This window comes from Streptomyces sp. NPDC006384, from assembly GCF_042870695.1.
GTDB lineage: Bacteria > Actinomycetota > Actinomycetes > Streptomycetales > Streptomycetaceae > Streptomyces.
On record NZ_JBIAHR010000012.1, the window covers coordinates 1 to 113,001 of the forward strand.

Annotated in this window: 98 protein-coding genes, 1 tRNA gene and 2 pseudogenes (1 of these 101 only partly in view); 48 read left to right on the forward strand and 53 right to left on the reverse strand. The window is 71.7% G+C overall.

Annotation, left to right across the window (positions count from 1 at the left end; translation table 11 throughout):
* The first annotated feature begins 364 nt into the window (after positions 1–364).
* Positions 365–673: a transposase gene (locus tag ACFYOJ_RS17965; RefSeq protein ID WP_356557277.1), complete on the forward strand. Its 309-nt coding sequence runs from the start codon at positions 365–367 to the stop codon at positions 671–673.
* Entirely contained in the window at positions 655–1,167 is a 513-nt protein-coding gene (locus tag ACFYOJ_RS17970; RefSeq protein ID WP_356557278.1) for an IS5 family transposase, read from the forward strand. The genes ACFYOJ_RS17965 and ACFYOJ_RS17970 overlap by 19 nt, the downstream gene beginning before the upstream one ends.
* Here the strand turns inward: ACFYOJ_RS17970 and ACFYOJ_RS17975 are convergent.
* The 5 genes from ACFYOJ_RS17975 to ACFYOJ_RS17995 all read right to left on the reverse strand — a co-directional run bounded on the left by ACFYOJ_RS17975 (position 1,106) and on the right by ACFYOJ_RS17995 (position 14,276).
* Positions 1,106–1,624: a hypothetical protein gene (locus tag ACFYOJ_RS17975; protein ID WP_388597251.1), complete on the reverse strand. Its 519-nt coding sequence runs from the start codon at positions 1,622–1,624 to the stop codon at positions 1,106–1,108. The two genes, ACFYOJ_RS17970 and ACFYOJ_RS17975, sit on opposite strands and share 62 nt — an antisense overlap.
* Positions 1,625–1,830: 206 nt before the next feature.
* Positions 1,831–2,196, reverse strand: a complete 366-nt coding sequence (locus ACFYOJ_RS17980) for a hypothetical protein (RefSeq protein ID WP_356557279.1) — start codon at positions 2,194–2,196, stop codon at positions 1,831–1,833.
* Positions 2,186–9,160: a polymorphic toxin-type HINT domain-containing protein gene (locus ACFYOJ_RS17985; protein ID WP_356557280.1), complete on the reverse strand. Its 6,975-nt coding sequence runs from the start codon at positions 9,158–9,160 to the stop codon at positions 2,186–2,188. Before ACFYOJ_RS17985 ends, ACFYOJ_RS17980 begins: the two co-directional genes overlap by 11 nt.
* Positions 9,161–9,287: 127 nt before the next feature.
* On the reverse strand, positions 9,288–12,944 hold the full coding sequence (locus tag ACFYOJ_RS17990) for a LamG domain-containing protein (RefSeq protein WP_388597254.1): 3,657 nt from the start codon (positions 12,942–12,944) through the stop codon (positions 9,288–9,290).
* A 330-nt stretch (positions 12,945–13,274) separates the two neighbouring features.
* A complete protein-coding gene (locus ACFYOJ_RS17995) occupies positions 13,275–14,276 on the reverse strand; it encodes a DJ-1/PfpI family protein (RefSeq protein WP_356557346.1) in 1,002 nt (333 codons plus the stop codon).
* A gap of 145 nt (positions 14,277–14,421) precedes the next feature.
* Here ACFYOJ_RS17995 and ACFYOJ_RS18000 point away from each other — a divergent pair, with 145 nt between their 5' ends.
* From ACFYOJ_RS18000 to ACFYOJ_RS18010, 3 genes are all read left to right on the forward strand, one after another.
* Positions 14,422–15,012, forward strand: a complete 591-nt coding sequence (locus tag ACFYOJ_RS18000; RefSeq protein WP_356557281.1) for an isochorismatase family protein — start codon at positions 14,422–14,424, stop codon at positions 15,010–15,012.
* 96 nt (positions 15,013–15,108) lie between these two features.
* Positions 15,109–15,495: a type II toxin-antitoxin system RelE/ParE family toxin gene (locus tag ACFYOJ_RS18005; protein ID WP_356557282.1), complete on the forward strand. Its 387-nt coding sequence runs from the start codon at positions 15,109–15,111 to the stop codon at positions 15,493–15,495.
* Positions 15,492–15,806 (forward strand): helix-turn-helix transcriptional regulator, encoded by a 315-nt coding sequence (locus ACFYOJ_RS18010; protein ID WP_356557283.1) that lies wholly within the window; start codon positions 15,492–15,494, stop codon positions 15,804–15,806. Before ACFYOJ_RS18005 ends, ACFYOJ_RS18010 begins: the two co-directional genes overlap by 4 nt.
* Before the next feature lie 110 nt (positions 15,807–15,916).
* On the opposite strand, the gene ACFYOJ_RS18015 is transcribed toward ACFYOJ_RS18010, so the two are convergent.
* Positions 15,917–16,135, reverse strand: a complete 219-nt coding sequence (locus ACFYOJ_RS18015) for a type II toxin-antitoxin system HicB family antitoxin (RefSeq protein ID WP_356557284.1) — start codon at positions 16,133–16,135, stop codon at positions 15,917–15,919.
* A 159-nt stretch (positions 16,136–16,294) separates the two neighbouring features.
* Between ACFYOJ_RS18015 and ACFYOJ_RS18020 the strand changes: the two genes are divergently transcribed.
* The gene (locus tag ACFYOJ_RS18020; protein WP_356557285.1) at positions 16,295–17,932 is read left to right on the forward strand and encodes a hypothetical protein; all 1,638 of its coding nucleotides are present in this window, start codon (positions 16,295–16,297) and stop codon (positions 17,930–17,932) included.
* Here ACFYOJ_RS18020 and ACFYOJ_RS18025 read toward each other — a convergent pair.
* Positions 17,886–20,126 carry a bifunctional glycosyltransferase 87/phosphatase PAP2 family protein gene (locus ACFYOJ_RS18025; protein WP_356557286.1) on the reverse strand — a complete coding sequence of 747 codons (2,241 nt, stop codon included), beginning with the start codon at positions 20,124–20,126 and terminating at the stop codon, positions 17,886–17,888. The genes ACFYOJ_RS18020 and ACFYOJ_RS18025 overlap by 47 nt on opposite strands.
* Positions 20,127–20,621: 495 nt before the next feature.
* Between ACFYOJ_RS18025 and proP the strand changes: the two genes are divergently transcribed.
* Both proP and ACFYOJ_RS18035 read left to right on the forward strand, forming a co-directional pair.
* A complete protein-coding gene (gene proP / locus ACFYOJ_RS18030) occupies positions 20,622–22,019 on the forward strand; it encodes a glycine betaine/L-proline transporter ProP (RefSeq protein ID WP_356557287.1) in 1,398 nt (465 codons plus the stop codon).
* A gap of 195 nt (positions 22,020–22,214) precedes the next feature.
* A complete protein-coding gene (locus ACFYOJ_RS18035) occupies positions 22,215–22,886 on the forward strand; it encodes an O-methyltransferase (RefSeq protein WP_356557288.1) in 672 nt (223 codons plus the stop codon).
* Between the two features lie 56 nt (positions 22,887–22,942).
* Here the strand turns inward: ACFYOJ_RS18035 and ACFYOJ_RS18040 are convergent, their stop codons facing one another.
* Positions 22,943–23,335, reverse strand: a complete 393-nt coding sequence (locus ACFYOJ_RS18040; RefSeq protein WP_356557289.1) for a hypothetical protein — start codon at positions 23,333–23,335, stop codon at positions 22,943–22,945.
* A 91-nt stretch (positions 23,336–23,426) separates the two neighbouring features.
* Between ACFYOJ_RS18040 and ACFYOJ_RS18045 the strand changes: the two are divergent.
* Positions 23,427–23,870: pseudogene (locus ACFYOJ_RS18045) on the forward strand (DUF1992 domain-containing protein).
* A 34-nt stretch (positions 23,871–23,904) separates the two neighbouring features.
* Here ACFYOJ_RS18045 and ACFYOJ_RS18050 read toward each other — a convergent pair.
* The gene (locus tag ACFYOJ_RS18050) at positions 23,905–24,471 is read right to left on the reverse strand and encodes a hypothetical protein (protein WP_356557290.1); all 567 of its coding nucleotides are present in this window, start codon (positions 24,469–24,471) and stop codon (positions 23,905–23,907) included.
* A gap of 5 nt (positions 24,472–24,476) precedes the next feature.
* Entirely contained in the window at positions 24,477–25,133 is a 657-nt protein-coding gene (locus ACFYOJ_RS18055; RefSeq protein WP_356557291.1) for a hypothetical protein, read from the reverse strand.
* Positions 25,134–25,296: 163 nt separating this feature from the next.
* Between ACFYOJ_RS18055 and ACFYOJ_RS18060 the strand changes: the two genes are divergently transcribed.
* Positions 25,297–25,800 (forward strand): GNAT family N-acetyltransferase, encoded by a 504-nt coding sequence (locus ACFYOJ_RS18060; protein WP_356557292.1) that lies wholly within the window; start codon positions 25,297–25,299, stop codon positions 25,798–25,800.
* A gap of 6 nt (positions 25,801–25,806) precedes the next feature.
* Here ACFYOJ_RS18060 and ACFYOJ_RS18065 read toward each other — a convergent pair whose 3' ends face one another.
* Positions 25,807–27,855: an MDR family MFS transporter gene (locus ACFYOJ_RS18065; RefSeq protein ID WP_356557293.1), complete on the reverse strand. Its 2,049-nt coding sequence runs from the start codon at positions 27,853–27,855 to the stop codon at positions 25,807–25,809.
* A 196-nt stretch (positions 27,856–28,051) separates the two neighbouring features.
* On the opposite strand from ACFYOJ_RS18065, the gene ACFYOJ_RS18070 reads away from it, so the two are divergent.
* Positions 28,052–29,212 (forward strand): peptidoglycan-binding protein, encoded by a 1,161-nt coding sequence (locus tag ACFYOJ_RS18070; protein ID WP_356557294.1) that lies wholly within the window; start codon positions 28,052–28,054, stop codon positions 29,210–29,212.
* Positions 29,213–29,424: 212 nt separating this feature from the next.
* On the opposite strand, the gene ACFYOJ_RS18075 is transcribed toward ACFYOJ_RS18070, so the two are convergent.
* Together ACFYOJ_RS18075 and ACFYOJ_RS18080 are read right to left on the reverse strand one after the other, a co-directional pair.
* Entirely contained in the window at positions 29,425–30,087 is a 663-nt protein-coding gene (locus tag ACFYOJ_RS18075; RefSeq protein ID WP_356557295.1) for an HAD-IA family hydrolase, read from the reverse strand.
* Positions 30,088–30,235: 148 nt separating this feature from the next.
* Positions 30,236–30,817, reverse strand: coding sequence for a TMEM165/GDT1 family protein (locus ACFYOJ_RS18080; RefSeq protein WP_356557296.1), 582 nt, complete (start codon positions 30,815–30,817; stop codon positions 30,236–30,238).
* A gap of 381 nt (positions 30,818–31,198) precedes the next feature.
* On the opposite strand from ACFYOJ_RS18080, the gene ACFYOJ_RS18085 reads away from it, so the two are divergent.
* The 3 genes from ACFYOJ_RS18085 (at position 31,199) to ACFYOJ_RS18095 (ending at position 34,466) form a co-directional block, all read left to right on the forward strand.
* Positions 31,199–32,845: an alkaline phosphatase D family protein gene (locus tag ACFYOJ_RS18085; RefSeq protein WP_356557297.1), complete on the forward strand. Its 1,647-nt coding sequence runs from the start codon at positions 31,199–31,201 to the stop codon at positions 32,843–32,845.
* Between the two features lie 282 nt (positions 32,846–33,127).
* Positions 33,128–33,565 (forward strand): DoxX family protein, encoded by a 438-nt coding sequence (locus ACFYOJ_RS18090; protein ID WP_356557298.1) that lies wholly within the window; start codon positions 33,128–33,130, stop codon positions 33,563–33,565.
* 253 nt (positions 33,566–33,818) lie between these two features.
* Positions 33,819–34,466, forward strand: a complete 648-nt coding sequence (locus ACFYOJ_RS18095) for a VTT domain-containing protein (protein WP_356557299.1) — start codon at positions 33,819–33,821, stop codon at positions 34,464–34,466.
* A 33-nt stretch (positions 34,467–34,499) separates the two neighbouring features.
* Here the strand turns inward: ACFYOJ_RS18095 and ACFYOJ_RS18100 are convergent, their stop codons facing one another.
* On the reverse strand, positions 34,500–34,733 hold the full coding sequence (locus ACFYOJ_RS18100) for a DUF2277 family protein (protein WP_356557300.1): 234 nt from the start codon (positions 34,731–34,733) through the stop codon (positions 34,500–34,502).
* 164 nt (positions 34,734–34,897) lie between these two features.
* Here ACFYOJ_RS18100 and ACFYOJ_RS18105 point away from each other — a divergent pair, with 164 nt between their 5' ends.
* A complete protein-coding gene (locus ACFYOJ_RS18105) occupies positions 34,898–35,266 on the forward strand; it encodes a hypothetical protein (protein WP_356557301.1) in 369 nt (122 codons plus the stop codon).
* Positions 35,267–35,388: 122 nt separating this feature from the next.
* On the opposite strand, the gene ACFYOJ_RS18110 is transcribed toward ACFYOJ_RS18105, so the two are convergent.
* Positions 35,389–35,460 (reverse strand) — tRNA-Val (locus tag ACFYOJ_RS18110).
* Between the two features lie 217 nt (positions 35,461–35,677).
* Between ACFYOJ_RS18110 and ACFYOJ_RS18115 the strand changes: the two genes are divergently transcribed.
* The 4 genes from ACFYOJ_RS18115 (at position 35,678) to ACFYOJ_RS18130 (ending at position 38,979) form a co-directional block, all read left to right on the forward strand.
* Entirely contained in the window at positions 35,678–36,448 is a 771-nt protein-coding gene (locus tag ACFYOJ_RS18115; RefSeq protein ID WP_356557302.1) for a DUF4097 family beta strand repeat-containing protein, read from the forward strand.
* A 71-nt stretch (positions 36,449–36,519) separates the two neighbouring features.
* On the forward strand, positions 36,520–37,926 hold the full coding sequence (locus ACFYOJ_RS18120; protein WP_388597265.1) for a hypothetical protein: 1,407 nt from the start codon (positions 36,520–36,522) through the stop codon (positions 37,924–37,926).
* Between the two features lie 54 nt (positions 37,927–37,980).
* The gene (locus ACFYOJ_RS18125; RefSeq protein ID WP_356557303.1) at positions 37,981–38,208 is read left to right on the forward strand and encodes a zinc ribbon domain-containing protein; all 228 of its coding nucleotides are present in this window, start codon (positions 37,981–37,983) and stop codon (positions 38,206–38,208) included.
* A 99-nt stretch (positions 38,209–38,307) separates the two neighbouring features.
* Positions 38,308–38,979 carry a DedA family protein gene (locus ACFYOJ_RS18130; RefSeq protein WP_356557304.1) on the forward strand — a complete coding sequence of 224 codons (672 nt, stop codon included), beginning with the start codon at positions 38,308–38,310 and terminating at the stop codon, positions 38,977–38,979.
* Between the two features lie 24 nt (positions 38,980–39,003).
* Here ACFYOJ_RS18130 and ACFYOJ_RS18135 read toward each other — a convergent pair whose 3' ends face one another.
* The 3 genes from ACFYOJ_RS18135 to ACFYOJ_RS18145 form a co-directional block, all read right to left on the reverse strand.
* Positions 39,004–39,816, reverse strand: coding sequence for an HAD family hydrolase (locus ACFYOJ_RS18135; RefSeq protein ID WP_356557305.1), 813 nt, complete (start codon positions 39,814–39,816; stop codon positions 39,004–39,006).
* Positions 39,816–42,308, reverse strand: coding sequence for a phosphoribosyltransferase (locus tag ACFYOJ_RS18140; RefSeq protein WP_356557349.1), 2,493 nt, complete (start codon positions 42,306–42,308; stop codon positions 39,816–39,818). Before ACFYOJ_RS18140 ends, ACFYOJ_RS18135 begins: the two co-directional genes overlap by 1 nt.
* A gap of 148 nt (positions 42,309–42,456) precedes the next feature.
* On the reverse strand, positions 42,457–43,662 hold the full coding sequence (locus ACFYOJ_RS18145; protein ID WP_356557306.1) for an HpcH/HpaI aldolase/citrate lyase family protein: 1,206 nt from the start codon (positions 43,660–43,662) through the stop codon (positions 42,457–42,459).
* A 210-nt stretch (positions 43,663–43,872) separates the two neighbouring features.
* On the opposite strand from ACFYOJ_RS18145, the gene ACFYOJ_RS18150 reads away from it, so the two are divergent.
* A complete protein-coding gene (locus ACFYOJ_RS18150) occupies positions 43,873–44,850 on the forward strand; it encodes a TerD family protein (protein WP_356557307.1) in 978 nt (325 codons plus the stop codon).
* Positions 44,851–44,901: 51 nt separating this feature from the next.
* Here the strand turns inward: ACFYOJ_RS18150 and ACFYOJ_RS18155 are convergent, their stop codons facing one another.
* From ACFYOJ_RS18155 to ACFYOJ_RS18180, 6 genes are all read right to left on the reverse strand, one after another.
* Positions 44,902–45,639: a Tellurium resistance gene (locus tag ACFYOJ_RS18155; protein ID WP_356557308.1), complete on the reverse strand. Its 738-nt coding sequence runs from the start codon at positions 45,637–45,639 to the stop codon at positions 44,902–44,904.
* Between the two features lie 152 nt (positions 45,640–45,791).
* Positions 45,792–46,934 (reverse strand): DUF475 domain-containing protein, encoded by a 1,143-nt coding sequence (locus ACFYOJ_RS18160; RefSeq protein WP_356557309.1) that lies wholly within the window; start codon positions 46,932–46,934, stop codon positions 45,792–45,794.
* A gap of 49 nt (positions 46,935–46,983) precedes the next feature.
* On the reverse strand, positions 46,984–47,559 hold the full coding sequence (locus ACFYOJ_RS18165) for a TerD family protein (RefSeq protein WP_356557310.1): 576 nt from the start codon (positions 47,557–47,559) through the stop codon (positions 46,984–46,986).
* A gap of 119 nt (positions 47,560–47,678) precedes the next feature.
* Positions 47,679–48,254 carry a calcium homeostasis/redox stress adaptation protein gene (locus tag ACFYOJ_RS18170; RefSeq protein WP_356557311.1) on the reverse strand — a complete coding sequence of 192 codons (576 nt, stop codon included), beginning with the start codon at positions 48,252–48,254 and terminating at the stop codon, positions 47,679–47,681.
* A gap of 140 nt (positions 48,255–48,394) precedes the next feature.
* Positions 48,395–48,853 carry a peroxiredoxin gene (locus tag ACFYOJ_RS18175; RefSeq protein ID WP_356557312.1) on the reverse strand — a complete coding sequence of 153 codons (459 nt, stop codon included), beginning with the start codon at positions 48,851–48,853 and terminating at the stop codon, positions 48,395–48,397.
* A gap of 145 nt (positions 48,854–48,998) precedes the next feature.
* A complete protein-coding gene (locus ACFYOJ_RS18180) occupies positions 48,999–49,436 on the reverse strand; it encodes a DUF3052 domain-containing protein (protein WP_356557313.1) in 438 nt (145 codons plus the stop codon).
* A 376-nt stretch (positions 49,437–49,812) separates the two neighbouring features.
* Between ACFYOJ_RS18180 and aceE the strand changes: the two genes are divergently transcribed.
* Positions 49,813–52,560, forward strand: coding sequence for a pyruvate dehydrogenase (acetyl-transferring), homodimeric type (gene aceE, locus ACFYOJ_RS18185; RefSeq protein WP_356557314.1), 2,748 nt, complete (start codon positions 49,813–49,815; stop codon positions 52,558–52,560).
* A gap of 90 nt (positions 52,561–52,650) precedes the next feature.
* Here the strand turns inward: aceE and ACFYOJ_RS18190 are convergent, their stop codons facing one another.
* Both ACFYOJ_RS18190 and ACFYOJ_RS18195 read right to left on the reverse strand, forming a co-directional pair.
* Entirely contained in the window at positions 52,651–52,959 is a 309-nt protein-coding gene (locus ACFYOJ_RS18190) for a small hydrophobic protein (protein ID WP_356557315.1), read from the reverse strand.
* 249 nt (positions 52,960–53,208) lie between these two features.
* Positions 53,209–54,825, reverse strand: coding sequence for an MFS transporter (locus tag ACFYOJ_RS18195; RefSeq protein ID WP_356557316.1), 1,617 nt, complete (start codon positions 54,823–54,825; stop codon positions 53,209–53,211).
* A gap of 126 nt (positions 54,826–54,951) precedes the next feature.
* On the opposite strand from ACFYOJ_RS18195, the gene ACFYOJ_RS18200 reads away from it, so the two are divergent.
* From ACFYOJ_RS18200 to ACFYOJ_RS18210, 3 genes are all read left to right on the forward strand, one after another.
* Complete coding sequence (locus ACFYOJ_RS18200; RefSeq protein ID WP_356557317.1) at positions 54,952–55,632, forward strand: TetR family transcriptional regulator; 681 nt, start codon at positions 54,952–54,954, stop codon at positions 55,630–55,632.
* Between the two features lie 72 nt (positions 55,633–55,704).
* Positions 55,705–56,922, forward strand: coding sequence for an alpha/beta hydrolase (locus ACFYOJ_RS18205; protein WP_356557318.1), 1,218 nt, complete (start codon positions 55,705–55,707; stop codon positions 56,920–56,922).
* Between the two features lie 66 nt (positions 56,923–56,988).
* Positions 56,989–57,837 carry a DUF4429 domain-containing protein gene (locus ACFYOJ_RS18210; protein ID WP_356557319.1) on the forward strand — a complete coding sequence of 283 codons (849 nt, stop codon included), beginning with the start codon at positions 56,989–56,991 and terminating at the stop codon, positions 57,835–57,837.
* Positions 57,838–57,867: 30 nt separating this feature from the next.
* Here ACFYOJ_RS18210 and ACFYOJ_RS18215 read toward each other — a convergent pair whose 3' ends face one another.
* Together ACFYOJ_RS18215 and ACFYOJ_RS18220 are read right to left on the reverse strand one after the other, a co-directional pair.
* Complete coding sequence (locus tag ACFYOJ_RS18215; protein ID WP_356557320.1) at positions 57,868–58,884, reverse strand: aldo/keto reductase; 1,017 nt, start codon at positions 58,882–58,884, stop codon at positions 57,868–57,870.
* Positions 58,881–59,366, reverse strand: coding sequence for a MerR family transcriptional regulator (locus ACFYOJ_RS18220; RefSeq protein ID WP_356557321.1), 486 nt, complete (start codon positions 59,364–59,366; stop codon positions 58,881–58,883). The genes ACFYOJ_RS18215 and ACFYOJ_RS18220 overlap by 4 nt, the downstream gene beginning before the upstream one ends.
* Positions 59,367–59,462: 96 nt before the next feature.
* Between ACFYOJ_RS18220 and ACFYOJ_RS18225 the strand changes: the two genes are divergently transcribed.
* Both ACFYOJ_RS18225 and ACFYOJ_RS18230 read left to right on the forward strand, forming a co-directional pair.
* Positions 59,463–59,933: a GNAT family N-acetyltransferase gene (locus ACFYOJ_RS18225; protein ID WP_356557322.1), complete on the forward strand. Its 471-nt coding sequence runs from the start codon at positions 59,463–59,465 to the stop codon at positions 59,931–59,933.
* Positions 59,934–59,951: 18 nt separating this feature from the next.
* The gene (locus ACFYOJ_RS18230; RefSeq protein WP_356557323.1) at positions 59,952–60,767 is read left to right on the forward strand and encodes a serine hydrolase domain-containing protein; all 816 of its coding nucleotides are present in this window, start codon (positions 59,952–59,954) and stop codon (positions 60,765–60,767) included.
* Here ACFYOJ_RS18230 and ACFYOJ_RS18235 read toward each other — a convergent pair.
* A complete protein-coding gene (locus ACFYOJ_RS18235) occupies positions 60,764–61,414 on the reverse strand; it encodes a pirin family protein (RefSeq protein ID WP_356557350.1) in 651 nt (216 codons plus the stop codon). The genes ACFYOJ_RS18230 and ACFYOJ_RS18235 overlap by 4 nt on opposite strands.
* Before the next feature lie 109 nt (positions 61,415–61,523).
* Between ACFYOJ_RS18235 and fasR the strand changes: the two genes are divergently transcribed.
* From fasR to ACFYOJ_RS18260, 5 genes are all read left to right on the forward strand, one after another.
* Positions 61,524–62,729, forward strand: a complete 1,206-nt coding sequence (fasR, locus tag ACFYOJ_RS18240; protein WP_356557324.1) for a fatty acid biosynthesis transcriptional regulator FasR — start codon at positions 61,524–61,526, stop codon at positions 62,727–62,729.
* Between the two features lie 89 nt (positions 62,730–62,818).
* Complete coding sequence (locus tag ACFYOJ_RS18245; protein WP_356557325.1) at positions 62,819–63,730, forward strand: ACP S-malonyltransferase; 912 nt, start codon at positions 62,819–62,821, stop codon at positions 63,728–63,730.
* Between the two features lie 16 nt (positions 63,731–63,746).
* Positions 63,747–64,778, forward strand: coding sequence for a ketoacyl-ACP synthase III (locus ACFYOJ_RS18250; protein ID WP_356557326.1), 1,032 nt, complete (start codon positions 63,747–63,749; stop codon positions 64,776–64,778).
* A 79-nt stretch (positions 64,779–64,857) separates the two neighbouring features.
* On the forward strand, positions 64,858–65,106 hold the full coding sequence (locus tag ACFYOJ_RS18255) for an acyl carrier protein (protein WP_356557327.1): 249 nt from the start codon (positions 64,858–64,860) through the stop codon (positions 65,104–65,106).
* A gap of 87 nt (positions 65,107–65,193) precedes the next feature.
* On the forward strand, positions 65,194–66,465 hold the full coding sequence (locus ACFYOJ_RS18260; RefSeq protein ID WP_356557328.1) for a beta-ketoacyl-[acyl-carrier-protein] synthase family protein: 1,272 nt from the start codon (positions 65,194–65,196) through the stop codon (positions 66,463–66,465).
* Positions 66,466–66,543: 78 nt separating this feature from the next.
* Here the strand turns inward: ACFYOJ_RS18260 and ACFYOJ_RS18265 are convergent, their stop codons facing one another.
* Entirely contained in the window at positions 66,544–67,038 is a 495-nt protein-coding gene (locus tag ACFYOJ_RS18265; RefSeq protein ID WP_356557329.1) for a DUF3145 domain-containing protein, read from the reverse strand.
* 255 nt (positions 67,039–67,293) lie between these two features.
* On the opposite strand from ACFYOJ_RS18265, the gene ACFYOJ_RS18270 reads away from it, so the two are divergent.
* Entirely contained in the window at positions 67,294–68,211 is a 918-nt protein-coding gene (locus ACFYOJ_RS18270; RefSeq protein ID WP_356557330.1) for an SGNH/GDSL hydrolase family protein, read from the forward strand.
* 50 nt (positions 68,212–68,261) lie between these two features.
* Positions 68,262–69,233, forward strand: coding sequence for an aldose epimerase family protein (locus ACFYOJ_RS18275; RefSeq protein ID WP_356557331.1), 972 nt, complete (start codon positions 68,262–68,264; stop codon positions 69,231–69,233).
* Between the two features lie 57 nt (positions 69,234–69,290).
* Here the strand turns inward: ACFYOJ_RS18275 and ACFYOJ_RS18280 are convergent, their stop codons facing one another.
* From ACFYOJ_RS18280 to ACFYOJ_RS18290, 3 genes are all read right to left on the reverse strand, one after another.
* Complete coding sequence (locus ACFYOJ_RS18280) at positions 69,291–70,145, reverse strand: EI24 domain-containing protein (protein ID WP_356557332.1); 855 nt, start codon at positions 70,143–70,145, stop codon at positions 69,291–69,293.
* A 77-nt stretch (positions 70,146–70,222) separates the two neighbouring features.
* The gene (locus ACFYOJ_RS18285; protein WP_356557333.1) at positions 70,223–70,642 is read right to left on the reverse strand and encodes an organic hydroperoxide resistance protein; all 420 of its coding nucleotides are present in this window, start codon (positions 70,640–70,642) and stop codon (positions 70,223–70,225) included.
* A 143-nt stretch (positions 70,643–70,785) separates the two neighbouring features.
* The gene (locus ACFYOJ_RS18290; protein ID WP_356557334.1) at positions 70,786–71,808 is read right to left on the reverse strand and encodes an NADP-dependent oxidoreductase; all 1,023 of its coding nucleotides are present in this window, start codon (positions 71,806–71,808) and stop codon (positions 70,786–70,788) included.
* Between the two features lie 104 nt (positions 71,809–71,912).
* Here ACFYOJ_RS18290 and ACFYOJ_RS18295 point away from each other — a divergent pair, with 104 nt between their 5' ends.
* From ACFYOJ_RS18295 to ACFYOJ_RS18330, 8 genes are all read left to right on the forward strand, one after another.
* The gene (locus ACFYOJ_RS18295) at positions 71,913–72,353 is read left to right on the forward strand and encodes a MarR family transcriptional regulator (RefSeq protein WP_356557335.1); all 441 of its coding nucleotides are present in this window, start codon (positions 71,913–71,915) and stop codon (positions 72,351–72,353) included.
* Positions 72,354–72,821: 468 nt separating this feature from the next.
* On the forward strand, positions 72,822–73,988 hold the full coding sequence (locus tag ACFYOJ_RS18300) for a mandelate racemase/muconate lactonizing enzyme family protein (RefSeq protein WP_356557336.1): 1,167 nt from the start codon (positions 72,822–72,824) through the stop codon (positions 73,986–73,988).
* Positions 73,985–74,989, forward strand: a complete 1,005-nt coding sequence (locus ACFYOJ_RS18305; RefSeq protein WP_356557337.1) for an alcohol dehydrogenase catalytic domain-containing protein — start codon at positions 73,985–73,987, stop codon at positions 74,987–74,989. The genes ACFYOJ_RS18300 and ACFYOJ_RS18305 overlap by 4 nt, the downstream gene beginning before the upstream one ends.
* A gap of 147 nt (positions 74,990–75,136) precedes the next feature.
* Complete coding sequence (locus tag ACFYOJ_RS18310; protein WP_356557338.1) at positions 75,137–76,108, forward strand: hypothetical protein; 972 nt, start codon at positions 75,137–75,139, stop codon at positions 76,106–76,108.
* A 142-nt stretch (positions 76,109–76,250) separates the two neighbouring features.
* Complete coding sequence (gene chvE, locus ACFYOJ_RS18315) at positions 76,251–77,360, forward strand: multiple monosaccharide ABC transporter substrate-binding protein (RefSeq protein ID WP_356557339.1); 1,110 nt, start codon at positions 76,251–76,253, stop codon at positions 77,358–77,360.
* A gap of 32 nt (positions 77,361–77,392) precedes the next feature.
* Complete coding sequence (mmsA, locus tag ACFYOJ_RS18320; RefSeq protein ID WP_356557340.1) at positions 77,393–78,943, forward strand: multiple monosaccharide ABC transporter ATP-binding protein; 1,551 nt, start codon at positions 77,393–77,395, stop codon at positions 78,941–78,943.
* Positions 78,940–80,181 (forward strand): multiple monosaccharide ABC transporter permease, encoded by a 1,242-nt coding sequence (gene mmsB / locus ACFYOJ_RS18325; RefSeq protein ID WP_356557341.1) that lies wholly within the window; start codon positions 78,940–78,942, stop codon positions 80,179–80,181. Before mmsA ends, mmsB begins: the two co-directional genes overlap by 4 nt.
* A 59-nt stretch (positions 80,182–80,240) precedes the next feature.
* Positions 80,241–81,392 carry an aldose epimerase family protein gene (locus ACFYOJ_RS18330; RefSeq protein ID WP_356557342.1) on the forward strand — a complete coding sequence of 384 codons (1,152 nt, stop codon included), beginning with the start codon at positions 80,241–80,243 and terminating at the stop codon, positions 81,390–81,392.
* Positions 81,393–81,504: 112 nt separating this feature from the next.
* Here ACFYOJ_RS18330 and ACFYOJ_RS18335 read toward each other — a convergent pair whose 3' ends face one another.
* Positions 81,505–82,473, reverse strand: a complete 969-nt coding sequence (locus ACFYOJ_RS18335; RefSeq protein ID WP_388597280.1) for an arabinan endo-1,5-alpha-L-arabinosidase — start codon at positions 82,471–82,473, stop codon at positions 81,505–81,507.
* A gap of 269 nt (positions 82,474–82,742) precedes the next feature.
* Here ACFYOJ_RS18335 and ACFYOJ_RS18340 point away from each other — a divergent pair, with 269 nt between their 5' ends.
* Positions 82,743–84,302, forward strand: a complete 1,560-nt coding sequence (locus ACFYOJ_RS18340; protein ID WP_356558215.1) for a substrate-binding domain-containing protein — start codon at positions 82,743–82,745, stop codon at positions 84,300–84,302.
* A gap of 132 nt (positions 84,303–84,434) precedes the next feature.
* Positions 84,435–87,227, forward strand: a complete 2,793-nt coding sequence (locus tag ACFYOJ_RS18345; protein ID WP_356558214.1) for a beta-galactosidase — start codon at positions 84,435–84,437, stop codon at positions 87,225–87,227.
* Between the two features lie 6 nt (positions 87,228–87,233).
* Here the strand turns inward: ACFYOJ_RS18345 and ACFYOJ_RS18350 are convergent, their stop codons facing one another.
* The 7 genes from ACFYOJ_RS18350 to ACFYOJ_RS18380 form a co-directional block, all read right to left on the reverse strand.
* Positions 87,234–88,739 carry an alpha-N-arabinofuranosidase gene (locus ACFYOJ_RS18350; protein ID WP_356558213.1) on the reverse strand — a complete coding sequence of 502 codons (1,506 nt, stop codon included), beginning with the start codon at positions 88,737–88,739 and terminating at the stop codon, positions 87,234–87,236.
* A gap of 55 nt (positions 88,740–88,794) precedes the next feature.
* Positions 88,795–89,766, reverse strand: a complete 972-nt coding sequence (locus tag ACFYOJ_RS18355) for an arabinan endo-1,5-alpha-L-arabinosidase (RefSeq protein ID WP_356558212.1) — start codon at positions 89,764–89,766, stop codon at positions 88,795–88,797.
* A gap of 22 nt (positions 89,767–89,788) precedes the next feature.
* Positions 89,789–90,655, reverse strand: coding sequence for a carbohydrate ABC transporter permease (locus ACFYOJ_RS18360; protein ID WP_356558211.1), 867 nt, complete (start codon positions 90,653–90,655; stop codon positions 89,789–89,791).
* Positions 90,652–91,590 (reverse strand): sugar ABC transporter permease, encoded by a 939-nt coding sequence (locus ACFYOJ_RS18365; protein WP_356558210.1) that lies wholly within the window; start codon positions 91,588–91,590, stop codon positions 90,652–90,654. Before ACFYOJ_RS18365 ends, ACFYOJ_RS18360 begins: the two co-directional genes overlap by 4 nt.
* Entirely contained in the window at positions 91,587–92,936 is a 1,350-nt protein-coding gene (locus tag ACFYOJ_RS18370; protein ID WP_356558209.1) for an extracellular solute-binding protein, read from the reverse strand. Before ACFYOJ_RS18370 ends, ACFYOJ_RS18365 begins: the two co-directional genes overlap by 4 nt.
* Positions 92,937–93,468: 532 nt before the next feature.
* Positions 93,469–94,317, reverse strand: a complete 849-nt coding sequence (locus ACFYOJ_RS18375) for an SMP-30/gluconolactonase/LRE family protein (protein ID WP_356558208.1) — start codon at positions 94,315–94,317, stop codon at positions 93,469–93,471.
* A complete protein-coding gene (locus ACFYOJ_RS18380; RefSeq protein ID WP_356558207.1) occupies positions 94,314–95,087 on the reverse strand; it encodes an IclR family transcriptional regulator in 774 nt (257 codons plus the stop codon). Before ACFYOJ_RS18380 ends, ACFYOJ_RS18375 begins: the two co-directional genes overlap by 4 nt.
* A 626-nt stretch (positions 95,088–95,713) precedes the next feature.
* Between ACFYOJ_RS18380 and ACFYOJ_RS18385 the strand changes: the two genes are divergently transcribed.
* The 5 genes and pseudogenes from ACFYOJ_RS18385 to ACFYOJ_RS18405 all read left to right on the forward strand — a co-directional run.
* Positions 95,714–96,751, forward strand: coding sequence for a rod shape-determining protein (locus tag ACFYOJ_RS18385; protein ID WP_356558206.1), 1,038 nt, complete (start codon positions 95,714–95,716; stop codon positions 96,749–96,751).
* Between the two features lie 26 nt (positions 96,752–96,777).
* Positions 96,778–98,274, forward strand: a complete 1,497-nt coding sequence (locus ACFYOJ_RS18390) for a GAF domain-containing protein (protein ID WP_356558205.1) — start codon at positions 96,778–96,780, stop codon at positions 98,272–98,274.
* 221 nt (positions 98,275–98,495) lie between these two features.
* Positions 98,496–99,185, forward strand: a complete 690-nt coding sequence (locus ACFYOJ_RS18395) for an ANTAR domain-containing protein (RefSeq protein WP_356558204.1) — start codon at positions 98,496–98,498, stop codon at positions 99,183–99,185.
* Between the two features lie 76 nt (positions 99,186–99,261).
* On the forward strand, positions 99,262–99,405 hold the full coding sequence (locus ACFYOJ_RS18400; RefSeq protein WP_356558203.1) for a hypothetical protein: 144 nt from the start codon (positions 99,262–99,264) through the stop codon (positions 99,403–99,405).
* Positions 99,404–99,718, forward strand: a pseudogene (locus ACFYOJ_RS18405) (CorA family divalent cation transporter); the annotation flags it as partial. The gene ACFYOJ_RS18400 and the pseudogene ACFYOJ_RS18405, both read left to right, overlap by 2 nt.
* 15 nt (positions 99,719–99,733) lie before the next feature.
* Here ACFYOJ_RS18405 and ACFYOJ_RS18410 read toward each other — a convergent pair.
* The 12 genes from ACFYOJ_RS18410 to ACFYOJ_RS18465 all read right to left on the reverse strand — a co-directional run.
* Positions 99,734–100,606: an FAH family protein gene (locus tag ACFYOJ_RS18410; RefSeq protein ID WP_356558202.1), complete on the reverse strand. Its 873-nt coding sequence runs from the start codon at positions 100,604–100,606 to the stop codon at positions 99,734–99,736.
* The gene (locus ACFYOJ_RS18415) at positions 100,603–101,586 is read right to left on the reverse strand and encodes an NAD(P)-dependent oxidoreductase (protein ID WP_356558201.1); all 984 of its coding nucleotides are present in this window, start codon (positions 101,584–101,586) and stop codon (positions 100,603–100,605) included. The genes ACFYOJ_RS18410 and ACFYOJ_RS18415 overlap by 4 nt, the downstream gene beginning before the upstream one ends.
* Before the next feature lie 53 nt (positions 101,587–101,639).
* Positions 101,640–102,263 (reverse strand): 3-isopropylmalate dehydratase small subunit, encoded by a 624-nt coding sequence (locus ACFYOJ_RS18420; protein ID WP_356558200.1) that lies wholly within the window; start codon positions 102,261–102,263, stop codon positions 101,640–101,642.
* A gap of 25 nt (positions 102,264–102,288) precedes the next feature.
* Positions 102,289–103,731, reverse strand: coding sequence for a 3-isopropylmalate dehydratase large subunit (gene leuC / locus ACFYOJ_RS18425; protein ID WP_356558199.1), 1,443 nt, complete (start codon positions 103,729–103,731; stop codon positions 102,289–102,291).
* A gap of 55 nt (positions 103,732–103,786) precedes the next feature.
* On the reverse strand, positions 103,787–104,599 hold the full coding sequence (locus ACFYOJ_RS18430) for a glucose 1-dehydrogenase (protein ID WP_356558198.1): 813 nt from the start codon (positions 104,597–104,599) through the stop codon (positions 103,787–103,789).
* An 80-nt stretch (positions 104,600–104,679) separates the two neighbouring features.
* Positions 104,680–105,420: an SDR family oxidoreductase gene (locus ACFYOJ_RS18435; protein WP_356558197.1), complete on the reverse strand. Its 741-nt coding sequence runs from the start codon at positions 105,418–105,420 to the stop codon at positions 104,680–104,682.
* Positions 105,417–106,643, reverse strand: coding sequence for an enolase C-terminal domain-like protein (locus tag ACFYOJ_RS18440; RefSeq protein ID WP_356558196.1), 1,227 nt, complete (start codon positions 106,641–106,643; stop codon positions 105,417–105,419). The genes ACFYOJ_RS18435 and ACFYOJ_RS18440 overlap by 4 nt, the downstream gene beginning before the upstream one ends.
* Positions 106,630–107,484, reverse strand: coding sequence for an alpha/beta hydrolase (locus ACFYOJ_RS18445; protein WP_356558195.1), 855 nt, complete (start codon positions 107,482–107,484; stop codon positions 106,630–106,632). Before ACFYOJ_RS18445 ends, ACFYOJ_RS18440 begins: the two co-directional genes overlap by 14 nt.
* Complete coding sequence (locus tag ACFYOJ_RS18450) at positions 107,477–108,535, reverse strand: phytanoyl-CoA dioxygenase family protein (protein WP_356558194.1); 1,059 nt, start codon at positions 108,533–108,535, stop codon at positions 107,477–107,479. The genes ACFYOJ_RS18445 and ACFYOJ_RS18450 overlap by 8 nt, the downstream gene beginning before the upstream one ends.
* A gap of 77 nt (positions 108,536–108,612) precedes the next feature.
* On the reverse strand, positions 108,613–110,265 hold the full coding sequence (locus ACFYOJ_RS18455) for a GH3 auxin-responsive promoter family protein (protein ID WP_356558193.1): 1,653 nt from the start codon (positions 110,263–110,265) through the stop codon (positions 108,613–108,615).
* Positions 110,265–112,571: a condensation domain-containing protein gene (locus ACFYOJ_RS18460; RefSeq protein WP_356558192.1), complete on the reverse strand. Its 2,307-nt coding sequence runs from the start codon at positions 112,569–112,571 to the stop codon at positions 110,265–110,267. Before ACFYOJ_RS18460 ends, ACFYOJ_RS18455 begins: the two co-directional genes overlap by 1 nt.
* Positions 112,568–113,001, reverse strand: partial view of an AMP-binding protein gene (locus tag ACFYOJ_RS18465; RefSeq protein WP_356558191.1) — the 3' end only. Its footprint extends 1,054 nt past the window's final position; the window shows 434 of its 1,488 coding nt (coding positions 1,055–1,488); the start codon falls outside the window, past its right edge; the stop codon is at positions 112,568–112,570. Before ACFYOJ_RS18465 ends, ACFYOJ_RS18460 begins: the two co-directional genes overlap by 4 nt.

The following is a 113,001-nucleotide window of genomic DNA, read 5'->3' on the forward strand; positions in this document are numbered from 1 at the left end:
CCGTCACTCTCCGCTCCATCATCGCCGTAGCGGCCGCCAGCACAGTGAGCGGGCTGTGACTTCTCATGCCTCAACCTCAGCGGCATGGTCGTTAACTGGCCGTTCTCTATCCGTTCGTGTGCTCGGTCTGGTTCGAACGGGATGCTGGATCGGGTGAGTCGGCTGGTGTCAGGGCATGAAGAGAAGGGCCTCTTGGTAGCTCGCGGTTGTCGAGTCCAGCGAGGAGCAAGAGGCCCTGTTGTCGAAGTGTTGCGTGGTCACGGTTGCCGGGTCCAGTCCGTCCACTCCTGGGTGTGACTGTCTCGCCCACAGGTTCGGGAACGCGGCCGACCGGCCGGAGCGCCGGCCCCGGTATGGCTCGGACATGAGCGATGCCGAGTGGGCGTCGGTGCGGGATCTGCTGCCGGTGCCGGGATGGCTGGCGGGCCGGGGCGGCCGTCCGGAGGGCTACTGCCACCGGCAGATGATCGACGCGGTGCGCTACCTCGTCGACAACGGCATCAAGTGGCGGGCGATGCCGTCCGACTTCCCGCCCTGGTCACGGGTGTATGCCTTCTTCGCCCGCTGGCGGAATGCGGGGCTGGTGGCCGAGCTGCATGACCGGCTGCGCGAGGCCGTCCGCCGGGCCGAGGGCCGGAGCCGAGCGCAGCCGTCGTGGACTCGCAGTCGGTGAAGGCGGACGCCACGGTCACTCTCACTTCACGGGGATACGACGCGGGGAAAAAGATCAACGGGCGCAAGCGCCACCTGCTCACCGACACCCTCGGGCTCCTGCTGGCCGTGGCTGTCACGCCGGCCTCCACGACCGACCGGGACGCCGCCCGCGTCCTGCTGCCAGCAGCGAAGAATCATTTCCGGCGGCTGGCGCGGGTCTGGGCCGACGGCGGTTACACCGGCCACCTCACCGACTGGACCACTCAGCACCTCGGAATTGACCTGGACATCGTCCACCGCAGCGACGGCGTCCAGGGTTTCCAGGTGCTGCCTCGCCGCTGGGTCGTCGAGAGATCCTTCGCCTGGCTCCTGCGCAGCCGGCGCCTGGTCCGGGACTACGAGCGGCGCACCGACACCAGCGAGGCCGTCGTCCTGTGGTCGATGACCATGCTCATGAGCCGCCGTCTGGCCGCCCAGCGCCGGCAGTGTCCTGCTCCGGGGCGGGCAGCGTGAACCTGCCCGGTTTCTCCTCGACCAGCCAGCCGCGTTCCACCAGCCGTTTCAGCCGGGCTCTTGCTCCCTCGACGCGGGAAGCGGACGCGCTGTCCCAGCCCAGCACCACCGCTGCCCGCCTGGCACCCAGTCCGTCGGCTCCCGCCTCCAGGGCGGCGGCCATCAACGCCTGGTAGTCCACCGGCAACACCTCGTCTCCGGCCGCGTCCTGGCGGTGAGGCACCGCCCGGCGCGGACCCACCGGCTTTCTCTGCGACATCCCCTCGGCAACCACGGCGGGTGCATCCTCCTCGGCCAGCGCCTCCAGATACTGCTCCAGGCCGATCACCCGATGCCGGAGCACCTCTTCTGCCTCCGCCAGAGCCGACCGCACCCGCTCCAGCTCGGCTTCGAGTTCCTCCACCCGCACCGCCGCGGCCTTCCGCCGCGACTCCAGAACCGCCCGCATCGACGGCATCCGCCACACCCCCACGGCATCTCGGTCAACGGACCGAGACTCCCGCGGCAACCGCCACCTCATGCCTGACCAGCAGAAACCACACATGAGGTTCGGAAAGAGAACGACCTCTAATGAGGCGACCAACTCGACAACCCTGCCGTCAAAAATGACAGGCCCAGAGTCGAGAAATCCTCATTCTAACGAATGTGCGTCATGCGCACCCGTCAACGCCCCAGGTACAACATGGGGTCCACTAGGCGGAATCTGGGAGACACAACGACCCTGAGCTCACACTTGAATCCAGGAACGTTCACTTCCACAACGATCCCGCGCTCCCCCTCACGCGAGTACAGGAGAATTCGATCCACCTGTTCGCGGTAGATTTCGATATCGCACTTGCCCATCGACTCTCTGGTCAAGCGTACAGACCTTGCTCCGATGTCGAAGCTCAGTGCCACAAGCTCGCCAGCATCGCCCACCGGAGCCTCGACCCGCCACACATCAGGGTCATATTCCGTAGGCTCGGGGGCCGAGCCAAGAACTTCGATGAAATCCAAATCCTCTGGAATCTCCATGATGTCACTTGCCATAGCCCCTCCCTCCAATGGGGATCATTGTAGTGAGTCGCACTCCATTGTCGGTCACTTCGAAGTTGGCGCGAATCAGGAGAGCGCCACGCGGCCCATACAAGAGTGACTCCGTTCGCATGTTCGTGAGTCCAGACTTCGGATTCACGTAAGTCTCCACGACCCCACTCCTCATCGCCTCATTGAAGTGCCCGGTCAGAACTTCGCGCCCCGCAGCGTTGTCGCGGATTCCGATCGATTCCAGCTGATAGGCGTTCTGAGCTGACCTTTCCGCGTTGTGCGGATTGGAGTTAACGCGCCCGAAGAAGTAATCCCACTTGCCGTCATCGATGGTTACGCCGCAGTTGCTGTTGTGAACGAGGACTGGCGTCTGCCCCGCCAGCACATAGTACGTGTGAAGGTCATCGACCGTGAGATTGTAGGTGCGAGCATGTTGGGTGTAGGGCCGGTTTGCGGTGACGATAACTGTGTCGCCGGCATCAGTCAGCAGCATCATCCCCGGCATGAGGAATGAAGCTTCTACCCAATCTCCCTCGGAAGGAGACCAGAATGGGTGCTCATAAGTGGCCGTGAGCTTCTCGACGCCGTCATCGGTCGCGATAGCCAGTTCGTTGAAGTGTTTATCATCCTCAGTGATGATCAGTTTGGTCACTTCACGGGGGCCGATTTCTCCGGTGCGAGGGTCCGCGGCATGGACCGTATCGCCGACCTTGATGTCCTCGATGTCTTTGGTGGTGCCGTCCGCCATGAGGACGTCGGTTCCGGCCAAGAAGCACTTTGTGCAATCGGCGGCCGCATCTATGGCATCATCGGTCTTCTTCAGTTTCGCGAGCTTCAGAAGCTTGAGAGCCTTAGCTACGGGGAGGTCGGTTGCAGCCCAGCCACAGTGGGAATTGAAACCCGGGTCATCCGCACATGCCTTCCATTCGTCGACGTCCGGCAGTACGACACTCTTGATCATCTGCAGGAAAGCCGGCGGCTCGGGAACGGGGCCCGTATTAGGCATCTTACTTAGTGCATGCCGGTCGGCGGATGGCCCATATCCTGTAATACCAACGCTGTAGCAGCCCCCACACCGGTAATCAGCAGATGCTGAGATTCCGGTTGAAACGCTGCCAGTACTGTCGGCTGATGCGGTCCCGCTCCCGCATTTGCCCTTATGGCAGGAGCCGAGGTGAGGATTGTTCGGGTCGATCGGGCCGTCCGTGATGATTCCGCTGGACCCCCCTACCACGTTTCCCTTCGGGGTGCCGACGCCGCATACGTCTGCACGGCACAGGCCGGTGGGATCACTATTGGTCGCAGGGTTGTTACCGGCGTAGGAGTAGCCGTTGAGGGACTGAGGATCAGAGGGAATCAGAACGGGGTCGACGCTGATGAACTGCCCGAGGGTGGGGTCGTATTCGCGGGCTCCGATGTGGGTGAGACCGGTAGTGGTGTCGCGGGTTTTGCCGAGGAAGCCCTTGTCGTCGGGCCAGGGGCCGTGCAGGGGTTTGCCGCGGTCCTCACCGAAGGGGGTGGTGTAGCGCTTGGTGAAGGTCAGGGTGCTGTCGCGGTTAATCGCCAAGCTCGAGGTGCCGTGGTGGTCGCTGATGAGGTAGGTGACCTTGGCGGTACCGGTCTGGTTGGAGCGCATGGCGGCGGTGATGCCGTCGGCGGTGTAGTAGCGCTGGGCCCAGGTGGTGCCGTCGGCGCGGAGGTGGAGTTCGGTGGCACCGGCGTAGAGGACGCGTTCGCCGTTCTTGGTGGCGCGGATGAGGAGGGTGCCGTCTGCGCCGTAGAGGTAGTCGGTGTTCTGGTCGTTCTCGGTGAGGCGGGTGAGCTTGCCTTCCTCCGACCAGGTCAGGTTCTGCGTGGCAGCACTGCCGGGGCGCTTGGTCGTGTTGCCGGTGGTGTCGTAGGTGTAGGTGCGCTCGGGGGCGGTGCAGTCACTCTTGGTAGTGGTGCCGGTCAGGGTGTGGGGCTGGGCGGTGTTCGTGTAGCAGTAGGTGGTCTTGGTGGTGGCGCTGCGAGTGTGCTCGGTCTCCGTGGTGCGCTGGCCGGCGGCATTGTAGGTGTAGCTGGTCCAGTACGGGGCGGGGCCCGAGAGCGCGGTGGCGCTGGGGGTGTCGGTGCACTTCTGGGAGGCGGGGGTCCAGGTTTCGGTCAGGCGCTGGTGGGCGTCGTAGGTGAAGCACTGGGTGTCGGCGCTGCTGGTGCCGCCGAGGGTGGTGGGGTCGCTGATGGAGGTGACGTTGCCGGTCTGGTCGTAGCTGTAGCGGAGGTCCTGCAGCTGATAGGGGTGGATCTGGTCCTGGGTGTAGCTGCGGGTGAGGCGACCGGTGCCCTGTTCGAAGGTGTTGGCGACGAACACGCTGCTCGTGCCGGTGCCCAGGGTCAGCATCTGGGGTTCGGTCAGGGCCGAGTAGTCGATGTCGGTGAGGTAGGCGCCGATGGAGGTGAGGTTGCCGAGTTTGTCGTGTTCGTAGTCGATGAGCTCGGCGGGCAGGCCGCCGAGGGCCGGCTCACCGGTCAGTTGCACCGCGCCGGGAATGTTGTAGCCCGTCTGGAACTCGAGCGTGGCGGGCTGGCCTGCCCTGACGAACGGGTCGCTGGCAGGCAGGCGCAGTTCGGTCTTGGTGGGGCGGCCCATGGTGTCGTGGGCGGTGACGGCCTGGGTGTACGCGGCGCCGGACTTGCCTCCGATGTAGCGGGTGGAGGAGGTCAGCTGCCCCTTGAGGAGAGTGTCGTAGGTGTAGCCGGTGAGCTGGTTGACGTCGGTTTTCGATCCTGCCCAGGTCGCGGTGGGGCGGCCGAGGTCGTCGTAGTCGTTCAGGACCGACTTGCCGCGGGAGTCCGTGGTCTTGATGGCCTGGTCGAGTGCGTTGTACTCGGTGGTCGTCCTGCCCGTGTCGGGGTCGTTCGCGCTGGTCTGACGGCCGAACAGGTCGTAGGCGTAGGACCAGGTGGCACCATCCGGGCCGGTGATCGTCTTCTGCCGGCCGTTGAGGGTGTAGGTGAACTTCGTGGAGGTGTAGGAGGTGGCGGGGCTGGTGCCGTAGTCGGCGTCGGCGGGGGTGACTCCGGCGTAGTCGCGGGTCTCGATGGTCCGGCCGCGGACGTCGGTGATGGTGCGCTGGGCGGAGCCGCCCTGCAGGGCGGTGGTGGCGGTGGAGTCACCGGTGTAGCTGGTGGTGGTGGCCCATTTCTTGACGCCGCCCACGTACAGGGTGCTGGTGGTCGGGCGGCCGGCGCCGTCGTAGACGGTTTCCGTCTGCGTGGGGGCTTCGCCGTATTCGGCGCGAGTGTAGGTGCTGTTGGGGGTGCTGGTGGTGTCGAAGATGTCCGCGAAGGTCTCGTAGGCCAGGCCGCGGGTGTCGTAGTGGGTGTCGGTCAGCAACCGCCCGCCCTCAGGGGTGGGGGTCTGGCTCTGCAGGGGCCGCAGAAGGGCGTCGTAGAGCGCGTAGCTGGTGTTGTAGGTGGTGTTGTCGTTGGTCAGGGTCGAGGTCGACACCCAGGACGGCTTGGTGTTGTCGAGGTGGTAGGCGAACTTCACGCTGGGCGCCTGGTTGGCCGGGTCCCGGTTGGGGAGCCATACCTGGGTGAGGCGGCCGAGCGCGTCGTAGGTCTGCTCGGTCTTTTTGCGGTTGATGTCGAGGCTGCGGTACTCGAGTCCTCGGCGGGCGTCGAGGGAGCTGACCGAGTACCAGCCCTTGGGGTCGGTGGTGATGGTCCTGGTGAGGGGGCCCGCGGCGGCTGGGGTGTAGGTGGTGGAGGTGGTGCGGCCTGCCGTGTCGGTGACGGCCAGGGGGCGTCCGAGGGTGTCGTAGGTGGTGGTGGCGACGGTCTGCCAGCCGGAGGGCAGGCGCTTTCCGTCGCCGGCAGGGGTGGTGGTGTAGCCGGTGGCGCGGCCGGTCCAGGTGACCTGGCCCTTGGTGGGCTTCTGCGTGGCGAGCCAGGTGGTGGCACCGGCCGTGTCGTAGACGGCCGCGTTGTCGGCCAGGACGTCCCCGGGTGTGGCGCTGGTGGCGGGCAGGTTGAGGCCGGCGTCGGTGACCGAGCACTGCTTGGCGACGGTGCGGGTGCGGGAGACGAGGCTGGTGATGCCGGCGTCGGGGTTGCGGGCGTACCAGGTGAGGGTGCAGGTCTCGTCACCGCTCACGCCGTTCTGTCCGAGGTCGTCGGCGGCGTACACCATGCCGAGGTCGTCGTACTTGCTGGCGGTGACGTGGGTGCGCCAGCTTTTGGAGGCGGTGAGGTAGGTGCTGGTGTAGCTCGAGGAGTTGCGGACCCACAGAGCAACGTGTCCGGCGGCGTCCGGCACTGTCTGGGTGGCGGTGTTCTTGTAGGAGTAGTTATGGAAGACACTGCTGACGGGCTGGCTGCCGTCGTAGGTGACCTGCTGACGCAGCACTCCCTTGTAGCGGTCGCTGTCGTACGGGGCGGAGAAGTCGACGTCCGTGTCGAGCAGCGGCGGGACGGTCACCGTCTTGGTGGTGGTGCCGTCTTTCGTCTTGTCACCGTGCATGCCCTGCATGTAGAGGGAGACGGTCTTGGAGCGGGTGCCACCGGTTTTGCCGGTGTAGGCGGTGACCTGGCGGTAGCCGCGCCAGTCGGACCAGGTCCGCTCGTCCTTCGGGATGAAGGGGTCGTCGTTGAAGTGCCAGGCGGCGCCGCTGTAGGAGTAGGCGTACTCGACGGCGGGGTTGGTGGCGGCCACGTCGTGGGCGCCGACGGCGGTGACGCGGTATTTGTGGAACCAGTCGATGGCCGCGTTCTCGGCGCCGTTGATGTGCCAGTACTGCGGATAGCAGGAGCGGGTGTTGGTGTCCGGTGCTGCGCCCAGGACTTCGCTGCGCACGCATTCCGGTGACGACAGGGTGACCTCGGTGATCGCGCCGGTCTCCGAGGTGACGGTGGAGATGCGGGGCCGGGTGAGGGGCAGGATGTCGTCGGTGGCGTCGACCCGGTTGGGCCGCATCTGGTAGGTGAACGTGACCGGGGCGAGGGTGATGCTCGTGGCGGCGGCCTTGGCGGTCCGCTTGATCGACTTCAGGGCGAGGACTTGGTCGGAGCTGTCACCGATGTCCCCGCCGTCCAGGTACTCCTCGGTCAGCGCCCAGGAGTCGACCGGGTCGTAGGCGCCGCTGGTGGCGTTGTAGGAGACGGTGTCGATGCCGGTGAGCCGCTTGCGGGTGAAGAACGAGGGGCCTGCGGCGTTGCATTCGTCGTCGTCCTTGGAGCAGATCGCGTCGAAGGGCACGTCCGGCCAGTTCTCGGCGGTGTCCTTGGTGAGGCTGGAGCAGTCGGCGGCGGTGCAGCGCTCGGCATGGGTGAAGGTGACCTGCGCGTCGGCCTTGTCGGTGAACAGGGCATCCTTGCGCAGCCCGTACTCGATGCGGTCGAGGTAGCCGCCGCGGTCGTAGGCGGTGTCGGCCTTGGTCGCCTTGTTCTTCTTGTAGTAGTTCGATTCCTTGACGTACCAGTAGGTGGAGGCGTTGCCCCGGGTGTCTTCGACGTAGTCGAGGTTCCAGCGCCAGGCCTGGGTGAGGGCGCGGTCGGCGAAGGCGTCACCGGCGGAGTAGCCGGGTTCGCCGGAGTCGTCGCCGAAGACGGGGACGGTCCAGGTGGAGTTGGTTCGCTGGTCGTCGGCACCGGCCAGCTTGTTGAGACCGAAGACGTACTTGGTGCCGTCGCCGGTGACAACGGTCCAGTACTCGCCGTTGTCGTCGCCGTTGTCCGCGCCGGTGGAGCGGGTCACCTTCGAGGCGTCGTCGTCGGCCAGCCGCCAGATGCCGCTGGTGTCGTCCTTGACCAGGCGGGTGGACTTGCCGTTCAGGACGATGCGAGCGTTGTCGTACTTCCAGCACTGGTCGAAGACATCATCGTGACCGTCGTCGTCGCAGGAGCCGTAGGAGCGCTCGATGTAGGACTCAGTGAGGGTGAAGCCCTCGCCGACCGTGGTGGTCTGGTTGTTGGTCGTCGCAGTGCGGCCGTCGACGCTGCCGGAGTCGTAGGACAGCGACAGCGGCGGTACCGGGCCGGCCGCCGCGGGCGGCATCGTGAAGCCGTACGACCAGGTGAAGGCGCCCGAGTTGCCGCCCGCCTCCCAGGACGACGACGCCGACAGCTGGGTCGCCGAGTAGTCGCCGGCGCCCTTGGGGGACTGTCCCGAGCCCGCCGATGCGGCGGTGACCGCCAACACCGTCGCACCCGAGGAGGAGACGCTGCCCGCCTCGCCCATCAGCTGCGTGGACGTGCCGCCCTGTTCCCGGTCCAGGCTGACCTTCGCCGAAACCGTCTGGCCGTCCAGGTCGTTGTCCGTTGCCAGTGGCGTCTGTATACGGCACTCGGCCTTGACAGGCGTGGTCAGCACACAGGCCGGCAGCTGCACCAGACGCAGCCGCTGTGCCCAGCCGCCGCCGACGGTCGAGGCGAAACCGCTGTAGTCGACACGGACGGTGGCTGCGCCGGGCGTATCCGCCGCGGCCGTCAGCAGGACACCTGTGATCCCTGCTTTCTGCGCCGCGCTCTGGTCCAGGACCGTGATCTGCGCCTCGCCTCCCGCTGCGGCGGCCGAGGCGGTGGAACGCGACGTGGAGGGAGCTGCCGGGCTCAGAGTGACGGGGACGCCACCCGGTGCCGCTTTGCGGTCCATGCCAGATGTGAGCGGAACAGTGGCTGTGCCGTGCTTGGGCCAGGCGCTCTTGCGTTCCGCTGTCGCGTGCCGGGCTTGCTCGGCGTTTGCCTTGCGCTCCTTGGCGACCTTGGCCCGCGCCTTTCCCGCACCGGGTCCGTCGAACGCTTTGACCTTGGTCACCTGCGACTCGGGGACCTCGGGCCGGCCCAGACCACCGGGCCGGTCGGCTGCCTGGGCCACCTGTGTCAGGCCTGTGGGCACGATCAGAGCCAGAGCCAGCGACTGCGCCAGCAGTCGACCGGTGCGCCGTCCGCCGCCGCGTCTTGAAGTGCCTATGCCAAAGCTCATCGTCGTTCGCCCCACCCAGAAATGTTCAGGAAAGAAGTCCGGTACGCCGTTCGCGCTCTCGGCGTGTGTGCCGTTTCTGTGTCGGGTCAGGACAGCCGCTCCAGGGCTGTCCTGACCCGTCGCCCCGTCAGCCGCCCACGCTCTCGCCGATCTGTTCCGGGCTGGCCATTGCACCGACCCACATCCGCGCCTCCGTCACCCTCGCAGGCAGGAAGTGCTCCCAAGCGGTCTTGCTGACGCCCTTGCCGACAGCGAAGTCTCCCGTCCCGGTCTTCGCGGTGAAGACCTGCGGATCTCCGTTGCGGTCAATGTTCAGATAGAGGCTGATCGTGCCGGTCGAGGCGTCGAGAACACCGGTCAGCCGCGCCACCGGGCCGATCACGGCTTCCCCTGTGGAAGCCACCGCGCTGAAAGTGCCATCGGCGTTGAGCCGGCCGAAACGCCAGTAACCCGTCGGGGCGGTCACGTAATCCATCACGGTCTCGTCCCACTCGGACTTGTCCGCGCCCCGCTCGAACCAGATACCCCACGCAGAGCCGTCCGCCGCACGTTGGCCCAGGACCTGTCCGGCGTAACCCACGGGCTTCGAGGCAATCTTGTCCCTGTCCACAGCGACCTCTGTGGTGACCGTGAACGACCCGGTCTCGTCCACCAGCGGGCCGGACGCCGTGGCGGCGTCGTCCACGCCGTCGAGCACGATCGCCTCACCGTCCAGCGACGCCCCGCCGGCCAGTGTCAGCATCCGGCCGTAGCCGGAGACCGTGTCCGCGATGGTGTTGCCGTTGCCGCGGTCGGCCGACCAGTCCGCCACCAGCTCCACCGCTGCACGGTTCGGCGAGTTCATCGGTGCCGCCGTGTCGGTGATCTCTTCCGGAGTCAGGGCCCGCTGCCACACCGTGGTTTCGTCGATGGAACCGGCGAAGTAGTCGGTGGGGACATCGGCCCACACCGCACGTCCGATCTGCAGCGTGCCGGTCGTCTCCCACGATGTCCCGGCATCGGTCGTGGCCTGGAGCTTTCCGTTGAGGTAGAGACGCATCTCTTTCTTCTCGGCATCGTGCACGCCCACCACATGGGTCCATACACCGCGTGGTGTGGCCTGAGTTGCGGTGGCCTTGTGCAGGACCCCATCAGCGCCCATTGCGCTCAGGCTCCAGGTGTTGGCTCCGCCGCCCGCGTACGACAGCCCGAACGGGGTGTACTTCTTCGCGAACGGGCTCGGATTCTCAGGCATCTGACCGAGCACCGTCATGGTGCGATTGACACCAGTGTCGACACGAGCCCAGGTGGAGAGCGTGTAGGAACCCCGGGTCTCCACCACCGGTGTGGTGGTGGCCGCGTACCCGGTGCTGCCGTTCAGTGCCAGTCCCTTGTCCATGACCGGTGTCTCCAGAGGGATGCCGCCACTGTCGTGAGTGATCACACCACGCCGGCCGCGGTCATCGCGGACCGCTCCTCCGGCGAGGGTCGCGTCGTCGCGGCCGTCCGTGGTGGCGGTGTCCGCCGCTGTCCCACTGCCCTCACCGAAGGACCACTGGCCGATGGGGCCGTCTCCGGCTGCGACGAGGAAGTCGACCACGGACTGCGCGCCCCAGCCGATGCTGTCCTTGGCCCGTACGTAGACGCGGTGCAGACCGGCCCGTGTGGGAGTGATGACCGCCGTGGCGGTCGCGCCCTTGAGCTCGGCCGACCATGCGGCCTGTGACGACAGCTTGTACTGGTAGGCGACATTGGTGTCTCCAGTCGCGGGCTTGAAGGCGAAGGTGCTCTTCACCCCCGGACCGCCGCGGGCGGCACAGTCGTTGGTCGTGCACTCGGAGTACGGGGAGCCGACGGTGATCTGCGGAGCCTTGGGCCGGGTGGAGTCGATACGGAAGTAGCAGTAGCCGTCGGAGGCTGTGCTGCTCAGATGGCTGGAGCCGCCGTTGTAATACGACCAGGTCCACGCGTGATAGCGATACAGCTTGCCGTCGGCCAGCTTCGACCACTTCAACGACACGGCCCGCCCGTCGGCGACATACCCCGTTGAAGGACTCAGCTCACCGTTGCCAGGGGGGACATCGGCCCAGGTACTTCCGCTCCGCACGTCGATATCGAAGAACACCTGCAACTGAGCGTCCTTCTCGCCACCCGCCTTGGTCTGGGCAGTGGCCTTCAGCGTCGGCTCCGGGTAGGACACGACGGCCGGATCGCCCTCGTTGCGCTCGCACACCGGGGTAGTACTGGTTCCGCCCCCCTGCAGGCCGACGCTTGTGGGTTTGTCGGGCAGGCCGACAAAGTCCACCGCAAGCACCGCGTCGTTCTTGAATCGCTTCCAGGCGGAGGTGTCCGTCTCGTCGTGGGCGCGCAGCTCAAGGGTCAGCCGGGAGAACTTGCCGGCCGCGAAGTCCCGCACGGTCGGTGTGAGGTTCTCATTGGTCTCTTCAGGGTTGTCGTTGAACTCGATCGGTGCATCCGCTGACCCCGGGTCGCACAACGAGCCTCGTCCGGCCGACACATACCGGTCGACCATCCAGTCCAGTTCCTTCGGACGGGACGACCAGGTAGTGGACGAAGAAATGTTGTTGGTGCGGACCAGATCGACCCAGCGGGGATCACACTGGAAGGCCCACGGCTCGGTGACACGGAAGGTGGCATCCAGAACCTGCTTGCCGCTCAGGCTGGACGGGGAGAACTCGAAGTACAGCTTCTGCACGTACCCCGGACCGCAGTAGTAACCGTTCCACGTACCGCACTTGCCCGCGCCCTTGCCCTGGTCGTCGTCGCCGTTGCCCCAGCCGTAGGACTCGTAACCGTCACTGCGCAGCAGCGTGCGCTCCGACTCGCCCCAGGTCACCGTCGGGTCGATGAACACCGGGAACGCGGATTCCTCGGTGGAGGTGAGCATCTCCGTGTCCGGGATGACGGACAGCGAGTCCTTGCCGACCTCGACATCCATCCGGGCCACCGTGTCACCCTGCCCCGGTTCCAGGCCCGACCCTGAGGGTGCCGTCTCTGCCGGATCCAACGGCTCACTCATACCACTGGGCACGGGAGCGTCGGTGGCGACGGTCATCAGCTGAGTCTGGGTGCCGCTCGTGGTGTCCTGGCCGGCGGAGTCCCACATCCGGGCCGGAGGGGCCTTGAAGACCGTGGTTCCGTTGCCGTCGACAGCCGCCAGATTGCCGGCCGTGCCCTTACGGACGGCGAGGTTCTCGGTCTCCAGGCCGAAGGTGAGCTTCCGCAACGCGTCGCTCGTGGCCGCCTCGGGGGACTTCACGACCAGGACGTGCTGGAAACTCTCCGGTGTCGCCGTGACCTGCAGGTCGACGCCCGGCAGCACCTCCGGATACAGGGCACTCGGCCCATCCAGACGCGGCGCGGGCAGCGCGCCCGGCCAGTCCAGCCCCAGTGCACGACCACCGTCCTCGATCCGCGCCAGCGGATCTTCGCCACCGCCGGAGAACGTCATCTGCACGGCAGCTCCCTTGGGACCCACCGTGCCGTCCGCACGCTGCACCAGCGTCGCGTCCGGCTTCTGCCAGCCACCATCCGGCGCCGGAACCCGCACCGGAACCGACGACTCCTCCAGCGTGAACGTGTAGCCGTCGGGGTTGGCGAACACCGTGGTCCGCTCCGTCCGCTCCCCCACGACCTCGACCTGCTGACCGGACTCCTGTGCCTGTTCGAGAGCCTTCTGCCCCTCCGACAATGGTGCTGGAGCCGCCGGCTCTTCGTCAGCCGCGTAGACCATCGGCCCCGGTACCAGAGCAGCGACCATTGCCGCGCACATCACCGCCGTCATGCCTGCGGCGATACGACGACCGCCCTCTCCGTCAGATTTCCCCGCACTGCTTCTCAGCCCGGGCAGCACTCGCCCACCCCGCAACCAGATCCACATCCCCGCCACACCCCACCCACAACGTTCACAAAGGTTGCCGGGAGTAACTAACGCCTCAACAGAACGCCACGTCAACGGGCAGAAAAGCGGACAACAACCCGACAAGTTCCGGAAGGCCATGCAAGAACATGTGAGGAACCCAACGTTTAACGAGGGTTGCACAGAGGGGGGTCTCGTTTCCGCATCTCTTCCGAGACGGCGTGATCAACTCGCTGCGCGCCCAACGCGCCGCCGTCACCGGACCTGTGCCGGGGCCGTCCGGAAGCGGCGCCGGTACTCGGTCGGTGTCGTGTCGAGCCGCCGGCGGAACGCCCTGACCAGAGTGTCGACGGTGCCGAACCCGCAGGCGGAGGCGACGCGCTCCAGCGTGGCGTCCGTGGCCTCGAGCTGCCGGCGGGCCGCCTCGACGCGCGCCGACTCGATGTAGGCGTGCGGGGTCGTGCCGAGCTCGGTCTTGAAGATCCGGGTCAGCTGCCGGTCGCTGACGTGGGCGACCTCGGCGAGGTCCGCGACGGTCAGCGGTTCGGCGAGGTGGCGCATGATGTGGTGGCGCAGGTCCTCGACGCGCCGGGTCGTGGAGACCTGCTCCAGGGGGACGCTGAACTGGCTCTGCCCGCTGGGCCGTTTCAGGTACATCACGAGCTGCCGGGCCACCCGCAGCGCCACCGCCTCGCCGAGGTCGTCGGCGACGAGCGCGAGCGACAGGTCGAGGCAGGCGCTGACCCCGGCGCCGGTCCACACGTCGCCCTCGCGGATGAAGATCGGGTCCGCGTCGACCTCCACCTCCGGGTGATCGGCGGCGAGTTGCCGCGCGGTCGACCAGTGGGTGGTGGCGCGTCTGCCGTCGAGGAGTCCGGCGGCGGCGAGGATGTGCGCTCCGACGCAGACGGAGGTGACCCGCCTGGTCCGTGCGGCGAGTTGCCGCACCCGCTCCACCACGGCGGGGTCGGTGAGCGGGTGCACGCGGCGCTCGTCGTCCATCCGGACGGCGCCGGGCACGATCAGGGTGTCGATCGTCCTCCCGGCCAACTCGTCGAAGGTGGTGTCGGGCAGGACGCGAACTCCCGCGCCGGTGGTGACCGGTTCCGCGGTCTCCGCGGCGAGGACCACGTCGTAGCCGGCCGCCTCGTCCGACTCGCGCCGCGCGAGGGAGAACACCTCCGGCGGCCCGGTGACGTCGAGCAGGTCGACGCCTTCGAAGAGGACGATGACGATCAGTCGTCCGGCGGTGTGCAAGAGGCCCCCAGGGTCGGCGACAGCCCATGTCGGTTTCTGCATGCTAGACGACATTGCCGACACGAGCCGGCGCCCATAGCGTCGTAGCCACAGGTCACCGCTCCGGTGAACTGCCTTCCCGACACACGACTTCAGGTGGTCACCCATGCCCAGCACGACGCTGCGCCGGCTCAACGGCTTCGACGACACCCCCGCGAAGCTCGCCGAGTCCACGCTGATCCTCGTCGACTACCAGAACACCTACACGACCGGCGTCATGGAACTCGACGGCTGGCGGGAGGCGCTCGACGCCGCCTCCGCGCTGCTGGCCCGGGCCCGGCGGGAGGGTGCGAAGGTCATCCACGTCATCAACGACGGCGGCGAGGGCACGCCGTACGACATCCGGGCCGAGATCGGGCAGATCCACCCGAGCGTCGCCCCGGCCGACGGGGAGCCCGTCGTCGTCAAGAAGCTCCCGAACGCCTTCCTCGGCACGGACCTCGACGAGCACGTCGACGCCGCGGGCAACGACGACCTCGTCGTCATCGGCTTCATGACCCACATGTGCGTCGCCTACACCACCCAGGGCGCCTTCCTGCGCGGCAACCGCCCCACGGTCGTCGCCGACGCCTGCGCCACCCGCGCCCTCCCGGTCACGGACACCGAGGTCACCTCCCACCAGCTCCACACCAGCGCCCTCGCCGCCATCGCCGACCTGTACGGCACCGTCGTCCCCTCCCGGACCGCCCTCTCCTGACAACCCACCCCGGCAAGCGGGGAGCACCTCTCACAACCCCAGGGCCGGACAGGCAACCGCTGGCCCATATCACCCGCGCCATATAGCATCTACGTTATGCACAGGGAGCGGTACACGATCGAGATCGAGCCCGAGGTGCGCCTCTGGCTGGAAAACGTTCCCGCCCGCCACTACATCGTCGCCGAGCAGAAGGTCGACCGGCTCGCCGAGAATGCCACCACTCTCGGCGAGCCCTACACCCGGCATCTCGGCGGCAAGGTCCGTGAGCTGCGCTTCGATCTGGACGGCAATGCCCAGCGCATCACCTACTGGATCGCATCCGGCCGCCGTATCGTGCTCCTGACGGTGTTCCGCAAGACCAGGATGCGCGAGACGGCGGAGGTGGAGCGCGCCCACGCCGCCCAGGCCGTCTGTGAGGTCCGTCACGAGGCGGCCACCGAACACGCCCTCTACAGCCGTAACATCAAGGAGGAATTGCGATGAACCACGCCGAGTGGAAGACCCGCCGCCACCGCAAGCTCCTGGGTGAAGCCGTCGAGGACAACCCCGAGTACGACCGCCTCTACGAAGAGGCCGAACTGGCCCACGACCTCGGCCAGATGGTCTATGACCGACGCACCGCTCTTGGCCTGTCCCAGACCGAACTCGCCGAACGCTGCGGCATGAAGCAGCCCCAGATCTCCCGCATCGAAGGCGGCGGCACGGTACCCACCATTCCCCTCCTGCGACGCCTGGCCCGCGCTCTCGACGCCGACCTGGCGATCAATCTCACCCCTCACGACAACGCCGCCTGAACGAACACAGGCGAACGAGGGCCCGCCGGCGCACCGTGTGCCGAGCGGCCCTTCTCGCCTGCGTCCATAGGCCACCGTTGTTCCGGAGAGGCCAGTGGGGACGGTGGGGCTCATGCAGTGCGTCGCACTTCGACGGAGGCGATGATCACGTCGGTGACTTCGGGGGCGGAGGCGTCCTCGAAGTGGAGTTCCAGCGCTTCGCGGAGGTCCTCCAGGGACTCCTCGGTGGTCTCGCCCTGCGAGGTGACCTCGACCTGGAGGCAACGTGCCACGTACCACTCGCCCTCGCGAGTGATCGCGGCGGTCAGGTGCAGTGCGTCAGTGGCCATGCCGCTGGTCCGGCCCGCACCGCCTCTCCCTTCAGCGGCTCTCCTCGTCGTCACGTCCGGTGATCCGGCCCGGGGGCGGGGCAACGTTTCTGTTCGATTTATCGTCTTCGCACGTGTGTCCACACCGGGCACGCCCGAAGCCGAACGGAAACCCCGACCGTGGTCTCTGCCGAACTCACCGTCTCCCGGCCCGCCGAGGAGGCCGACAGACGTCCCGGCGACGCCCGGCCCGCCTTCTGGCACCGGTACCGCGTCCCGCTGCTCGCCACGCTGCCCACCGTGCCCCTGTACGGGGTGTGGTGGGTGTTCCTCGCCACCGGCGGCGGTGACCTGGCCGCGCAGCTGGCGTGGGCGGACTTCGCGGAGCGGCACGGCGGGTCGGCGTACGGGCTGTTCTGGTACGGCGGGACGCACACCGCCAACTACAGCCTGATATCCCCGTATCTGATGGCCTGGCTCGGCGTGCGCACGGTGACCGTAGTGTCCGGGCTGGCCGCGTCCTGGCTGGCGGCCGTGCTGATCACGCGGGCCGGTGTCCGCAGACCGCTGTGGCCCGCGCTGCTGGCCTCGCTCGCGCTGTGGTGCAACGTCGCCTCGGGGCGGACCACCTTCGCCCTCGGTGTCGCCTTCGGGCTGGCGGCCTGTGTGGTCCTGGTCCGGGAGCGCCGGCTCGGTCTCGCCGCCCTCTGCGCCGCGCTCGCCACCGCGGCCTCGCCGGTGGCCGGGCTGTTCCTGGCCGTCGTCGGGGCCGGGTACCTGCTGGTGCGGGAGCGGGGGCGGGCGCTCGTCCTGCTCGTGCCGCCCGCCGCCGTCGTCGGGGCGACCACGTTCTTCTTCCCCTTCACCGGTGAGCAGCCCATGGCGGCGGACCGTATCTGGCCGCCGGTGGTGCTCGGGCTCGCCGTCGCCGTGCTGGCGCCCCGCAGCTGGCGGGTGGCCCGGTGGAGCGGTGCCGTGTACGCGGTCGGGACCGTGCTGACGTATCTGATCCCCTCTCCGGTCGGGACGAACGTCGAGCGCTTCGTCGAGCTGTTCGCGCCCGCCGCGCTGCTCGCCGCCCTGTCCGCCGTGGACCGGACGCGGCGGATCACGAGCGTTCTGCTGGCCGGCGCGCTCGTCTACTCCGTCGGGTGGGTGGGGAAGAAGACCGCCGACGACCTGAAGGTGTCGACCGTGGTGCCCGCCTGGGCGGCCGAGACCGACGGTGTCGTGCGGGCGCTCGAACGGCTCGGCGCCGACCGCACCCGGGTCGAGGTCGTGCCCGCCCGCAACCACCGCGAGGCCACCCTGCTCGCCCCGCACGTCAACATGGCCCGCGGCTGGAACCGGCAGCTGGACGTCGAGCGCGGCCGTCTCTTCTACGACGGGAGCTTCTCCCCCGCCGCCTACCGGGCGTGGCTGGACCGGTGGGCGGTCGGTCTCGTCGCCGTGCCGCTCGGCAGGCCGGACGGACCCGCCGAGGCCGAGGCGGCGCTCGTGCGGGACCCGGCGGAGCGGCCCGCGTGGCTGGAGCCCGTCTGGAAGGACGAGCACTGGCAGGTGTTCCGGGTGCGGGACGCCGTACCGCTCGTCTCCGCCCCGGCCGACGTCGTGACGACCACCGGCACCGAGCTGGTGCTGCGTACGGACCGGCCCGGTCCGGTGACCGTGCGGATCGCCTGGTCGCCGTGGCTGCGCTCCGACCGGGGGTGCCTGGCCCGGGAGGGCGAGTTCACGCGGTTGACCGTTCCGGGGCCGGGCGAGTACCGGATCAGCTCGGAGTACGGTCCTTCTCCGGCGACGACGGACCACTGCTGACCGCGTCGGTGTGACCGGTCCGGTCGGTGCGGCCAGTGCGGTCGGTCCGGTCGTCGCCGTTCCGCCCGGCGGCGGGAATGACGGCACCGGTGGCGGTCCCGGGAACGGTCCGGGGCCGCTCGGTGCCGCCCCCGGCCTCCGCCGCCTCCTCCGCCTCGGCCTTCGCCCCCGGCACCGCTCCCGTCGCCGCCGCCGTGACCGTCCGGGCCCGGGGCCCCTGGAGCAGGTACGTCAGTCCGAAGCCCCCGGCGACCACGGCCGCGCCGCCGACCGCGTCCAGCACCCAGTGGTTGCCGGTCGCGACGATCGCGGAGACGGTGAACAGGGGGTGGAGCAGGCCGAGGGCCTTCATCCACACCCTGGGGGCGAGGATCGCGATCGCCACCCCGCACCACAGCGACCAGCCGAAGTGCAGCGAGGGCATCGCCGCGTACTGGTTGGTGAGGTGGGTGAGCGTGCCGTAGTCCGGCTTGGAGAAGTCCTGCACGCCGTGGACCGTGTCGATGATGCCGAGGCCCGGCATCAGGCGCGGCGGGGCCAGCGGGTACAGCCAGAAGCCGACCAGGGCCAGCAGGGTGGTGAAGCCGAGGGAGGCGCGGGCCCAGCGGTAGTCGACCGGGCGGCGCCAGTACAGGACGCCGAGGACGGCCAGCGGCACGGCGAAGTGGAACGACGTGTAGTAGAAGTCGAAGAAGTTCCGCAGCCAGCCGATCTTGACGACGGCGTGGTTGACGGTGTGCTCGATGTCGATGTGCAGGAAGCGCTCGATGTCGAGGATCTGCCGGCCGTGCGCCTCGGCCCGGGTGCGCCCCGCCGAGTTGCTGCCACCGGTCGCCGCGAGGCGGACCTGGGAGTAGGCGGCGTAGGTGACGCGGATGAGGAGGAGTTCCAGGAGGAGGTTGGGGCGGGTCAGGACCCTGCGCAGGAAGGGCAGGAGGGGGACGTGCCGGAAGCGGGCGGGGACCGGCGGCGCGTAGCTCGTCGGGACCGGCGCGGCGAAGTACGGCGAGGTGCGCGCCAGGAACGGGACGGCGACGGCGGCGGCGATCGCGGCGAGCAGGACGACGTTGTCCCGCAGCGGGTACAGGGCCGCCATGTTCGGCAGCAGCATCTTGGCGGGCAGCGTCATCACCAGGACGACGGCGACCGGCCACACGTACCGGTCGGAGGCGCGCCTGCCGACCCGGCCGACGACCGCGAGCAGCACCCACAGCAGCTGGTGCTGCCAGGTGGTCGGTGACACGGCGACCGCCGCGCAGCCGGTGACGGCGACGGCGAGCAGGAGCTGTCCGTCGCGGGCGTAGCGCACGGCGCGGCGCAGGGCGAGGACCGCGACGGCGGCGCCGAGGACGAGGAAGAGGGCGATCTCCAGGGGGCCGGTCAGGCCGGTGCGGAGCAGGAGGCCGTGCAGGGACTGGTTGGCGAGGTCGTCGGCGGGGCCGCCCAGGCCCACGCCGGCCAGGTGGTGGACCCAGTAGGTGTACGAGTCGTGGGCCATCGCCGCCCAGGCGATCGCCGTGCAGGCGGCGAACGTGGCGCCCGTGGTCACGGCGGCCCGTCCGCGGCCGGTGAACCACAGCAGGGGGACGAACAGCAGCACCGTCGGCTGGAAGGCGGCGGCGACGCCGATGAGCAGTCCGGCGGCGCGTTCGCGGTGTTCCCCGCGTACGGCGAAGCAGCCCAGCAGGACGAGGAGGACCGGGAGGATGCTGGTCTGGCCGAGCCACAGCGCGTTGCGCACCGGCAGGGACAGCATCAGCAGGCTGACGGCGACCGGGGCCGCGAGCAGTGCCGTGCGGCGGCCGACGGGCCGGGGCAGGGCGCGGGCGGCGACCAGGCCGAGGGCCACGACCAGCAGCAGGGAGCCGAAGGTCCAGCCCCAGCCGAGGGCCTGCTCGGCGGCCCTGGTGAACGGTTTGAGGACGAGGCCGACGAAGGGGGTGCCGGTGAACCGCGTGGAGTCGTACAGCGAGCCCTCCACGTGCAGGACGCCCTGCTCGCCGACCCAGGTGTCCAGGTCCGTCAGCCGTTCCCCGCTCGGGGTGGTGAGGACGGTGGCCAGCTGGCGTACGGCGAGGACGGCGGCGACCAGCCACAGTCCCAGCTGCGCCACGCGCAGTCGCGCCCTGGTCGCGTCGCCGGCCGGAGCTCCGAAAGCCTCCGCCGGTCGCCCACTGTGCTCCGCATTCGCCACGCCCCGTCGGCCTCCCGCCCCGCTCGTCCGCGCCCGTGTGCGCGGTGGTGTCCTTGCGAACCCTACGAGGCTCGCACCCCCTCCCGGTGGAGACGCAGGCGCCCCCCGGTCCGCCTGACAGCCGTCCGCCGTCGGCCGGCCCGTCCGGTCCCGGGCCCCGCCTTCGTCCGTATGACGATAGTGGGGCCGTACGGGGGACGGCTTCCGCCCACGTCACAGGGCCTGGTGCCGATCCGGTTCCACTGCCGGGGAGCGATAAGGATCACAGATCGGCGGCGCGCGGCGCGCTCCGTGAGGGAGAGAGGTCCCTGCGTGCACGCCATATTGATGCACTATGCAGCTAAGGGCTTACCGGGCGTAAGGGGCACTTCTCCGCCTATGGTCGCTGCTTCGGTCCGAGGCGTTCTGCCGCGGGCCTCTTCCGGGGCCCGGCGACAGTGCCGCCGTGCGGGTCGCGGTGTCCCTGTTCCCGTCGAAAGGTAGGCGAGCGGAGTTTTGTCGGCTGCCACCGTCGCATCCCATCCGTCCCTCGAGAAGCCGCGCCGGTCCGGCGCGTCACCGTCCGGCAGCGGCGTCACCGCCACCGACCCCGCCCTCGTCAGGCGCGCCGTGAAGGCGGCGGCGCTCGGCAACGCCATGGAGTGGTTCGACTTCGGCGTCTACAGCTACATCGCGGTCACGCTCGGCAAGGTCTTCTTCCCCTCGGGCAACCCGACCGCCCAGCTCCTCTCCACCTTCGGCGCCTTCGCCGCCGCGTTCCTGGTCCGCCCGCTCGGCGGCATGGTCTTCGGCCCGCTCGGCGACCGGGTCGGCCGGCAGAAGGTCCTCGCCCTCACGATGATCATGATGGCGGCGGGCACGTTCGCCATCGGGCTGATCCCCTCGTACGCGACGATCGGCGTGTGGGCGCCGGTGCTGCTGCTGGCGGCCCGGCTGGTGCAGGGCTTCTCGACCGGCGGCGAGTACGCGGGCGCGTCCACCTTCATCGCCGAGTACGCGCCGGACAAGAAGCGCGGGTTCCTCGGGAGCTGGCTGGAGTTCGGCACGCTCGCCGGCTACATCGGCGGCGCGGGCCTGGTGACCCTGATGACGGCGCTGCTGTCCGACGGCGACCTGACCTCCTGGGGCTGGCGCATCCCGTTCCTGATCGCCGGGCCGATGGGCATCGTCGGGCTGTATCTGCGGATGCGGCTGGAGGAGACGCCGGCGTTCGCGGCGGAGGTCGAGAAGGCGGAGGCGGAGCGGCCGAAGGTGCCGCTGCGCGAGATGGTCACCGGGCAGTGGCGGACGCTGCTGCTCTGCGTCGGCCTGGTGCTGGTCTTCAACGTCACCGACTACATGCTGCTGTCGTACATGCCCAGCTACCTGACGAGCGAGCTGGAGTACGACGAGACGCACGGGCTGCTGGTCGTGCTGGCCGTGATGGCGCTGATGATGGTCGTCCAGCCGTTCGCGGGCGCGCTGACCGACCGGGTCGGGCGGCGGCCGGTGATCGCGGCGGGCTGCGCGGGCTTCCTGCTGCTGTCCGTCCCGGCGCTGCTGCTGATCCGCCAGGGCAGCCTGTTCGCCGTGGGTCTCGGCATGGCCGCGCTGGGTCTGCTGCTGGTCTGCTTCACCGCGTCGATGCCGTCCGCGCTGCCGGCGCTGTTCCCGACGCGGGTGCGCTACGGCTCGCTGTCGATCGGCTTCAACGTCTCCGTGTCCCTCTTCGGCGGCACGACGCCGCTGGTGGTGACGGCGCTGATCGGGGCGACGGGCGACATGATGATGCCCGCCTACTACATGATGGCCGCGGCCGTGGTCGGCGGCGTGGCGGTGTGGTTCATGACGGAGTCGGCCGGACGCCCCCTGCCGGGCTCGGCCCCCGCGGTGGAGCGCGCCGAGGCCGCCTGAACCGGCGCGCCTCCTCCTCTCCCTTCTCCTCCTCTCCTGCCTCCTGCCCCGGGCCCGGTACACGTACCGGGCCCGGGGCAGGACACGTCCGCGGGAAGCCCGGAAACCCGCTGACACCCGCCGCCCCCGCGTCTACATTCGTCAGCGCCGCATCCACCGGGATGCGGCGACTACGCACACGGGAGGCACCCCGGGATGAGCGACTCGCGACTCTGGGCCGACGTCGACGCCTACTTCGCCGGCCACCTCGCGGCGGACGACGGTCCGCTGGAGGCGGCCCTGCGGGACAGTGAGGCCGCCGGGCTGCCGCCGTTGGCGGTCACCGCCGCCCAGGGCAAGTTCCTCCAGCTCCTCGCCCAGATCCAGGGCGCCCGCACCGTCCTGGAGATCGGCACCCTCGGCGGCTACAGCACCATCTGGCTGGCCCGCGCCCTGCCCGCCGACGGCCGCCTGGTCACCCTGGAGTACAGCGCCCGGCACGCCGAGGTCGCCGTCCGCAACATCGCCCGGGCCGGCCTGGAATCCCTCGTCGACGTGCGCGTGGGCCCGGCGCTGGAGTCGCTGCCGAAGCTCGCCGACGAGAATCCGCCGCCCTTCGACCTGGTCTTCATCGACGCCGACAAGGGCAACAACCCGCACTACCTGGAGTGGGCGCTGAAGCTCACCAGCACCGGCAGCCTGATCGTCGTCGACAACGTGGTCCGCGGCGGACGCGTGGCCGACGCCGGCGACGACTCCGCCGACGTGCGCGGCACCCGCGCCGCCGTCGAGATGATCGGCAGCCACCCGCGGCTCAGCGGCACCGCGATCCAGACCGTCGGCGGCAAGGGCTACGACGGCTTCGCGCTGGCCCGCGTCCTGGCCTGAGCCGCGCCGGTCCACGCCACGCCGGTCCACGCCTCGTGGTGCTGCGCCTCTCGGTGCTACGCCTCGTGGTAGAAGCCGACGTTGACGCTGCGCGGCTCGGTGCGGTCCCGGACGACGATCTCGCCGCTGCCGCCCCTGGGCAGCGGCACGGTGCCGCCGTAGACGAGGGTCTGCGTGTGCGCGTCGACGGTGAGGCGGACCTCGGAGGCCGGGTCGGTCTGCGAGCCGCGCAGCCAGGTCAGCTGCCAGGTGCCGTCGGGGCCGCAGCGGAACTCCAGGTGGACCCGGGAGACGAACAGCCAGTCGTCCGGCGTCGCCAGGCGGCACACGGACCTGTCCCGGCCCACCCGCAGCACCGCGCCCGGTTCGCTGGGCGCGTCGGTCATCTGCATGCCGGCGGTGGCGCCCGCGTCCGCCGCGGTGACGGCGGCCATGGTGAGTTCGAGCACGTGCGCTCCTTCGAGACGACCCGGCTGGGCGTTGGCTTGTCGCCGCCGCATGGTAATCGGCCGCTCGTGTGGTGTCCGGCACAATGGGGGCATGACCGAGCGGAAGCCACCCGGCGTCGACTTCGAGGTGGGGGTCCCCCCGCTCGAACGAAGCTGAGAGTGGGGGAGGGTCGACAAGCAGATCCGTGACGCGGATGCGCGCGGCGAGTTCGACCGGTTGCCGGGAGCGGGGAAACCGCTGCCGAGCGACGTGGAGTCCACGTACGACGAACTGTGGTGGGTGAAGCGGAAGATGGCCCGCGAGAGCCTCTCCGTGCTGCCGCCGACGCTGGCCCTGCGCAAGGAGGCGGAGGACGCGCTGGAGGCGGCGCTCGCCGCCCCGTCGGAGGGGGCCGCGCGCAGGATCGTCGAGCGGATCAACGTCAGGATCCGCGAGGTGATGTTCAAGCCGCCGCCCGGCCCCCCGCTGGGCATGAAGCCCTACGACGTCGAAGAGGTCGCGGCGCGGTGGCGGGAGCGCCGGGCGGAGCGGTGACGCCCGTGCGAGTACGAGCACGGGCAGGGGCGGGTCAGACGTGCATCAGGCGGTCGGCCAGCTCGCGGTAGTCCCGCAGGGCCAGCCGGAGCTGTTCGGTGTCGGTGCTCGTCGCGCGGGTCTCCTCGGCGCCGTCCTGCCAGGAGGTGCGCAGGGTGCGGCGGCGGTGCGCGACGGCGTCGGCGAGGCGGGCGGCGATCTCCTCCAGGACGCGGTCGGCCTCCTCGACGGAGGCGCGGGGCTCGTCGACGAACTCCGCCACCGCGTGCCGCAGCCGCTGTCCGAGCCGGTCGCACTCCTCGTGCGGCAGCAGCCCGCCGTCGCCGGGGGCGCCGGTCCCGCCGGCGGGGGTGTGGCCGGTGTGCAGGCCTGGGGCGTCGCCGGTGTGCAGGCCGGGGGTGACGTCGGGGCGGGTGCCGGCGGTGTGGTCGGCGCGGGCGCCGGGTGCCGGGACCGTGCCGTCCGTCCCGCCGGTGAGCGGCGCGTTCCCGCCGCGGGCGCCGGGGGCCTGCGTCTGACCCTGTGTCTGCGGCTGTATCTGCGTCTGCGTCTGCGGGGCCCGCTCGGCGGGGCCGCCGGGCTGCCGGGTCACGTCGGACATGTGCCTCAACTCTCCTTCGGGCGGTGCTTGCCGAACGACCAGGGCTGGTGCTGCGTGCGGGCCGGTGCGGCGTCCGCGCCGGCGCGGTGCCGGCCGCCGTCGTGGCGGGCCGGGCCGAGCAGGTCCTCGAACAGCGCGCGGGCCTCGACCAGGGACTCGCGCATCTCCTCCGTGCCCGCGCCGGCGTCCTGCGCGCCGTCCACGCGGGCGTGCGTCACGCGGTGCACGCGCCGGTAGCCGTCGACGTGGTGGGCGTGGTGCACGGACAGCGCGGCGACCTGCTCCTCGTACTGCCCGCCGTCCGGGAAGCCGCGGGCGGCCGCCGCCTCGGCGAGCAGCCGGTCCGCCTCGGCGACCGCCTCGCGCGGGGAGTCGACGAAGCGCTCCTGGACGGCCGCCCAGCGCGCCTCGAACCGCTCGCGCTCGGCCGGGTCCAGCGGCCGGGTGCGCAGCGACCCGTGCCGCTCCACGCGTTCGGCCAGTTCCCGTTCGGCGGCCTTGGTGTCGCCGTCGTGCCGGGCCACGGCCCGGTCGTACTCGGGCCCGAAGCGCCGCTTCAGGTTTCCGTGCCGGGAGCCCCGTGCGCGCGAGGCCAGGACGGCCGCGACGACGAGCACGGCCGCCACGATCACGATCAGAGCGATGATCACGCCAGTGGACATGGGTGCCTTCCGGTTCTCGGACCGACCGGCTCTCCGAACGGGCCGGTTCGCTGTCCGGGTTGCCCCGGACGGCTCCCTCAAACGGCGCCCGGGATGCGCCGGCGGCGTACCGGTGGGAAAATACGCTCGCGCCCTTGGCGGTCCGGTCCCGACAATGCCGGTCATGACCTGGACCGTCGCCCCGGAACCGTACGACTCCCCCGTCGCCGCCGCCCTGTGGCGGGCGTACTACACGGAGGTCAGCGACCGCTGGTACCTGCTGCGCGAGGGGCGGCGCACCGACCCGGACGAGCTGGAGCGGGGGATCGCCGCCGCGTCCGGTGCCGATCTGGCCCCGCCGCGGGGCCGGCTGCTGGTGGCGCGGTACGCCGGTGAGCCGGCCGGCACCGCGGGCGTACGGCTGCTGGACGGCGCGACGGCCGAGCTGACCCGGGTGTTCCTGAAGGAGGGCGTGCGCGGCCGGGGCGGGGCCGCGCTGCTCGTCGGGGCCGCCGAGGAGGCCGCGCGGGAGCTGGGGGCGGCGCGGATCGTCCTCGACACGCGCGGCGACCTCGTCGAGGCCCGCTCCCTGTACGCGCGGCTCGGCTACACGGAGACCGAGCCGTACAACGCGAACCCGTACGCCGAGCACTGGTTCGCCAAGCCGCTGGCCGAAGCCGCCGCCTGAGGGGGCTCAGCCGGTCCGGGTGAGGGTGCGCCGGTCGTGGGGGCGTTCGCGTTCGGAGCCGCACAGCTCGCCGGTCAGCTCCTTCACCAGCCGCACCAGGTCCGTCGGCCGGTCCGGGCCCCACCAGTCGCCGAGCAGTTCGGCCAGGGACTCCTCGCGGGCCCGTGCCAGGCGTTCGGCGTACTCGCGGCCCCGGTCGGTCAGGACCAGATCGAGTCCCTCGCGACGGGCGAGGCGCCGCTCCTCCACCTGGCGGGCGGCGGCCATGACGGCGGCCAGCGGGACGGGGCTGCGCTCGGCGAGCACGGCCGGCTCGACCCTGCCGTACCTCCTGACCCGCAGCAGCAGCCAGCTGGCCGCCGGCAGCAGGTCGTAGCCCGCCCGTTCGGTGATCCGCCGGTAGACCTCGCGGCGGCCCTCGCGGGTGCCGAGCACCGACAGGGCGCGGCACACCTCGTCGTGCGAGGAGCGTTCCACCGGGTTGCTGGCGAAGGTCTGGGCGCCGTCGGGCGCGGTGACCGAGCCGCGCAGCCGGTCCTCCTTCAGGAACCAGGCGAGTACGAAGGCGAGGACGGCGACGGGCGCGGCGTACAGGAAGACGTCGGTGATGGCGGAGGCGTAGGCGTGCAGGGCCGCCGGGCGCAGGGCGGGCGGCAGGGCGCCGATGCCGCGCGGGTCGGCCTGGAGGGAGTCCGCGGAGACGCCGGGCGGCAGGGGCGTGCCGCGCAGGGCGTCGGCGAGCTTGTCGCCGAGGCGGCTGGAGAAGACGGTGCCGAAGATGGCGACGCCGAAGGAGGCGCCGATGGAGCGGAAGAAGGTGGCGCCGGAGGTGGCGACGCCCAGGTCCTCGTAGGGGACGGCGTTCTGCACGATGAGGACGAGTACCTGCATCACCAGGCCGAGACCGAGGCCGAAGACGAAGAAGTAGACGCTCATCTCGGTGGTCGAGCTGTTCTCGTCGAGGCGGTGCAGCAGGAGCAGGCCCAGCGTGGTGACGGCGGTGCCCGCGACGGGGAACACCTTCCAGCGGCCGGTGCGGCTGACGATCTGCCCGGAGCCGGTCGAGGCCAGCAGGACGCCGACGACCATCGGCAGCATGTGCACACCGGACATGGTCGGGGTGATGCCCCGTACGACCTGCAGGAAGGTGGGCAGGTAGGTCATCGCGCCGAACATCGCGAAGCCGACGACGAAGCTGATGACGGCGGAGAGCGTGAAGGTGCGGACGCGGAAGAGCTTGAGGGGCAGGACGGGCTCGGCGGCCCTGCGCTCCACCGCCACGAACACGGCGGTCAGCACGGCGCCCAGCACCGCCAGGCCGATGATCTGCGGCGAGCCCCAGGCCCAGGTGGTGCCGCCGAGCGAGGCGACCAGCACCAGGCAGGTGGCGACGGAGGCGATGAGCAGCGTGCCGAGGTAGTCGATGACGTGCCGGGTCGCCCGGCGCGGGATGTGCAGGACCACCGCGATCACGGCGAGCGCGACGACGCCGACGGGCAGGTTGACGTAGAAGACCCAGCGCCAGCTCAGGTGCTCGGTGAAGATTCCGCCGAGCAGCGGTCCCAGCACGCTGGTCGCGCCGAACACGGCGCCGAACAGGCCCTGGTAGCGGCCGCGTTCACGGGGCGAGACCAGGTCGCCGACGATCGCCATCGACAGCACCATCAGCCCGCCGCCGCCCAGTCCCTGCAGGGCGCGGAAGGCGATCAGCTGCGGCATGCTCTGCGCGACGCCGCACAGCGCGGAGCCGACCAGGAAGATGACGATCGCCGTCTGGAACAGCTTCTTGCGGCCGTACTGGTCGCCGAGTTTCCCCCACAGCGGGGTCGCGGCGGTCGCGGCCAGCATGTACGCGGTCACCACCCACGACAGGTGCTCCAGTCCGCCCAGGTCGCTGACGATCGTGGGCAGTGCCGTCGACACGATGGTCTGGTCGAGGGCGGCGAGCAGCATGCCGAGGAGCAGGGCCCCGATCGAGACCAGGACACCGCTCGACACCTGTTCGCGGTCCTCGGGCCGTACCGGATCCCTCGCTTCTCGTACGTCCGCTGCCATGGATGACCTCCCGGGGATGTCTCGCGGGTGCCGCCGGTGTCGTCGCACACCTCTCCATCCTGAACGGAGTGACCGGTTATGGCCTGTTCAGTCCTGCGGGACGGCAGGTGTTCCGGGGCCGTGCGCGCACGGGTGTGGAGATGATCTGCATAATCTCTGGAGTTCGTGGGGGAGCCGCGAGGGGAGGGACGAACGCGTGGAGCAGCAGGAGAGGCCGTCGCAGGATCCGCGGGGGCCGCGGGAACGGCCCTCGGGGCATCCGTGCCCGGAGTGCGGGGCGCCCAGGAAGGCGGACAACACGCCGTCGTGCGCCTGCGGGCCCCGGGCGGCCGACGCCCTGCGCGACGCGCGTACGGCGCAGATGGCGGCCGCGGAGGACTTCGACCCGCTGCGGATACGGCCGTACGTCGAGCTGGACTCCTCCGGTGAGCCGGCGGCGCCCGGGGCGGGTTCCGCCCCGCCGGGGCCGGCCCCGGGCTCGGACCCGGCCCCGGGCTCGGACCCGTCGCCGGGCTCGGGCTCGGATCCGGACGCCACCATGACGCTGCGCGCGGCCGACGCCGGGCCGCCCGCCACGCCCCCGGCCACCGGGGCGGCCTCCGTGCTGCCCACCCCGCTGGCACCCCCGGCCGGTGCGCCCAGCGCCGACGACCTGAGCCTGTTCGAGGCGTCGGGTCCGGCGACGGCACCCCTGCCGCCCGTGCCGGACGGCCCCGGTGGCCGGCCGTCGCGCGGACGGCGGCGGGGCGTGCTGCTGGGCGTCGCCGGGGCGGTGGTGATCGTGGCGGGCGCGGCCGGGTACGCGAGCGGGCTGTTCTCCTACGAGTCGCCGTCGCGGGACGGGGCCCTGCCGGACGAGGTGCGGGTGAGCGTGCCGGACCCGTCGGTCACCGCGTCCTCGGCCGCGCCCGAGCCGAGCCCCACGTCCGCGTCGCCGTCCGCCTCCGCCTCGCCGTCCCCGTCCGCCTCCGCGTCCCCGAGCGCAGGCCCCTCGCCCTCGCCGTCCCCCTCGGCGTCGGCGTCGAGCGCGTCCCCGACGCCGTCCCCGACGCCCGAGCCGGCGAAGACCACGACGAGCGCGCCCGCCCTCACCCCGGACGACGACCGCGAGGACGACGACCGCTGGGACGGCGGCGGCACCCTGCACCGCGGCGACCAGGGCCCGGAGGTCGCCGAACTCCAGCAGCGCCTGGCCCAGCTGTACCTGTACACCGGCGACATCGACGGCAGATACGGCCGCCGCCTCGAGGACTCCGTCCGCACCTACCAGTGGGCCCGCGGCATCAGCGCCGACGAACTCGGCGTCTACGGCGAAACCACCCGCCGCATGCTCGAATCAGAAACCCGCAGCCCCTGACACCACCCCACCCGGAAACCCACGAGCCCCCGCCCCGCCGCAACCACGCGCCCCGGCCCCGCCGCGACCACGGACAACCGCCCCGTCGCGATCGCGGGCAATCGTGCCTCCCCCAGTGCCTCAAGGGCCTGGGAGGTACCCCCGGGGGCGGCACGGGTGGGCGCGGCGGCACCCACCGCACCCACGGCCCCGCAGGCACAGCGCAGCGCGTGTCAGCCGATGCGCACCCGCATCCCGCCCTCGTCCTCGTCCCTCTCCACCCGCACCTGCGTCAGATCCCGCACCACCACGTCCGGCCCGTACGCCCCGGCCCGCGGCCCGACCCCCACGACCCGCATCCCCGCGGCCCGCCCGGCCGCGATCCCCGCGCCGGAGTCCTCGAAGACGATGCAGTCCGCCGGGTCGACGCCCAGTTCGGCCGCGCCCTTCAGGAATCCCTCCGGGTCGGGCTTGCTCGCGCCGACCGACTCCGCGGTGATCCGCACGTCCGGCAGCGCGAGCCCCGCCGCGGCCATCCGCGCGCCGGACAGCGCGACGTCGGCGGAAGTCACCAGCGCGTGCGGCAGCCCCCGCAGCGAGGCGAGGAACTCCGGGGCCCCGGGTATCGCCACGACGCCCGCGGTGTCGGCGGTCTCCTCGGCGAGCAGCCGCGCGTTGTCGGCGTGGTTCTGCTCCATCGGCCGGTCGGGCAGCAGCAGCGCCATGGAGGCGTAGCCCTGCCGTCCGTGGACGACCTTCATGACCTCGTCGCCGTCCAGCCCGTGCCGGCCGGCCCAGCGCCGCCAGACGCGTTCGACGGCGGCGTCCGAGTTGACGAGGGTGCCGTCCATGTCGAGCAGCAGGGCACGGGCGGGCAGAACGGTGGTGGCCGTCATCGGCAGACTCCAGAACAGGGGGAGGGAACAAGGCGGCCCCGCCCGCCGGTCAGGGAGAACGGGCGGGAACCACTTTGTTCCTCCACGGTACAAAACGGGGCGGGCTCGCGCCACCATGTCCGGCGGCCGTTCACCCGCCGTTCGCCGTTCAGCCGACGACCGCCTCCCACAGGCTCCACACGCCGAGGCCCAGCATCAGCAGCGCCGCGATCTTCGTGATCAGCGCCAGCGGCACCCGCTTCATCAGGGCCTTCCCGCCGACGATGCCCAGCCCGGCCACCGCCCACAGCGCGAGCACCGCGCCCAGGCCGACGGAGAGCGGGTCGTCGTAACGGGCCGCGAGGTTGGCCGTCATGATCTGCGTGAGGTCGCCGAACTCGGCGACCAGGATGAGCATGAAGCCCGCCCCGGAGACCTTCCAGAAGGACTGGTCCTCGGGCTTGCGGATCTCCTCCTCCCCGTCGTCCTTCTTCATCAGCAGCACCGCGGCGCCGCCCAGGAAGAGCACGCCCGTCAGCGCGTGCACGAGCTGCTGCGGGAGCAGGGTCAGCACGCTGCCGGCCGCGACCGCGAGCACGACGTGCACCAGGAAGGCCGCGGCGACGCCGGCGAAGACGTACGAGGCCCGGTAGCGGGTGCCGAGGACGAGGCCGGCGAGCGCGGTCTTGTCCGGCAGTTCGGCGAGGAAGACGACGCCGAAGACGAGCGCCGTCACGGTCAGGCTGATCAAGGGATCCTCTATCGGTCGGGGCCGCCCCGCCGAGAGTGCTGCTCCTGCGCTGCGAGCACCTCGGCACGGCAGCACACGTATCGCCCCCGCCGTACGGCACGGGCGTGCACTGCTTGCCGAAGGTCTCGCTGGCCGGTCCCGCGTACGGGACCCGCCTCCGGGCGCCGGCTCAGACGAGCTGAGCAGTATGTCGACGGTCCGGCGAAGAGCTACTCCCCTTCTGCGCCGTCCATAGTACGCGAGCCCCCGCCCGTGGCCCCTGCCCGCGATCCGCTCCCGCCCCCGACCGAGGCGCCCCGCCGAGCACGTCCCTCCGGCGCGGACACTCCTCACCGCTCCCGGTCGTTCCGTACCGTACGGGGCGACGGAGGAGGGATCGCCATGGCGGAACTGCGCCTGGGACCACTGCTGAGGTACACCGACGGCTCGTCCGCGACCGTCTGGGCCGAGACGAGCCGCCCCTGCACCGCCGAGGTGCGCTGCGCCGACGGCGCGGGGGGCACGGCCCGCACGTTCCAGGTCGCGGGCCACCACTACACCCTGATCACGGTGACCGGGCTGACGCCGGGCACGGCGACGGAGTACGAGGTGCTGCTCGACGGGGCGCGCGTGTGGCCGCCGCCCGACTCTCGCTTCCCGCCCTCGGTGATCGCCACGCCCGCCGGCGACGACGGTCTGCGCGTCGCCTTCGGTTCCTGCCGCTGGGCCGCGCCGCCGGCCGGCGGGAAGGACCCGGTGGGCCCCGACGCCCTGGACACCCTGGCCGCCCGCATCGTGGCCGACCCGGACGGCGCGCGGCCCGACCTGCTGCTCCTCCTCGGCGACCAGGTGTACGCCGACGAGGTCTCCGACGCGACGCGACGCTGGCTCGCCGGGCGGCGCGACCTGGCGGAGCCCCCGGGCGAACAGGTCGCGGACTACGAGGAGTACACCCGGCTCTACGACGAGTCGTGGACCGATCCGGAGGTGCGCTGGCTGATGTCCACCGTGCCGACGTGCATGGTCTTCGACGACCACGACGTGATCGACGACTGGAACACCTCCGCCGCCTGGGTCGCCGACATGCGGGCCACCGGCTGGTGGCGGGAGCGGATCCTGAGCGGCCTGATGTCGTACTGGGTGTACCAGCACCTCGGCAACCTCTCCCCGGCCGAGCTGGCCGCCGACCCGCTCTACGCGGCCGTCCGCGAGGCCCCCGACGGCACCGGCGCGCTGCGCGACTTCGCCGCGCGGGCCGACGCCGACCCGGCCTCCGTGCGCTGGAGCTACCGGCGCGACCTCGGCCGCGTACGGCTGGTGATGGTGGACTCGCGCGCGGCCCGTGTGCTGGACGAGGACCACCGTTCGATGCTCGACCCGCAGGAGGCGGCCTGGCTGCGCGAGCAGGTGCTGGACGGCCGGGACGACGGCGCGAGCCCCTACGACCACCTCCTCGTCGGCACCTCCCTGCCCTGGCTGCTGCCCCCTCTGGTGCACGACATCGAGGCCTGGAACGCCGCGCTGTGCGGCGGCGGGCGGGGCGCCCGCTGGGCGCGGTGGGGGGAGAGGATCCGGCGCGGGGCCGACCTGGAGCACTGGGCGGCCTTCCCGTCCTCCTTCGACGCGCTCGCCGCCCTGATCGCCGAGGCCGGTACGGGGCCGGGGGCGCCCGCGACGGTGAGCGTGCTGTCGGGGGACGTCCACCACGCCTACGTGGCCGAGCCGTCCTGGCCGGGCCGCGGGCCCGACGCCCGCGTCACGCAGCTCACCTGCTCCCCCGTGCACAACTCCGTGCCGCTCTCGATCCGGCTCGGCTTCCGCTTCGGCTGGAGCGCCCCGGCCCGGGCCCTCGGACGGTGGTTCGGGCGGCACGGACGCTGCTCGCCCCCGGCGGTCTCCTGGCGCAGGACGGGCGGCCCCTGGTTCGGCAACCAGCTGATGACGCTGACCCTGCGGGGACGCTCCGCGCGGCTGCGGCTGGCGCGGGCGGTGGCGAGGCGGGACGGGACGACGGTCCTGAGGACGGTCGCCGAGCGGGAGCTGCGGTAGGCGAGCGGGAGCCGCGGCAGGCCCGGGACCCGTGCGGTTCCGGTCAGCGCGACGGCCCCGGACGAGGCGTGAGAGCGCCCCCCGCAGGCCTTGACGGGCCTGCGGGGGGCGCTCTCACGTGCGGGTGGCTTTCCGCCACTGACAGCAAACTCACAGCTAAGCTCTGGCCAAATGTTGAAGTTGCAAGCACCTCTTAGGGTGACCTAACGTGGGCAGTCCAGTCGGTTCCGTCCCCCCGCGGCCCCGTTCCCGGGCCGTCACGACCGAAGGAGCACCCCCCACATGACCGGACACCTCGACAGGGTCCAGCCCTATGCGCTCGGCCTCTTCCGCATCGTCGTCGGTCTGCTCTTCGCCTGCCACGGCGCGGCCTCCCTGTTCGGCGTCCTCGGCGGCAGCGCGGTGGACGCGGGCACCTGGCCGGGCTGGTACGCGGCCGTGATCCAGCTCGTCGGCGGCGGCCTCGTCCTGCTGGGCCTCGGCACCCGCGCCGCCGCGCTCGTCGCCTCGGGCTCCATGGCGTACGCCTACTTCAAGGTCCACCAGCCGAGCGCCCTGTGGCCCATGGAGAACGGCGGCGAGGCCTCCGCCATGTTCTGCTGGGCCTTCCTGCTGCTGGTCTTCACCGGCTCCGGCGCCTTCGGCCTGGACCGGCTGCTGACCCGGCGCACGGCCGAGCCGCGGGAGCAGACCGCGGAGCGGACGCCGGTCGCGGCCTGAACCGGACGGTGCGGCGCCCTTCCCCCTCGCGGGAGGGGCGCCGCGCCTTTTCGTCCCGGCGGAATGCCCGGTGGGGCTGTCCCGGTGGGGTTGCCCCGTCGGGCGGGTGAACACATCGTGCCGGGCGCGCGAGCCCCCTGTGAACCCACTGTCACACCCCGGGCGTACGCTGTATGGCTGTCATCGACCGCTCCTGCCGTTTCCCCGCGCACCGCGGCACGGTCCGGTCCACGGGGGAGTCACGGGAGTTGCGGTGGACGAGGGTTTCGGGAGTGTGGCGGCGCTGGTCGGCAGCCCATGGATCTATGCGCTGGTGGCCGTCTCGGTGCTCCTCGACATCTTCCTGCCGGTGCTGCCGAGCGGCGTGCTGGTGATCACGGCGGCCACCGCGGCCGCCGCCGGATCGGGCGCGGCGGCGGCCGGGCGGGTACCGCACGACGTGCCCGACATCCTGGCCCTCCTGCTGTGCGCCACGACCGCCTCCGTCCTCGGTGACCTGCTGGTCTTCCGTCTCGCCCGGCGCGGCGGGCCCCGTCTGGACCGCGCGATCGCCCGTTCCCGACGGCTGACCACGGCGCAGGAACGTCTCGGTGGCGCGCTGGCCCGCAGCGGCGGCGCCCGGGGCGCCCTCGTCGTCCTGGCCAGGTTCGCGCCGGCCGGCCGCTCGGTCGTCTCCCTCGTCGCCGGCGCCGCGCACCGCCGGGTCCGCGAGTTCCTCCCCTGGTCCGCCCTCGCGGGGCTGTCCTGGGCCGCCTACAGCGTCGCCCTCGGCTACTTCGGCGGCCAGTGGCTCGGCGCGAGCTGGCTGGCGACGGGCGTGTCCCTGCTCGCCCTCTTCGGCGCGGGGGCGGGAGCGGCGTTCCTGATGCGCCGCCGGCCGCAGGCCGGCGAGGCGCCGTAGCGGTCCCCCGGAAGGCCGGTCACGGCTGCGGTGTCACTCCGCCCGCCGGGCGCCGGCGCCTCCCCGCACCTCCAGGCCGGCCAGGAGTTCGGCCGTGGCGGCGGCGACGGCCTCCACCGCCTGTTCGAACACCTCCCGGTTGTGCGCGGCCGGCGCCCTGAACCCGGACACCTTCCGCACGTACTGCAGGGCGGCGGCCCTGATCTCGTCCCCGGTGGCCTCCTCAGCCAGCGCGGGCGGGCGAAGCGTCCTGATGCTGCGGCACATGCCTCCAGTCTGCTCCCCGCGGGGCCGCGCGGGGGCCGTTCGGCCGCACGTGGACTCCCGCCCGGGTGCGCCCGCATGCGAACTCCCGCCCGGAAGACACTCGTTCGCGTGAACCACCGGACGGGAACGCGCGGCTCAGAATCGAACAGGCGTATCATTGGGATGTGGCTACGACCTATGATTTTCCCAGTGACCTCCTCGCCGGCCAGGAGGAACTGCATCAGGTCAGGGCCGAGTTGTCGGCCCTGTTGAAGAGGCTCCCGTGGTCCGTCGAGCCGCTGGACGGGTTCAGTGACGACAACGGCTGGCGCAAGGTCGAGCGCCCCGCGTCCCCCGGCTGGTCGGCGGACGAACAGGCCGAGGTGGAGAAGCTCCGGCGACGCGAGCGCGAGCTCGCCGTCTTCGTCAGCACCCACCACTACTGGTCCGGGATCACCGGTCCCGACCTCGTCGACGCGCGCACGAAGCTGAAGCACGTCCACGAGACCCCGCCCGGCGCCGACGAGGGCAGCCCGCCGGGCCAGGGCTCGTAGAGACGCACGGCAGGAACAGAACGGCGAGAACAGAGACGGAACAACGGGAACGCGAGAGGCCCCCGGACACTCTCCGGGGGCCTCTCGACCGGTGTACGCGCCGACGCGCGTGCCGGTCCCGGTGGGCGCGGACGGTTTCGAACCGCCGACATCCTGCTTGTAAGGCAGGCGCTCTACCCCTGAGCTACGCACCCGGGACGAGTCGACAGCCTACATTGCCCGGGGCCCGGTCCGGCAAACGTGTGGTGAGCCGCATCCACGGCCTCGGGTTTCCCCCACCCCGGATCCGGTGGCGGCCCGGATCCCGCCGGGAGCCGCGCCTCCGTACGGTCGGAGAACCTCGCCGCACCGGGCCCGCTCCACGGGCCCGCCCGCGCGGCACCTCGCCGTCCGCCCCTGGGGGAAACCGTCATGACCCGCCGCATCCTTCCGGTCCGCGCGCTCGCCGCCGCCGGCACCGTCGCCCTCCTCGTCGCGGGGCTCGGCGCCTGCTCCTCCGCCGAGGAGGACAAGGACCCCGATCACCGGTCCTTCGCCCTCCGGGGCACCACCCTCACCGTCGACGCCGACGACTCCGCGCTGGAGATCGTCGCCGCCGACGGCAACGCGCCCGGCGAGGTCGAGGTGGACCGGTGGTTCCAGGGCTCGGTCGCCCTCGGCTCCGGCCCCGAGGTGACCTGGAGCATGGACGGCGACCGGCTGAAGCTGCGCACCCGCTGCTCCGGCCTGTTCGCCGACTGCGCGACCAGGCACCGCGTGGAGGTGCCCCGCGGCGTCACCGTCACGGTGCGGACCGACGACGGCAGCGTCCGGGCACGGGGCTTCCGGGACGCCCTGGACATCCGCACGGCCGACGGGTCCGTGCGCGTCAGCGACACCACCGGGCCGCTGACACTGCACAGCGACGACGGATCACTGCGCGCACAGGTGTCCTCGCCCCGGATCGACGCCTCCACCGAGGACGGCTCGGTCCGCCTCGAACTGGGGGCCGTCCCCGAGCTGGTGGACACCCGCAGCGACGACGGCTCCGTCACGGTCGACCTGCCCCGGGCCACGTACAAGGTGTCCGCGAAGAGCGACGACGGGGCGGTCCGCGTGTCCGTGCCGAAGGACGACACGAGTCCCCACGTGGTGAACGCCCGCACCCGGGACGGCAAAGTCACGGTCCGGACGGCGAACTGACCGGCCCGTGTGTTCGTCCCTACCGGGTGGGACAATGAATCCGGGCAGGACGGACGACACGGGAGAGGGATGTGACGGCGACACCATCGCAGCCGTACTCGCCGATGGTGCCGCGCGCGCAGCGCCCGCCGCACCGGACCCCGCGGCGCCGCCCGCCCGGCGCGCTCCGGGACACCCTCGCCCTGCTGGGCCTGCCGCTGGTCGCCGTGCTCGCGGTGCCCGCCGCGTTCGCCGGCGGTGGCACCCGGCGCTGGTTCGGCGGCCGGGCCGAGAGCCAGCGGGCCGAGGCGCAGGCCGCGAAGGACGCCGCCGCGGCCGCCTTCTACGAACTGGACACCGCCCAGCGGGACCTGAGGATCTCCGTCGAGACGATCGCGGCCGTCGACTCCTCCCCCGCCGCACAGCGCGCCGTCGACCACTTCGCGGCGCTGGGCCGGCGCATCGACGAGGTCAGCGGCCGGTACATCGGCGCCGTCGACGCGCACGACCTGGACCGGGACGACCTGGAGGCCTCGGCCGCCTCCCGCGCCCGCACCGAACTGACCGCCGCCAAGGACGAGCTGATCCGGGTCAGGCGGGAACTGGACAGCTTCGCCCAGGGGCTCGGCCCGCTGCTCGGCAAGGCCGAGACCCAGCTCGCCCGCCTCGCCCCCGCCGTCGAACGCGCCCGGCAGACCCTGCGCGCCGCCTCCGAGGCCCTGGACGCCGCGCGGGGCGCCGGTCTGAAGGCCGACGCCCTCGCCGCCCGCCTCGCCGCCCTCGGCCCGGAGCTGACCCGGCTCAACCAGGGCGCCGGGCAGCACGGCGTGCCGGGGACCCTGGAGCGGGCCGAACGGGTCACCCGGGAAGCGGAGGCGGTCCGCGCCGAGGCGGAACGGCTGCCGGAGCGCGCCGCCGAGACCGACCACCGGCTGGTCTCCCTGCGCACCCGCGCCCAGGCCCTCACCACCCGCACCGAGCAGGTCGAACCGGTGCTCAGCGAGCTGCGGCGGCGGTTCACCGTCGCCTGCTGGCAGGACCTCCAGCACGTGCCCGACCAGGCCACCGAAGCCGTACGGCAGGCCGAGCGCAAGCTCGCCGAGGCGCAGACCGCCCGCGACGAGCAGCGCTGGCCGGACGCCACCGCCCTGCTGTCGACGGTGCGGGCGCTGCTGAACGACACCGACGAGGCCGTCTCCGCCGCAGGCGACCGGCTGCGGCGGCTCGACGCCGTGCAGAAGGACCCGCGGCAGGAGATCGAACGCACCCGTTTCGCCATCCGGGACGCCCAGCGCCTCGCCATGGCCGGCCGCAACACCCCCGACCCCCGGCACGCGCGCCCGCTGGACGACGCCGTGGCCCGGCTGGAACGCGCCATCGGCACTCTCGAGGGCCGGCACCCCGACTACTGGCACTTCCTCATGGAGACGGAAGCGGTCCGGCGGACCGTCGCCCGCGTGGTGACGCAGATCCGCGAGGAACGCGGCAGCGGGCACTGACGGCCCTCCCGGCGACCGGGGCCACCGCCCGCGGCCGCCGGTTAACCTGTGCGCATGCCTCGCTACGAGTACCGCTGCCGCAGCTGCGGCGACACCTTCGAACTGAGCCGTCCCATGGCCGAGTCCTCCGCCCCCGCGCCCTGCCCGGCGGGCCACGAGGACACGGTGAAACTGCTGTCGACGGTCGCGGTCGGCGGCTCCTCCTCCGCACCGGCCCCGGCGCCCCGCGCGGGCGGCGGTGGCGGTGGTGGCGGCTGCTGCGGCGGAGGCTGCTGCGGCTGACCCCTGACGCCAGGGCGCCGGGGTGCCGGGGGTCCGCCGCTGCCGCTACCGCTGCTGCTGCTCAGGAAGTCTTCAGGTTCGTCCGCCTAGCGTGGAGACATGGCAGTCAACGCGGCGGAGCCGGCGGGCGGGGCGCCCCAGTGGATCAGCGACCTGATGGACACCCTCGGCGCGCCCGGAGCCGGGCTGGCCGTCGCCCTGGAGAACCTCTTCCCGCCGATCCCGAGCGAGGTCATCCTGCCGCTGGCCGGCTTCGCCGCCAGCACCGGCAGCATGAGCCTGGTGGCCGCGCTCGTGTGGACCATCGCCGGCTCGGTCGTGGGCGCCCTCGCGCTGTACGGCATCGGGGCGCTCCTCGGCAGGGAACGGACCGTCGCCGTGGCGGCCCGGCTGCCGCTGGTGAAGGTCTCGGACATCGAACGGACCGAGGAGTGGTTCCGCCGGCACGGCACGAAGGCCGTGTTCTTCGGCCGGATGCTTCCCGTCTTCCGTTCCCTGATCTCCGTCCCGGCGGGCGTGGAACGCATGCCGCTGCCGGTGTTCACGGCGCTGACCACGGCGGGCAGCGCGATCTGGAACACCGCCTTCGTGCTGGCCGGCTACTTCCTCGGCGACAACTGGACCCAGGTCAGCACCGTCGTCTCCGCGTACTCGAAGGTCGTGCTCGGCGCCGCCGCGCTGGCCGTGATCGCCTTCGTGCTCCTGCGCCTGCTGCGCCCGGGCCGCGGCAGCCGCCGCGGAGCCGGCCGTGACAGAGCCGGCCGCCGCTGAAGACCGCCCTCCGCACGACAGGCCCTAACGCCCCCGGCGTGCCGCCGTGACGAACTCGCGCAGGATCCGCTCCCCCGCCAGCACCCCGCGCTGGGGCAGCGCCTCGATCGCCGGTGCCGTCCAGCCGGAGTCCGCCAGCTCGCCGTGGCCGGGACGCCACCCCCGGTCCGCGGCCAGCAGCAGGTCCGCGTCGAGGAGGGAGTCGCCGGCGGCGAGGGTGAGTTCGGCGCCGGTGCGGCGGGCGACCTCCCGGACCGCGGCGCTCTTGGTGAGCGGCTCGGGGACCACGTAGATCTTGCGGCCCTGGAGGGAGACGGTCCAGCCGCGGTTCCCCGCCCAGACGGCGAGTTCCTTCACCCAGTCCTCGGGCAGCAGTTCGCGCTCGACGACGAGGTAGGCGAACAGGTCCTCGGCGATCCGCTGCTTGCGCACCCACACCGGGTCGGCGGTGCTCATGAGGTGGTCGCCGATCTCGTCCAGCGGGGCGCACTCGTCGGCCAGCCGCGCCGTCACCTGTGCGTGCCAGTCGGGGTCAGTGGCACCGTCCACCAGCAGGTGACCGCCGTTGGCGCAGATCGCGTACTTCGGCGGGGGTCCGGGCAGGCTGATCCTCCGGTACTGCTCGCGGGTCCGGGTGGTGGTGGGGACGAAGACCGCCGTGTCGCCGAGGTCGGTCAGCAGCTGCGCGGCCGTCTCGGTCATGTAGGACAGGGGTCTGCTCTCGTAGACCTCCACGCACAGCAGCCGGGGTGCCAGCGGGTCGGGCATGGTGAGCCCGAGGGCGGCGGCGGAGTAGATGAGCGTGCGGTCGAGGTCGCTCGCGACGAGCAGCGGCATCAGGCCGTCACCGCCCTGCCGTCGGCGCCGGTCGCGCCGCGCGTGTACCTGGGGTGGATCAGCCCGACGCAGGTGTAGGGCAGGCCGTCGACCTCCTCCACGGGCACGCCGCGCTGCTCGGCCAGCAGCCGCACGTGGTCCAGGTCGGCGCCCGCGCCGGTCCGGGCCAGCACCTTCCAGGGCACCCGGCGCAGCATCACGCGGGTGGTCTCGCCGACGCCGGGCTTGACGAGGTTGACGTCGTGGATGCCGTACTCCTCGCTGATCCGCTCGACGGCGGCCCAGCCCTCCCAGGTGGGGGTGCGGTCGGCGGCGAGGAGTTCCTTGGCCTGGGCGTCGACGGTGCCCGCGACCTCCGGGAAGCGGGCGGAGACGGCGTCCAGGAAAGCCACCGACAGGTCGGCGCCGGCGAGTTCGCGGTAGAACTTGGCGCCGTGGTAGTCGTGCGGGCCGACCAGGTCGGCGCGGAGCACGGTGCGCGATATCAGGCCGGAGACGGTGGAGTTGAGGCAGGCGGACGGGATGAGGAAGTCGTCGCGGGTGCCGTAGGTGCGTACGCAGGAGCCGGGGTCGGCGAGGACGGCGATCTCCGGGTCGAAGCCGGTGATGCCGTCGGAGGCCTCGAAGTCGCGCAGGGCGGCGGCGAGTTCACGGGTGATGGCGCCCTTGCCGGTCCAGCCGTCGACGAAGACGACGTCGGCGGGGTCGTGGTCGGCGGCCAGCCGGCGCAGCGCGTTGGCGTCGATGCCGCGGCCCCGGACGATCGACACCGCGTAGTGCGGAAGGTCGAGACCATGACGGAACCGCGCCCAGCGGCGCATCAGGATGCCGACGGGTGTGCCCGCGCGGGCGAGGGAGACCAGGACGGGGCGGGAAGACCGCTCGGTGAGCACGACCTCGGTGACGGCGCCGACGGCACGGGCCAGGCGGGCGGCGGACGTCTCCAGCGCGGCGTGGAACAGCTCCTGGTACTGCTCGCTGGGCTGGTACTCCACGGGCAGCGACTCGGCGTAGTGCGCGCCGCCGCTCTGGATCGCCTCCTCGCGCTCCTCGGTCGGCGCCTCCAGCGTCACGTCCGACAGGTCCTGGAGCAGCCAGCCGACCTCGTCGGGGGCGTACGAGGAGAAGGCGGGGCCGCGCAGGGGCTCGGGCAGCATGGAGGGCCTTTCGGAGGCGTGCGGGGACCTTGACGGGCCGGGGACGTAGGACGGGACGACCGCGAGCAGGACGTGCGGCGTGTGGGCGGCGAGCCGGGCCGTCAGGCCGTCGGGCGCGTGCAGCGCGGGGGTGTCGGCGGCCGAGTCGACGACGGCGACGACGGCGTCGAAGCCGGCCCCCGCGACGTTGTAGGCGTAGCGCTCGCCGGGGCCGTCGGCCGGGTCGTCGTGCGCGGGGAAGACCAGGCGGGTGCGTATCGCGTACCCGGGGTCGTCGACGGCGAGGACGGGAGAGCGGGTGGTGGTGGAGAAGCGCACCTCGGCGCCGGTGGTCCGCTCCAGCTCGCAGGCCAGGCGCAGCGGGGCGTACATCAGCTCCTCGAAGCCGAGGACGAGCACGCGGCGGGCGCCGGCGGGCAGCGCCCCGGCGATCCGGGCGGCCATGCCGGGCAGGGCGGCCTCGAGCCGGTCGCGCTGCGCGGGCGTGAAGCCGTGCCGCCCGCCGTCGGGCACCCCGGCCGGCCAGTCCAGCCCGACCCGGGTCACGGTGCCGGCCGCGACCGTGCTCTCCGCCTCGGCGGCACCGCTCGCGGCGGCGGTCTCCGCCTCGTGGCGGGCGACCAGCGCCTGCCCGCGCTCCAGGACGTCCGCCGGCAGACGCACCGTGCCCGAGGCGGCGGCGACCAGGTCGACGCGGGCGCCGATCTCGCGGGCGAAGTCCTCGAGCCGTCCGGCGTCGGCGGGCGAGCGCATGTCGACCAGGGCCACGACGACGTACCGGCGCCGCGGGTAGCGCTCGTGCAGGGCGCTGATCGTGTTCAGGACGGTGTTGCCGGTGGAGAACTCGTCGTCGACCAGGACCAGCGGCCCGTCGCCGGCCAGCAGCGCCGGGTCCTCGGGCAGCAGCAGGTGGGAGGTGGCGTGCGAGTGGGACTCCTCGAAGCCGCCCGCGCGGGCGACCCCGGCGACCGGGCGGCGCGTGGAATGCAGGCAGGGGGCGTCGCCCAGGCCGTCGGCGACCGAGTGGCCGAGGCCGGTGGCGGTCTCCGCGTAGCCGAGGACCACGGCCCTGCCCGCCTCCTCGGCGCCCAGCAGGCCGCGGACGCGGCGGCCGAGGGCGAGACCGTGGCCGTACACGACGGACGGGGACTGCGGGACGTGCTTGCCGAGCACGTGGGACACGAGCAGGTGGGCGCGCTTGGGGTTGCGGCGCAGGGCGAGTCCCAGCATGCCCCTGAGCGTGTCGTCGCCGGCGAGTTCGACACCGAGCCGCTCGGCGACCCAGCTGCCGGACCAGACCCCGTCGTGCCCTTCGGTCCGCGGTCCCTCGCTCATCCGCTCGTGCCTCCCATGGCCCACTGCGTCGTTCATGTGTTCCTTGCGTTCGGTCGGACAGGACGAAGAGATCTGCGTCAGACAGGTCGGACGGATCGCCCGGACGGGCCGGACGGACCGACCGGACGGGCCGGACAGTCCGGTGTGTTCAGTCGGACAGGCCGGCGGCGAGGAGTTCCACGAAGCCGATGTCCTCGTTGGCCACGCCGAACGCCTCGGCGCGCAGCAGGGTCCGCTCGGCCCATGCGCGGTGCGGCTTCACCTCGTTCATCTTGTTCGTGTACGCCGACCGCAGCACGCCCCCGCCGCCGCGCTCGGGGCGCAGGATGTCCTGGGCGTCGCTGAACTCCTCGCGGCTGACCACGGACAGGGCGTGCACCGGCAGCACGTGCGAGGGGTGGATGCAGGTCTTGCCGAGCAGGCCGTTGGCCCGGTCCAGGGAGATCTCCCTCAGCAGGCCGTCCATGGAGTGCTCGATCAGCTTCTGGCGCAGCTCCGTGGCCTGCACCTCCAGGAAGGGGCTCTGCCGCAGCTGCGGTTTGAACATCCTCTCCTGCACCCGGAAGTACTCCCAGACCGGCCCGGTCACCGTGAACCCGGTGCCGTCGGCCCGGCCGAGCATGTTCACCACGTCGGCGATCACGGAGGCGACGATCTGGACGTCGTAGGCCGTCATGTCGGGGGCCCGGCGCAGTCCGTAGGAGGAGCAGAAGTCGGTCACTCCGAGGCGCAGGGCGAGGATGCGGTCGCGGTACTTGTCGACGGCGCGGAAGATGCCTTCCAGCGTCTGCACGCGGGACTCGCGGTAGAGCAGGTCGGGCGACTCCAGCACCGGCATGGCGAACAGGCGCCGGCCGCTCGTCGCCTCGGCGGCGGTGAGCGCCTCCAGGAAGGGCACGCCGCGTGTCTCGGTGAACTTCGGCAGCACGAATCCGGACAGCAGCCGCACGGCCGGGCCCAGCCGCCGGACGAGGCCGGATATCTGCTCGGGGGTGCGGACCCGGATGAACAGCAGCGGGACGTCCGCGTCGTTGGGGGTCCCCCCTGCTCGAGCGGAGCCGGGAGCTTGGGGGAGGTCCGCCAGGTCCGTGAGCTGGCGGACGAGGTTCTCCTCGCCGGCCTCCACGTCGGCGTCGTCGATCGAGTCCTCCAGGCACAGCACCATCGACACCACGCCGCGCGCGCCCTGCTTGACGATGTCCTCGGCGAGACGCGGCCGGGTGGCCGGGCTGTAGAGGGTGGCGCCGAGGGCCGCGGACAGCAGCCGGGCCGGGGAGTCGGCGGTGAACTCGCAGGGCTCCTGGTGGAAGAGGCGCTGACGCACCTCAGGGGCGATGTGCCCGAAGTGACGCATGAATAACTCCCCCGTGGTGTCTGGGCGGCCTGAGAGCTGTCCGAGGTGGCCGGTAATAGTACGTACGCGTTCGTGTCGGTGGTTCCCACCGGGCATGAAAACCCGGTTACCCCGCCGTGTCGGCGGCGCGCGGCCGGGGCCGCGCGGACACGGTCCGGGTACCCCGCCCCCGCATTGTCGTGACCAGGACCGAGAAGGCAGGATGACGGCATGACGCACGCGATGCTGAAGGGGTCGAACGTCCCGCTGCAAACCACCACGGTACGCGCCGTGCTGCGCTGGTCCCCCGGGCAGGGGGTCCCCGACGTCGACGCCTCCGCGCTGCTCCTGGGGCCCGACGGCCGCGTGCGCTCCGACGAGGACTTCGTCTTCTACAACCAGCCCCGGCATCCGGGCGGGCAGGTCTGGCGGCTCGGCAAGAAGCGCGTACCCGAGGGCCTGACCGACACGATCCAGACAGACCTCGCCGGCGTCGAGTCCGCGGTGGACCGCATCCTCCTGGTCGCCTCGGCGGACGGCGTCACCTTCGACCGCGTGCGCGCGCTGCGCATCCTGCTGTACGACGCCGCGGCCGCGGACAGCGAGCCGCTGGCGTACTTCGACATCAAGCCGGAGACGGGCCAGGAGACGGCGCTGATCTGCGGTGAGCTGTACCGGCGCGGGGAGGGCTGGAAGTTCCGGGCGCTCGGCGAGGGCTACTCCAACGGGCTGAAGGGCCTGGCGACGGACTTCGGGATCTCGGTGGACGAGTCCGAGGCGGCCGAGGACCCGGAGGCCGCACCCGCACCGGTACCGTCCGCGCAGGCCCCCGCCGTGTCCGCGCCCGACCGGCCGGCGGTCGGTCCCGAGGAGCCGACGGCCGTGCAGCCGCTGCCGGTCCCGCCGCTGCCGCCCGCCCCGCCCGCGCCCGAGGTGTCGCCCCCGCTGCCGCCCGAGCAGCCCGCCGGAGTGCCCGCCCAGCCGGCCTACGGCTATCCGCAGCAGCCGCCGGCGACGACGGCACCGCCCGCCGCCCACGGCTTTCCGCAGCCGCCCGCACGGCCCGCCTACGGGTATCCGCAGGCACCCCCCGCCACCGCGGGGGCGCCCGGTGCGCAGTCCGGCTACGGCTACCCGCCGCCGGTCACCGCGGTACCCGACCCGGACTTCCGGCTTCCGCCGCAGGGACCGCAGTTCATCGGGCGGTAGCCGCCCCTCTCAGGCCGGACCGCACCGAACCGGGCTGAACCGGGCCGGCGCTCAGCGCTGTGCCTTGGTCTTGTAGCCCCGCCCCCACTGCAGCCCCCACCCGTAGAGCCGGTCCAGCTCCCCCTGGAAGCCGTAGACGAACTTCACCTCGCGGCGCACCACGATCTCGCCCTTGACGTTCTCGATCATCACCACGGCGCAGGAGCGGGCCTGCGGCTGGCGCTCGTCGAGGCCTATCTCGATGCGGGGGCCGTTGCTCGGGTAGAGCGTGACGACGGCGTGCGTGCGGTCGAAGGCGGGCGTCTGGTCGTAGATGTACGCGAAGAGCAGCAGGCGTTTGACGGCGTCGGCGTGGTCGAGATTGATGTAGAGCGTCTCGCCGGAGGCCGAGCCGAACCGGTCGTCGCCGCTGAGCTTGACGTACGGCGGGCCGTTGATGTCGCCGAGGTGGCCGCCGAGCGGCTGGACGACGCCGCGGCTGCCGTCCTGGAGCTCGTAGAGGCAGCCGAGGTCGAGGTCCACGTTGACCATGCTCTGGCTGTGGCCGACGACCTCGGGGGGCTTGAGCGCCCTGAAGGGGTGCCGCAGCAGGCTCTCGCGCTGCGTGCCCATGATGTCCGAGGTCCGCATCCGCCAGGCGAGATTGACCCGCAGATGGCCGGAGGCCGCTCCCTGTCTGGTCAGGGAGACCTGGCTGCGCCGTTTGGTCAGCTCGATGGCGTTGGTGGCCGCGCTGCCCGAGTCGAAGTCGTTCTCACGGCCGCGCCACAGCCCGTCCAAGAAGCCCATTCCCGCCCCCACCTTCACGTCACCGCCGACGGGGCGGCCCCGAGGAGTCGTCCTCGACGGCCGCCCCGCACAGAGCGTTCCCTCATCCGGTACCGGTGCACACCGGTGGCGTGGGCGCACCGGGGGCGCACCGGCCCGGGTCCGTCAGGGTGTCACACCCCGGAGGCGACCTCCGTCTTCTCGCCGCCGCCCGGTTCCCCGGCCGCGGCGAGCCGCTTGTTGCGGCGCACGGAGGACCAGAAGGAGGCGCCGATGAGGATCACGCCGATGAGGCCGGTGACGATCTCGTTGATCTCGTAGCGGATGGTGACCAGGAGGAGGGCGGCGAGGGCGCCGATGGCGTAGTGCGCGCCGTGCTCCAGGTAGACGTAGTCGTCCAGGGTGCCCTCGCGGACCAGGTAGACGGTCAGGGACCGCACGTACATGGCGCCGATGCCGAGGCCCAGGGCCATCAGGACGATGTCGTTGGTGATGGCGAAGGCGCCGATGACGCCGTCGAAGGAGAAGGAGGCGTCCAGGACCTCCAGGTAGAGGAACATGAAGAACGCGGCCTTGCCGGCCAGGGCGACGGCCGACTTGGGCCTGCCCTCGCGTGCGGCCTTCTCCTCGGCCTCGTGCTCGCGTTCCTCCTCCTCTTCGAGCTTGCCCTCGAAGTAGCCGGAGAGACCGCCGACGATCATGTAGGTGATCAGGCCCGCGACGCCGGAGAGCAGGACCGTCTCGGCCTTGTCGGCGTGGGTGCCGCCGTGCTGGTGGGCGTGGGTGGCCAGGGTCATCGAGGTGATGAGCAGGACGATCAGGGCGATGCAGGCCGACAGCATGTCCACCTTGCCGAGCTTGGCCAGCGGCCGCTCGATCCAGGTGAGCCACTTGATGTCGCGGTCCTCGAAGATGAAGTCCAGGAAGATCATCAGCAGGAACATGCCGCCGAAGGCGGCGATCGACGCGTGGGCGTCGGTGACCAGTTCCTGGTAGCGGTTCTTGTCGGTGAGCGCGAGGTCGACGGCCTCGATCGGCCCGAGCTGGGCGCTGACGGCGACGATCACGACCGGGAAGACCAGGCGCATGCCGAACACGGCGATCAGGATGCCGATGGTGAGGAAGATCTTCTGCCAGAAGGCATTCATCTTCTTCAGGATCCCGGCGTTGACCACCGCGTTGTCGAAGGACAGCGAGATCTCCAGGACGGACAGGATCGCCACGATTCCGAAGGCGGTCCACCCCCCGTAGAAGATCGCCGCGACCAGGCCGAGCGCGGTGACCGCGAACGACCACCCGAAGGTTTTCAGAACCACTGGCTACCCAATCCTGTGTGTACGGGGCTCCCCCGCGCCGTACTCGGCTTTACGAAACGTTGACTCCGAAGTCTAGAGCGATGCCGCGGAGCCCCGACGCGTACCCCTGACCCACCGCACGGAACTTCCACTCGCCCTGGTACCGGTAGAGCTCGCCGAAGATCATCGCGGTCTCCGTGGAGGCGTCCTCGCTGAGGTCGTAGCGGGCGAGCTCCTGGCCGTCGGCCTGGTTGACCACGCGGATGAAGGCGTTGCTGACCTGGCCGAAGGTCTGGCCGCGCTCGTCCGCCATGTGGATCGAGACCGGGAAGACGATCCTGTCGCAGTGGGCGGGCACCCGGGAGAGGTCGACGAGCAGCGACTCGTCGTCGCCGTCGCCCTCGCCGGTGAGGTTGTCGCCGGTGTGCTCGACGGAGCCGTCCGGGCTCTTGAGCTGGTTGTAGAAGACGAACCACTCGTCACCGAGCACCCGGCCCCCGCCGCACAGCAGGGCGCTCGCGTCGAGGTCGAAGGGTGCGCCGGTGGTGGAACGCGCGTCCCAGCCGAGACCGACCAGGACCTGTGTGAGGTCCGGTGCGGCCTTGGACAGGGAGACATTGCCCCCCTTGGCAAGAGTGACGCCCATGTGCTGGTCCCTCCCCGGGTGAAGGTTCTCGGTTCTCCTGCGCGTCCGGCGCCGCACGTAAACGTGCGGCGCCGGACGGTCGAGGCCGTCGCCTCGGAGGTTCGGAGGTTTCGGGTGGTTCAGACGTTCACGCCGAAGTCCTGGGCGATGCCGCGCAGGCCGGAGGCGTAGCCCTGGCCGATGGCCCGGAACTTCCACTCCGCGCCGTGCCGGTAGAGCTCGCCGAAGACCATGGCGGTCTCCGTGGAGGCGTCCTCGGACAGGTCGTAGCGGGCGATCTCGGCGCCGCCGGCCTGGTTGACGACGCGGATGAACGCGTTGCGGACCTGGCCGAAGGACTGCTGGCGGTTCTCGGCGTCGTAGATCGAGACCGGGAAGACGATCTTCTCGACGTCCGCCGGGACGTTCGCCAGGTCGACCTTGATCTGCTCGTCGTCGCCCTCGCCCTCGCCCGTGAGGTTGTCACCGGTGTGCTCGACGGAGCCGTCCGGGCTCTTGAGGTTGTTGAAGAAGACGAAGTGCGCGTCGCTGGCGACCTTGCCGGCGCTGTTCAGCAGCAGCGCGCTGGCGTCGAGGTCGAAGTCGGTGCCGGTCGTGGTGCGGACGTCCCAGCCCAGACCGACGATGACCGCGGTCAGTCCCGGGGCCTCCTTGGTGAGCGATACGTTGCCGCCCTTGCTGAGGCTGACTCCCACGAGTCCTCCCTTTGGTGTCCAGGGGCGGGGAGCCCCGTAGTGCGTTGGATGTCGTGCGGTGACTGTCGGATCAACGAGTCGATCCTAGTGACGGGTTCCCGCCCGGCGCAGTCCCTGCGGCCGGTGGACGACGGTGTCGGTCAGAGGGCGTCGAGCGCCTTCACGTACTCGGTCAGGTCACGGGCGTCCGGCAGGCCGTTGACGACGGTCCAGCGGACGACGCCCTCCCGGTCGATGATGAAGGTGCCGCGGACGGCGCACCCCTTGTCCTCGTCGAAGACGCCGTAGGCGCGCGAGACGTCGCCGTGCGGCCAGAAGTCGGACAGCAGGGGGTACTCCAGGCCCTCCTGGTCGGCGAAGACGCGCAGGGTGTGGATGGAGTCGTTGGAGACGGCGAGCACCTGGGTGTCGCGGTCGGAGAACTGCGGCAGGTTGTCGCGGACCTCGCACAGCTCGCCGGTGCACACGCCGGTGAAGGCGAACGGGTAGAAGAGCAGTACGACGTTCTTCCGTCCGTGGAAGTCGGACAGCTTCACGGTCGCGCCGTGGTTGTCCTTGAGTTCGAAGTCGGGGGCCTTGTCGCCGACCTGGATCGCCATGGTCCTGTTCGTCCCTTCGACGGGTGGTTCGCTGGGAACACCCTACGCAGGGACCGTCGCCCGCTCCGGACGGGCCGACGGCGGTCGGTCCGTCCGGAGCCGGGGTGCGGTGCCGGTGCGGCACCGGGGTGCGGTGCCGGTGCGGTTACCGCTTCGACTTGGCCGCCTTGGGCGTCGCCAGCCGGCTGCCGCTCCAGTCCTTGCCGACGCTGACGCTCTTGGCCGCCGTCAGGCCGGCCGTCGTCGCGGCTTCGGAGATGTCGCTGGCCTCGACGTACCCAGGACGGCCGGTCTTCGGCGTGAGGAGCAGGATCGCCCCGCCTTCCTCGATGTACGTGGTGGCATCCACCAGCGCATCCGTCAGGTCGCCGTCCTCGTCACGGAACCACAGCACGACGGCGTCGGCCACGTCCTCGTAGTCCTCGTCCACCAGCTCGCCCTCGACGGCACCTTCGATGGCCTCGCGGAGCTCCTGGTCGACGTCGTCGTCGTAGCCGATCTCCTGGACCACCTGCCCGGGCTGGAACCCCAGCCTGACGGCAGGGTTCGTCCGCTCCTCCGCGTGGTCCGCGGTCGCGCTCACGGGTTGCCTCCTGATCATGTCTTCGATGAATTTCCCGGCCACGCGCGTGCGCGAAGCCTGGCCGTAGTCCACACGGGCGGGACGGATCGCGCAAGTACCCGGCGTCCGGGACCGCCGAAACGGTGACGATCCGGGCCGTGTCGCCGCAACTTCAGCGCCACCGTCCCGGCCGAAGGTGACGTACACCACACCCTTGTGCCCCGTTTGCGTATTTGGGAACCACACGTGGGTACGAGATTCGAATGAACGTACCCCCGGTTCTCGGGGGAGAACCGGTTACCCCACGGTACAGATGACGTTTGGCTCCGCGAGGTACACGATGGGGGACCGGCGCAGACACCCGGCAGAAGTGGCCCTCCGACAGCGAAGGAACAGCGTGGCTTCCGCATCCGATCGCAATCCGATCATCATTGGCGGCCTGCCGAGTCAGGTTCCTGACTTCGACCCCGAGGAGACCCGGGAGTGGCTCGACTCCCTGGACGCCGCCGTCGACGAGCGGGGCCGGGAGCGGGCCCGCTATCTGATGCTGCGGCTCATCGAGCGGGCGCGCGAGAAGCGCGTGGCCGTGCCCGAGATGCGCAGCACGGACTACGTCAACACGATCGCCACCAGGGACGAGCCGTTCTTCCCCGGCAACGAGGAGATCGAGCGCAGGATCCTCAACGCCACCCGGTGGAACGCCGCGGTGATGGTCTCGCGCGCGCAGCGGCCCGGCATCGGTGTCGGCGGTCACATCGCCACCTTCGCCTCCTCCGCCTCGCTGTACGACGTGGGCTTCAACCACTTCTTCCGCGGCAAGGACGAGGGCGACGGCGGCGACCAGGTCTTCTTCCAGGGGCACGCCTCGCCGGGCATCTACGCCCGCGCCTACCTGCTGGACCGGCTGACCGAGCAGCACCTGGACGGCTTCCGGCAGGAGAAGTCCAAGGCGCCGTACATGCTGTCGTCCTACCCGCACCCGCGGTCGATGCCGGACTTCTGGGAGTTCCCGACGGTGTCGATGGGCCTCGGGCCGATCGGCGCCATCTACCAGGCGCGGATGAACCGTTACATGCACGCGCGCGGCATCGCCGACACCTCGAAGTCGCACGTGTGGGCCTTCCTCGGCGACGGCGAGATGGACGAGCCGGAGTCGCTGGGCCAGCTGTCCATCGCCGCCCGCGAGGGCCTGGACAACCTGACCTTCGTGGTCAACTGCAACCTGCAGCGCCTGGACGGCCCGGTGCGCGGCAACGGGAAGATCATCCAGGAGCTGGAGTCGGTCTTCCGGGGCGCCGGCTGGAACGTGATCAAGCTGGTGTGGGACCGCACCTGGGACCCGCTGCTCGCCCAGGACCGCGACGGCGTGCTGGTCAACAAGATGAACACCACGCCGGACGGCCAGTTCCAGACCTACGCCACCGAGTCCGGCGCCTACATCCGCGAGCACTTCTTCGGCGACGACCACCGGCTGCGCGCGATGGTCGAGAACATGACCGACGACCAGATCCTCCACCTGGGCCGCGGCGGTCACGACCACCGGAAGATCTACGCGGCCTACAAGGCGGCCGTCGAGCACAAGGGCCAGCCGACGGTCATCCTGGCCAAGACGGTCAAGGGCTGGACGCTGGGGCCGAACTTCGAGGGCCGCAACGCCACGCACCAGATGAAGAAGCTGACGGTCGACGACCTCAAGCGCTTCCGCGACCGGCTGCACCTGCCGATCTCCGACAAGGAGCTGGAGTCCGGTCCGCCGCCGTACTACCACCCGGGCCGGGACACGGAGGAGATCCAGTACATGCACGACCGCCGCAGGAGCTGCGGCGGCTATGTGCCGACCCGTGTGGTGCGCTCCAAGCCCCTGCCGATGCCGGGCAAGCAGACGTACGCGACCGTGAAGAAGGGGTCGGGTCAGCAGTCCATCGCGACGACCATGGCCTTTGTGCGGCTGCTCAAGGACCTCATGCGGGACAAGGAGCTCGGCAGGCGCTTCGTGCTGATCGCGCCGGACGAGTACCGCACGTTCGGCATGGATTCCTTCTTCCCGAGTGCGAAGATCTACAACCCGCTCGGCCAGCAGTACGAGTCGGTGGACCGGGACCTGCTGCTCGCCTACAAGGAGGCGCCGAACGGGCAGATGCTGCACGACGGCATCTCGGAGGCCGGCTGCACGGCCTCGCTGATCGCGGCCGGCTCGGCCTACGCCACGCACGGCGAACCGCTCATCCCGGTCTACGTCTTCTACTCGATGTTCGGTTTCCAGCGCACCGGCGACCAGTTCTGGCAGATGGGCGACCAGCTGGCGCGCGGTTTCGTGCTGGGCGCGACCGCGGGCCGTACGACGCTGACCGGTGAGGGCCTGCAGCACGCGGACGGCCACTCACAGCTGCTGGCCTCCACGAACCCGGCGTGCGTGGCGTACGACCCGGCCTTCGGCTTCGAGATCGCGCACATCGTCGAGGACGGCCTGCGCCGGATGTACGGCGGGGACGAGCAGCACCCGCACGGCGAGGACGTCTTCTACTACCTCACCGTCTACAACGAGCCGATCCGGCACCCGGCCGAGCCGGAGGACGTGGACGTCGAGGGCATCCTCAAGGGCGTGTACCTCTTCAGCGAGGGCACGGACGGGGTGATCCCGGCGCAGATCATGGCGTCCGGCGTCGCGGTGCCGTGGGCCGTCGAGGCGCAGCGGATCCTCGCCGAGGAGTGGAACGTACGCGCCGACGTGTGGTCGGCGACCTCGTGGAACGAGCTGCGGCGCGAGGCGGTGGCGTGCGAGGAGCACAATCTGCTGCACCCCGAGGAGGAGCAGCGGGTGCCGTACGTGACGCGGAAGCTGTCGGGTGCGCAGGGGCCGTTCGTGGCGGTGTCCGACTGGATGCGGTCGGTGCCGGACCAGATCGCGCGGTGGGTGCCGGGGACGTACCAGTCGCTGGGCGCCGACGGCTGGGGCTTCGCCGACACGCGCGGTGCGGCGCGGCGCTTCTTCCACATCGACGCGGAGTCGATCGTGGTGGCGGTGCTGAGCGAGCTGGCGCGGGAGGGCAAGGTCGACCGGGCGGTGCTGAAGCAGGCGGTGGACCGGTACCGGCTGCTGGACGTGACGGCGGCCGACCCGGGGCCCGCGGGCGGGGACGCGTAGCGCGGAACGGCCGCCGAGACGGCAGGAGGAGTCCCCCGGCACCGCCGGGGGCCTCCTCCTGCCGTGCCTGCCGCCGGGCTCGCCGGCCGGTCAGAGCATGCCGTTGCCCATGCCGGCCGATCCGGCGAGCCAGATGATCGCCAGGAGCGTGTCGATGGCGCCCAGGGCGAGGGCGACCACCGCGGGCACCGGGCGGGATCCCGCCCGGCTCCGCCCCATGGCGAGCCATCCGCAGACGATCGCGGCGGGGCCGAGGACGATGCCCAGCGCGAAGAACCCCGCGACCGCGCAGACGACTCCGATGATGCCGAGCGTCGCGCGATCCGGCCCGGTCTCCGACCACGTCCGGCCGGGCGATCGAGGGTTCCCGCGCGTTCCGTGTCCGAAGCTCGCCATCATCAACTCCCTGAACCTCTTGCCGAGTTCGGGTTCATCTCGGGTCGATGTGCGAGTACCCGCACACGGGTGGACAATCCCTGTGCGGTGTGCTGACCGCGCGCTGCCCCCCTCCGGCAGCGCGCCGCAGCATCCACCTCCCATGCCCTGCGGAGGACCTGACCCACTGTGACCTGTGGAGACCTCCGCAGGGGAGGGTTCGCCGTTTTCGTCACCCTGATGGACGAACGGGCGGCGGGGGCGGACGGACCGTCAGATGTGGCCCACGCCCGCACCGGCCTCGGCGTTCTCGCCGCGCTTGGTGAGGAAGGCGACCAGCACCGCCACCACCGCGACACCCGCGGCGACGAGCGAGGCCAGGCTCATACCGGAGATGAAGGTGTCGTGCGCGACGTCCGTGATCTTCTCGGCGAGCGGTGCCGGGGTACCCGGAGCGACCGGGGCGGCGCCGGCCTGGACCGCCTCGGAGGCCTGGCCGAGCTGTTCCGGCGTCAGCGCGGGGAGCCCCGCGTCCGTCCAGTTGCCCGGCAGGTCGCTGTCGACCTTGGAGGCCATGACGGCGCCCAGCACCGCCGTGCCGAGGCTGCCGCCGATCTGCATCGCGGCCTGCTGGAGACCGCCGGCCACGCCGGACAGCTCCATCGGCGCGTTGCCGACGATGACCTCGGTCGCGCCGACCATGACGGGCGCGAGGCCGAGACCGAGCAGGGCGAACCAGAGGGACATCGCCAGGCTGCCGGTGTCCGTCTCCAGCGTCGACATGCCGTACATGGCGAGCGCCGTGCAGGCCATGCCGCCGGCGAGCGGGACGCGCGGGCCGACCTTGGTGATCATCGTGCCGGCCAACGGCGAGCCGACGATCATCATGCCGGTGAGCGGGAGCAGGTGCAGACCGGCGTCGACCGGGCTCATGCCGTGCACGTTCTGCAGGTAGAAGGTGACGAAGAACAGGCCGCCCATGAAGGCGATGGCCATCAGGACCATCAGCAGCACGCCCGCCGACAGCGGCACCGAACGGAACATCGCCAGCGGGACCAGCGGCTCCTTCACCTTCGTCTCCCAGAAGGCGAAGGCGGCGAAGGCCACGACGGAGACGGCGATGAACAGCCAGGTGTCGCCGCCGCCCCAGCCCCATTCCGGCGCCTTGATGAGGGCCCACACCAGGCAGAACATCGCACCGGAGAGCAGGACGATGCCGAGGACGTCGAAGGAGCGCGGCGCGTTCTCCACCCGGTGGTCGCGCAGGATCAGCAGGCCGAGGACCAGCGCCAGGACGCCGACCGGCACGTTGATGAAGAAGACCGACTGCCAGTTGACGTGCTCGACCAGCACACCGCCGAGGATCGGGCCGCCCGCGGTGGAGGCGCCGATGACCATGCCCCAGATGCCGATGGCCATGTTGAGCTTCTCGGCCGGGAAGGTGGCCCGCAGCAGTCCGAGCGCGGCCGGCATCAGCAGCGCGCCGAACAGGCCCTGCAGGACACGGAACGCCACCACCATGGCGATGCTGCTCGACAGCCCGATCGCCCCGGAGGCGACGGCGAAGCCGGCCACGCCGATGAGGAAGGTCTGCCGGTGCCCGAAGCGGTCGCCGAGCTTGCCCGCGGTGATCAGGGAGACCGCGAGGGCGAGGAAGTAGGCGTTGGTGATCCACTGCACGTCGGCGAGGGTCGCCTGCAGATCGTCCTTGATGGCCGGATTGGCGATCGCCACGATGGTGCCGTCGAGGGCCACCATCATGACCCCGACCGCGACGGTGACGAGGGTGACCCACGGGTGCCCGCGCAGCCCCGGGGCGGGCGTGGCACCCGACGGGGCGGGTGGTCCGTCCCCCGGCTCCGTCTTGTCGATGGTGGTCTGACTAGTCATATCTTCGAGGCTAGTGACAGCGACTGACAGTTGACAAACCAATTCACCGGCCGGTCGCCGACCCGTCGTCCCCGTATAGCCTGAACGTAGCCTGAACTGCGGAAACGGGAGACGAGGAGTCGCCTTGTGAACACGGCGGACACGCCGCCGGCGGCGGGAGGCACCCGGGAGACTCCCCCTCCGGGCCTGCGCGAGCGCAGGAAGCAGCACACCCGGGACACGCTGCTGCGCACCGCCCTCGAGCTGTTCACCGAGCGCGGCTACGAGGAGACGACCGTCGACGACATCGCCGGGGCCGCCGGCGTCTCGCAGCGCACCTTCTTCCGCTACTTCGCGACCAAGGAGGAGGCGGCGTTCTTCGTCGCGCGGCTCGCCGAGTCGCACTTCGTCGACGCCGTACGCCGCCGCCCGCCCGGCGAGGCACCGCTGGACGCGCTGCGCGGGGCCCTGGCGGAGAGCTGGGACACCATCGGCGAGGCCGTCGAGCAGGTGGTGCCGCTCGACCTGCACATGCGCTTCTACCGGGAGATCGAGTCGACGCCCGCGCTGCTCGCCGCCCATCTGCGCCGCGCCAACGAGCTGGAGGAGGAGATCGCCCGCGTCGTCGCCGCGCGCGAGGGCCTCGGCGTGGACACGGACCCGCGGCCGCGGGTGGTCGTGGCCGTCTTCGGCGCGGTGATGCGGGTGACCGAGCGGATCTGGTCGGCGCGGCCCGACGCCGGCCTCGCCGACCTGCGTGACCTGACGGCCGCGTATTTCGACCAGGTGGAGCCGGCGCTCGGCGGGACCTGGCGGAGAACCCCGTAGCACACGGCCGAAACGTGATCCGTGCCACTTGGTCCACGCGGGACACCGCCGTTCTCCTAGTGTGTCCTCCCAGTGACTTCCTTCGACACCTCTCCGCAACTGAACCTCTGGCGCGTCCTGCTCGCCCTGGCCGTGGTGTTCGTGATGCTGGCGACCACCGGCTGGACCGCCCTGCGCAACCAGCGGGGACCCACGGCGCTCGAGGCCTCGCTGACCGCCTGGGAGCACGGCCGGATCGACGGGCGCCGGCTGCCCGACGCGCAGTCCGCCCCCGCCCGCCTCGCCCGTTTCTTCGCCTCGCTCACCGAGCAGCAGCGGGCTGACCTCGCCCGCCGCTACCCGCTGGCCGTCGGCAACATGAACGGCGCGCCGGCCGAGCTGCGCTACCGGGCCAACCGGGCCGCCCTGCGCGAGGCCCGCGCGGTCGAACGCCGGCGCATGCACGACAAGCGTCTCTCCGCGTCGGGGCAGCGCGAGGCGGGCCGCCGCGCCCACCGCTACGCGTCGTTGCTGGACCCCGGCCGCCGCGTCCTCGCCTTCGACCCCGCGGGCCCGGGCCGGATCGCCGAGGTCTTCGGCGACCTGGCCCGCGCGGACCGGGTGTCCGTCGTCGTCCCCGGCGTGGACACCGAGCTGCTCACCTTCCAGCGCACCAGCCGCAAGTACGCGGCACCCGCCGGGATGGCCCAGGCGCTGTACGAGGCCGAACGCGCGGCGAGCCCGGCCACGCGGACGGCGGTGATCGCCTGGGCCGACTACACCTCCCCCAGCGGTCTCGGCATGGAGGCCGCCACGGCGGTCCGGGCCGAGCGCGGGGCCGTCCGGCTGAACGCGCTGGTGCGGGCGCTGCCCGGCCACGCGCCCGTCGCGCTGTTCTGCCACAGCTACGGCTCGGTCGTGTGCGGTCTGGCCGCCGACGAGCTGCCCGCCCGGGTGAGCGACATAGCGGTGGCCGGCAGCCCCGGCATGCGGGCCGAGAAGGTCTCCCATCTGCGCACCTCCGCCCGCGTCTGGTCGATGCGGGACGCCGACGACTGGATCCAGGACGTGCCGCATCTGGAGCTCGGCGGGCTGGGCCACGGCGCCGACCCGGTGTCCCCGGCCTTCGGGGCGCGGGTGCTGTCGGCCCGGGGCGCCCGGGGACACGCCGGGTACTTCGTGCCGGGCACGGAGAGCCTCGAGAACTTCGCCGGGATCGGCGTCGGCGCGTATCACACGGTCGGCTGCGCCCGCGGGGACGACACATGCCGGGCGGATTTGTCCGCAGCAACGGCGGCCGGACGCGCGTAGAGGAGCAGAAACTCCGGTTTGCGCGGAGAGGGGACGAAGAAGCGGGTGCCGCATACGATGAGCCGCATGGGTGACGTACTGGCCGGATTTCATGCCGCCTGGGAGTTCGAGTCCGACTCCGTGCTCATCCGCTACGAACGGGGGATTCGAACACCCAAGCTGTTCCAGGCGCTGGGGGAACGCCGCGTCCCGCTGGAGGCGCTCGCCGAGGTGACGCTGACGCCCGGCAGACGCGGCACCGTCGTGCTGCGCGCCGTGCCGCGCCCGGGCGCCGACCCGCTGATGGATGCGGCGGACGGGCAGCTCAAGGAGGGCTGCGACCCGTACCGGCTGGTGCTGCCCGCCGAGCGGGAGACCCTCGCCGAGTACTACGCCGACGAGCTGCGCGGGCTGCTGAGCGGGCCCGGCCGGGCCGAGCGGTTCCTGGTGGCCGCGCCCGAGACACCGCTGCAGTTCAAGGCGTACGACGGGAAGGCGTCCTTCGACGGTACGACGGTGACGTTCCGCTGGTTCTGGACGGGCGCGTCGTCGGCGAAGTGGAAGGCCGGCGACCAGAGCTTCCCGGTCGCGGAGCTGGGCGGGGTGGAGTGGCGCTCCCCCGAGGTGTTCGACGGGTACCTGAGACTGCTGCCGCGGGACGGCACCCCGGCCGTCCCGCAGGCCGACCAGGACCCGGCGTCCGTCGTCTTCGGCCTCGGGTACGGGCCCGTGCACGAGTCGCTGCCCTTCGCGGCGGCGGTGCTGGCCGCGGTGCGGGAGCGGGGCGCCGGGACACCGGTGCCGGTGCCGGCGCCCCGGCGGGACCCCGCCGACATCGCCGAGCGGATCCGGCACCTCGGGGAACTGCACCGGGCGGGGCTGGTGACGGACGAGGAGTTCTCCACGAAGAAGGCGGAGCTGCTGGCGGAGCTCTAGTGCCGCGGCACCAGAGCTCCGCCGGTGCCTCTACTCACGTCCCGCCGACGTGAACGTCATGTCCGCGTACCGGTCGCCCGCGACCTTGCCGGCGAGGGGTTCCAGGAGGGCGAGTTCCTCGTCGGTCAGGACGATCCGCACCGCCGCCGTGTTCTCCTCCACCCGGGCCGGCCTGCGGGTGCCCGGGATCGGGACGACCGGCAGGCCGTGCACCGCCGCCCGCTGCTGGGCCCAGGCCAGCGCGATCTGGCCGGGCGTGGCGCCGTGGGCCTCGGCGACCGCGCGGACCGGCTCCAGCAGGGCCGCGTTGGCCGCCGCGTTGTCGCCGGTGAAACGGGGCTGCTGACGGCGGAAGTCACCGGGCGTCAGGTCCCGGTCGGCGTCGGCGAAGGAGCCGGTGAGGAAGCCCCGGCCGAGCGGCGAGTACGGGACGAGCGCCACGCCCAGTTCGCGGGCGGCCGGCACCACGCCCGCCTCGATGTCCCGGCTGAACAGCGACCACTCCGACTGCACGGCGGCGATCGGGTGCACCGCCTGCGCCGCCCGCAGTTCGTCGCCCGTCACCTCGCTCAGGCCCAGGTGCTTGACCTTGCCCTCGCGGACCAGGCCGGCCATGACGGCGACGGTCTCCTCGATGGGCACGTCCACGTCGCGCCGGTGCATGTAGTACAGGTCGATCACGTCGACGTCCAGGCGGCTCAGGCTGGCCTCGACCGCCCGGCGGACGTACGGCGCGTCGTTGCGGATGATCCGCTTCGTCGGGTCGTCCGGCGGGATCGCCAGGCCGAACTTGGTCGCGATGACGACCTCGTCGCGGTGGGCCTTGAAGAAGGGGGACAGGAAGCGTTCGTTCGCGCCGTCGCCGTACGCGTCGGCCGTGTCGTAGAGCGTGACGCCCAGTTCGAGCGCCCGCTCCAGGGTCGCCCGGGACTGTTCCGCGTCCGCGGGGCCGTAGGCGAAGCTCATGCCCATGCAGCCGAGGCCCTGGACGCCCGCCTCCGGGCCGCCGTCGCCGAGCCGTACCGTCGGGATCCTGCTGTCGTTCATCGGGTCGTCTCCCCTTCGCGGGCGCGTTCCGCGTCCCCGTAGAAATCGATCTTGCGGTCGAGCACGGCGAGGGTGTCCTGGAGCTCGGCGATCCGCGCCAGGACGTCGCGGCGGGTCGACTCCAGCAGTGCGCGCCGGTCGGCGTAGGTGCGCTCCCCCGCGCGCACCAGCTCCGCGTACCGGACCATGTCGGCGACCGGCATACCGGTCAGGCGCAGCTTGCCGACGAGGCCGAGCCAGTCGAGGTCGCGGTTGCTGTAGCGGCGCTGCCCGGTGTGCGAGCGGTCGATGTGGGGCATCAGGCCGATCCGCTCGTACCAGCGCAGGGTGTGGGCCGACAGTCCGGTGAAGGCGGCGACCTCGCTGATGGTGTAGCGGTCCTGGCCGTCGGGGCGCGGGTGGCGCCGGGGCGGGGCGGCACAGATGTCTGTTCTGGTGGCGTTCGGCAGGGTGGTCCCGGCCGTGGTCTGCATCACCGTCATGCTCCACACGCTATGACCTTGGAGTGCACTCCAGGCAAGCGTGTGCGGGCGGAAAACGGCGTGAGGCGGGACGCCCGGCTGGCTGGCATGCCCGGCATGAGTCCCGTACGCCGTGCGCTGCCCGGGGACGCGGAGGAAGTGCTGCGTCTGCGTCAGGTGATGATCGACTCGATGCCCCTGGCCGATCCCTCCACGGCATGGCACGCGGAGTCCCTGCCGGTGCTGCGCGGCAGACTGGCCGAGCCGGACGGCACCTTCGCGGCGTTCGTCGTCGACCACCCCGAACGGCCGGGCGCGCTCGCGTCCCTGGTGGCCGGCACCCTCGACTACCGCATCGGCGGCGCCCGCAACCCGCTCGGTGTCGACGGCTACGTCTTCAGTGTCGCCACCGACCCGGAGGCGCGCCGCCGCGGATACGCGCGCGCCTGCATGGAGGCCCTGCTGGAGTGGTTCCGCGAGCACGGCGTCCGGCGGGTCCGTCTCACCGCCTCCTCCCAGGCCGAGCCGCTGTACGTCTCGCTGGGCTTCCGGCCGAGGCCGGACCCCTTGCTGGAGCTGACACTGTGAGCGCTTAGGCTCGACGGCATGTCGCTGAAGAGCCTCGCGCTGATCGAGAACTGGCCGGTCCCCACCGCCGCGGCGGGTGTCGTACGCGCCGACGGCACGGCCCTGGGGACGCACGGGCCCGTCGGGCGGCGCTTCCCCCTCGCCTCGGTCACCAAGCCGCTCGCGGCGTACGCGGCGCTCGTCGCGTACGAGGAGGGCGCGATCGAGCTGGACGAGCCCGCGGGGCCGCCCGGTTCGACGGTCCGTCACCTGCTCGCGCACACCTCGGGCCTGGCCTTCGACGAGTACCGGACGACCGCCCCGCCCGGGGAGCGCCGGCTGTACTCCAACGCCGGTTTCGAGCAGCTCGGCGACCACATCGCGAAGGCGACGGACATCCCGTTCCCCGAGTACGCGCGGCAGGCGGTGCTGGAGCCGCTCGGCATGACGTCGACGTCGCTGGACGGCTCCCCCGCCAAGGACGGGGTGTCCACGGTCGAGGACCTGCTGCGCTTCGCCGCCGAGGTGCAGGCGCCGCGCCTGCTGGACCCGCGCACGGTCGCCGAGGCGATGACCGTCCAGTACCCGGGGACCAAGGGCGTGCTGCCGGGCTACGGCCACCAGAACCCCAACGACTGGGGCCTCGGCTTCGAGATCCGCGACGCCAAGTCCCCGCACTGGACGGGCTCTTCGTCCTCGCCCCGCACCTTCGGCCACTTCGGCCAGTCGGGCACGTTCCTGTGGATCGACCCGGACGCGGGCGCGGCCTGCGTGGCCCTGACCGACCGCGCCTTCGGCGCGTGGGCGGTCGAGGCGTGGCCGCCGTTCACGGACGCGGTGCTGGCGGAGCTCTAGGACATCTCCCACAGCAGCAGTTCGGCGTCGGACACCGCCACCGCGTCCGTCCCCTCCCCGTCCGTGATCCGGGCCGCGTCGCCCGGGGCCAGCCTCTCGCCGTCCAGGGTCACCTCGCCGCGCACGACGTGGACGTAGACGTACGGCGCGGCAGGCACCGGCGTGCGCCCGCCCGCCGCCGGGCGGCGTACGTGGAGCGTCGCGCCCGCCTCCGGGAGGGCGTACGGGGTGGGGTCCGCGAGGTCCCGGACGACCTCGTAGGACGGCTCGCCCCCCGGTGCGAGCGGGGCGAGCCACATCTGGAGGAAGGTCAGGGGCACGTCGCCGCCGTTGCGTTCCACGTGCCGCACGCCGGACGCGGAGCTCAGGCGCTGCACGTCCCCGGCGCGGACGACCGTCTCGCGGCCCGTGGAGTCCCGGTGGGTCAGCTCGCCCTCCACCACCCACGTGACGATCTCGGTGTGGCTGTGCGGATGCTCGTCGAAGCCGGCGCCGGGGGCGAGACGCTCCTCGTTGCAGGCGATCAGCGCCCCGAAGCGCAGGTTGTCGGGGTCGTAGTGGGGCCCGAAGGAGAAGGCGTGCCGCGACGCGATGCCGGCCGCCGGATCCCCGCCCTGGTAGCGCTCGTCGGCGCGCCGTACGTCCATCACGGCGTCCACCGTAGCGCCGGTGCCGCGTGTCCCGGTGGGCGGCCGGGGGCGCCGGGCACCGCCCCCGGCGGCACGCACGCCCGTCCCGATAAGGCAGTCTTGTCCCGTGCCCGAACCCGAAACCAGCAAGCCCGAGCCCACCGCGCGCGCCGTCCATCCGCACACCGCGACCCTGAAGCGGCTGGAGCGGTCCTCCGGGTCGCTCGCCGCGCAGGCGATCGCGCGGATGGACGAGACGCTGCCGTGGTACCGGGCGATGCCGCCGGAGAACCGTTCCTGGATCGGGCTGGTCGCGCAGGCCGGTATCGCCGCGTTCACCGAGTGGTTCCGGAAGCCGGACGCCCCGCAGGCGATCTCGACGGACGTCTTCGGCACCGCGCCGCGCGAGCTGACCCGGGCGATCACGCTGCGGCAGACCGTGGAGATGGTGCGCACCACCATCGAGGTCATGGAGTCGGCCATCGACGAGGTGGCGGCCCCCGGCGACGAGTCGGTGCTGCGCGAGGCGCTGCTGGTGTACGCGCGGGAGATCGCCTTCGCGACGGCCCAGGTGTACGCGCAGGCCGCCGAGGCACGCGGTGCCTGGGACGCGCGGCTGGAGTCCCTCGTGGTGAACGCCGTGCTCAGCGGCGAGGCCGACGAGGGGGCGGTGTCCCGGGCCGCCGCCCTGGGCTGGAACTCGCCCGAGCACGTGTGCGTGGTGCTGGGCACGGCGCCCGACGGGGACTCCGAGCTGACCGTGGAGGCGATCCGGCGCGCGGCCCGGCACGCCAAGCTCCAGGTGCTCACCGGGGTGCTCGGCGACCGGCTGGTGGTGATCGCGGGCGGCAGCGACAATCCGCTGGCCGTGGCGAAGTCGCTGATCGGGCCGTTCGCGCAGGGTCCGGTGGTGGCCGGTCCGGTGGTGCCGGACCTGCTGGCCGCGACCCGGTCCGCGCAGGCCGCCGCGGCCGGGCTCAAGGCGTGCACCGCCTGGCAGGACGCCCCGCGGCCGGTGCTGGCGGACGATCTGCTGCCGGAGCGCGCGATCGCCGGAGACCCGTCCGCGTGCGAGCAGCTGGTGGAGGAGATCTACAGACCGCTGGAGGAGGCCGGGGCCGCGCTCCTGGAGACGCTCAGTGTCTATCTGGAGCAGGCGAGCAGTCTCGAAGGCGCCGCGCGGATGCTCTTCGTTCACCCGAACACCGTGCGCTACCGGCTCCGACGTGTGACTGACGTCACCGGCTGGTCGCCCTCTGATGTACGGTCTGCGTTCACCCTGCGGATCGCGCTCATCCTGGGGCGTCTGGCCGATGGAGATCCGCAACTCTAGGATTTTGTCGAGGGTCCACAAAACCCCCTCGTGTTCTTCGTCCTTGTCCCCACGGGCGGTCATGGCCGTCCTCAAGAGAGAGTGTGAGAGTGCTCGTACTCGTCGCTCCCGGCCAGGGCGCCCAGACGCCCGGCTTCCTGACTGAATGGCTCGACCTCCCCGGCGCCGCCGACCGCGTCGCCGCGTGGTCCGAGGCCATCGGACTCGACCTCGTCCACTACGGCACGAAGGCCGACGCGGACGAGATCCGCGACACGGCCGTGGCGCAGCCGCTGCTCGTGGCCGCCGGACTGCTGTCCGCCGCGGCACTCGGTGACATCTCGCCGGGCGCGGTCGCGGGCCACAGTGTCGGTGAGATCACCGCCGCCGCCTTCGCGGGCGTCCTCGACGACACCGCCGCGCTGACCCTCGTACGCCGCCGTGGCCTGGCCATGGCCGAGGCCGCCGCGGTCACCGAGACCGGCATGTCGGCGCTGCTCGGCGGCGACCCGGAGGTGAGCGTGGCCCACCTGGAGAAGCTCGGCCTGACCCCGGCGAACATGAACGGCGCCGGTCAGATCGTCGCGGCCGGCACCATGGAGCAGCTGGCCGCGCTGGACGAGGACAAGCCCGAGGGCGTCCGCCGGGTCGTCCCGCTGAAGGTGGCCGGCGCGTTCCACACGCACCACATGGCCCCCGCGGTGGACAAGCTGGCCGAGGCCGCCAAGGCGCTCACGCCGACCGACCCGGAGGTGACGTACGTCTCCAACAAGGACGGGCGGACCGTCGCCACCGGAACCGAGGTGCTGGAGCGGCTGGTCGGCCAGGTCGCCAACCCGGTCCGCTGGGACCTGTGCATGAAGACCTTCGAGGAGCTCGGCGTCACCGCGCTGATCGAGGTGTGCCCCGGCGGCACGCTGACCGGCCTGGCCAAGCGCGCGCTGCCCGGCGTGAGGACGCTGGCCCTGAAGACCCCCGCCGATCTCGACGCGGCCCGCGCGCTCGTCGCCGAGCAGGCCTGACAAGGAGCCCGAGAGCATGCCGAAGATCAAGCCAAGCAAGGGCGCCCCGTACGCGCGCATCCTGGGCGTGGGCGGCTACCGCCCGACCCGGGTCGTGCCCAACGAGGTGATCCTCGAGAAGATCGACTCGTCCGACGAGTGGATCCGCTCGCGCTCCGGCATCGAGACGCGGCACTGGGCCTCGCCCGAGGAGACCGTCGCGGCGATGTCGATCGAGGCCTCCGGCAAGGCCATCGCGGACGCCGGGATCGACGCCTCGCAGATCGGCGCCGTGGTCGTCTCGACCGTGTCGCACTTCAGCCAGACCCCGGCCGTCGCCACGGAGATCGCGGACAAGCTGGGCACGCAGAAGGCCGCCGCCTTCGACATCTCGGCGGGCTGCGCGGGCTTCGGCTACGGGCTGACGCTGGCCAAGGGCATGGTGGTGGAAGGTTCCGCCGAGTACGTGCTCGTCATCGGCGTGGAGCGGCTGTCCGACCTGACCGACCTGGAGGACCGGGCCACGGCCTTCCTCTTCGGCGACGGCGCCGGCGCGGTCGTGGTCGGCCCGTCCCAGGAGCCGGCCATCGGCCCGACCGTGTGGGGCTCGGAGGGCGACAAGTCCGAGACGATCAAGCAGACGGTCCCCTGGGACCGCTTCCGGCTGGGCGACGTCTCCCAACTGCCCCTCGACAGCGAGGGCAACGTGAAGTTTCCTGCGATCACGCAGGAGGGCCAGGCGGTGTTCCGCTGGGCCGTGTTCGAGATGGCGAAGGTCGCCCAGCAGGCGCTGGACGCGGCCGGAATCAGCCCGGACGACCTGGACGTCTTCATCCCGCACCAGGCCAACGTGCGGATCATCGACTCGATGGTGAAGACGCTGAAGCTGCCGGAGCACGTCACGGTCGCCCGTGACATCCGCACCACCGGCAACACCTCGGCCGCCTCGATCCCGCTCGCGATGGAGCGGCTCCTGGCGACCGGTGAGGCGAAGAGCGGCGACACCGCGCTCGTCATCGGCTTCGGGGCGGGTCTCGTCTACGCCGCGACGGTCGTTACTCTCCCCTAGGCACTCCGTGCCGGATCATGCGGTCCGGGACGGAGAACAAGAGCCACACCCTCTGGAACATCTACGAAGGAGCGCCGCCATGGCCGCCACTCAGAAGGAGATCGTCGACGGTCTCGCCGAGATCGTGAACGAGATCGCCGGCATCCCGGTTGAGGACGTCCAGCTGGACAAGTCCTTCACCGACGACCTGGACGTCGACTCGCTGTCCATGGTCGAGGTCGTCGTCGCCGCCGAAGAGCGTTTCGACGTCAAGATCCCCGACGAGGACGTCAAGAACCTCAAGACGGTCGGTGACGCGACCGAGTACATCCTCAAGCACCAGGCCTGATCCCCCGATCGTCGCCTGAGGGCTGACTGCCCCGCCACCCGGCGGTGGCGCCGTACGAATCCGTATCCCGTTGGAGAAAGAATTCCCGTGAGCTCGACCAATCGCACCGTGGTCGTCACCGGTATCGGCGCAACCACACCGCTGGGTGGCGACGCAGCCTCTACCTGGGAGGGTCTGGTGGCCGGCAGGTCCGGCGTCAGGCCCCTGGAGCAGGAGTGGGCCGCCGAGCAGGCGGTCCGCATCGCGGCCCCGGTCGCCGTGGAGCCCTCCGAGGTCATCCCGCGGCCCCAGGCGCGCCGGCTGGACCGTTCGGCGCAGTTCGCGCTGATCGCGGCCCAGGAGGCGTGGAAGGACGCCGGCTTCACCGGCAAGGCCGGTGAGGACGGTTCCGTCGACCCCGACCGGCTGGGTGCGGTCATCGCCTCCGGCATCGGCGGCGTGACGACCCTGCTGGACCAGTACGACGTGCTCAAGGAGAAGGGCGTCCGCCGCGTCTCCCCGCACACCGTGCCCATGCTGATGCCGAACAGCCCCTCCGCCAACGTGGGCCTGGCCGTGGGCGCCCGGGCGGGCGTGCACACGCCGGTGTCCGCCTGCGCGTCGGGCGCCGAGGCCATCGGCTACGCCATCGAGATGATCCGCACCGGCCGTGCCGACGTCGTCGTCGCGGGCGGCACGGAGGCGGCGATCCACGCGCTGCCCATCGCCGCGTTCGGCAACATGATGGCGATGTCCAAGAATAACGACGACCCGCAGGGCGCCTCGCGTCCCTGGGACACCGCCCGGGACGGCTTCGTCCTCGGCGAGGGCGCCGGCGTCCTCGTGCTGGAGTCCGCCGAGCACGCCGCCGAGCGCGGTGCCCGTGTCTACGCGGAGGCGGTCGGCCAGGGCGTCTCCGCCGACAGCCACGACATCGTGCAGCCGGAGCCCGAGGGCCGCGGCATCTCGGCCGCCCTGCAGCACCTGCTGGACCGCACCGACCTGGCCCCGGCGGAGATCGTGCACGTCAACGCGCACGCCACCTCGACGCCGGCCGGTGACATCGCCGAGCTGAAGGCGCTGCGCAAGGTCCTCGGCGACGACGTGGACCACATCGCGGTCTCCGGCACCAAGTCGATGACCGGTCACCTCCTCGGTGGCGCGGGCGGCGTGGAGTCCGTCGCGACCGTGCTCGCCCTGTACCACCGGGTGGCGCCGCCGACCATCAACGTCGAGAACCTCGACCCGGAGGCCGAGGCCAACGCCGACATCGTGCGCGGCGAGGCCCGCAAGCTGCCGGCCGAGGGCCGTATCGCCGCGCTGAACGACTCGTTCGGCTTCGGCGGACACAACGTGGTCCTGGCGTTCCGGACGGTCTGAGCGACGTCCCCGTACACGTGAGAGTGCCCCCACCGGCCGGTGGGGGCACTCTCACGTGCAGCCGGGAAGGCGGCGGGGTCACACCACCTGGTGCAGCCAGCGCACCGGGGCGCCCTCGCCGGCGTACCGGAACGGCTCCAGTTCGTCGTCCCAGGGCTTGCCGAGGAGCTTGGTGATCTCCTTCTCCAGGTCGGTCTCGCCGCCCTGGGAGCGGACGAGAGCGGCGCGCAGCCGGTCCTCGGGGATCAGGATGTCGCCGTGGACGCCGGTGACGGCGTGGAAGATGCCGAGGTCGGGGGTGCAGCTGTAACGCTCGCCCTCGGCGCCGGCGGACGGGTCCGCGGTGACCTCGAAGCGCAGCATCTGCCACCCGCGCAGTGCGGAGGCGAGTTTGGAGGCGGTGCCGGCCTGGCCCTGCCAGGAGAACTCCGAGCGCCAGGTGCCGGGAGCGGCGGGCTGCCGGATCCAGTCGAGGGCGACGCGTGTGCCGAGCACCCCGGCGACGGCCCACTCGACGTGCGGGCAGAGCGCGCGCGGCGCGGAGTGCACGTACAGAACTCCACGGGTCGTCACCGGAACCTCCGGGCTGAGCGGGACATCTCGGAACGGGTGGAACGGGCATGACCGGGCGGGTCACATGAGGGCGAGGCTACCGTGCGACGGCGCAAGGAGTGTGACGTACCGTCGGTCCCGGTGCCGGGAAACTCCTGTCTTTCACCCGGCAGGACGCTTGTACGGGTGTGAGCCGTCGCATCGCCGGCCCGGGAACCCCGGCGCGGTGTCACGGGTTGAGAACGGTGGAGGCACGAGGCGAGGGACGGTACGGGCATGAGGCAGGACTGCGGGCGGGGTTCGCGGGACCGGCGGCGCCGTTCGCGTGCCGTGCTCGCCGTGCTGGCCGCGGCCGTGCTGGGCGTGGCCGGCTGCGACACCGCGGGCGGGGAATCGGCCGGCCCGTCCGGCACCGGGTCCGCGCGGCCGTCCCCGAAGCCCACCCCGGACTGGGACACGAGCCCGGAGTCGATCGCGGCGGTGGGCGACTCCATCACGCGCGGCTTCGACGCGTGCACGATCCTGTCGGACTGCCCCGAGGTGTCCTGGGCGACCGGCAGCAGCGCCGAGGTCGACAGTCTGGCCGTACGGCTGCTGGGCGCCGAGGGGGCCGCGGGGCGGAGCTGGAACTACGCGGTCACCGGGGCCCGGATGGCGGATCTGACCGGGCAGGTGACGCGGGCGGCGGCGCGTGGGCCGGAGCTGGTGACGGTGATGGTCGGGGCGAACGACGCCTGCCGCGCCTCGACGGCCGCGATGACCCCGGTGGCCGATTTCCGGGCCCAGTTCGAGGAGGCGATGCGCACGCTGCGTCAGAAACTGCCCAGGGCACAGGTGTTCGTGGCGAGCATCCCGGACCTGAAGCGGCTGTGGTCCGAGGGACGCGCCGATCCGGTGGGCAGGCAGGTGTGGAAGCTGGGTGTCTGCCCGTCGATGCTGGGCGACGCGGACGCCGTGGACGCGGCGGCGACACAGCGGCGCAACACGGTGCACGAACGGGTGGTCGCCTACAACGAGGTGCTGCGGGAGGTGTGCGCGAAGGACCGCAGGTGCCGCACCGACGGCGGCGCGGTGCACGCCTTCCGGTTCGGCACCGGACAGCTGAGCCGCTGGGACTGGTTCCACCCGAGCGTGGACGGGCAGGCCCGGCTGGCGGAGATCGCCTACCGCGTCGTCACCTCGGAGCGGCCCTGACGCACCGTCGGGCCCCCTGCGGTCCGCACGCGTGTCCTAGAGTTCCGCACATGAACGAACTCTTCGGCACATTTTCCGACGGCACGCAGGTCCACCGCTGGACCCTGGAGCGGGCCGGCGTGCGGGTGCGGGTCCTGACGTACGGCGGGATCGTGCAGTCGGTGGAGATCCCGGACCGGGAGGGGCGCACCGCGGACGTGGTGCTGGGGTTCGCGGACCTGGAGGGCTATCTGACGCACCCGGAGCCGTACTTCGGCGCACTGGTCGGGCGGTACGCCAACCGGATCGCGGGCGGCCGTTTCCCGCTGGACGGACGCACGTACGCGCTGGTGCCCAACAACGGGCCGAACTCGCTGCACGGCGGCGAGCGCGGCTTCGACAAGCGGGTGTGGGACGCGGAGCCGGTGGAGCACGGCGTCCGGCTGAGCCGGGTCAGCCCGCACGGCGAGGAGGGCTTCCCGGGCCGTGTGGAGTTCTCGGCGACGTACGCGCTGGACGCGTCGGGGGCGCTGCGGATCGCGTACGAGGCGGTCACGGACGCGCCGACGGTGCTGAACCCCACGAACCACAGCTACTTCAACCTGAGCGGCTCGGGTCACACGGGCGGTCACGAGCTGCGGATCGCCGCGTCACGGTTCACCCCGGTCGACGCGGACCTGATCCCGGTGGGGCCGCCCGCCGGGGTGGAGGGCACGGACCTCGACTTCCGGCGGGCCCGCAAGGTCGGTTCGGGCCACGACCACAACCTCGTCCTCGACAAGGGCGTGACGGACACCGCCGTGGAGGTCGCCGAGCTGTACGACCCGGCCTCCGGGCGGGTGCTGACGGTGGCCACCACCGAGCCCGGTCTCCAGCTGTACACCGCGGACCATCTGGGCGAGCCGTTCGCGCCCGGTCACGGCATCGCGCTGGAGACGCAGCACTTCCCCGACTCCCCGAACCGGCCGGACTTCCCGAGCACGGTGCTGCGGCCGGGCGAGGTGTTCCGTTCGGAGACGGTGTACGGCTTCTCGGCGCGGTAGCCGGCCGGGGGGCGGCCCGCGTTCAGGGGTGTGCGGGGGACGGGCCGTACGGGGCCTTCACCGGCGTCCGTCCTGTCCGGCGGTGTGAGGGGAGGCGGTGCCGGGAGCCGGGGCGTCGCCGGGAGCCGGGTTCTCGGCGCCCTCGCGGGTCTCCGCGCCTTCGCGGGTCTCCTCGCCGAGCAGCTCGCGGGCGAGGAGCGTGGCGCCCGCGACCGCGCCCGGCATCAGGAACACCGCGACGAACGGCACCAGGAAGGCCACGGCCAGCGGTGTGCCGAAACCCCACACCAGCGTCCTGCGGGAGCGGAGCAGGGCAAGGCGGTCGCGCAGCTCGACCCCGCGGCGCTGGAGGGCGACGGCGGTCAGCTCCTCGGTGAGGAAGAAGCCGGTGACGAAGAAGCCGATCACCGGGACGACGGTCTGGCCGGCGACCGGGACGAGACCGAGCGCGAAGAGCAGCACGCCCCAGACGGCGGCGCGCAGGACGATGCGCAGGCTGTCGCGGCCGGAGATCCACAGCTCGCGCCAGAGCGGCAGGTCCGACTCGGGCGCGGTGCCGTCCGGGGAGACGTCCCGGTCGACCCGTTCGGAGAGGGCCTCGTAGAAGGGCTGCCCGATCAGCAGGGTGACCGCGGTGAAGGTGAGGACGGCCAGGAGCAGGGTGAGGGCGAACAGGACGGCGGTGAGGAAGCCGCGGAAGAGGCCGGACCAGGGGCTCGGCCAGTCGTCGGCGAAGGGGGTCGCCCAGGCGACGGCGTCCTCGCCCCACAGCGCCAGCGCGACCAGCACCGTCGCGTACAGGACGAGGGTGATCAGGCCCGGGACGAGCCCGAAGCCGTAGCTCTTGCCGTGCCGGGCCACCCAGCGCTGGCCCTTCAGGAGTTGACCGAATCCCGCCCCAAGATCGCGCATGGGCGGCACTCTACCGGGCGGCGAAGGCCGCGCCCCCGGGCCGGGGGCGCGGCCTTCGCCGTACGTGAGGGGCCCGGTCAGACGAGCGTCACGGTGATGTTGCCGCGGGTCGCCTTGGAGTACGGGCAGACCTGGTGGGCCTTCTCCACCAGCGACCGGGCGGTGGCGTCGTCCACTCCCGGGATCTCGGCGGAGATCTCGACGATGATGCCGAAGCCTTCGTCGTTCTTGCCGATGCCGACCTTCGCGGTGACGGTGGAGCCGGAGACGTCGGCGCCCTCCTGGCGGGCGACGACGGCGAGCGCGCCCTGGAAGCAGGCGCTGTAGCCGGCGGCGAAAAGCTGCTCCGGGTTGGTGCCGGCGCCGCTGCCGCCCATCTCCTTGGGCGGGTTCACGACCACGTCGAGCTTGCCGTCGTCGGTGGCGACGCGGCCGTCGCGGCCGTTCTCGGCGGTGGCGACGGCGGTGTAGAGGACCTCGGACTGCTGGATGGGCATGCGGTTGTCTTCCTCCTCGGTCCGCCGTGACTCGCGCCCACGATCACGACGGATTTCGGAATGACGTTACCGCATGCCGGAAACTCCGTGAAGGTCCGTCCGGCCCGGCCGGCTCTTCGGTCCGTCCGGCCCGGCCCTTCGGGTCAGAGCTTGACGATCATCTTGCCGGTGTTGTCGCCGCGCAGGACGCCGAGGAACGCCTCCAGGTTGTTCTCGATGCCCTCGACGACCGTCTCGCGGTACTTCAGCTCGCCGGAGCGGACCCAGGGGCCGACCTCCTGGACGAACTGCGGCTGGAGGTCGTAGTGGTCGCCGACCAGGAAGCCCTCGATGCGGCCGCGGGTCTGGATGAGGCGGGCGAGGTTCTTCGGGCCCGGGGCGGGCTCGGTGTTGTTGTAGACCGAGATCATGCCGCAGATCGCGATGCGGCCGCCCTCGTTGAGGGAGCCGATGGCGGCCTCCAGGTGGTCGCCGCCCACGTTGTCGAAGTAGACGTCGATGCCGTCGGGGGCGGCGGCGCGCAGCTGCTCGCTCACCGGGCCCGCCTTGTAGTTGAAGGCGGCGTCGAAGCCGTACTCGTCGGTGAGCAGCTTGACCTTCTCGTCGGAGCCGGCCGAGCCGATGACCCGCGAGGCGCCCTTGAGCTTCGCGATCTGCCCGACCTGGCTGCCGACCGCGCCGGCGGCGCCGGAGACGAACACCGCGTCGCCCTCCTTGAAGGAGGCGGTGCGCAGCAGACCGGCGTAGGCGGTCAGCCCGGTCATGCCGAGGACGCCGAGGTACGCCGACAGCGGCGCCGCGTCGGGGTCGACCTTGACGGCGTTCCCGGCGTCGACGGCGGCGTACTCGCGCCAGCCGAAGAAGTGCAGGACGTGGTCGCCGACGGAGATCCCCTCGGCCTTGGAGGCGACGACCTCGCCGACGGCGCCGCCCTGCATCACCTTGCCGAGCTCGAAGGGGGCGACGTAGGACTTGGCGGCGCTCATGCGGCCGCGCATGTAGGGGTCGACGGAGACGTACAGGTTGCGCACGAGGACCTGCCCGTCGCGCGGGGTGGGGACCTCCGCCTCGACGAGGGCGAAGTCCTCGGGCTCGGGCCAGCCGACCGGACGGCTGACGAGATGCCATTCGCGGTTGACGGTGGGGAGAGCGGGGGAGTCGGCCATGGGGCACCCTTCCTCGGAATGTCGTGGAGAGGTTGTTTCAGCCTCTGAAACAACCATGCGACTGAACATTTCACGTTGTCAAACAAATGGGTACCCTTGTTTCCATGGCCACACCACACGACACTCCCCGCCGACCCGACGCCCTCACCCTCGAGGTCGTCGGACTGATCGGCGAGGTCGTGGCCCGCTTCCACGCCGATTACGAGGAGGCCGCGGCACAGCGGTCCCTCACGGGGGCGCAGGCGCGGCTGCTGAGCCTGCTCACGCTGGAGCCGCTGCCGATGCGGAAACTGGCGCAGAAGCTGAAGTGCGAGCCGTCGAACGTGACGGGGATCGTGGACCGGCTGGAGGCGCGGGGGCTGGTCGAGCGGCGCGCGGATCCCGGTGACCGGCGGGTGAAGGTGGCCGCGGCGACGGAGGAGGGCCGGCGGGTGGCGCGGGGGCTGCGCGAGTCGCTGCGGTTCGCGCGGGAGCCGCTGGCGGGGCTGTCGGAGGCGGAGCGGATCGCCCTGCGGGACGGGCTGCGGCGGATGCTGGGGGACTGAGCGGAGGGACCGACCGGGGGGACTGGGCGGGGAGACCGGCCGGGGGGACTGGGCGGGGAGACCGGCCGGGGGGACTGGGCGGGGAGGACTGGGCGGGGGGACTGACCGGAGGCGGTGGACGCGGCGGGCCGGGGCGGGAGTCCTTCACGGGACGCCGGCCGCCCGTCGGGCCCGGTCAGCCGGCCGGTGGACGCGTCGCGTCCGGGACGGGCGAGGGCGTCGCCGAGGTGCCGTCGGACGGGCGGCGGTGATCCGTCACGCGGGAACGCCGGACGCCGCGGCGGACGTGCGCCTGCGGCCCCCGGGAAAGCCGTGCGCGAAAGACTCCCGACGCCGCGGCCCCACCGCGCCGAAACTGCCGAAACCGTTGCCTGTCCGACCCATTGACACCCCCGGCGCCGTTTCCTTACTGTCAACCAGCATTTCGAACGAGTGCCGACATATCGAACAGAGCGAAGGACAACCCCCGTGCGCATCACCGGAATCAGCACACACGTGGTCGGGACGCCGTGGCGCAACCTGACCTACGTCCAGGTGCACACCGACGAGGGCATCACCGGAGTCGGTGAGACCCGGATGCTGGGCCACACCGACGCGCTCATCGGTTACCTGAAGGAGGCCGAGGCCAACCATATCCTCGGCTCCGATCCGTTCGCTGTCGAGGACCTGACCCGCCGCATGAAGTACGGCGACTACGGCCGCGCCGGCGAGATCGTGATGTCCGGCATCGCCGTCGTCGAGATGGCCTGCTGGGACATCAAGGGCAAGGCGCTCGGCGTCCCGGTGTGGCAGCTGCTCGGCGGCAAGGTCACCGACAAGGTCAAGGCGTACGCCAACGGCTGGTACACCACCGAGCGCACCCCGGAGGCGTACCACAAGGCCGCGCGGGGCGTGATGGAGCGCGGGTACCGGGCGCTGAAGATCGACCCGTTCGGCACCGGGCACTTCGAGCTCGACCACGAGCAGACCCTGTACGCCGTGTCGCTGATCGAGGCCGTGCGCGACGCCATCGGTCCCGACGCCGAGCTGATGCTGGAGATGCACGGCCGCTTCTCCCCCGCCACCGCCGTGCGGCTCGCCAAGGAGATGGCGCCCTTCAAGCCGGCCTGGCTGGAGGAGCCGGTGCCGCCGGAGAACCTCAAGGCGCTGAAGAAGGTCGCCGAGAAGGTGGACCTGCCGGTCGCCACCGGTGAGCGCATCCACGACCGGATCGAGTTCCGCGAGCTGTTCGAGGACCAGTCCGCCGACATCATCCAGCCGGACGTCGGCCACATCGGCGGCATCTGGGAGACCCGCAAGCTCGCCGCCACCGCCGAGACGCACTACATGATGATCGCCCCGCACAACGTGGGCGGGCCGGTGCTGACCGCCGCCTCCCTCCAGGTCGGCTTCACCACGCCGAACTTCAAGATCCTCGAGCACTTCAACGACTTCGCGGACGCGGAGATCAAGAAGGTGGTCAAGGGCGCGCCGCAGGTGGACCCGGAGGACGGCTGCTTCCACCTGTCCGACGCCCCCGGCCTCGGCGTGGAGCTGGACACCGAGGCGGCGGCCGAGTTCCCGCAGCAGCAGGCGCGGTTCGACCTGTGGGCCGAGGGGTGGGAGCGACGCGCCCCCAAGGGAAGCCGGGCATGAGCGGCGCGGTCGTCATCGAGGCGCCGGGCGAGCACCGGCTCGTTCCGCACGAGCCGCGCGAGCCCGGTCCCGGCGAAGCCCTGATCCGGGTGCACGCCGCCGGGATCTGCGGCAGCGACCGCGAGGTCTACCAGGGCAACCGGCCCGAGGGATACGTGCGTTACCCGCTCGTCCCCGGGCACGAGTGGTCCGGGACCGTCGTGGCCGTGGGTGCCGGGGTGCCGGGGTCCCTGCCGGGCCGCAAGGTCGTCGGCGAGGGCTTTCGCAACTGCCAGGTGTGCGACCGCTGTCACGCGGGTGAGACGACGCTGTGCGACGCCGGGTACGAGGAGACCGGGTTCACCCAGCCCGGTGCCATGGCGCCCACGCTGACCCTCCCCGCCCGTCTCCTGCACGTCCTTCCCGAGGACGCCGATCTGACCGCCGCCGCGCTGCTGGAGCCGGCCGCCTGCATCGCGGCCGCCGCGCTCAAGGCGAACGCCCGCCCCGGCCGGCGGGTCGCGGTCGTCGGCACCGGGACGCTCGGCATGTTCGCCGTGCAGTTCCTGCGCGCCGCCTCCCCCGCCGAGCTGCTCGTCGTCGGCACCCGGGGCGACCGGGAGGAGCTGTCCCGGCACTACGGGGCGACCGACTTCCGCACCAAGGACCAGCCGCTGCCGGGCGGTTTCGACGTCGTGATCGAGACCGCCGGGTCCGCGGACGCGGCCCGCACCTCCGCCGGGCTGCTGCGCCGGGGCGGGCGCCTGGTCCTGACCGGCATCCCCACCCCCGGCACCGGCTGTCTCGACCCGTCCGACCTGGTGGTGCGCCAGCTGGAGGTGCACAGCGTCTTCGGAGCGGCGCCGGACGCGTGGGCGCACACCGTGCGCGTCTTCGCCGCCGGACTGCTCGACCCGCTGCCGCTGGTGACCCACGAGCTGCCGCTCGACGGGTTCGCCGAGGCCATCGAGCTGGTGGGCTCCGGCGACCCGAAGGTCGGCAAGGTGCTGCTGCGCCCCTGAAGCCGTACGCCGGTACGGGGTGCGACCTGACGGCTCCCGTACCGGCGTACACCCAACCGACCGAGCTTTTCGTACCCCTCGCCGCGAACCTTGTCCGGTATTTCGAACCGGCGCATCGGTGCGGCACACCGAACACGAAGGACAGCTGTGACCGACTCTTCCGTCCCGGCAGCCGCCCGCAGGCCCGGCGAGCAGGCCCTCGCCGCACTCGACCTGGCCGCGCCCGCCCTCGACCCCGCCGACGCCTCCCCGTACTCCTTCCCCGGCGGAGGCCGCTGGCGCACCGAGATCCCCTCCTGCGAGGGGCCGGAGGCGCTGGCGGTGGTCCTCAAGGAAGCCTCACGGCTGGACGTGCCGATCCACCGGATCAGTCAGGGCAGCGGCGTGTGGATGCTGACCGACGCCGAGATCACCGAGATGGTCGAGTCCACCGCCGAACGCGACATCGAGCTCTGCCTGTTCACCGGTCCGCGCGGCACCTGGGACATCGGCGGCTCCACCCGGACCGACTCCGGCGGCGCGGGGCTGAGGGCGCGCGGCCACGACGCCGTCGCCGGGTGCGTCGAGGACGCCGTACGGGCCACGGAGCTGGGGGTCAGATGCCTGCTCATCGCCGACGAGGGCGTGCTGTGGACGCTGCACCGCGCGCGGTCGGCCGGCATCATCCCGGCCGACACCACGCTCAAGCTCTCCGCGCTGGTCGGCCCCGTCAACCCGGCCGCGTACGCGGTGTACGAGCAGCTCGGCGCCGACTCGATCAACGTGCCCAGCGACCTGACGCTGGACCACCTGACCGAGATCCGGCGGGTGTCGGCCGCGCCGATGGACATGTACATCGAGGCGCCGGACGACCTCGGCGGTTACGTGCGCATGTACGAGGTCGCCGAGCTGATCCGGCGCGGCGCCCCGCTGTACCTGAAGTTCGGCCTCTCCAAGTCGCCGGGGATCTACCCCTACGGGCACCACCTGCGGGAACTGACCCTGGCGACCGCCAAGGAGCGGGTCCGGCGCGGCCGGCTGGCCCTGGACCTCCTCCAACGGCACGGCACGGACGGCGACATGGCGCCGCTGGGCTCCCGGCTGCCGGGCAAGCTCAGGCGTTTCACGGACCCGTCATAACGTTCCGGAAACCTCTCTTCACATCAGAAGACGCGAACGCGCACAATCCCACACATCTCCACTCGGTCGCACCACCCTCCGTGTTCCCCGCGCGCCGGCACCACCCGGACCGGTCCCCGCACCCACATCAAGGATGATGACCATGCGTAACCGCAGAGCCGCATTCACCGCCATCGCCTCCGCCGCCACCCTCGCCCTCACGCTGACCGCCTGCGGTCAGAACAGCGAGGGCGGCAGCGAGGAGAAGGGCAGCAGCGAGGGCGGCACGGTCGGCATCGCGATGCCGACCAAGTCCTCCGAGCGCTGGATCACCGACGGCGCCAACGTCGAGAAGGAGCTGAAGGCCAAGGGGTACAAGACCAAGCTGGTCTACGGCGAGGACGACCCGGACCAGCAGGTCTCGCAGATCGAGAACATGATCACGCAGGGCGTGGACGCCCTGATCATCGCCGCGATCGACAACAAGTCCCTGAACAACGTGCTCCAGCAGGCCAAGGACGCCGACATCCCGGTGATCTCCTACGACCGGCTGATCCTCGGCACCGAGAACGTCGACTACTACGCCTCCTTCGACAACGAGAAGGTCGGCGAGCTGCAGGGCGGCTACATCGTCGAGAAGCTCGGCCTCAAGGACGGTTCCAAGAAGGGCCCGTTCAACATCGAGCTGTTCGCCGGCTCCAACGACGACAACAACACCAAGTACTTCTTCCAGGGCGCGATGAACGTCCTGAAGCCGTACATGGACAAGGGCCAGCTGGTCGTCCGCTCCAAGCAGACCGCCCTCAACCAGGTCACCACCCTGCGCTGGGACGGCGGCACCGCGCAGAAGCGCATGGACGACCTGCTGACCTCCAGCTACCGCGGCGCCCGCATCGACGCGGTGCTCTCCCCGTACGACGGCATCTCCATCGGCATCCTGTCCGCCCTGAAGTCGGACGGCTACGGCTCCGCCGGCAAGCCCATGCCGGTCGTCACCGGCCAGGACGCCGAGGTCGCCTCGGTGAAGTCGATCATCGCGGGCGAGCAGACGCAGACCGTCTACAAGGACCTGCGCCAGCTCGCCAAGGTCGCCTCGAACATGGTCGACGCCTCCCTCAACGACAAGGAGCCCGAGGTCAACGACACCAAGTCGTACGACAACGGCTCCAAGGTCGTCCCCGCCTACCTGCTGCAGCCGGTCAGCGTCGACAAGGCCAACTACAAGCAGGTCCTGGTCGACGGCGGCTACTACACCGAGAACGACCTCAAGTAACCGGGCCCACCCAAGGATTGGAAGGCAAGACCATGGCGGGACCCGTCCTGGAAATGCGCTCGATCGTCAAGACCTTCCCCGGTGTCAAAGCGCTGTCGGACGTCACCCTGACCGTCCGGCAGGGCGAGGTCCACGCCATCTGCGGTGAGAACGGCGCCGGGAAGTCGACCTTGATGAAGGTGCTCTCCGGCGTCCATCCGCACGGCAGTTACGAAGGGGAGATCCTCTTCGAGGGGGAGACCTGCCGCTTCAAGGACATCCGGGCGAGCGAACAGCACGGCATCGTGATCATCCACCAGGAGCTCGCGCTGGTGCCGTACCTCTCCATCGCGGAGAACATCTTCCTCGGCAACGAGCACGCGAGGCGCGGGCTGATCGACTGGAACGAGACGCTCCGGCACGCCGCCGAGCTGCTGCGCCGGGTCGGTCTGGACGAGCACCCGGAGACCCGGGTCGCCGACATCGGCGTGGGCAAGCAGCAGCTGGTGGAGATCGCCAAGGCGCTGTCGAAGAAGGTGAAGCTGCTCATCCTCGACGAGCCGACGGCGGCGCTCAACGACGAGGACAGCGGCAAACTCCTCGACCTGATCCTTCAGCTGAAGGAACAGGGCATGACGTCGATCATCATCTCCCACAAGCTCAACGAGATCCGCAAGGTCGCCGACTCGGTCACGATCATCCGCGACGGGCGTTCCATCGAGACGCTCGACGTGAAGGACGCGGGGACCACCGAGGACCGGATCATCTCCGGGATGGTCGGCCGCGACCTGGAGAACCGCTTCCCGGAGCGGACCCCGCACCAGCCGGAGGAGGGCACCGCGCCCGCCCTGGAGATCCGCAACTGGACCGTGCACCACCCCATCGACCAGCAGCGCAAGGTCGTCGACGACGTCTCCCTCCAGGTGCGGCGCGGCGAGATCGTGGGCATCGCCGGACTCATGGGCGCCGGCCGCACCGAGCTGGCGATGAGCGTCTTCGGCCGCACCTACGGCCGGTACGCGGGCGGCACGGTGCTGCGCGACGGCGTCGAGGTCCGCACCAAGAACGTCCCGGAGGCGGTCAAGCACGGGATCGCGTACGTCACCGAGGACCGCAAGCACTACGGCCTCAACCTCATCGACACCATCAACCGGAACATCTCGCTGACCGCGCTGCGCAAGGTCTCCCGGCGGGGTGTCGTCGACGAGCACGGGGAGCGGCAGGTCGCCGAGGGCTTCCGCAAGTCCATGAACATCAAGGCGCCGACCGTCTTCGAGCCGGTGGGCAAGCTGTCCGGCGGCAACCAGCAGAAGGTCGTCCTCAGCAAGTGGATCTTCGCCGGTCCCGAGGTGCTGATCCTGGACGAGCCCACCCGCGGCATCGACGTGGGCGCCAAGTACGAGATCTACACGGTCATCGACCAGCTGGCCGCCCAGGGCAAGGCGGTCGTCTTCATCTCCTCCGAGCTGCCGGAGCTGCTCGGCATGTGCGACCGCATCTACACGATGGCGGCGGGACGGCTGACCGGCGAGTTCTCGCGGGCCGAGGCGTCGCAGGAAGCGCTGATGCGTCAGATGACGAAGGACAAAGAGGTAACCCGATGAGCACGGACGTGACGGCCAAGACCCCGTCCCCCGCACCCCCCGGCAAGGGCGCCTCCGCCGACGGCGGCCTGCTGCAGCTGATCCTCGGCGGTCTGCGCCGCAACATGCGCCAGTACGGCATGCTGATCGCCCTCGGCCTGATCGTGGCGCTGTTCGCCGTGTGGTCGGGCGGCGACCTGCTGCTGCCGCGCAACGTCTCCAACCTGGTGCTGCAGAACAGCTACATCCTGATCCTCGCGATCGGCATGATGCTCGTCATCATCGCGGGCCACATCGACCTGTCGGTCGGCTCGCTGACGGCGTTCATCGGGGCGATGGCCGCCGTCCTGATGGTCGAGCAGAACATGTCCTGGCCGCTGGCGGTGGTGCTGTGCCTGGTCATCGGCGCGGTCGCGGGCGCGGCACAAGGGTTCCTCATCGCCTATCTCGGCATACCCTCCTTCATCGTGACCCTGGCGGGCATGCTGCTCTTCCGCGGTCTGACGGAGATCTTCCTGGAGGGCCAGACCCTCGGCCCGTTCCCGAAGGACCTGCAGGAGATCGCCAACGGCTTCCTCCCCGAGGTCGGCCCGGAGACCAACTACCACAACCTCACCCTGCTGCTCGGCTTCGCGCTGATCGCCTTCGTGGTGTACCAGGAGGTCCGGGACCGCAAGCGCCAGCAGGAGTTCTCCCTGGAGGTGCTGCCGGCCAAGCTGTTCCTGCTCAGGCTGGTCGCGCTGGTCGCCGCCGTCCTCGTGGTCACGCTGCTGCTGGCCAGCTACAAGGGCGCCCCGATCGTGCTGCTCATCCTGGGCGTGCTGGTCGTCGGCTTCGGCTACGTGATGCGCAACGCGATCATCGGCCGCCACATCTACGCCATCGGCGGCAACCTGCCCGCGGCCAAGCTGTCGGGTGTGAAGGACAAGAAGGTCACCTTCCTGGTCTTCCTGAACATGGGCATGCTCGCGGCCCTGGCGGGTCTGGTCTTCGCCTCCCGCTTCAACGCGGCCTCGCCCAAGGCCGGCCTCAACTTCGAGCTGGAGGCCATCGCCGCCTCGTTCATCGGCGGCGCGTCGATGAGCGGCGGCGTCGGCACGGTCCTCGGCGCGATCATCGGCGGTCTGGTCCTGGGCGTGCTGAACAACGGTATGAACCTCGTCGGCATCGGCACCGACTGGCAGCAGGTCATCAAGGGCCTGGTGCTGCTGGCGGCGGTCGGGTTCGACGTGTGGAACAAGCGCAAGGTCGGTTCGTAGTCACTCCGGGCCCCGCACCGGCGGGGCCCGCTTCTTCCACGGAAGTCACAGGAGCCGCAATGGAACTGAGCAGACGCACGGTCATGGCATCCGCCGCGGCGGCGGGCATCGCCGCCACCACCACGCTCGGCGGCACGGCACACGCCACGGGAGGCAGGAAACCGGTGAAGGAGCTCTTCGGCAAGCTCGCCGACGGCACGAAGGTGTACCGCTGGTCGCTGGAGAACGGCGGCACGCGGATGAAGGTGCTGTCGTACGGCGGCATCGTGCAGTCCCTGGAGATCCCCGACCGCCGGGGCCGCTACGCGAACGTCTCCCTGGGCTTCGACAACCTCGACGACTACGTGGCCTCCAGCCCGTACTTCGGCGCCCTGATCGGGCGTTACGGCAACCGCATCGACAAGGGCCGCTTCACCCTGGACGGCAAGCAGTACCAGCTCTCCGTCAACGACGGCGAGAACTCCCTGCACGGCGGCGCCCAGGGCTTCGACAAGCGGGTGTGGGACGTCGAGCCGTTCGCCGAGGGCTCCGACGTCGGCCTGGTCCTGCACCACACCAGCGTCGACGGCGAGATGGGCTACCCGGGCACGCTCCGGGCGAAGGTGACGTACACCCTCACCCGGCGCGGCGACTGGCGCATCGACTACGAGGCCACCACCGACAAGGCCACCGTCGTCAACCTCACCAGCCACGTCTACTGGAACCTGGCCGGCGAGGGCAGCGGCACGATCGAGGACCACGAGCTGTCGATCGCCGCCTCCCGCTTCACGCCGACCGACGCGGGTCTGATCCCCACCGGCGAGCTGGCGAAGGTCGCGGGCACCGCGTTCGACTTCCGCCGTGCCAAGCCGATCGGCCGGGACATCCGGGACGACCACCCCCAGCTGATCACCGCCAAGGGCTTCGACCACAACTGGGTGCTGGACAAGGGCATCACCTCCCGCCCCGAGCACATAGCCACCCTGCGCGACGGCTCCTCCGGCCGCACCCTGCGCATCGCCACCGACCAGCCGGGACTGCAGTTCTACTCCGGCAACTTCCTCGACGGCACCCTGACCGGCAGCGGCGGTTCCGTCTACCGGCAGGGCGACGGGCTGTGCCTGGAGACGCAGCACTTCCCGGACTCGCCGAACCAGCCGTCGTTCCCGTCGACGGTGCTGCGGCCGGGACAGACCTACCGGACGTCGACGGTGCACTCGTTCGACGCGTGAGCCGTGATGCCGTGATGCCGTGACGCGGTGACGATGTGACGACGTGAAAGGGCGGTCCGCGCTTCCCGCGCGGGCCGCCCTCTCCCGTTCCTGTGCGGATCCGTGCCGGCGCTCAGTAGGCGACGGGCCAGCCGCTGCTCCAGTCCAGCAGGTTGATGCCGAGCTTGGGCGTGCCGTTGTCGTTGCCGTCGTAGTAGTGGTAGACGAGCAGGTCGCCGTCGACGTCCTTCATGACCGACTGGCCGCCGGGGCCGATGACGCTGCCGTGCGACTCGAGGACGGGCGTGCCGCCGTTGTCCGTCATCGGGACGCCGTTGCGGTCGCGGTAGGGCCCGGTGACGCTGGTGGCCCGGCCCACCTTGATCTTGTAGGTGGAGGCGGTGCCGGCGCAGCAGGTGTCGTACGAGGCGAAGAGGTAGTAGTACCCGTTCCGCTTGACGATGTACGGCGCCTCGACGGCCTTCGTCCCGGTGGGGCGGGAGGCGAGGGAGCGGCGGGCGGTGTCGGAGGAGAGCTGCTTCCCGGTGGACGGGTCGATGCGGATCATCTTGATGCCGGTCCACCAGCTGCCGAAGGACAGCCACCACTTGCCGTCGTCGTCGACGAAGAGGTTGGGGTCGATGGCGTTGTAGTCGCTGGAGGCGTCGGAGGTGTAGACGATGCCGTAGTCGCTCCAGCTGCCGGGCTGTCCGGTGGTGGAGCCGGCGAGCCCGATGGCGGAGGTGTTGGTGCCGAACTTCGAGACGGAGTAGTACATCAGGTACTTGCCGCCGTGGTACGAGATGTCGGGCGCCCAGGCCTCCGGGACGGAGGAGTACCGGGACCACCAGGACGGCCGGGTGCCGAAGGCGTCCGCGCCGGCGGCGAAGGCGGTGCGGTCGCCCGACGTCCGGCTGCTGATGCCGCCGCCGGTGGCGTAGAGCTGGTACTGCCCGGAGGCGGTGCGGATCATCGTCGGGTCGTGCACGACGACGGAGCCGGTGACCCTGCCGGGCCCCGGGTACGCCGACGCCGTGGACGGGACGAGGGCGAGCAGGGCGGCGGCGGGGAGAGCGAGCAGTGCGGTTCTCGTGCGGCTCATGGGGGGACACTCCTGTTCGGGATGTCGAACATCGATCGCTCTTTCGGACGGAACGTAGGGGTGATCCCCCGGCGCGTCAACGCCTCGCGCAGCAACCGCAACCAACGCCCGGAGAACACCGCGCGCAACAGATGACACACCGGTGAATTCGGGACGGACGGTCCGCGCACCCCCTCCCGGCCGCCCCCTCCCCCGGTCACCATGGCCTCCCCGCCCGCCGTCCGCGCGAGCACGCGAGCGCGCTGCCCGTCCTGTCCCTGGAGTCGGAAGTGAACGGTGTTACGTGGGAGTCGGTGATCGCCGTGCTCGGCCTCGCCGTGCCCGTGGCCGCCGCCCTGTGGGAGTTCTTCCTCGCCGGCCGCAAACGGCTCGGCTACCGGGTGCAGATGGACACCACCGCCCGGGACTCGGCCACCTCCTCCGGGCCGGAGGCCGGGATCCTGCGGCGGATGCAGTGGGACGGCGCCGATCTGCGCGATCCGTCGGTCGTCCTGCTGCGCATCGAGAACGCCGGCTGGTCCCCGATCGTCGAGGACGACTACATGGCCCCCGCCAACGACCCGGTGGGCATACGCGTGGCGTTCCCGGGCCGCCGCGTGGTCGGCATGGTCGTGACGGAGTGCAGCCACACCGTGCTGCGCGACTTCTTCGCACCGGGAACACCGGGCTTCCGGGCCACGGACGGTGTCATCAGGCTGCCCAAGGTGAAGCTCAACCGCCGGGCGCACTACAAGGTCCTGGCCGTCCTGGACCGTCTTCCGGACTTCACGGAGACCGACTTCCCCGACCCGGAGATCACCGCGGGTGTCGTCGGCGGGGTACGCGGCGGGACCATCAGGAGGACCGAGTACTACCCCTTCGCCTCCCGGCCGGTGCGCTGGCTGCTCGCCGTCCTCATCATGGTGAGCGTCACCCAGTCCGTGTCCGCCTTCACCCGGGACGGCGACGCGCGGGCGGCGCCGCTGGACTGTGCCGAGGGGACGCTGTACCTGTCGGGCTCCACCGCGTTCGAGCCGGTGCTGAAGGAGGCCGCGCAGCAGTACACGAAGACCTGCCCCGGCGCCCGCATCCCCGTGACCGAGGGCACCTTCGACGGCAGCGTCCCCGGTCTGGACGCCCTCGCCGCGGCCGGTGAGAAGCACAGGGCGGAGGAAGGGCTGGGCGACCGGCTGGCCTTCAGCGACGGCCCCAAGGCCGACGGCCGGCCCCAGTTGCTGCCGCGGCCCGTGGCCCTGTCCCTGTTCACCCTCGTCGTCGACGAGGACACCGGCGTCCGGGACCTGTCGCTGGACCAGGTGCGGCGCATCCTCGCCGGGGAGATCACCGACTGGAGCCAGGTGAAGGGCCGGCCCCTGCCCGTCCAGCTGATCGGCCGTCACCCCGGCTCGGGCACCCGGGCGGCGCTGCAGAAACAGGTGCTGGACGGCCGTCCCCTCCTCGCGACCACGGTCGACGACTGCGCCGGCCTCGACCCGAAGACCCCCGGCCGCTGCGAGACGCGCGACACACCGTTGCTGCTGAAGGCCGTGGCCTCCACGCCCGGAGCCCTCGGCTACAGCGAGGCCGCCCTCGCCGCCGCCCACGAGGGCGTACGGCCGGTCCGCATCGACGGCTACCCGGCGACCCTGGAGGGCGCCGACCAGGGCGCGTACCCGTACTGGGAGACGGAGATCGCCTACACCTACGGCGAGCCCCCGGCCGGCTCCCTCGCCGCGAGCTTCCTGCGCTACCTCTCCGACGAGGTCGGCAAGGACATCATCCGCGCCAAGGGCCACCGCCCCTGCTCCGAACTGGACAAGCCGCTGCTGTGCCGGCCGGACGGGGACTGAGATCCCCGACCCCGCCCGGCCGGGAGCGGGGCCGTCCGCGCTCCGCGGCGGTCGCGTGCGGCCCCGGTGACGCCCGTTGACACAATGACCCGGCACGGGCAGTACGGACAGGCGGCACCAGGAGAGGCTCCCTTGGAGCTCAGCAGACACCACAGGCACAGCGGGCACAGCGGGATCGGCAGACGGGCGTTCGGCGCCCTCGCGGGCACCGCCGTCCTCGGTCTCGCGCTCGGCGGCAGCGCGAGCGGCGGGACGGTACCGGCGTCCGGTCCGCCCGGGCCCGTCCCCACCGGTCCCCCGCCCGGGCCGCCCGGCGCCGACGGGGTCCGCCACCGGGTCGCCCTCGACCGGCGCTCCCTGCTGGTCGACGGCAGGCGCCTCGTCCTGTGGGCCGGTGAGCTGCAGCCCTTCCGGCTGCCGAGCCCCTCCCTGTGGCGGGACGTGCTGCAGAAGCTGCGGGCGTCCGGCTTCAACGCGGTCACCGTGCCCCTCGCCTGGAACCAGCACTCCCCCGCCCCCGGCCGCTACGACTTCACCGGCGTCCGCGACCTGGACCTGTTCCTGCGCACGGCCGCCGAGACCGGCCTGTACGTCGTCCTGCGCCCCGGGCCGTACATCGGCGCGGACGTCGACGCGGGCGGCCTGCCGGGCTGGCTGGCGACGACCGGGGGCCGGCCCCGCACCGCCGACCCGGCGTATCTGCGCCACGCCGACGAGTGGCTGCGCCGCGTCGACGCCGTCGCCGCCCGGCACCAGTACACCCGGGGCACCGGCACCGTCCTGCTCTACCGGCTCGACGCCCCCCGGCGCGCCGAACTGACCCGCCTGCACGAGCGGATCCGCGCGGACGGCATCGAGGTGCCCCTCCTCCACGACGGCACGCCGGTCCCCTGGGCGAAGGAGCGGCGGGCCGCGGACGCGGCCGAGGCGCGGCGGGTCCATCTCGGCGATCTCGCCGACGGGGTGACGCTGCATCACGTCGGCCCGGTCTTCGGCGGCTCCTCGTGGGGCTGGCTGGCCGCGCCCTCGGCGCCCGGGCCCGTCCACGAGCCGGCGGCGGCCCTCGACGCGGCGCGCAGGCCCACGGAGCTGCTCGCCCCGCTCCACCAGATCGGCCATCTCCTGCGCCACGTGCCGGGTTTCACGCGGCTGGAGGCGGCGTCCGCCGTGCGGGCAGGCGACGCCCGGATCGGCGTACGGCACCTGACCGACCCGGACACCGGCGCCCATGCGTACGTCCTGCGCAACGACACGTCCCACGAGGTGACGTCCACGCTGCCGCTGGACGGCACCGACGTGCCGGTCACCGTGCCCGCGCGGGACGCCAGGCTGCTCGCCGCCGGTCTCGACCTGGGCGGCGGACGCCGACTGGCGTACGCCACCGTGCAGCCCATGGCGACGCTGAGCGCGGGACGGCTGGACATCGCCGTCTTCACCGGGCGGACCGGGGAGACGGCCCACGTGGTGCTGGACTGCCCCGAGGAGCCGTCGCCCGCCCGGCTCGACGAGGAGGCCGCCTGGGCGTACCAGGACGGCCGGCTGCACGTGACCGCGCCGCTGGGCGCGCAGGGCCTGGCCCGGGTGCGGGTGCGCGGCGCCGGCTCGGACCGCACCCTGCTGCTGATCCTCGCCGACGACGCCCTCTCCCTGCGGCTGTGGCCGTACGAGACGCCGTCGGGCAAGGGGCTCGTGTACGGTCCGGCGCTGCTGCGCGAGGCGGTCCTGGACGGCGACACCGTCCGGCTGACCGGGGACATGGACGAGGCGTACGGGCTGGAGGTGTGGGCGCCGCGCGGCATCACCGGCGTCACCTTCAACGGCCGGGCGCTCGCCACGTCCGTCAGCAGTGCCGGGAGCCTGCGGACCGGGCGGCGACTGCCCGGTGCGCCCGAAGTGACACTGCCCGCGCTCGGCGGCTGGCGGCGCCGGGAGGAGAACCCGGAGGCCCGGCCCGGTTTCGACGACTCGGGGTGGACGGCCGCCGACCGCCGGACGTCGTACAGCAGCACGCCCGTGCCCGGGGACCGGCCCGTGCTCTTCGCCGACGACTACGGATTCCACTACGGCGACGTCTGGTACCGGGGCCGTCTCACCGGCATCGACGGGCTGGAGACCGTCTCGCTGTCCTACAGCACGGGCGCGCGCGGCATGCTCATGGCGTGGCTGGACGGGGAGCCGCTGGGCACGCACCGGACGGGACGCGAGGAGGAGGAGAAGGAGAAGGAGAAGGGGACGTGGACCGCGACGGCCCGGCTCCGGCTGCCGCAGGCGCTGCGCAGGCGGCTGCGCGAGCCGCGGCGTGACGGGCGGCCCCGCACCGGCGTCCTGTCCGTCCTGGTCCGGCGCACCCGGCACGACCAGGACGACCTCCTGGCGGCCCGCGGGCTCACGTCGGTCTCCTTCGACGGCGCCTCGCCCGCCGTGCGCTGGCGGATCCAGGGCGCGGCCGCGCCCGACCCCGTGCGCGGCCCGCTGAACAACGGCGGGCTGTACGGGGAGCGGGAGGGCTGGCACCTGCCCGGGTACGACGACGCCGGCTGGGAGTCCGTGCCCTTCCCGCGCACGGAGCGGCGCCAGGGCGTGACCTGGTACCGGACGGTGTTCCGGCTGGACGTGCCGCCGGACGTCGACGCCGCGGTGGGGCTCGCCCTCGGGGACGGCCCGGGCCGCGACCACCGCGTCCAGGTCTTCCTGAACGGCTGGAACCTGGGCGAGCACGCCGGCGGCGCGGCCGTCCGGCAGCCCCTCGTCCTGCCGAACGGCATCCTGCGCACGCGCGCCGCCGTCAACACCCTCGCCCTGGCGGTGCTGTCCGGCGGCGGGGCCCCGGCGGGGCCGGGGCCGGTGCGGCTCGTCCTGCTGGGCCGCGCGGCCGGAGGAGTGCCGGTGGAACCGGTCGCCTCCCCCGGCCGCCGGGAGCCCTGAGACGGCTCAGCCGAGCCGGATCATGTTCCAGGACAGCGGCTCCAGGACGGCGCTCAGCCGGCCGTCCTGGAGGGTGGTGCCCTCGACCGCGTGCGGGACGACCCGCTCGGGCTCGGCGAGCGTGTTGCGGGCGCCGGGGTCGGCGTCCGCGAGGGCGCTGTGCTCGACGACCTCGCTCAGGTCGAGGCCGTTGAGGGCGACCTCGAGCGGCAGCGACTCGGTGCGCGAGCGGTTGACGGCGAAGACGGTCACGGTGCCGTCCTCGGCGCGCACGGCGGTGGCGTGCAGCAGGTCGGCCTCGCCGTACTTCTTCGTCTCGTACGTCGGCGAGTCCACGCGGACGTCGAGGACCTCGCCGCGGCCGTACTTCGAGGCCTGGGCGAAGGGGAAGAACGTCGTCTGGCGCCAGGCGGGGCCGCCGGGCTCGGTCATGATCGGGGCGATGACGTTGACGAGCTGGGCGAGGCAGGCGACGGTGACGCGGTCGGCGTGCCGCAGCAGGGCGATGAGCAGCGAGCCGAAGACGACGGCGTCGGTGACGTCGTAGCTGTCCTCGAGCAGGCGGGGGGCCTCGGGCCAGTCCAGGGCGCTGACCTCGGCCTGGGTCCGGGACAGGTACCAGACGTTCCACTCGTCGAAGGAGAGGTTGATCTTCTTCTTCGACTTGAGGCGGGCGCCGATGTGGTCGCAGGTGGCGACGACGTTCTCGATGAAGGACTCCATGTCCACGGCGGAGGCCAGGAAGGAGTCGACGTCGCCGTCGAGCGGCTCGTAGTAGGCGTGCAGGGAGATGTAGTCGACGAGGTCGTACGTCTCCTTGAGGACCGTCGCCTCCCACTCGGCGAAGGTCTCCATGGCCTGGCCGGAGGAGCCGCAGGCGACGAGTTCGAGGTCCGGCTCGATCTGGCGCATGGCGCGGGCGGTCTCGGCGGCGAGGCGGCCGTACTCCTCGGCCGTCTTGTGGCCGGTCTGCCAGGGGCCGTCCATCTCGTTGCCGAGGCACCACAGCTTGATGCCGAACGGGTCCTTGTCGCCGTGCTCGACGCGCAGGTCCGACAGGGCGGTGCCGGATGGGTGGTTGGCGTACTCCTGGAGCTCCAGGGCCTCGGCGACGCCGCGGGTGCCGAGGTTGACGGCCATCATCGGCTCGGCCTGGGGGCCGACCTTCTTGAGGAAGGCGATGTACTCGGACAGGCCGAAGCGGTTGGTCTCGGTGGAGCGCCAGGCGAGGTCCAGGCGGCGCGGGCGGTCCTCGACCGGGCCGACGGAGTCCTCCCACTTGAAGCCGGAGACGAAGTTGCCGCCGGGGTAGCGGATGGCGGTGACGCCGAGCTCCCGGACCAGCTCCAGCACGTCCTGGCGCAGGCCGGCCTCGTCGGCGGTGGGGTGGCCGGGCTCGTAGATGCCGGTGTAGACGCAACGGCCGAGGTGCTCCACGAAGGAGCCGAACAGGCGGGGGTTGACCTCGGCGACGGTGAAGGCGGGGTCGAGGGTGAAGCGGGCGGTACGCATTGCGTCCTTTCGGGGGGTGTGCTGGTGCTTCGGGGAAGGCGGGAGAGGCCGGGGGTCACGGACGGACGGCCGGCCAGCCGCTCTTGGTCCAGGTCAGGGCGTTGAGGCCGAGCTTGGGCGTGCCCGCGTCCTCGGCGTCGTAGTAGTGGTAGGCCAGCCAGTCCGTGCCGCGGTCGCGGAAGAGGGACTGGCCGCCGGTGCCGATGAAGCGGCCGTGGCCCTCCAGCAGCAGGTCGCCGCCGCCCTGCAGCATCGGCTTGCCGGTGCTGTCGGTGTAGGGGCCGGTGATCGAGGTCGAGCGCCCGACCTTGATCTTGTACGTGCTGTTCACGCCGGAGCAGCACGCGTCGTAGGAGGCGAAGAGGTAGTAGTAGCGGCCGTGCTTGACGATGGCCGGGCCCTCGACGGCGTAGGGCTCGTCCGGGCGGGTCGCCAGGTGGTGGACGGTGGCGCCCTCGACGGCCTTGCCCGTCCCGGGGTCCAGTTCGACCATGCGGATGCCGGACCAGTAGGAGCCGAAGGCCATCCACAGCCTGCCGTCGGCGCGGATCACGTTCGGGTCGATGGCGTTCCAGGTGTCGGTCGTCTCGGAGGAGAAGACCTTGCCGTGGTCGGTCCAGGTGCCGGGCAGGCCGGTGCGGGAGGTGGCGACGCCGATCGCGGAGTGGTTGGTGCCCCAGGAGGAGACCGCGTAGTAGAGCCAGTAGCGGCCGTCGCGGTAGGAGAGGTCGGGGGCCCACGGGTCGCCGGTGTCGTTGTACTCGTACCACCAGCTCGGCGGCTCGGCGAAGGCGTTGCCCGCGTCGTTCCAGTGGACGCCGTCCTCGGAGGTGCGGGCGCCGATGACGCCGCCGGTCGAGTAGGCCACGTAGCCGCCCGACTTGAGGCGCAGGACCGTGGGGTCGTGGATGATCTCCTGGCCGCTGATCGGCCGGGGGTCGGGGTAGAGGGTGTCCGCCTGCGCGGTGGCCGGCAGGAAGGCCAGCACGGCGGCGGCGAGGACGGTGGCGACTCTCAGACGCTTCATACGAGAACTCCTGTCGGTCCGGTCACTGGCCGGCGAGGCCGGTGTGCGCGACACCCGCCACGATCTGGCGCTGGAAGAAGACGAAGATGATGATCAGCGGGAGTCCCGCCATGAGGCCGCCGGCCATGAGCTGGGCCCACTGGATGCCGTAGGAGTTCATGACGGTCGCGATGCCGTTCGGCATGGTCATCAGGTCGGGGTTGTTGGTGACCATGTAGGGCCACAGGAAGTTGTTCCACGAGCCGATGAAGGTGAAGATGCCGACCGCCGCGAGCGAGGGGCGCGACAGCGGCAGGATGATCGTGAAGAAGACCCGCCAGCGGCCCGCGCCGTCGATGAAGGCGGCCTCCTCCAGTTCGCGCGGGATGCCCTGGAAGAACTTGTAGAGGATGAAGACCATCGCGGCGGGCGCGCACTGCGGCAGGATCATGCCCCAGTAGGTGTCGACCATGCCCATCTGCTGGACGGTGGTGAACAGGGGCACGCCGAGGACGGCGGGCGAGACCATCAGGCCGGCCATGACGACGCCCATGAGGACGGCCTTGCCCTTGAACTCGGTGCGGGCGAAGCCGTATCCGGCGAGCGCGCTCACCAGCAGCACGATGAAGGTGACGCAGACGGAGACGACCAGCGAGTTCACGAACCAGTTGGTGATGTTGCCGGTCTCGAAGAGCGCCTTCCACGCCTGGCCCGTCCAGACCTCGGGCAGCCAGTGCGGCGGGATCTCGGCGGCCTCGGCCTCGGCCTTGAACGAGGTGAGCAGGGCCGCAGCGATCGGCGCCACGAAGAGGGCGGAGACGACGATGCCGGTCAGGGTGAGGACGATCTGGCTGGGGGTCCAGCGCTTGCGGGACTTGGTGCGTATCGGCGTGGTCGCGGCGGTGGTCATCGGCCGCCCTCCTCACGGTTGCGCAGCAGCCACATCCGTGCCACGGCGACGGCTGCGATGATCACGAAGAAGATGATGGACATCGCGGAGGCGTAGCCCACGCGGTAGCTGGTGAAGCCCTGTTCGAGGGTGTACTGGACGAAGGAGCGGGTGCTGAGCTCCGGTCCGGGGCCGAAGTCCATCATCACGACGGCCTGGTCGAACAGCTGCAGCGAGGCGAGGATCTGGAGCGCGATCACCAGGCCGGTGATGTTGCGCAGCATCGGCAGGGTGATGTGGATCATGCGGTGCCAGGCGTTCGCCCCGTCCAGCTTGGCCGCCTCGTAGAGGTGGCCGGGGATGCCCTGGAGGGCGGCGAGGTAGAGCAGGAAGCTGAACCCGACCGTCCACCACAGGGTCTGGATGACGATCGCGAGCATGGCGTACGACTTGTCGGTCAGCCAGGGCGTGTCGATCCCGAGGGTGTGGTTGAACAGGCCGATGCCCTGGGTGAACAGCCACTGCCACATGTTGGCGGCGACCGTCGACGGCAGCAGGAACGGCACGAAGAAGCACAGCCGCCACAGCCACTTGCCGCGCTCGATGTGGTGGGCGAGCAGCGCGAGGAGGAGCGCCATGACGGTGATGCAGGGCACCACCAGCAGCGTGAAGTACGCGCTGTGGCCGAGCGATTCCCACATCGCCGCGTCGCCCAGCGCCTCGCGGTAGTTGTCGAGGCCGACGAAGCTCGTGTCCGCGCCGGAGATGTTGGCGTCCGTGAAGCTGAGGTAGACGCCGCGCAGCAGCGGCCAGATCACGAACATCACGAAGAGGGCCAGGAAGGGGGCGACGAACCAGCCCCCGTGCTGGAAGCCCTGCTTGCGGCGGACGGTCTCGCCGGCCGCGGCGGTCTTCGCCCGCGCCGGGGCGATGACGGTCTCAGCACTGGTCGTCATGCGACCGCACCTCCCTGCGCGGCGGTCCTGCCGTCCATCGGGTTCTTCGAGGCGAGGAGCTTGGTGAGCCGGCTCTTCATCTGCCGGGCGACGGCGTCCGGCTTGGCGGAGCCCATCGTCGAGGAGACGGCGAGCGGGCCGAGGTCCTGGGCGAGGACGCCGGTGGAGCCCGCGAACCACACCTTCGGCTCGGTGGCCTGGTGGTCCATGGCGCTCACGTACTCGTTCTGCGGCTCGAGCTTCTTGTACGCGTCCGTGGACAGGGTCGGCGTGTAGGCGGGGATGTGCCCGCCGGCGGCCCACTGCTGGGCGTGCTGGACGACGTACGCGGCGAGCCGGTGGGCGGCCTCGTTGGTGGCTCCGCCGCGGCCCGCCTGGTGCGGGAGGACGAAGGCGTGGGACTCGGCGTGGGTGGCCTGCTTGCCGAAGACGGGCGGCAGCGGGGCGGCGCCGTACTCCAGCTTCGCGCCGGAGAAGACGGGCACCGACCAGTTGCCCTCCCAGGTGAAGGGGGCGCCGTTGATGAACTGCTCACCGGTGGGCGCGCCGGGGATGACGTACCCGTCGGTGACGTGCCGGCGGAGGAACTCCAGGACCTCGGTGGCCTTGTCGGTGTCGAAGGTGACCTCGGTGTTGGCGTCGTCGAACCAGGTGCCGCCGAGCTGGGTGTAGAAGGTGACGAAGAACCACCACTGGAAGTTCTGGTCGTTGGCCCACAGGCCGATGGTCTGCAGGCCCTTCTTCTGGGCCGCCTTGGCCTTCTTCAGGATGTCGAACCACTCGGTGGTGGAGGTCGCCTGGACCATCCGGCCGTCGTCGCCGAGCAGGTCCGCCTTCTTCAGCACGTCCTTGCGGTAGTAGCAGAGCTGGACGTGGATGTCGAGCGGCAGGGCGTAGAGCTTGCCGTCGATGACGCCGCGGTCCCACAGCGCGGGGTTGTAGTCCTCCTTCTTCACGCCGTACTTGGCGAGGAGGTCCATGTCCCAGGCGTCGAGGAGCCGCCCCGGCGAGAAGCCGGTGACCCGGCCCAGGTGCATGACCCCGAGGTCGGGGGCGCGGTTGCCCGCTGCCGCCATGGCGAGCTTGGTGTAGAAGGGGTTGCCCCACTGGAGGGTGGAGTCCTTCACGTCGATGCCGGGCGTCTCCTCACGGAAGGAGTCCAGCATCGCGATCATGTTGTAGCCGTCGCCGCCACTGAAGAGGTTCCAGTAGCGCACTCGTGTGGCCGCGTCGGAGGCCAAGGCGTCGGCGCCCGTGCCCAGGGCGGCGAAGCCGAAGCTGCCCGCGACCGTCAGGCCGCCCGCCGCGGCCAGAAAGTGCCTGCGATTCAGGCCAGGTCGTCCCATGCCCTGCCCCATCTGTCGGTGTGTACCTGTGGAGAGAAGCTCGTGTTCGATATTTCGAAACGCGCTCGTAACTTCGAACGGAAACTAAGGTGGGAGCGCGGCCACGTCAATAAGTTGCTCAGCTACTTTTGAGCAACGATGGCTTTTTCTCGCCCACGCACCGCGCCGGCCGGGGGCTCCGGAGCCCGGAGATCGGGCCCGGACGGGCCTCCGGCGCCGGGGCCGGAGGCGGCCGGCCGGCCCCGGACCAGGCCGCGTCGGGCGGCGGTCCGGACGGCATCCGGTGCATGCGGCCCGGGGGCCGCGGGAGTACAGTGCGGACGAGCGAGCGGGCACCCCTCCTCGCCGGCGCGCTCGATGTCCCTGTCCGGGCACCCTTTTCCGCAGGCCGCGAGGCCCTGCCCCAGCCCCTCTCCGAGGCGCCCGTCGCGTCCGTCCGCCGCACGGCGCGGCCGGAGGCCGGGACGCACGGCGTCATGGTGGCGGTACGGCGGCCCGGCGCGCGCCCGGCCGCCGTACGGCGTCGCCCCGGTCAGCCCCGGAACGCCGGCTGCCGCAGTCCCCTGCCCGCGCCCGGCACCACCAGCACCGACCCGGCGAGCGGGTGCGGGGCGGTGAGACCTGTGCGGGCCGTGGTGATGTAGAGGTCGGTCAGGCCGGCGCCGCCGAACGCGCAGGCCGTGACGAGGGGCACGGGCAGGCCGATCACCCGGTCCAGGGTGCCGTCCGGCGCGTAGCGGCGGACGGCCGCTCCGCCCCACAGCGCCACCCACACACCGCCCTCGGCGTCGACGGTGAGCCCGTCGGGGAGACCGGCGTCCTCCTCGACGGTGACGAAGGGGCGCCGGCCGGTGACCCGGCCGCTGCCGGCGTCGTGGTCGAGGACGTCGATCCGGCGGGTCGGCGAGTCGATGTAGTACATCAGCCGTCCGTCGGGGCTCCAGCCGGTGCCGTTGCTGACCGCCACGTCGTCCAGGACGGTCGTCGCGGTGCCGTCGCCCGTGAGCCGCAGGAGCGTGCCGCCGCCGGGCGCCTCGTCGTAGCGCATGGTGCCGGCCCAGAGGCTGCCGTCGGGGGCGACGGCCGCGTCGTTGGCCCGGCGGCCGGGCACCGGGGCGTGGTGCAGCAGGCGGAAGGCGCCGTCGGGGTCGGTGACGCCGATGCCGTCCCGCAGGTTCAGGACGAGCCCGCCGCCGGCCCGCGGCTTGGCCGCGCCCACGTGCTGCTCGGTGGTGCGCACCGTCCGCCGCCCGGAGACGGGATCGTAGGTGTGCACCCGGCAGCCCAGGATGTCCACCCAGATCAGCCGGCCCGCGTCCGCGTCCCAGGTCGGCCCCTCGCCGAGCTCCGCCTCGGCCCGCACCGCCACCTCGTACGTCATACCGCCCTCCGGTAGCCGAGGCGCTCGGACAGGTCGGCGGCGCCCTTGACGGCGAGCTCCTCCAGCTCGGCGCGGCGCTCCTCGCTCCAGCGGATCATGGGCACGGAGATCGACAGCGCGGCGACGACCCGCCCCGTGCGGTCCCGGACAGGGGCGGCGACGCAGGAGACGTCCGGGTTGGACTCCCGGTTCTCCACCGCGATGCCCCGCTCCCGGATCCCGGCCAGCGCCGTGCGCAGGGCGGCGGGGTCGGTGATGCTGTTCGGCGTCATCGCGGTCAGCTCGGTGCCGTCGGGGAAGCGGGCGGCGACCTCGTGCTCGGGCAGGGAGGCCAGCAGCATCTTGCCGACGGACGTGCAGTGGGCGGGCAGCTTCCGCCCCGCCGCCGACACCATGCGCACCGCGTGCGTGGAGTCGACCTTGGCGATGTAGATGACGTCCGTGTCCTCCAGGATGGCCACGTGCACGGTCTCGTCGCAGGTCTCGGCGACGCTCCGGGCGACCTGCTGACCCTCGGCGGCGAGGTCCAGGTGCTCGGCGTAGCGGGCCCCGAGCTGGTACGGACGCACCCCGAGCCGGTACCGTCCGGGCTGACCGGCCACGGGGACGATGTACTTGCGGGCGGCGAGCGTCGTGACCAGTTCGTGCACGGTGGTGCGCGGCAGCTGGAGGCGGCGCACGATGTCGGGGGCGGAGAGCGTGCCGTCCCCGTCGAGGAAGAGCTCCAGTATGTCGAGAGCCCGGGTGACGGCGGGTACGAGACGTCCCATGTCCGGCCCCCTCCTAGGTGTCTCAGGCGCCTGCGGTGACGATAGTTCGATGTTCGAGATATCAACAGGCGATCGGAATGGCGAACACAGGCTACTCACACTGCGTTTGCCGGGGCAATGGGCACACGGACGGTGACGACCCCTTCCGGTCTCGAACAGACGCACAGTTGTTCCCTAGAACAGGTGATCGTCGCTCATGAGAGCGCATGGGACCAGTGCGACCAGTGATACTTACGGTGCGCAAGCGACGGGCTGCAGACCGTGTTCGACGCGCAGGTCCCACTCAGGCAATACAAGGAGCAGCACGATCATGAACCTTCTCACCGACATCCTCGCCGGCCTCGTCCACTTCGTCGGCTGGCTGGTCTGACGGTCCGAGAAACCAGGCGGCGCCGCCTCCCCGTCCCAGGGAGGCGGCGCCGTCCGCGTGCCGGAGCACCCCGGGACCCGGCCCCTTACCCCCTTCTCCCCTTCCGCCCTTCTCCGGCACACCGGCGGGCCCCCCGTTCAGCGGCCCCCCGCCCGGCCCTCTCCGGAAGGCGTCCGCTCCCGGCCCCGCGCACGATGCCTAGGAGACCGGCCACCAGCCGGGGCCCGCACGGTCCGCGCTCTCGGGAGGAACCACCATGACCGCCACTCTGGAGCAGCTGCGCCGCTGCCACTTCGCCGTCGACCTCGGCGCGTCGCGGACCCGCGTCTACGTCAAGGACGTCGGGCTCGTCGTCGACCAGCCGTCCGCCGCCGCGGTCAACACCCGCACCGGCGCGCTGATCGCGGTGGGGGAGCTCGCGGAGAAGATGACGGGCCGCACCCCCGGCTACATCCGCGTCGTACGGCCCGTCTCCGGCGGCACGATCGTCGACATCGAGATGGCCCAGCGCATGCTGCGCCACCTGCTCGGCGACAAGATGCGCCGGGCGCTGCGCCGCAAGCCCCGGCTGCGGGCCGCCGTCTGCACCCCGCACGACGCCGATCCGCTGGCGCAGCGGGCGGCGATCGAGACGCTGGTCGGGATCGGCGCCCGGCGGGTGGAACTGGTGGACACGCTCATCGCCGCCGCGGTCGGCTGCGGACTGCCCGTGGAGCAGCCCGAGGCGACGATGATCATGGTGTGCGGGGCGCACGCCACGCAGGTGGCGGTGCTCTCCCTCGGCTCGATCGTGACCGCCGAACGCGTCCCGGTCGGCGGCGAGGCCGTCGACCACGCGATCGTGCAGCACCTGCGCCACCAGCACGAACTGGTGCTGCCCAGCCAGTCGGTACGTCCGCTGCAGATCGCCCTGTCCGGCAACGGGCTCACCGCGCAGGGCCCCGCGTCCACCGAGATCCACGGGCGGGACGTGGCCACGGGCCTGGCCCGCAGCGTGAAGGTCGACACCGCCGCGGTCCGCAACGCCATCCAGACGCCGCTGACGGCCGTGCTCGACGGCATCGGCAAGGTGCTGCGGGACTGCCCGCCGGACCTGGTCGCCGACCTCGCCGACCGCGGGATCATGATGGTGGGCGGCAGCGCGCTGCTGCCCGGCTTCGACCAGATGCTGCGCCAGGCCACCGGTATGCCGGTGCACATCGCGGAACGGCCCGACGTGTGTGCCGTCCAGGGCCTCGGCATCATGCTGGAGGGCCGGGTCGAGCCGCTTGCGCTGGACCCGCTGGCCGACTGAGCGCGTCACGAACGGCCCCCGACGGCATGTCCGCCCGGCCCGCCTCGTGCCTGCCCCGTCTCCTGGACGTCCTCCTCGGCGTCGGCACCGACCTGGACCTGCCCGGCACCCTGCGGCACGTGGTGGACGGCGCGGCCGAGCTCACCGGCGCCGTCCACGCGTCCCTGATCACGGCCGACCCCGACCGCGACGGCCTCACCGAGATCCGCACCCCGCCCGGCGCCGCCCCCGCCACGGCCGGTCACCGCCTGCGGGTGCCGATCCACGTGGGCGACGAGAGGTTCGGCGAGCTGCGCCTGACCGGCCCGCCGGACGGCACCCCCTTCACGTCGGAGGACGAGCAGCTGCTGCGGGTGCTGGCCGCGCAGGCCGGCATCGCGATCGGCAACGCCCGGCTGTACGAGACGGCCCGGCAGCGCGAGCGCTGGATCGAGGGCGCCGCGGCCGTCACCACCGCCCTGCTCACCGGCGGCAGCGATGACAGCACCGAGAGCACCGGAAATGAAGCCGACGCGCTGACCACGGTCGCCGAACGGGCCCGGCGGCTCGCCGGCGCCTCGGCGGGCGTCATCCTGCAGCCGACCGCCGAGGGCGGCATGGAGATCGTGACCGCCTCGGCGCCCGACGACCCGGACGGCATCGTCGGCGCGACGATCGCCCCGGGCAGCCCCGTGCTGACACAACTGCTGGGCGGCGAGCCGGTGTTCCTCACGGACTCGGCGACCGACCCGCGCATGACGACACCCGTACGGCACCGGTTCGGGCCCAGCATGATGCTGCCGCTGCAGGCGAACGGCCGGCTGATCGGCACCCTCGCGCTGCCCCGCCGCCGCGGCGACCGCCCCTACACGGCCGTCGAACGGCTGCTGGCCACCCAGTTCGCCTCCCAGGCCGCGCTGGCCCTCGTCCTCGCCGACACCCGCGAGCGGCGAGAGCGCCTCGCGGTCTACGAGGACCGCGACCGCATCGCCCGCGACCTGCACGACCTGGTGGTGCAGCGGCTGTTCGCCACCGGCATGACGCTGGAGTCCGTCCGGCGCCGCCCCGGCGCGGACGAGGTCCGCGAGCTCCTCGGCCGGGCGGTGGACGAGCTGCAGTCGACGGTCCAGGAGGTCCGTACGGCGATCGTCGCCCTGCAGCAGCCCCCGGCCGGGCCGCCGGCCGGTCTGCGCGGCCGGGTGCTGCGCGAGACCGCGCGCGCCGCCGCCCTGCTCGGCTTCCCGCCCTCCGTCCGCTTCACCGGCGCCGTCGACAGCCGCGTACCGGACCCGGTGGCCGGGCAGCTGCTCGCCGCCCTGCGCCGCGCCCTGGCCGCCGTGCCCCGTGACCGCGGCGTCTCCCGCCTCGAGGTCGTCGTGGACGCGACCGCGTCCCTGCCCGACGGCCGGGGCGCGGTACGGCTGACGCTCTCGCACGACGGGACCCCCGACGAGACAGCCGGCGGCACGGGCTGCGACACGGCCCGCGACGCGCCCGGTGCCGACGGCCCCCGGACGGTGTTCACCTGGCAGTCGCCCCTGTGAGCGGGCACGAAGCCCCGGCGGGACCGCCCCGCACATGTCCCGGCCCCGCGCATGTCGCACGCCCGTACCCGTCCCCGGGCCGGTCATTCCTCACCGTCGGGTGTACTCCGCCGGACGCCGGGCAGGCGCACCAGCACACGGGGGCTGCGTGACGGTTGTGAACGTCCGTCGGAGACCGACGAGGACCGGCGAGGACGGACGAGGACGGACAAGGCGGTGACATGATCCCGACGGCACCACCACGTCTGGCGGGGAGGGCGGCCACCCTGGTGATCGACGGCCGGGCGGACGCGGGCCGGGCACTGCTCGTCCCGCGGGGCGAGCTGGTCCACGGGTGCGCGGACGTCCTGGCCGAGGCGCTGGCCGCGCTGCCCGCGGACGTCGAGCGGATCGACCTGGACATGGGCGACGTGGTGTTCATGGACACGGCCGGGCTGCAGTTCCTGGAGCTGCTGCGCGACCAGGGCTGGCTGCGGGCGGTTCAGGTGACGGCGACGAACTGGACCGGCCAGCCGCGCAGGATCCTGGAGCTGCTCGGCCTGGACACCACCGCTCCCCTGCACACCGCGCCGCCCCCGCGGGCGCCCCGGCCGGCGCCCTCGGCGGTGCGCTCCGCGGTGGCGGTGGAGCGGTCGGAGCGGCTGCACGTCCTGCAGGAGGAGGTGGAGCAACTGCGGCAGGCGATCGCCTCCCGCCCGGTCATCGACCAGGCGCGGGGCATGCTGATGGCCCTGCACTCCTGCACCCCGGACGAGGCGTGGCACATCCTGCGGGAGACCTCCCAGCTGTCCAACACCAAGCTGCGCACCGTCGCCGAGGCGCTCACCGCCGGCGCCGGGAGCGGCGGTCCGCCTCCCCCGCCCGAGGTGCGCGCGGCTCTGCGGACCGCCCTGAGCCGGATCGGCCGCTGACCCGCCCCGCCGTGTGATGCCCCGCCCCGGCCCGGGGTACCCGGCGCGGGAACCCGAACCGGCAGGAGGCACCACGATGAACGAGACCACCCCTTCCCAGGCCGAGGGCGAACGCGACGACGAGCAGGACACCACCGGTCCGAACCCGTCACAGACCACTCCCTCCCAGGCGGAGGGCGAACGCGACGAGGACGGGACGGACGACACCGGCGGCCCTTAGCGAACGCGTCGACGGCTTCCGCCAGGCACTGGCCGACATCCTCACCGTCAACACGACCCTGGTCACCCAGCAGCAGAACGCGGAGATGCGGGCACTGGCGGTCGCGGGCTTCGAACAGAACGAGGAGATCAAGAAGATCTCCGCCTGGGCCGCCATCCTCTTCGCCCCGACCCTCGTCGGCACCATCTACGGCATGAACTTCGACACCATGCCCGAGCTGCACTGGGCGTTCGGATACCCCTTCGCGATCCTGCTGATGGGGGCGGTGCGCGTGAGCCTGTACGTGGTCTTCAAGCGGCGGGGCTGGTTGTAGGGCCCATGGGGGCCGTTACGGGGTCTTCCAGGTCAGGGGGTTGGAGACCGTCACTCCGTGGCTTGCGAAGTCCAGGGTGAGGCGGTCGCCGTCCTGGAGGCGGAAGCCCGCGTGGAAGCTGCTCCGGTCGGCGCCGATGTACACGTAGTGCGTCCGGCCCGGGTGGTGCAGGGAGTGGTGGGCGAACAGGCGGCGCATCATCGTGTCGAGGTCGTAGTGGAGTGCGTCCGTGCCGGTGGTGAAGGTGCCCTTCCAGGCCGGTGTGCCGTGCCGGTCGACGGTGACGGAGCCGGTCACCGAGCGGGGCGGTGGGCCGAGGTGGAGCCAGGGGGCCACGGCCGCGTCGCAGAGTTTGGCGTAGGAGAGGTGGCCTGCGTGTTCCTTGAAGCGGCCGATGTCGGTGAGGTCGTTGCCGAAGGTGTGGCCCAGGTAGCGGGAGGTGCCGTCCTCTTCGTCCACGTAGACGAGGACGATTTCCGCCTCCTCGGTGACGGCCACCGCGTCGCCCGGTACGGAGAGGGGCTCGCCGGGCAGCTTCAGGGAGGTGCCGAGGCCCTTGAAGAACCAGTTGGGCTGGTCCGGCACGTCGGCTCCGGCCTTGACGTGGTGGGTCATCATGAAGCCGCTGACCAGGGCGTCCCCCGGGTGCTCCGGGAACAGTGGCGGCCTCGTCCGGATGCGGTGGGCGTCCTCGGCGGGGACGTTCAGCGCCGGGCCACGGGAGGCGAGTGTGGTGCGGAGGGCGGCTGTGTCGTCGCCCGACTCCCGCAGCAGCGACCGCAGGTCGGTTCCGGAGAGGGGGTGCAGGCGGACCGGCTCGCCGTCCTGCGGGATGCCGAAGCCCACGTACCGCTCATGGTCGTACGAGCATTCGAAGAGCACGGTCACGGCGTGAGGCTCCTGGGGGCGCGCGGGTGCCGGGTGAGCAGCACCTCGGGGTTGACGAGGAAGGGCGGGCGGTCGCCGCGCAGGATGCACTCGATGTTGTCCACCGCGGCGGGGACCAGCGAGCGGTACATCTCCACCGTGTGGCCGACCACGTGGTCGGTGAGCAGCGTGCCGGGCGCGCCGCGCAACGGGCTGCCGGAGGGCAGGGGTTCGGTCTCGAAGGTGTCGATGGCCGCGCCCGCGATCCCGCCCTCGTGCAGCGCGCGGGCGAGCGCGTCCTCGTCCACGATGCCGCCCCGTGAGGTGTTGATCAGTACGGAGTCGGGGCGCATCCGGGCCAGTTGCTCAGGGCCGAGCAGACCGCGGGTGACGCCGTTGAGCGGGAGGTGGACGCTGACGATGTGGGAGGCGGTGAGGAGCTCGTCGAGCTCGCAGAACTCCACCTGCGGCCACTCCTCGGGGCGTGGGGTGCGCGTGTGGCACAGGATTCTGCCCAGACCCCAGCCCTCCAGGCGGACGCACACCTCGCGGGCGATCCTGCCGAAGCCGATCAGCCCGAGGGTGGCACCGCGCAGCGAGTGGCTGTCCAGCTCGGGCGGGCGGGGCCGCGCCCGGCCCGCGGCGAGCGCGTCGAGACGGTCCGCGAATCTGAGGCGCAGGGCCAGGGCCAGCATGATGGTGGCCTCGGCCATGCTGCCGTGGTTCTCCGGCGTGGCCCCGTTGGCCACCACGATCCCGCGCCGCGTCGCGTCGGCGACGTCGAGGGAGTTCACGCCGCTCGACGCGAACGCCACACCGAGCAACTCCGGGTGGTCGTCGAGCAGTTCGGGGCCGACGGGCGTGCGGGACGTCACGAGCAGCGCGTGCAGCGGTCCCGTCACTTCCCGGGGGTCGTCCGCGCGGACGACCTCGTGGCCCGCCCGCCGGAGTTCCTCGGCGGCCTCGTCGAGCAGTTCGTCCAGCACCCGGTCGGTGCCCACGCACACCCTGGCCCCGGCAGGGTGCGCGTCCCGTATCCCCTCGCCCGCTCCGGTCATGCCGTCGGGAAGCCGTTCAGGTAGGGCAGGCGGGCGGCGGTCGCCTTCACCTCACCGGCCGACTTGAGCAGCTCGGTGAGGGTGTCCCAGGTGCCGGCGAGGAAGGCGTCCCGCAGCGAGGGCGAGATCTCCGCGGCGAACACCCGGCCGCCGACGGTGAACGTGCCCTTCTCCAGGTCGACTTCGGCCTCTGCCCGCGGGTCGGCGGCGGCGATGGCGCGGGCCTCCTGCGCGTCCTCGGAGGACAGGCTCAGGCAGGGCAGGCCGATGGTGCCGCAGTTGCCGCGGAAGATCTCGCCGAAGGTCTCGCCGACGACGGCGCGCACGCCCCACCGGTAGAGGGCCTGCGCGGCGTGCTCGCGGGACGAGCCGCAGCCGAAGTTCTTCGCGGTCAGCAGGATGGCGGCCCCGGCGCGCGCCGGGTCGTCGAAGGGGTGGGTGATGCCCTGGGCGTGGTTCTGCTTGCGGTCGTCCTCGAAGACGTGGTCGCCGAGAGCGTCGAAGGTCAGGTGCTTGAGGAAGCGGGCCGGGATGATCCGGTCGGTGTCGATGTCGTGGCCGTCGAGGACCACCGTGGTGCCGGTGACGGTCCGGACACGCGAGTCGACTGTGCTGCTCACGGGAGGCTCCTTGGAGGGGGCGCGGTTAGGAGACGGGGGAGGCGGACGCGGAGACGCCGGCGCCGAAGACCTCGGCCGGGTCGACGGCCGAGCCGTGCACGGCCGCCGCGGCCACCGCGATCGGCGACATGATCATCGTGCGGCCCGTGGGCGAGCCCTGGCGGCCCTTGAAGTTCCGGTTGGAGGAGGACGCCGAGAGCTCGCGGCCCACCAGCTTGTCCGTGTTCATGGCCAGGCACATGGAGCAGCCGGCCAGCCGGAACTCGAAACCGGCCTCTTCGAGGATCTTGTCGACGCCGAGCGCGACCAGTTCCTCGCGGACGGCGTTGGAGCCGGGCACCGCGAGCGCGCGCACCCCGGGCGCCACGCGCTTGCCGGTCCGCTTGAGGGCCTCGGCGACCTCCAGGAAGTCGGAGAGGCGGCCGTTGGTGCAGGAGCCGATGAACGCCACGTCGATCGGGTAGTCCCCCAGCGTGGTGCCGGGCTTCATGCCCATGTAGGCGTAGGCCTCTTCGTACGACAGCGCCGTCTCGGCGTCCTGCTTCGCCGGGTCGGGCAGCAGACCGCCGACGGGGACGGACTGGCCGGGGTTGATGCCCCAGGTGACCATGGTCCGGATGTCGGAGCCCTGCATGACGACGACGTCGTCGTACTCGGCGTCCGCGTCGGAGGCGATGGAGCGCCACCAGGCCACGGCCCGGTCCCACGCCTCGCCGGTCGGGGCGGCGGGGCGGCCCTTGAGGAACTCGAAGGTCGTCTCGTCCGGGTTGACGTAGCCGCAGCGGGCGCCGCCCTCGACGGCCATGTTGCAGACGGTCATGCGCTCGTCCATCGACATGTTGTCGATGACCTCGCCCGCGAACTCGTACGCGTAGCCGACGCCGCCGACGACGCTCAGCTCGTGGATGACGTGCAGGATGACGTCCTTCGCGGTGACGCCCGCGGACAGCTTGCCGTCGATCTGGATGCGGCGGACCTTCAGCCGGTTCATCGTGACGGTCTGGGTGGCCAGTACGTCACGGACCTGCGAGGTGCCGATGCCCAGGGCGACCGCGCCGAACGCGCCGTGGGTGGAGGTGTGCGAGTCGCCGCAGGCGATGGTCATGCCCGGCTGGGTCAGGCCCTGCTCGGGGCCGATGACGTGGACGATGCCGTACTCGCCGCCGGAGGGCGCCAGGAAGCGGACGCCGAAGTCCTGGGTGTTGTTCTCCAGCGCGCTCAGCATGTCCTCGCCGAGCTGGTCGAGGAACGGGCGGGTCACCGAGTCCGTGGGGATGACGTGGTCGGCGGTGGCGACGTTGCGCTCCGGCATGGCCACCGACAGGCCGCGCTCGCGCAGCATCGCGAACGCCTGCGGGCTGGTGGCCTCGTGGACGAGGTGCAGACCGATGAACAGCTGGGCCCGACCGTCCCCGTAGTCGTGCACGGTGTGCAGGTCGAAGACCTTGTCGTACAGAGTGGCGCTCATGCTTCTCCCTTGTGCTTCCTTGAGTCGGGTGTTCGGCGGTCGGCGGTTCAGCGATTCAGCGTTCTGCCGTACGCACCGGGGCCGGGCTGCCCGCGGTCACGCCGCCGTCGACCGCGAGTGCCTGGCCGGTGACGTAACTGGACGCGGGGCTTGCCAGCCAGAGCGCCGCCGCCGCCACTTCCGCCGGGTCCCCGACCCGGCCCAGCGGCGCACGGCCGGCCCGCGCCCGCATCTGGTCCGCGTCGGGGTACAGCTCCCGCAGCATAGGCGTGTCGGTGGAGCCGGGGCAGACGGCGTTCACCCTGATGCCCTGGGGGGCCAGCTGAAGGGCCGCGGCCTTGGTGAGTCCGACCACGCCGTGCTTGGTGGCCGCGTACATCGGACTCCCCGAGTGGCCGAGGAACGAGGCGACCGATCCGGTGGTCACGATGGCTCCCCCTCCCGTGCTGCTCATCGCACGTGCCTGGTGTTTGACGCACAGCCACATGCCCATGAGGTTGACCGAGACGACGTTGGCCGCGTCTTCCTGCCGTGCCGTGGCGAGCGGACCGATGGGGCCGAAAGTACCAGCAGTGTTGACGGCCGCATCGAGGCGACCACATCGTGAGACGGCCGTCTCAACTGCGGCCTCGACGCTCTCCTCGTCCGTGACGTCGCAGCGGACCGCCAGGCCCCTGGATTCGTCGAGTCCGGCGAGCTTCAGCGACTCGGCCAGGGGCTCCGTGCGGCGTCCCGCGGCGACCACCGTGGCCCCGGCCGCCGCGAAGGCGGCGACGGCGGCCCGGCCGATGCCGCTCCCGGCCCCGGTGATCATGACGATCTTGCCTGCGAGGCCCATGTCCATGGCCGGTACGGATGTGTCCTGCACGGTGGTTCTCCTGGGGTTCTGGTGGTTCGGGTGAGGCGTGGTGAGGGGGATGCGGGTGATCAGGGCGTACGGGTACGGAGCTAGATGTGCAGGCCGCCGTTGACGTCCACCACGCATCCCGTCGTGTAGCCCGCATCGTCGCCGCACAGGTGGACGACCGCGCCGACGGCCTCGGCCGGCGTGCCGTACCGGCCCGTGGGAAGCCGGTCCAGCACCTCGCGCAGCCGCTCCTGGGGCATCTCGCGCTGGGCCTGGAGAAGGCGTTCGGTGGCGATGGGGCCGTGGGCGACGGCGTTCACGACCACTCCGGTGGCGGCGAGTTCGTACGCGCACTGCTTCGTGTAGCCGATGACGGCGGCCTTGGCGGCGACGTACGCGGCGTTGGAGAAGATCGAGTAGGTGCGCCCGGCGATGGAGGCGAGGTTGACGATCCGGCCCCGGCCCCGTTCGGTCATGGCCGGGACGCAGAGCCGGGTGAACGTGAAGCAGCCCAGCAGGTTGTCCGTGACGGCCTGCATGAGGTCGTGTTCGCGCAGGTCGGTGAGGGGGATGCGGCGGGTGTCGCCGCCGACGGAGTTCACCAGGATGTCCGGCATGTGAGACGGGCCGAGGCCGTCCACCGCCTCGGTCACGCGCGCGGTGTCCGTGACGTCCAGTTCGAGGGTGAGCGTGCCGGACGGGAGGGTGCGCGCGGTCGCCTCCAGCGCCTGTGCGTCGCGGTCGATCAGCACCACGGTGGCACCGGACTCCGCCAGTTTCCGGGCCACTTCGGCCCCGATGCCGGAGGCGCCTCCGGTGATCCACGCCCGTCGTCCGTTCATGCCGTGCTCCTCGTGGGGTGTTGCGAGTGAGGTCCGCGCGGCTCGCACAGGGCGAGCAGTGCGGGGGTGACCGTCAGGCCGATGCCGGGGCCGGTGAGGGCCGGTGCCCTGGAGGCGGCCCGGTCCACCGCGTACGGGGGTGCGGTGAGGCCGGGCGGGAACCACTCGTCCTGCCGTCCCGCCTCGACGGCCGCCGCGTACGGCAGCGCGGTCGAGATCAGCCGCCCCGCCGCCCAGAGCGGGCCGACCTCCCCCACCTGCACGCCGAGCTGCACGCCGAGCCCGGCCCGCCGGGCGGCCCTGAGCGCGGTCAGCAGGCTCAGCGGGCCCCCGCACTTGGAAACGCGCAGGTTGACCAGGTCGGCCGCCTCGTGCGCCACGCCCTCCGCCAGGTCGCGCACGGACACGAAGGACTCGTCGAGCATCACCCGCAGTCCGGCGCGGCGCAGGGCGGCGAGTCCGGTCCAGTCGCGCGGCGTCAGCGGCTCCTCAAGCCACGAGACACCTGCGGCCAACAGCGCGTCCGCGCAGGCCAGCACGTCCGCGAGCCGCCAGGCGCAGTTGGCGTCCACGGAGACGGTGGTGCCGGGCGCGAGCAACGGGCGCACCCGGGCCACGGTTTCGGCCGCCCGCGCCGGGTCGGGGCCCGCCTTCAGCTTGAGGTGCGGGATCGCCGCCCGCGCCGTCCCGGGCAGCGCCGTCAGGTGCGCGACGGGGTCCCGGCCCAGGTCGAGCACGGTGGCCACCGGCGCCGGGGACTGCCGTTCGGCCAGTACGTCGCCGAATCCGGCGCGGTGCAGGGCCGTGAACCCGGGGACGCCCTCGCGCCGGCACAGGTGGTCGAGGAGCGCGGTCTCCAGCCCGGCGGCAGCGGCAGGCGCGGCCCCTGGGGTACGTCCGGCCAGCGCCGCCAGCGCCTCGTCGAAGGGCAGCCCGAGGACCCCGGCCGCCGACCGCGCGACCTCCGGCCGGGACAGCGCGGCCAGCACCGACCCCACGGTCTCCCCGGTCACGTACTCCCGGGGAGCCGACTCGCCCCAGCCCGTCACGCCGCCCGAGCGGACCGCGACCAGCACGGACGAGGACGCGGTCCTGGCCTTCGCCGCGTGCCGGAACGGCCGCCGCATCGGCACGCGCGCCTCGTACAGCTCGATCTCCGGCAGCCCGGTCCTCGGCAGCCTGCTGTCCGGCAGCCCGCTCTCCGGCAGCTCAGTTCCCGGCACGGGCCACCTCCGCCAGCCAGTCCCAGTACGCGTGCCGTACGTCCGTGAACTCCAGGTAGTGGGAGGTGGTGGCGAACCGCTCGGTGCGCGCGTGCGGGGCGAGCCGGGCCAGTGCCGCGCAGGTCGCGTCGAGGTCGATGATCTCGTCGCGCTGCGGCAGCGCCAGGTGCACCGGGAGGGCGGCCCAGGGGTCGCCTCCTGCGGAGCTGTCCCGGTCCGTCATGTACAGGTCCTCGATCTCGACCATCGCGGCCCGGAAGGAGCCGGTCACCATCCGCACCATCAGCCCGTCGTTGGCCATGATCTGGAGGTAGCGCGGCAGGTCGGTGTACTGCTCGTCGCGCAGCCGGACCACGGAGTACGACGTTCCGCGTCGCTGCCGCACCTCTGCCCGCGCGGTCTCGTCCAGCCGGGCCCGCTGCTGGCCGAGCGCCGGTGCGCACAGGACGACCCGGATGCCCGCCGGGACCCGGCCGGTGGCGATCAGGGCCGCCAGGATGCTGCCGCCGAAGCTCTGCCCGACGACCGTGACCGGGCCGGTGGCCCCTGCGGCCTCCTCCGCCAGGAAGGCGGCGTAGTCGTCGAGCACGGCGGCGGCCCCGTCCAGGTGGCCGCGCCGTCCTTCACTGCGGCCGGAGCCGCGCCGGTCGAGCACCGAGAGCCGGACTCCGCGCCCGGCCAGCTCGGGGCCCGCCTCGGCGAGCCACCCGGCGTGGCTCTGGAGGCCGTGCACGTATAGGACGCGAGCCGGGCCCCGCCCCCAGGTGTGCACGGCCAGCGACGTGCCGTCGCGCTCCAGAAACCGGAGCGTGAGCCCCGTACCGAAGACCGTCTCAGGCATGGGAAGCAGCCGCTTCGAGCGTCGGGAAGTCGCCCGACTCCCAGCGCGCGATCAGCGAGTTCGCAACCAGCTGCGAGAACTCGCGCCGTCCGGGAACCATCTGACCCGTCGTCACGAAAAGATCGCGGGCCGCCTCCCACTGGCGGCGCCACTGCTCCGCGTCCGTCGTCTCGGTGGCGGGCGCGGCGGCGCTGCGGGCCACCACGGACGGGAACCACGGCCGGTCGGAGGGCTCGTGGGTGGGGAAGTAGCGGAAGTCGAAGCTCCAGCGCAGTCGTGCGGAGCGGTTGACGGTCGAGCCGTGCGGGGTGCGCTTGTGGAGCAGGACGAGGTCGCCCTGCCGCACGGGCAGGGGCACCGCCTCGGCCTCCAGGCTCTTGACGGTGTCCGCGTCCATCGGCCAGGGCAGGAGCTTCTCCTCCTGGTGGCGGCCGGGGACGACGAGCAGGCAGCCGTGCTCCTCCGTGACGTCCATCAGCGGGATCCAGCAGGTCACCATGGTGGTGTCGTCGGACTGCGGGATCTGCGTCATCGCGTCCTGGTGCCACATGGTGGGGGCGTGCAGGGTCTCGCCGCGCCGCGCGCCGAACGCGCCCGCGGCGCCGGGGGCCGGGAGCTTGAGCCGCACGTGCTGGTTGGGGCTCGCCGAGATCTCGTCGCCGACCAGCCGGGAGACGACGTCGAGCACCTTGGGGTTGCGCAGCAGGCCCAGGACGCCGGGCCCGGTGTGGACCTTGCTGCCCGGCTGGAGGGAGGTGAACGGCATGTGGGGCAGCGTGATGTCCAGCTCGCTCAGCAGTGCCGGGTCGAAACCGGGGAGGGAGGAGAGCGCGATGAGCTGCTCGTCGAACGGCCGCCCCGCCAGGGCGTCCTCCTCCCCCGGGGCCGCCGGGGCGAGCAGCCCGTCGCGCCGCCACTCGGCCGCGCGCCGCTCGATCAGGCGGGCGTACTCCTCCCGTACGTCGGTGAAGTCCTCCGGCGCGAGGACGCCGCGCACGACGGCGTACCCGTCGCGGTGGAAGTCCTCGGCCAAGGTGGGTGAAACGGACATGACAGACTCCTGTGTTTCCTCGTCGCGCAAACGCACGGACTTGAAAGAACGGACTTGAAGGAACCGCGGGCAAGGACTCAGAGCACGGGCGACGACAACTCCCCGCCGAGGTCCCGCAGCAACGCGTCGTCGGTGTGCAGCCACCGGTGCTTGACCTGCGCCGCCGAGGCCCCCGACGCGACCCTGCGCTCGGCCAGTGCCCGGTAGGCACCGGGGGCGATCACCCGCACCCGCAGCGGGGACAGCCGTCCGGAGCCCCGCTTCTCGGCGTACTCGGTGTTGAGGCGGGCGAGTTCGGCGTCGACACGCGCGCAGAACCGGTCGTCGCGCCCGGCGTCCGGCGAGGCGCGCTCCATCACCAGGACGTAGCCGGGCGGCCGGCCCCACTCGGGGACCACCGCGTATCCGCCGCTGACCGAGGCGTGCCCGACGGCCGCGCGGATCGCCGCGTGGACGTCGGACTCGGTGAGCTTCTCCCCGGTGAAGGAGGTGACGGAGCCGCCCCGGCCCTCGAAGTCGAGGCGCGGCAGGCGTCCCACCCGGCCGACGACCCGGTAGATGTCCCCGGTGTCGTACCGGTAGAGGCCGTTGGCCTGGCTCATGACCAGCCGGTACGTCTCGCCGAGCGCCAGCTCTTCGGGGCCGAGCGTGGCCACGTCCTCGGCGAGCGGGGCGCCCGGGTCGGCGGCGTCGCAGGGCGCGAACTCGAACAGCCCCTGGTCGATCGCGAGCGGCCCCGCCGAGGTGTGCGAGTCCACCGGCAGCGTGACGATGCCCTCGGTGCCCGTGGTGCTGAACGGGATGAGCGGGACACCCGGGGCGATCTGGTCGAGCCAGCCCCGGTAGTAGCGGGCGGAGGCGGAGTTCCAGCACACGAGCAGCGCCAGCCCCGGCCACAGGTCGGTCAGGGTGACGCGCCCGCTGAAGGCATGGGCGGTCTCCAGGCGCGCGGCGGTGACGGGGTCGGCAGCCAGCCCCGCGTCGGGCAGCCCGCGCAGGGTGCCGTCCCGCAAGTCCTTGAGGAGGTACGGGAGTTCCTGGTTGAGGGTCTCCCCGAGCGCGGTGATGCGCGACGGGTTGACCGCCACCACGACCCGCACGTCCGCCCCCGCCAGCAGCCGCAGCCGGGTGTACAGCGGTGTGCTCCCCAGGTCGCCCGCGAACCAGCGTTCGGCATACCACGGCGGGGCCCAGTCGTCGGGCCCGACCGCGGCGGGGCGCTTGGTGATGCTGTAGACCGGCAGCGTGCAGTCCGCCGCCCAGCCGCCGTCGCCCACCGTGCGTTCCCAGGACAGGTCGAGCACGCTGCCCGGCCGGTACCGGGTCAGGCCCAGCCGGTGCACGTACAGCCCCCACTGCGCGTACAGCGCGGGCCCCCGGTACCGGTTGCGCCAATGCCTTGTCGTGGGTATGTACTTGGGGCGGCCGGTGGTGCCGGACGTGGTGTGCAGACCGTAGGGGCGGCTCACGGTGAGCACCCGGTCCTCACCCGCGCGGATCCGCTCCACGTACCCGCGGAACGACTCGTAGCCGCGCACCGGCACGGCGGCCGTGAAGTCCGCCCTGGTGCGCACGTGGTGCAGGCCGTGGTCCCGGCCGAAGGCGGTGTCGGTGGCCTGGTCGAGGAGGTCGGCGAAGACCTCGGCCGCCGTCTGCTGCGGCTCGGCGCACCGGCGGCGCTGGCGGTCGTACGCGGCCAGGGCCCGCCGGGTGAACTCGTCGCCCGTCATCACGACCGCCCGCTGTCCACATCCGCTCCGGGCAGCGTCAGCTCGGGGGCGAGCCGTGCCTCCAGGTCGGCGCGGCCGTCCAGGAGGTCGCCCGGCAGCTCGGGCCCGCTCGCGCCGCCCGGCCCGGCGAGGGTGCCGAGGACCGTGCAGGTGCCCAGGTAGGACAGCCACGCGAGCTGGACGGCCATGGTCTCGCGGGCAACCCGCCCCAGCGGTGCGCCGAAGCGCGCCGTGTACGCGGCCTCCAGCGCCTCGCCCATCCCGGCGAGCACGGTACGGGCGGACTCCCAGCGCTCCGCGGGCCCGCCGCCGGTGTCGATCCGCGTCCCGGTCCGCGCGGACAGGTCGGCCGCCGGGTCGAGCCGGTGGACCAGTTCAGCGAACTCGGCGGTCCAGTCGTCCTCGGTGACCACGTTCCCGCCCACGGTGACCAGCCTGAGGTCCGCGTCCGGCAGCGCGGCGACCAGGTACCGCGCCCACTCCGAGGCCGAGCAGTACGACAGCACGACCTGCGGCCCTTCGGCGGCGCGCACCGCTTCCCGGCACTCGCGCAGGCGGTCGTCGGCCTCCTGCGGGTCCAGGCTGCGGGGCACCGGCAGTTCGACGACGTGGGTCTGCGGGAAGGCGTCGCGGACGAACGCCGCGAGCGCGGGTTCGGTGCGCGCCCCGGGGTAGTCGACGGTGAACACCGTCAGCTGCGGCTCCCGTTCGCCCGCCGCCTGCCGTACCTGGGCCAGGAGTTCGGCCACGGAGGAGTCGGGGGCGGCGACCAGGTACTCCACTCCGGCGCGCACGGCGGCGAGCAGCCGCTTGGCGTCGCTCTCGCCGACCAGCGCGAGGCTGTAGTCCAGCTCCAGGGTGAGTTCCCCGGGAGTGTCGACGAGGTGGATGTTGCAGTGGCGCTTGATGCTGCCGGTGCCCAGCGAGTGGTTGCGCCAGCTGCCGTCGCGGATCGCGGGCGGGTCGAGGGGCGCGTCCGCCGCCTGGAAGAGGATGTTCGCGTACGGGGCGAGGGTCTTGGCCTTGGTGTACGCGTCGAGCTCGTCCAGGACCACCTCGACGGGCAGTTCGCTGCGGCCCAGGCTCTCCACGACGTCGCGGTGCACGTCGCCGACGTACGCGCGGATGCCGCCCGTGGCGGCGGTCGTGGTGCCGAAGTTGCCCACGAAGAAGATCTGGTTGGTGAACAGCCCGATCGTGTCGCGGACCCGTGCGGAGTTGCGGTTGGCGACGCCGCTCATCACCACGACGTCGTCCTCGCCGGACAGCACGTGCGCCGAGGCCAGCAGGGAGGCGAGGAGCAGGCTGTACGTGGTGACGCCGTACTCCCTGGCAGCCGTCCGCACCGCGTCGGCCTCGCCGGGCGCGTCCCAGCTCAGGCGGAGCGACCCGGCCCGCTGCCCGCCGGCCTCGCCGCTGCGGCGGGCGACGGTGAAGTCCGGCGAGACCCGCCCGAACTTCGACCGCCAGTACGCGACGTTTTCGGCGTAGTGTCCTTCGGCGGCGCGGGCCTCCAGCATGCCCGCGTAGGCGCTGAACGGGGTGGCGGCGGCGAGTTCGGCGTCCGGTTCGGTGTAGAGGGCGAGGAACTCGGCGGCGAGCAGGTCGGTGGACCAGCCGTCGGCGGCGATGTGGTGGATGCCGAAGTACACCACGCCCTCCCCGCCCGGCAGGGGTACGCAGCCGCCTCGTACGGGAGGCTCGTCGGCGAGCGAGAAGGGCCGTCCGACGGCGGCGCGGATCACCGCGGTGGCCTCTTCGGGCGTCGCCGCGGCCGGGTGGTGCTCGAACGTGGCACGCTTCGGCCAGTCGGGGACGTCCTGGAGCAGCAGCCTGCCGTCGGCGTCCGTCAAGTACCGGTTGCGGAGCGACTCGTGACGGGTGATCAGGTGGCGGAAGGCGGTCTCGGCGCGGTCGGCGTCGAAGTCGCGGGTGCAGCGCACGGCGTGGCCCATGTTGAGGAAGGCCGCCGAGCCCGCCTCCTGCGCGTGTCGCCAGTGGCGGCGCTGGGAGGCGGTGGCGGGCACGGCGTCGCCGCCCTCCCAGAACCGCTGGTGCGCGGGCTCCGACGGGGCTGCCGTGTCCAGGAGTTCGGCCAGCGGGGCGGGGCCCAGCAGCCGGGACATCGGGATCACGGCTCCCAGCTCCTGCTCGATCCGCATGACCGCGGCGTATGCCTCCAGCGAGCTGCCGCCGTTCTGGACCCAGGACTTGTCGAGGTCGGCGGACTGCCCCGCCGGGGCCTTGCGGTCGAGTGTGTCCAGCAGGACGGCGGCCAGTGCCGTGCGGGATCGGTCGGTGCTCATGTGTGTTCACCCGTTGTGGTCGTGAGGTCCCCGGCGGGTGCGCTCAGGGACTGCCGTACGAGCGCTTCGACGGCTCTCAGGTCGGTCTTGCCGTTGGTCAGGCGGGGCAGGGAGGCGACCGGCACGACGGTGTGCGGGCGCGCGTAGTCCCTGAGCCCGGTCAGGTCCAGGTCCGGTACGCGGTCGCGGGGGGCGGCGGTTTCGACGACTGCGTGCACGGCGTCGTCGAGCACCAGGACCCGGGCCTCGGTCACGCCCGGCTGGCGGCGCAGTTCGTCCTCCACGGCGGCGAGGTCGACGCGCTTGCCCCGGACCTTGGTCTCGTGGCCCGCGCGGCGCCGGTAGACCAGGCCGTGTTCGGTCTCGGCGACGATGTCGCCGGTGCGGTACCAGTCGCCCGGGGCTGGCGTGCCGTGCCGGAGCGGGTGCA

What these genes read in the sequence shown, in the direction of transcription:
- ACFYOJ_RS18295 (WP_356557335.1), top strand. Translation starts at nt 71,913, where the DNA reads ATGGCCACACCACACGACACTCCCCGCCGACCCGACGCCCTCACCCTC.
- ACFYOJ_RS18390 (WP_356558205.1), top strand. Translation starts at nt 96,778, where the DNA reads ATGTCCGCCCGGCCCGCCTCGTGCCTGCCCCGTCTCCTGGACGTCCTC.
- ACFYOJ_RS18270 (WP_356557330.1), top strand. Translation starts at nt 67,294, where the DNA reads ATGAGGCAGGACTGCGGGCGGGGTTCGCGGGACCGGCGGCGCCGTTCG.
- ACFYOJ_RS18060 (WP_356557292.1), top strand. Translation starts at nt 25,297, where the DNA reads ATGACCTGGACCGTCGCCCCGGAACCGTACGACTCCCCCGTCGCCGCC.
- ACFYOJ_RS18305 (WP_356557337.1), top strand. Translation starts at nt 73,985, where the DNA reads ATGAGCGGCGCGGTCGTCATCGAGGCGCCGGGCGAGCACCGGCTCGTT.
- ACFYOJ_RS18395 (WP_356558204.1), top strand. Translation starts at nt 98,496, where the DNA reads ATGATCCCGACGGCACCACCACGTCTGGCGGGGAGGGCGGCCACCCTG.
- ACFYOJ_RS18115 (WP_356557302.1), top strand. Translation starts at nt 35,678, where the DNA reads ATGACCCGCCGCATCCTTCCGGTCCGCGCGCTCGCCGCCGCCGGCACC.
- ACFYOJ_RS18165 (WP_356557310.1), bottom strand. Translation starts at nt 47,559, where the DNA reads ATGGGCGTCACTCTTGCCAAGGGGGGCAATGTCTCCCTGTCCAAGGCC.
- ACFYOJ_RS18010 (WP_356557283.1), top strand. Translation starts at nt 15,492, where the DNA reads ATGAACCACGCCGAGTGGAAGACCCGCCGCCACCGCAAGCTCCTGGGT.
- ACFYOJ_RS18455 (WP_356558193.1), bottom strand. Translation starts at nt 110,265, where the DNA reads ATGACGGGCGACGAGTTCACCCGGCGGGCCCTGGCCGCGTACGACCGC.
- ACFYOJ_RS18125 (WP_356557303.1), top strand. Translation starts at nt 37,981, where the DNA reads ATGCCTCGCTACGAGTACCGCTGCCGCAGCTGCGGCGACACCTTCGAA.
- ACFYOJ_RS18445 (WP_356558195.1), bottom strand. Translation starts at nt 107,484, where the DNA reads ATGCCTGAGACGGTCTTCGGTACGGGGCTCACGCTCCGGTTTCTGGAG.
- ACFYOJ_RS17985 (WP_356557280.1), bottom strand. Translation starts at nt 9,160, where the DNA reads ATGAGCTTTGGCATAGGCACTTCAAGACGCGGCGGCGGACGGCGCACC.
- ACFYOJ_RS17965 (WP_356557277.1), top strand. Translation starts at nt 365, where the DNA reads ATGAGCGATGCCGAGTGGGCGTCGGTGCGGGATCTGCTGCCGGTGCCG.
- ACFYOJ_RS18210 (WP_356557319.1), top strand. Translation starts at nt 56,989, where the DNA reads ATGGGTGACGTACTGGCCGGATTTCATGCCGCCTGGGAGTTCGAGTCC.
- ACFYOJ_RS18365 (WP_356558210.1), bottom strand. Translation starts at nt 91,590, where the DNA reads ATGACGACCAGTGCTGAGACCGTCATCGCCCCGGCGCGGGCGAAGACC.
- ACFYOJ_RS18460 (WP_356558192.1), bottom strand. Translation starts at nt 112,571, where the DNA reads ATGAGCACCGACCGATCCCGCACGGCACTGGCCGCCGTCCTGCTGGAC.
- mmsB (WP_356557341.1), top strand. Translation starts at nt 78,940, where the DNA reads ATGAGCACGGACGTGACGGCCAAGACCCCGTCCCCCGCACCCCCCGGC.
- ACFYOJ_RS18230 (WP_356557323.1), top strand. Translation starts at nt 59,952, where the DNA reads ATGTCGCTGAAGAGCCTCGCGCTGATCGAGAACTGGCCGGTCCCCACC.
- ACFYOJ_RS18285 (WP_356557333.1), bottom strand. Translation starts at nt 70,642, where the DNA reads ATGCCCATCCAGCAGTCCGAGGTCCTCTACACCGCCGTCGCCACCGCC.
- ACFYOJ_RS18065 (WP_356557293.1), bottom strand. Translation starts at nt 27,855, where the DNA reads ATGGCAGCGGACGTACGAGAAGCGAGGGATCCGGTACGGCCCGAGGAC.
- ACFYOJ_RS18195 (WP_356557316.1), bottom strand. Translation starts at nt 54,825, where the DNA reads ATGACTAGTCAGACCACCATCGACAAGACGGAGCCGGGGGACGGACCA.
- ACFYOJ_RS18225 (WP_356557322.1), top strand. Translation starts at nt 59,463, where the DNA reads ATGAGTCCCGTACGCCGTGCGCTGCCCGGGGACGCGGAGGAAGTGCTG.
- ACFYOJ_RS18250 (WP_356557326.1), top strand. Translation starts at nt 63,747, where the DNA reads ATGCCGAAGATCAAGCCAAGCAAGGGCGCCCCGTACGCGCGCATCCTG.
- ACFYOJ_RS18355 (WP_356558212.1), bottom strand. Translation starts at nt 89,766, where the DNA reads ATGAAGCGTCTGAGAGTCGCCACCGTCCTCGCCGCCGCCGTGCTGGCC.
- ACFYOJ_RS18130 (WP_356557304.1), top strand. Translation starts at nt 38,308, where the DNA reads ATGGCAGTCAACGCGGCGGAGCCGGCGGGCGGGGCGCCCCAGTGGATC.
- leuC (WP_356558199.1), bottom strand. Translation starts at nt 103,731, where the DNA reads ATGAGCGCCACTCTGTACGACAAGGTCTTCGACCTGCACACCGTGCAC.
- ACFYOJ_RS18380 (WP_356558207.1), bottom strand. Translation starts at nt 95,087, where the DNA reads ATGGGACGTCTCGTACCCGCCGTCACCCGGGCTCTCGACATACTGGAG.
- ACFYOJ_RS18400 (WP_356558203.1), top strand. Translation starts at nt 99,262, where the DNA reads ATGAACGAGACCACCCCTTCCCAGGCCGAGGGCGAACGCGACGACGAG.
- ACFYOJ_RS18145 (WP_356557306.1), bottom strand. Translation starts at nt 43,662, where the DNA reads ATGCGTCACTTCGGGCACATCGCCCCTGAGGTGCGTCAGCGCCTCTTC.
- ACFYOJ_RS18190 (WP_356557315.1), bottom strand. Translation starts at nt 52,959, where the DNA reads ATGATGGCGAGCTTCGGACACGGAACGCGCGGGAACCCTCGATCGCCC.
- ACFYOJ_RS18075 (WP_356557295.1), bottom strand. Translation starts at nt 30,087, where the DNA reads ATGACGGCCACCACCGTTCTGCCCGCCCGTGCCCTGCTGCTCGACATG.
- ACFYOJ_RS18335 (WP_388597280.1), bottom strand. Translation starts at nt 82,473, where the DNA reads ATGAGCCGCACGAGAACCGCACTGCTCGCTCTCCCCGCCGCCGCCCTG.
- ACFYOJ_RS18385 (WP_356558206.1), top strand. Translation starts at nt 95,714, where the DNA reads ATGACCGCCACTCTGGAGCAGCTGCGCCGCTGCCACTTCGCCGTCGAC.
- mmsA (WP_356557340.1), top strand. Translation starts at nt 77,393, where the DNA reads ATGGCGGGACCCGTCCTGGAAATGCGCTCGATCGTCAAGACCTTCCCC.
- ACFYOJ_RS18275 (WP_356557331.1), top strand. Translation starts at nt 68,262, where the DNA reads ATGAACGAACTCTTCGGCACATTTTCCGACGGCACGCAGGTCCACCGC.
- ACFYOJ_RS18015 (WP_356557284.1), bottom strand. Translation starts at nt 16,135, where the DNA reads ATGGCCACTGACGCACTGCACCTGACCGCCGCGATCACTCGCGAGGGC.
- ACFYOJ_RS18135 (WP_356557305.1), bottom strand. Translation starts at nt 39,816, where the DNA reads ATGCCGCTGCTCGTCGCGAGCGACCTCGACCGCACGCTCATCTACTCC.
- ACFYOJ_RS18375 (WP_356558208.1), bottom strand. Translation starts at nt 94,317, where the DNA reads ATGACGTACGAGGTGGCGGTGCGGGCCGAGGCGGAGCTCGGCGAGGGG.
- ACFYOJ_RS18330 (WP_356557342.1), top strand. Translation starts at nt 80,241, where the DNA reads ATGGAACTGAGCAGACGCACGGTCATGGCATCCGCCGCGGCGGCGGGC.
- ACFYOJ_RS18235 (WP_356557350.1), bottom strand. Translation starts at nt 61,414, where the DNA reads ATGGACGTACGGCGCGCCGACGAGCGCTACCAGGGCGGGGATCCGGCG.
- ACFYOJ_RS17980 (WP_356557279.1), bottom strand. Translation starts at nt 2,196, where the DNA reads ATGGCAAGTGACATCATGGAGATTCCAGAGGATTTGGATTTCATCGAA.
- ACFYOJ_RS18055 (WP_356557291.1), bottom strand. Translation starts at nt 25,133, where the DNA reads ATGTCCACTGGCGTGATCATCGCTCTGATCGTGATCGTGGCGGCCGTG.
- ACFYOJ_RS18370 (WP_356558209.1), bottom strand. Translation starts at nt 92,936, where the DNA reads ATGGGACGACCTGGCCTGAATCGCAGGCACTTTCTGGCCGCGGCGGGC.
- ACFYOJ_RS18140 (WP_356557349.1), bottom strand. Translation starts at nt 42,308, where the DNA reads ATGAGCGAGGGACCGCGGACCGAAGGGCACGACGGGGTCTGGTCCGGC.
- ACFYOJ_RS18290 (WP_356557334.1), bottom strand. Translation starts at nt 71,808, where the DNA reads ATGGCCGACTCCCCCGCTCTCCCCACCGTCAACCGCGAATGGCATCTC.
- ACFYOJ_RS18360 (WP_356558211.1), bottom strand. Translation starts at nt 90,655, where the DNA reads ATGACCACCGCCGCGACCACGCCGATACGCACCAAGTCCCGCAAGCGC.
- ACFYOJ_RS18155 (WP_356557308.1), bottom strand. Translation starts at nt 45,639, where the DNA reads ATGGGCTTCTTGGACGGGCTGTGGCGCGGCCGTGAGAACGACTTCGAC.
- ACFYOJ_RS18050 (WP_356557290.1), bottom strand. Translation starts at nt 24,471, where the DNA reads ATGTCCGACGTGACCCGGCAGCCCGGCGGCCCCGCCGAGCGGGCCCCG.
- ACFYOJ_RS18435 (WP_356558197.1), bottom strand. Translation starts at nt 105,420, where the DNA reads ATGAACGGACGACGGGCGTGGATCACCGGAGGCGCCTCCGGCATCGGG.
- ACFYOJ_RS18220 (WP_356557321.1), bottom strand. Translation starts at nt 59,366, where the DNA reads ATGACGGTGATGCAGACCACGGCCGGGACCACCCTGCCGAACGCCACC.
- ACFYOJ_RS17975 (WP_388597251.1), bottom strand. Translation starts at nt 1,624, where the DNA reads ATGCCGTCGATGCGGGCGGTTCTGGAGTCGCGGCGGAAGGCCGCGGCG.
- ACFYOJ_RS18005 (WP_356557282.1), top strand. Translation starts at nt 15,109, where the DNA reads ATGCACAGGGAGCGGTACACGATCGAGATCGAGCCCGAGGTGCGCCTC.
- ACFYOJ_RS18175 (WP_356557312.1), bottom strand. Translation starts at nt 48,853, where the DNA reads ATGGCGATCCAGGTCGGCGACAAGGCCCCCGACTTCGAACTCAAGGAC.
- ACFYOJ_RS18035 (WP_356557288.1), top strand. Translation starts at nt 22,215, where the DNA reads ATGAGCGACTCGCGACTCTGGGCCGACGTCGACGCCTACTTCGCCGGC.
- ACFYOJ_RS18450 (WP_356558194.1), bottom strand. Translation starts at nt 108,535, where the DNA reads ATGTCCGTTTCACCCACCTTGGCCGAGGACTTCCACCGCGACGGGTAC.
- ACFYOJ_RS18215 (WP_356557320.1), bottom strand. Translation starts at nt 58,884, where the DNA reads ATGAACGACAGCAGGATCCCGACGGTACGGCTCGGCGACGGCGGCCCG.
- ACFYOJ_RS18085 (WP_356557297.1), top strand. Translation starts at nt 31,199, where the DNA reads ATGGCGGAACTGCGCCTGGGACCACTGCTGAGGTACACCGACGGCTCG.
- ACFYOJ_RS18090 (WP_356557298.1), top strand. Translation starts at nt 33,128, where the DNA reads ATGACCGGACACCTCGACAGGGTCCAGCCCTATGCGCTCGGCCTCTTC.
- ACFYOJ_RS17990 (WP_388597254.1), bottom strand. Translation starts at nt 12,944, where the DNA reads ATGACGGCGGTGATGTGCGCGGCAATGGTCGCTGCTCTGGTACCGGGG.
- ACFYOJ_RS18350 (WP_356558213.1), bottom strand. Translation starts at nt 88,739, where the DNA reads ATGCGTACCGCCCGCTTCACCCTCGACCCCGCCTTCACCGTCGCCGAG.
- ACFYOJ_RS18000 (WP_356557281.1), top strand. Translation starts at nt 14,422, where the DNA reads ATGCCCAGCACGACGCTGCGCCGGCTCAACGGCTTCGACGACACCCCC.
- ACFYOJ_RS18255 (WP_356557327.1), top strand. Translation starts at nt 64,858, where the DNA reads ATGGCCGCCACTCAGAAGGAGATCGTCGACGGTCTCGCCGAGATCGTG.
- ACFYOJ_RS18280 (WP_356557332.1), bottom strand. Translation starts at nt 70,145, where the DNA reads ATGCGCGATCTTGGGGCGGGATTCGGTCAACTCCTGAAGGGCCAGCGC.
- ACFYOJ_RS18150 (WP_356557307.1), top strand. Translation starts at nt 43,873, where the DNA reads ATGACGCACGCGATGCTGAAGGGGTCGAACGTCCCGCTGCAAACCACC.
- chvE (WP_356557339.1), top strand. Translation starts at nt 76,251, where the DNA reads ATGCGTAACCGCAGAGCCGCATTCACCGCCATCGCCTCCGCCGCCACC.
- ACFYOJ_RS18100 (WP_356557300.1), bottom strand. Translation starts at nt 34,733, where the DNA reads ATGTGCCGCAGCATCAGGACGCTTCGCCCGCCCGCGCTGGCTGAGGAG.